Raw genomic sequence first — 115,343 nt, forward strand, 5'->3', positions numbered from 1 at the left:
TGAATCTGCTGGCCGAGATCGGTGAGCAGGTGGTCGTGATTCTCTCCACGCACATCGTCGAAGACGTGGCGGATCTGTGTCCGCGCATGGCGATCATCTCGAAGGGGGAAGTGCTGATGAGCGGCGAGCCGCGCGAGGCGATCGCCGCGATGCGCGAGCGCGTGTGGAGCCGGATCGTCCCGAAAGCCGAGCTCACCGAGTATCAGCAGCGCTTCACCGTGCTTTCGACGCGGTTGATCGCGGGCCAGCCGCTCATTCATGTCTACAACGATGCGGCGCCGGAGCCCGGCTTCGACTCGATCGATCCGGATCTGGAGGACGTGTATTTCCATCGCCTGCGTCAGCACGGCGTCGCGAGCGCGAACCATGCTCGCTGAGTTCTTCCGCTTCGATCTGCGCCAGCAATTGCGATCGCCGCTGCTGTGGGTCGCGGGTCTCCTGTTCGCTCTCTTCGCCTTCGGTGCGACGAGCTCTGATTTCATCCAGCTCGGCGGCGCGATCGGCAATGTGAATCGCAACGCGCCGGGCGTGATCGTGAACATGTTCATCAACTTCAGCCTGCTGGGGTTGTTCGTGGTGACGTTCTTCATCGCTCAGCCGCTGTTGCGCGATTTCGAGCTGGGCACCGATGAGCTGTTCTTCTCATCACCAATGAAGCCGCGTGCCTATCTCGCGGGTCGTGTCCTCGCGGGCATGGTTGCCGCACTCGCTATCTTCGTGCTCACGAGCGGGGGCCTGTTCCTCGGTGCGGCGATGCCCTGGGTCGATCCTGCGAAGCTGGGCCCGTTTTCACTGACTCCGCATCTCTGGTCCTTCGCGGTCATCGTGATCCCCAACCTGATCTTCATGACGGCAATGCTGAGCCTGCTCGCGGTGACGGCTCGCAACCTGATGTCGGTCTACCTCGGCGTCATTGCCTTCTTCATTCTGTGGCTGGTCGCCAACGTGCTGGCGCAGGACATGCAGTACGACGCCATCGCTTCGTTGCTCGATCCATTCGGATCGAGAGCCCTGGAAAGGACGATGCGCTATTGGTCCGCGATCGAGAGCAACGCACAACTACCGGAGCTGACGAACTACCTGCTCGTCAATCGCGCGGTTTGGCTCGCAGTGTCGGCGGTGCTGCTGACTCTGACCTTTGCGCTGTTCAAGCCGCAGCGGCTGCGTGGCGGTAAGAAGGCGCGCGCGAAGCGCGAGAAACAGGCCGAGGTAGCTGCCGCTGTGCCGGTCGTTGTCGCACCAGCGGCACTGCCTGCGCGGTCGTTCACCGTGTCGACGACGGTCGGACAATTCTGGCGTCAGCTGCGCTTCGATACGATCGGCGTTCTGAAGAGCATTCCGTTCCTCGTGCTGCTCGCCTTCGGTGCCTTGAATCTGGGCGGCGGCTCTGTCGGGCTGGATCAGCTCTTCGGCACGGCAGTGCTGCCCGTGACTTCGGTCATGCTGAGGCTCATCGAGGGCAGTTACCTGTTCCTGCTGATCCTGATCGTCGGCTTCTATGCCGGCGAGCTCGTCTGGCGCGAGCGCGGCGTCAAGCTCGCCGAACTTACGGACACACTGCCTGTACCGAACTGGTTACCGATTCTCGCGAAGATCGGCGCGCTGACTGCGGTAGTCGTCGTGTTCATGCTGCTTGGCGCGGTGATCTCGATCATTGTTCAGCTGTTGCGCGGCTACACGAATCTCGAGCTCGACCTGTACGTGCGCGGACTTTTCGTGCTCTCCGCGCAGTTCATTCTGATGGGGGCGGCGGCCGTCGTGCTGCAGGTCGTGAGCAACAACAAGGTGGTCGGCTACCTGCTGTACGTCGTCGTGATCATCATGCAGATCGCGATGCCGCCGATGCATCTCGAGAACAATCTCTATCGATTCGCCAGTGGCCCCGACACGCCGTACTCCGATATGAACGGCTACGGGCACTTCATCGCGGGCTGGGCGTGGTTCCAGCTCTACTGGGCGCTGTTCACGACGATGCTCGTCGTGGTCGGCACTGCTTTCTGGGTCCGCGGTGTGGCGCCGTCGTGGCGCGGCCGGCTGAACATGGCCCGCAACAATCTGCGCGGCGCGCCTTCGGCGTTGCTCGCCGGGCTCGCACTTGCCTTCATCGGCGTGGGCGGCTGGATCTACTACAACACGAGCGTCGTCAACGAGTACCTGCCGTCCGATGTTGCGTTCGACCGGCTCGCGCACTACGAGCGCGAGTACCGCAAGCTCAAGGATGTTCCCCAGCCGCGCATCGTCGATGTGAAGGCCGATGTCGACATCTTTCCGTCCGAGCGGCGCGTCGAGATTCGCGGTCACTACCGGCTGATCAACAAGACCTCGCGGCCGATCGAGGAACTGCATCTTCTCCTCGATCCGCGCGTCAAGCTGATTCGCTGGCGGCTCGCGGACGCGGCGATCCTCAAGGAGGATCCGCTGGCGGGGTATCGTCTGCTGAAACTGCGAACCCCGCTCGATCCCGGCGCCGCTGCGGATTTCGAGTTCACGATCGCGCGCGCCGAGCACGGGTTCACGAACGATGGCTTGCCGCCCTCGAGCGGTGCCGGCGACATGCGGTCGGTGCTGAACTACAACGGCACGTTCTTCAACAGCATGGGCATGTTCCCGCACTTCGGCTACAACGAGGGTGCACAGCTCATCGATCGTAATGAACGGCGCAAGCGCGGGCTCGGCGACGTGCCGCGCATGGCAAAGCTCGAAGACGAAGCCGCCCGCAAGGACATGGGATTCCCCGACGCTGACTGGATCAATTTCGAAACGACGGTCAGCACGAGCGAGGATCAGATCGCGCTGGCGCCTGGGTACCTGCAGCGCGAATGGACCGAGAACGGCCGCCGCTATTTCCACTACAAGATGGACCAGCCGATGCTGCCGTTCTTCTGCTACCTGTCCGCGCGCTGGGAAGTGAAGCGCGACGAATGGAAGGGCCTGCCGATCGAGGTCTACTACGACGCGAAGCACCCCTACAACATCGATCGCATGATCGATGGCACGAAGAAGTCGCTCGACTACTTTACCGAGAACTTCTCGCCATACCAGCACAAGCAGATGCGGATCCTCGAGTTCCCACGCTATGCGAGGTTTGCACAGAGCTTCGCAAACACCGTCCCGTATTCGGAATCGATCGGATTCATCGCGGACCTGCGCAAACCCGAGAACGTCGACTACGTCTTCTACGTGACCGCGCATGAAGTCGCGCATCAATGGTGGGCGCACCAGGTGATCGGCGCAGGCATGCAGGGCCAGGGCATGCTGACGGAATCGCTGTCGCAGTACTCGGCGATGATGGTGATGGAGAAGGAATACGGACGCGAGAAGATGCGCAAGTTCCTCAAGTACGAGCTCGACCGCTACCTGCGCGGTCGCGGGGGCGAGCTCGTCGAAGAGCTGCCGCTGATGCGCGTCGAAGACCAGCCGTATGTCCACTACCAGAAGGGCTCGCTGATCTTCTATCGCCTGCGCGATGAAATCGGCGAGGAGAACCTGAACCGCGCGCTGGCGAACTTCCTGCGCGACAAGTCATTCGAGCAACCGCCGTTCACCACGACGAACGAGCTGCTCGACTACATTCGTGCCGAGACGCCACCCGGGAAGCACGAGCTCCTCGATGAACTGTTCGCCAAGATCATCCTGTACGACAACAAGGTGACCGATGCGAAGGTGACGAAGCTCGCCGACGGCAAGTACGAAGTCACGATGGATGTCGCAACCGTGAAGCGCGAAGCCGACGGCGCCGGTCGCGAAACGGATCTGCCGGTCGATGACTGGATGGATGTCGGAGTGTTCGCGCGCAAGGAGGGCGACAAGGAAGAGAACGAACGCGTGCTCTTTCTCGAGAAGCAGCACATCACGGCCGACACGAAGCGGATCAAGGTCGTCGTGGACGAGGAGCCCTACGAAGTCGGCATCGATCCGTACAACAAGCTGATCGACCGGATTCCGGATGACAACAGGAAAGCTATTAGCGACTAGCCCGTGAGCTGTTAGCCAGAGGGCTGTCTCCCTGTGGGTCCGACTTTAGTCGGACGTCATGCCGACAGGCATGTCTCGCTGGGGTCCGGCTACGCCGGACCCGCAAGCGCAAAGAGTGCCTATCGGCATGACGTCCGGCTGAAGCCGGACCCACAAGCGGAGCGACCCTGATGGACTCCCGCGTACGCGGGAGTGACGAACTTCTGGCTACCCGCTAGCCGGCTACCAGCTAACGGCTTCTTTCCGGTATCACCCCAAACCGTCCGCTCTGATAATCCACGAACGCCTGCTCGATCTGCTCGCGGGTGTTCATCACGAACGGGCCATAGCGTACGACGGGTTCGTTGAGCGGGCGGCCGGAAAGCAGCAGCACTTCCGCTGACTCTTTCGCCTCCGAAGGAACGCTGATCGAGACGGTGTCGCCGCTTCCCAGCAGCGCGGCCTGGCCTTCGCTGACATCACGCTTTTCGTCGCCGATCTGCGTGGTGCCTTTGAAGACATAGATCATGCCGTTCTGGGCGGCGGGCACGGACTGCAGCAGCGAACCGCCCGGCGCGATCGTCAGATGCAGCATCTGAATCGGCACTCGCGTGTCGATCGCTGCACTCACGCCCAGCGATTCACCCGCGATCACTCGCGCGTGAACCAGCCCATCCGGCGATTTCGCCTGCGGGATCTCGCTCGCACGCAGCGTCTGATACCGAGGCGTCATCATCTTGTCCTTGGCCGGCAGGTTCACCCAGATCTGGAAGCCCTGCTGCAGCCCACCTTTCCGGTGAAACTCCGGCGTCGGCATTTCCGCGTGAATCACTCCGGCGCCGGCGGTCATCCACTGGACGTCGCCCGGCCGCAGGACATCGGTATTGCCGAAGGAGTCCCGGTGCTCGTTCTCGCCGGCCAGCACGTAGGTGACCGTCTCGAAGCCCCGATGCGGATGGTCCGGCGCCCCGATCGGGGTGCCCGGCTTCCATTCCACGGGCCCGAGGTGGTCGACCAGCAGGAACGGGTCGAAATGGCTGAATCCCTGGATCGGAAACGGCCGCCGAACCGGAAAGCCACCGCCTTCCAGCGTACTCAAGGCATTGATTACCCGCGCAACCGGGCGGGAAGCCGGCGTCTCGTGACGAAGGGGAGTGGTGTTCATGGGGATTAGGGTGGCACAAGGCGGGGGCAGGATCTGCGGGGTTCGGGGAATGGGAGATATTCTCTGAAGGGGCTACTGGCGACTGGCCACTGGCTACTGGCGGCTGGCCAGAGGGAGATGGCAGAAGCGGGGGCTCTGTTGTGGGTCCGGCTTCAGCCGGACGTCATCGCCGCCAGGCGATTCCGGAATCGGGCAGCAGCCCGAGGTTCGTCACTCCCGCGCAGGCGGGAGTCCATCGGGGTCCGGAATGGATTCCCGCGTGCGCGGGAAATGACGGATTTGGCTAGATGGCTCAGTGGCTCATCGCTCGCAGTCCCTCCTTGCTGCACCGCTCCTGATCGACCTGCCATCCGCCAGTAGGCCCCGTCCGCACTCCGACGTAAACTCCGTTGACTGGTCACTGGGGGTCCACCATGTCTTTCGTCGCTCAAGCCGCCGACGGCACCACGATTCGTTACATCGACGGCAAGCGCTACCTGTGGTTCGCGTCGCTGACGGGACCCTGCATTCCGATGATCGGCGTTGCTCTTTACTTCGCCCTGGGCGGCAACGCGCTCGCGACGATCTTTCCTCTGGCGTACACCTTCATCCTGGTGCCGCTCCTCGATGCCATCTTCGGCGAGGACACGCACAACCCGCCGGAGGAAGTCGTTCCTCTCATGTCGAAGGACAACTACTACCGCTACCTGCTGTATGTAGCGATCGCGCTGCTGTACATCGATTTCTTCGTCGTCGCATGGTTCCTCGGTACGCAGAGTCTGCCGTGGTGGGCGTACCTGGTCATGACGCTGGGGACGGGATTCTCCAGTGCCGGCGCCATCCTCATCGGGCATGAGCTGGGCCACAAGTCGAACAAGTCGGATCGGCTGGCGGCGCAGATCGTGAACGGGCTAGTCGGCTACGGTCATTTCTGCATCGAGCACAACCGCGGTCATCACGTGCACGTGGCGACGCCGGAAGATTGCGTGAGCGCGCGCATGGGCGAGAGCATCTATCGGTTCGTCCTGCGGGAAATTCCCGGTGCTTTCAGTCGAGGATGGAAGCTCGAGAAGGAGCGACTGGAGAAGATGGGCAAGAGCACGTGGTCGCTGGAGAACGACGTGCTGCAGTCGTGGGGCCTGACGCTGATCGTCGGCGTCGCTTTGCTTGCGATCTTCGGCTGGGTGCTGCTGCCGTTCCTGATCATTCATCATGTGTATGCGTGGTACGGTCTCACGCAGGCCAACTACGTGGAGCACTACGGGCTGCTGCGCCAGAAGCTGCCGAATGGTCGCTATGAGCTGACCGAGCCGCGGCACTCGTGGAACACGAACCACATCTATTCGAATCTCATCTCCTTCCATCTGCAACGTCATTCGGATCATCACGCGAATTCGCTGCGTCCCTACCAGGCGCTACGTGACTTCAAGGATCTGCCGCGCCTTCCCAGCGGCTATCCCGGCAGCTTCGGTCTCGCAGCGATCCCCTGGCTTTGGTTCAAGGTGATGGACCCCAAGCTCATGGAATGGGCTGGCGGCGACATCACCAAGGTGAACGTCGATCCGAAGAGGAAAACGAAGCTCTATGCCCGCTACGGGGCGGCAGTCGCATAAGAAGCAAGAGTTTCACGCGGAGCTCACGGAGCTCACCGGGAAAAATGCCTTCCGAGTCTCGTTCAGGGCCTCCGTGGTCTTCGTGAACTCCGTGTGAAATCTTCTCTGTTGTCTCCCTCCGGAGTCGCTTGTCGCCGGCCCCGGGCGCCTGCACACTCCCGCCTCCATTCACTGACCGCGCGACATCCATGACTATCGAAACCCAGAGCGATCTCGAGGGGCTGCAACGCATCGGCCGGATCGTTTCCCTCGTGCTGCATGAAATGCTCGAACGGCTCGAACCCGGCATGACGACGGCCGAGCTCGACGCGTTCGGCGCGCAGCGGCTCGCCGATCACGGCGCTCGGTCGGCTCCGAAAATTACCTACGGATTTCCCGGTGCAACCTGCATCAGCATCAATGAAGAAGCGGCGCACGGCATTCCCGGTGCGCGTCGCATTGCCGCGGGCGATGTGGTCAACGTCGATGTGTCGGCTGAGCTCGATGGGTTCTTCGCGGACACAGGCGGCACTCGCGTGGTTCCGCCAGCGGACGATGTCTCGCTGAGACTCTGCGATGCGACCAAGGAAGCGTTGGAGAGTGCGATGCGTCAGGCCCGCGCCGGCAACCGCATCAACCAGATCGGCAAAGCCATCGAGCGGGTCGCGAAGCGCGAGCGCTTCAACATCATCCGCAACCTCGGCAGTCACGGTGTTGGCCGCGCGCTGCACGAAGAACCCGGGCACATCCCTGGCTTTTATGACGTCACCGATCGTCGCGTGCTTCGCCAGGGGATGGTGATCACCATCGAGCCGTTCCTTTCGACGCGGACGACGATGGTCGAGCAGGCGAGCGACGGCTGGACGCTGTTCGGGCCGCCCGGCACGCGCTCCGCACAGTACGAACACACGATGGTCATCACGCGCGGCGAACCGATCGTCGTCACGAGGCACTGAGATGGCCTCGCTCCTGGTCAACATCGATGTCGACGACCTGAAAAAAGCCGTCGAGTTCTATTGCACGGCGCTCGACCTCACGGTCGGGCGCCGATTCGGTCACGATGCCGTCGAACTGCTGGGCGCCAACGCACCCATCTATCTGCTCGCCAAACCGAACGGTACGGTCGCGTCCGCATCGAGTCGTCACCTGAGATCGTACGCACGTCACTGGACCCCGATTCATCTCGACTTCGTCGTCGACAGCATCGATGCCGCCGTCGACAAGGCCCGCAACGCCGGCGCCCGTCTTGAGGGCCAGGTCCGCACCAACAATTGGGGCAAGATCGCGATGCTCGCGGATCCGTTCGGTCACGGCGTGTGCCTGATCGAGTTCGTGGGGCGCGGGTACGATGAGATTGCTTCGAGCCACGGCGAGACCGGGCACGAGGCAAAGGGCGCAAAGGCCAGAAAGTGAATGATCGCCCGCACCTTCTCCGGGCGTCGTTCCCGTCGTGACCTCGGTCACCATGTCTCTCACCTGCTGGAAATGCGGCAACTCTCTCGCTGATTACACGCTGCCGCTGCGGCGGCTCGAGGAGTGCCGCAAGTGTCATGCCGAGCTGCACGTCTGCAAGATGTGCGAGTGGTACAACACGAGCGTCGCGAAGCACTGTCGCGAGCCGATCGCGGAGGAAGTGAAGGACAAGGAGCGCGCGAACTTCTGCGACTACTTCACGCCGCGTCCCGATGCCTATTCGAGCTCGCCTCAGGACGAAGCCGCGAGAGCGAAGGCACAGCTCGATGCACTGTTCGGCGGAGCTGCGCCTGCGCAACCGTCAGCCGCTGACACGGCTCGCGCCGAACTGGAAGCGCTTTTCGGGAAGAAGAAAGAATAACGACACGCCGCGCGATTCTGTCTCGATTTCCGCAATTGACCCTCGAGGTTCGGGGGCGTATCTGCGAAGAGGCCTCGATACAACGTCCAGGAGATATTCATGGCCTCCACGACCCGGACCACTCACCGCAGCACCGCCGGCAAGAAGCTCTACGCGGTTCGCGACAAACAGGGAAGGTTCAAGGATATCCAGACCTACGAGCGAGCCCATCGCGCTGATCTGAAGAAGAAGAGCAAAGGCGAAAAGACCAAACATTGAAAGAAGCCGGCTAGCCATTAGCCGCCTAGCAGGTAGCCAGAGCAGGAGAGGAGACAAGCACCGGTGCGAGAGAAGCGTCTTTATCTCATTCTGGCTAATTGCTAGTGGCTAGCCGGCTAGCTGGCTTCCTTCCTTCACGGTGCCGGTCTGTGCGCGTCTGCTGAGTCGGTGGCCTCGCACTGCAGCCAGGCAATCGTGCCGGCGATGAGTTCATCGTCGAGCCGGCGCGGCAGGCATACCGCGTAGATCGCGAATTCGGCGCTGACTTCATTGGTGAAGACGCGGACCAATCGGCCGGCGTCCAGCTCATCAGCGGCGAATACGGCTGAGGTGATCGCCACGCCCTGGCCGGCAAGGGCGGCTTGCAGCATCGAGTTGCGATCGCCGCAGATGACGCCGCGGCGCACGTTCACACCCTTGATGCCGGCGGCGGTCAGCCACCGTTCCCAGCCTTGATACGAGTCGTCGTGCAGCAGCGGAAAATGTTTGAGATCCGCCGGCGTCTCGAGCTTGCGATTCTTCAGCACCGAGGGCGCGCACACGATGATCTCGCGCGGCTGGAAGAGCGGCACGACGTGCAGCCCCGGGTAGTTGCCGCTGCCGAAGCGGATCGCGATGTCCACGTCCTCGCGCGAGAAGTCGACGAGGCGCGTCGACGTCACTACCTGCAGGTCGATGTCCGGGAATCGTTCGGCGAACGACTGCACACGCGGCATCAACCATCGCGCCGATAGCGAAGCAAACGTCGAGATCGTGAGCTTGCGGCGCACCGCGGGCGTCGAGACGTCTTCGATTGCGCTGGCGAGCCGATCGAACGCCTGTCGGGTGCCTTCCGCGAGCAGCGCTCCATGCGCGGTGAGTTTCAGTCCTCGCGGCAGACGCTCGAAGAGCTGCACGCCCAGGCGCTGCTCCAGCTGCTTCACCTGCCGGCTCACCGCTGCGTGAGTGACGCTCATCTCCTCCGCCGCAGCGCTGAGATTCAGCGTTCTCGCTGCGACATCGAACGCGCGCAATGGGCCGACGGGGATTTTTTTCATGACAGTTTCGTGCGCGCGGGAAGACAGTGATGACGGCATGGAAAGAGTGACACAGCCATGATTGGCGCCCCGGTTCGGAGGCGAATCGAGACGCCCGGCACGTGCCCGAGCGAGGTGGCGCGCAGGGCGTCAGCCGTTGCTTCGACAATCGACGAGATATGAGTTTTAGTCATAGATAACGAGGCCAAACAGTTGCTTTTCGCGTCGTATTGGCGGGCCTACGCTACACCTCCATTAGATATTTGCATACCTGAAGGAGAGTGCCATGGACGAATACCTGTTCACCGTACTGGCGAAACTGAAGGCCGATCGGCTGACGCTGGAGAAGGCGGCTCGCGACAAGGAGATCGAAGCGCTGGATGACTACTACCAGCAGCGGTCGCCCTCGCCGAGAGCACGTCGCGGCGACTCGCTGGATCTGTCGGGTGTGATTCCCACGCACGGTCTGCGTGGGTGGAGTTGATTGGAAGTTAACGGGCGCAGCCGGGTGCGGCGCCCTCAAGGAGAGTCATCATGAAGCGTTTGAGTGTCATTGCTTTCGTCGCGTCCGTTGCGATCAACGCGGGAGCGCTGCTCGGAATCGCGTCAGGCATCGAAGAGTCCTCCACGCCGCGGGGCCAGGTGGTCGTGAGCGAGATCGCTTCTGACACCAGCGCGGTAGCGCTTGCGCAGGCAGATGCGACGACAGCGTCGCTGTGAGCGTCACTCCCGCGAAAGCGGGAGTCCATCTGAACAAGCCTGGATTCCCGCGTACGCGGGAATGACATCTGACTGTGGGTCCGGCTTTAGCCGGACGTAATCGCCGGAGGCGATGCTTCGCATGACGTCCGGCTAAAGCCGGACCCACAGCCGGAAGCCCATACGAGGGAGGACGCATGTCCTCAGAATTCGCCGACTCCTCAACCGCTCCGATCCTTCGCCAGCTTCCCAAGCTTCTCAATCGCGCGATCGATAGCAGCGGACCACGGCAGGCCGCAGCTCATGCGGATGTAATTGCGATAGTCGGCCTTCGCCGAGAATACGATTCCCGGCGCGATACCGATGCGGCTTGCAAGCGCCGTGCGGAACAGCTCGGCCCCATCGACGCTCGGCGGCAGTTCGATCCAGATCACGATACCGCCCGTCGGTCGCGTAATGCGGGTGCCGGCCGGAAAATGCCTCGCCACAGCGTCGATGAAGTGCTGCGAGTTCGTCGAGAGCATGGTGCGGATCCGGCGAAGGTAACGGTCGTATCCACCGCTTGCGTAGTACCGCGCGAGCACGAGTTGCTGCAGTGTCGGGCAGGCAACCGAGGCGAAGAATTTCGCCCTCGCGATTTCGGTGTGGAACTGCGGCGCGACCGCCCATCCGATGCGATAACCGAGCGCGATCGTCTTCGAAACCGATCCGCAGCTGATGACCAGCCCGGATTCATCGAAGGCGCGCATCGACGTCGGCCGAACGCTGCCGTAGTGAAGATCACCGTACAGATCATCCTCGATGATCGGCACTTCCATGCCGGTGAGCGTGGCTACGATGTCGCGCTTGGCGTCATCGGTCGTCAGTGTCCCGGCAGGATTGTTGAAGTTCGGCATCAGCACGGCGGCAGCCAGCCGGGTGGTGCGAGCGACCTGGCGAACCGCGTCGGCATCGATGCCCACGCCAGGACGATTCGGAACCTCGACGACCTTGAGACCGAGGTACTCGATGGCCTGCAGGAGGCCGAAGTAAGTCGGCGATTCGACCAGCACGGTATCGCCCGGCTGGCACACGACGCGCAGGGAGAGTGTGATCGCATCCATCGCGCCGCTGGTGATGACGACGTGTTCGGGATCCGTCGGTGCTCCGGCGAGTCCCATGCGCTTGGCGATCTGTCGGCGCAGCTCCGGATCGCCCGGCGGCATGATGAGCTCGCCCGCGTGATGCGGACGGTCGCGAAGCACTTCACGGACGAGATTGTTGAGTCGCTGATTCGGATACAGCGCGGGGGAAGTGAACGCTCCGTTGAGCGGCACGATATCGCTGCGGGTCAGTGCTTCGCGGCAGATATCCAGCATTTCCGTCGCGATGGAGGCGGGCCGGCGCGAACGCAGCGGCTTGGCACGCGGCTCGGGCACGACCTTCGGGTCGGGCGGCCGCACGTAGAATCCCGACTGGGGGCGCGCCTCGATCAGGCCGATGTTCTCCAGGTGAACATAGGCCTGCACGACGGTGGATACGCTGACCTTGGCCGCACGGCTCATGCTGCGAACGGATGGAATGCGGTCGTTCGCGCGCAGCGTCCCCGTCGCGATCTGGGTTTCGACCAGGTGCGCAACACGTTCGTAGAGGAGCGGCGCCTGCGACGGCACTTGCGCGGACATGATTACCCCCGTCCGTGAAAACTGTGTCGGTCCGAGGTCAGTCTACCTGAATCTGTACTGGTTGCCAGTTTCGTAGCAAAGTGACTCTCATGGAAAAGTCTTCGCAGATTTCGCTGGGTATCGTCGCCGCCTTCGCGGGGATCTATGTCATCTGGGGCACGACCTACCTCGCGATCGCGATCTCCATTCAGACGCTGCCGCCGTTCATCAGCGGGGCGTTGCGCTTCCTCATCGCCGGCACGCTGATGTATGCGTGGCTGCGCTGGCGTTCGCCGCAGCCTTTCGCCGCGGTGAACATTCCGGCAGCGATGCTGTGCGGCGTCCTGCTCGCGGGCATCGGCAACGGCCTCGTGATCTGGGCTCAGCAGGGAATTCCTTCCGGCATCGCGGCGCTGATCGTCACAGCGATGCCCGTCACCGTGCTCGTGCTCGATTGGGCGTTCTTCAGCAAGCGTGCGCCGACCGCACAGGGTCTCTTCGGTACCGCAATCGCGCTCGCCGGTGTCGTGACGATCGTCATGCACACGCACTCGATTACAGGCAGCGCGGAGCCGCTCTACCTCGTCGCGATGATTGCAGCCGTCGTGGGCTGGAGCATCGGCACGCTGTGGCAGAAGCGTTCGGTACGGCAGGACGGCGTGTTCGGCTTCACTGCCGCACAGATGCTCTTCGGCGGCCTGTTCCAGTTCGTGCTCAGCGTGCTCGATGCGGAGTGGCAGACATTCGACGTGTCGGCCGTTTCGCTGCCGTCGTGGCTGGCGCTGCTTTACCTGATCGTCTTCGGCAGCATCATCGGGCTCAACAGCTATCTGTGGCTGCTGACCCGCGTGTCGGCAGCGAAAGTGACGACGTACGCGCTCGTGAATCCCGTCGTCGCGCTGATCCTCGGTGCGCTGGTGCTCGACGAAGAGATCACGACGTTGATCGTGATATCGACGCTGCTCGTGCTGTTCGGCGTATCGCTGGTCCTGTTTCAGAACCTGGGACCTGCTGCGTTCGCTCGCGTGGCGAAGTCCTTGTCGACAGGGAGATCGCAATGAATGCTGAACTTGCTGCTGCGCCAATCCGGCGATCACGCACGGTACGCACGTACGTCGACGGCCTGAAAGTCGTGACGTTCGATCCTGCGTTCCGCGACGAATTCAGGCGGCTCAACATCGCGTGGCTCGAGCGGTACTTCCGGGTCGAGCCCATCGACGAGGGGGTCCTGGGCGATCCGGAGAACGTCATCCTCGCGCCCGGCGGCGAAATCCTGTTCGCTCTGCTCGATGGCGAGGTCGTCGGAACCGTCGGATTGAAGCTCGAGGCGCCCGATCGCTTCGAGCTGACCAAGATGGCCGTCGACGAGCGCTGGCAAGGGCGCGGCTTCGGCCAGTATCTGCTGGAAACAGCGCTCGCCGTTGCACGCGAGCGGGGACATGAACGCATCGTTCTGTACTCGCAGACCGAGCTCGTGCCCGCGATCGCGCTCTATCGCAAGAACGGCTTCGTCGAAGTGAACGAACCGCTTTGCGGCAAGTACGCCCGCTGCAACATCAAGATGGAAAAGCGCCTCGACCGCTGACGGGTGCGCTACGGACTCACGGTGTCCGGGCTGGGGGCTGTTGCGGGTTTGGTCGCGGACATCGTCAGGCGCTCGCGATAGATGATGTAGAGACCGCTGGCAACGATGATTGCCGCGCCGCCCAGCATTCGCGAGCTCGGCACCGTCAGCCACAGAATCCAGTCGAACAGCATTCCCCACATGAGCGCCGTGTATTCGATGGGCGCGACCACGGCGGGCGACGCCAGGCGGAACGCCTGCGTGATGAAGTGCTGACCGATGGCGCCGAACAAGCCCACGCCGAAGAACAGGTACCAGTGCTCCCAGCGCAGCGGCGTCCAGTCGAACGCGACCATCGCGCCGCTGATGATCGAGATGAACGACAGCGTCCAGAAGATGGTTGCCGGCCCCGAGTCCGTGCGCGACAGGACTTTGATCGTGATCGCGCTGATCGCGTAGCAGATCGCCGATGCAAGCGCGGCGATGCCGCCGATCGTGATGAGGCCCGTGCCAGTCGGCTTCAGGACGATCACCACACCGATGAGGCCCACGACGATGGCAACCCAGCGCCGCCAGCCGACATGTTCGCGCAGGATCGGCACGGACAGCGCAGTGATCAACAGCGGCGCCGACATGTAGATCGTGTACGCATCCGCGAGTGACAGCGTGCGCACCGCGAAGACGAACAGCCACAGCATGATGACGCCGAGAAATCCGCGCATCAGGTGCAGGCCGATCCGCTTCGGAATCAGATCGCTGAAGCGCCCGAAGAAGGTGGTTGCGATGAGCAGGAAGGGCAAGGACGCCGTGGCGCGCAGGAACGTCACCTGCAACGGCGGATAGCTTTCCACGAGCCGCTTCATCGTCACGTCCATGACCGCGAACGCGGCCACGGCAACGGTCATCGACAAAATGCCGCGGAGGTTCGAGGACTGCATGGCGGTTGGCGGGCGAGAGGGATCGAGGCTTCCTGTCCGGCATTCAGTGTCGCATGTTTCCGCGATGCAGCGTTCTAGGAAGGGGTTGTCCCGGCGATTTGCTTTCGTCCGGCCACACTCCAGACTTTTTCACGTCGGTACCCGCCATGCGGCGGTAGACTGCCCGTCCTCGAAACAGCGGTGATTCTCATGCGTCAGGTCTTCATTTGCGATGCCATCCGGACCCCGATTGGACGATACGGCGGGGCACTGGCCCAGGTCCGCACCGATGATCTCGGCGCGATCCCGATCAAGGCATTGATGACCCGCAATCCCAAAGTCGATTGGGCCGCGGTCGATGACGTGTATTACGGCTGCGCCAACCAGGCCGGCGAAGACAATCGCAACGTCGCACGCATGGCGGCGCTGCTGGCGGGTTTGCCCGACGCAGTGCCCGGTGCAACGATCAATCGCCTCTGCGGCTCGGGTCTCGATGCGGTGAACCTAGCTGCTCGCGCGATTCGCAGCGGCGAAGCGGAGCTGGTGATCGCCGGCGGCGTGGAAAGCATGACCCGCGCTCCCTTCGTGATGGGTAAGGCCGACAGCGCATTCTCACGCACGGCGAAGATCGAAGACACCACGATCGGCTGGCGTTTCATCAACCCGCTGATGAAGGCGAAGTACGGCGTGGACTCCATGCCGGAGACTGCTGAGAACGTCGCGGCGGAGTTCGGCATCAATCGCGCCGATCAGGATGCATTCGCGCTGCGCAGCCAGCAGCGCTATGGCCGTGCGCACGCCAGCAAATTCTTCGACACCGAGATCACGCCGGTCGAGATCGCACAGAAGAAAGGCGACCCGATCAAGTTCGCGGTCGATGAACATCCGCGCATCGACACGACGATCGAAGCGCTCGCGAAGCTCAAGGGCGTCGTGAAGCCGGACGGCACCGTCACGGCAGGAAATGCATCGGGCGTGAACGATGGCAGCTGCGCGTTGCTGTTGGCCAGCGAAGCAGCCGCGGCGAAGTACGGTTTGAAAGTGCGCGGAAGAGTGATCGCCACGGCCACCGCCGGTGTGCCGCCCCGCATCATGGGCATCGGTCCGGTGCCGGCATCGCAGAAAGTGCTTTCGCTCGCGAAGCTGACCATCGGGCAGATCGACGTCGTCGAGCTGAACGAAGCGTTCGCTGCCCAGGGGCTTGCGGTGATGCGCCAGCTCGGCCTCGCCGACGACGCCGAACACGTGAACCCGAACGGCGGCGCGATTGCGATTGGCCATCCGCTCGGTGCGAGCGGCGCGCGTCTCGCAACGACGGCACTCAATCAACTCGAGAAGACAGGCGGTCGCTATGCGCTGTGCACGATGTGCATCGGCGTGGGACAGGGAATCGCGATGGTGATCGAGAGGGTGTGAGGAGAAGAGGGAAGAGAAGAGCGAAGAGTTTCCACGGGGTACACGGGGAACCACGGGGCGGAAAGCATTGTTTCCGGAGCATTCATTTCCCCGTGGATCCCCGTGATCCCCGTGGAAAATCCGGCTCTTCGTCTTTATTCACACGCCGCCTTGCACTCCCGCAGCTCGTCCCTGCAGTAGCGCTGCGCGGTCGTTTCTGTCTGATAGCAGTCGTAGCGCATCGATGCGATGTTCTCCTGGATCGCATCGATACACAGTCCGTAGGTGCGTGCGAACCGAGTGCGGCATGAACCGCTGTAGTTGCCGGCGCCGCAAGCACCCGCGTTATTGAAGTACCCGCAGAAGTACGTGTAGTCGTTGTTGCGTCCCGTGAACGGATCGCGGCCTGCGGTCGCTGCGCGCTTCGAGCATTGCTGGCGAGCGCGGCGCACCTCGCTGCTGCATTTCGTTTCGGCTGAGTCACAGTAACTCTGGCAGGCGGAGCGCGCAGAATTCTGTTCACTCTTCTGCTCGGCTTTCTGTTCAGTTTTCTGGGGAGCGGCGGACTGGTCGCCGGCGATGGTCGACTGCGTAACGAGCACGGCTGCGAATACGGTCATAAGCGCCAGCGCGCTTGCTTTTATTGCTTTCATGAGGGAGCCCCGCGGGAACTGAAGGCCAATCTGGCATCTTCGCGATGCTCGGTCAATGTCACTGGAGGGCTACTCCAGCTTCATTTCCATCCTCACGGTGCCGGCTTCCGATTTGCCTTCGGTTCGCTCGGCGGTGATGAACACCCGTTCAGGATTCAGCTCCGTGTTCGCGAGCAGCGCATCCTGAACTGACCGGGCCCGCTCGCGGGCGAGTGCGGTGAGAGCCGCATCATCGGGCTTGAACCGGTCGAGGAGCGCACTTTCCAGAAACTGCCGTTGCGCGCCGAGGTCCGGACCCTTCTCGGTCGTGGTTTCCGGTGGATAGACCGGCGCCGACTGCGCGACCTCCTTGTAGACCTTTTCGAGCTGCGCAATCCGCTTACGCTGAGCCTTTTCATCCGTCGGATCGGCGCTTTCATCCGGCGGCACCTTCGCATCGAAGGCTGCTCTGGCCAGCGCTTCGCTGTCCTGCGCCGTCACCACAGTCAATGGAATGCTGAGCCTGAGTTGCGGTCTTTCGACCAGCGCCTTTGCAAGCTTCGTCAGCTTCTCAGTTTCGGCGGGCGTCAGTGCGGTCGTGCCCGGCGCGAAGTCGACATAGGCAAGTTCATCGCCGCCGCCGAACAGCGCACCCAGTGCGGCGAAAGGCGCAGTCACGATCTTCGTCAGCAGACCGAGCACCGCTTTCCAGATGATCGGTCCGAGTTTGAATTTCGGATCATCGAGCGTTCCGGATACCGGCAGGTTCACGTCGATCACTCCATTGCGGTCCTTCAGGAGTGCGATGGCGAGCTTCAGGGGAATCGGCGCCGCATCCTTCGAATCCGTCTTCGCGCCGAACTCCAGGTTGTCGAGCACGATGTGATGCGACGCATCCAGCTTGCGGTTCTCCACCTTGTAACGAAGCTCGGTCGAGAGCTTGCCCTTGCTGATGTTGTAGCCCGCGAACTTACCCGAGTAGGGATTGAACGTGGTGAGCTCCATGTTGCGGAAGTTCATCCCGAGATCGGTGTAGAGCGCGGCGGAGAACAGATTCACTTCGCCCGTGATGTCGACGGGGGCGTACTTGTCGACCTTGCCGTCGAGCTTCACTTTCGCGCGCGATGCGGCGTCGGAGGATAAGCCAGTGATGGCTCCATTGAGCTGCAGGATGCCGACTGCGAACGACGGCTCGATCGAGTAGTCGGCGAAGTTCGCGGACCCGTCGATCACCTGGACGGTGCGGATGCGAACGGGGAAGCGCGCCTGCTGGGCGTCGGATGTGGGCTTGCCTTGCTTCGTCGATGACGGCGTAGCCGCGCCCTCTCTGGTTTCGACTGCCGGTTCAGAACGCAGCACCTTATTGATGTTGAGCGTCGAGTCCTGCGCGATGACGACGCGCGCGTAAGGCTGACGTGCGACGACACGATCGATCGACAGCCGGTCGGGATGCAGCGAGAAGTCGATTCCGGTGACCGCGAGATCACGCCACTTCAGGAAATCTTCGTTCACGAGTTGATCGGTCGTGCGCAGATCGGAAGCCTGCATCTCGCCCTTGAACGTCACGGGCTGTGCGGATTCCGGAGTCGCGGCATAACTGACGTCGCCCTTCACGGCGAATCGCCCTGAGTGCAGCGTCATGTCCGTCGTTCGCGAGAGATAGGGTTGAATCACCGGCAGGTCGAACTCCTTCAAGTCGATCGCCATGCGGGCGGTGACGGGTGTCAGGTTCAGTTCGCCCTTGGCCAGCAGCCGCCCGCTTCGATTGATCGTCGCGTCCGCATCGACGAGGAGCGTCGCCTTCGGATCGGTGCTCCATTGATTGACGGTGAGCTGCACCGGCCGCAGATCGAACTTCACGGTCGGTGAGACGCTGCGGTCTTCGGCGGCAATGGTCGCGTCGGCAACCCGGATCGTATCGACATGAACGCGCCACTCAGGCCCCTTGTCCGATGCCGTGGGAGACGCAGACGGAGACGGGGAAGCAGTGGCTTCCGGATTCTTCCCTGCAAAGACTCGCGTCAGGCTCACGGAGCCATCCGCTTCGAGCGCAATATCGACTTGCGCGCCTTTGACATCCACGCTCTTCAGTCCGACCTCCCGCTTTCCGTAAGAGAACGAGAGGTCCTGGACATCGACTTCGGGAAGCCTGATCGGCGTGGTGCCTTCCGGTGAGCGCTCGGCGAGCGACAGATCCAGAATCTTCACGGTGGGCAGCGCGATGTCGAGCGCGAACTGCGGGTCCAGCGCGAACTGGTAACTGCCGTTCAGCGTCGCCTGGCCGGAAGCGAGGCGATACGGAATCGCGTCGTAGATGTAGGAATCGATCGTCGCGACCTTCAGTCCCTGCACACTGAAACGCCCGTGAGATCCGAGCGGCTCCACAGTGAACTGTCCCGCCCATGTGAGTTGCTCACCCGCTGTCGTCGTTCCCGCGAATTCGTAGTCGTTCTGGAAGCCGGCATCCGTCTTGAAATCGTTGAGGGTGAAGCGGATCGGAGTGATCGCCGCCTTGAAAGGCCGTGCTGCCGTGTAGTCCTCGATGCCGATGCGGCCCTCGCGCACGGCGAGTGTGCCGATGTGGACGCGGGTCGATTCCTCCTCCGCCGGTTCGGGCTCCGTCGATTTCGGCGCCAGCTTCGCCAGGTTGACGGCACCTCCGCTATCGATGATCAGGTTGATGTCGGGTGCCGAGAGCTGAACCTCGTGCAGAACCACGGCCCGCTGCCACAACGATGCGAGCTGCACATTGACGTAGAGATGACGGAAAGCGACGAGCGGCGAATCGTCGGCTTCCGCGAGCCGGAAGTTGCTGATGCTCGTATCGAGAACGAAGGGATTGAACCGGATCTCGCCGATCGACACGCGTCGCTGCAGGGTTTCAGTCACATAGCTTTCGATCTGCTGGCGCGCGATGTAGGGCACCAGAAAGAAGCCGGCGAGCGTATAGAGGAGCAGCACTCCAACGACCACGCAGACGGCGATCCAGTGCAGGCGGAGCACTGCGATGAGCGGGACGGTGAGGAGTCGGGCTTTGTTCATGAAGGTTCGTTGGTCATTCCCGCGAAAGCGGGAATCCATGCCGGGCACCCGGATGGACTCCCGCGTACGCGGGAGTGACGGAAGAGGGCGTTCGTCCGGCCGGAGTATGAAACCTTCCGGCCCGCGGCGTCACCCGCGGGGCGCCCTTAGTCGCCGCGTGGCTACATCATTCCTTCTCGAACACCGACTTGTAGGCGAAGCCGGCGATCGCGGCACCGACGATCGGAGCAACCCAGAACAGCCACAACTGCGCGAGCGCCCAATCGCCCACGATGATCGCAGGTCCGGTGCTGCGCGCGGGATTCACCGACGTGTTGGTCACCGGGATGGAGATGAGATGAATGAGCGTGAGGCACAGGCCGATCGCAATGGGCGCGAATCCCGAGGGCGCGCGTTTGTCGGTCGCGCCGAGGATGACCATCAGGAACATGAAGGTCATGACGATCTCGCTCACGAGGCCCGACTTCAGCGCATAGCCTCCTGGCGAGTGATCGCCGTACCCGTTGGAAGCCAGGCCGCCATGCGGTGTCCAGCCGGCCTTGCCTGACGCAATCAGGTAGATGACGCCGGCCGCTGCGATCGCGCCGATCACCTGCGCAATGATGTAGGGGAGCAGATGAGCCGCCGGGAAGCGACCGGCGGTGCACAGGCCCACGGAAACCGCCGGATTCAGATGACAGCCGGAAATGTGACCGATCGCGTACGCCGCGGTCAGAACGGTGAGCCCGAATGCAATCGACACGCCGAGAATGCCGATGCCTATGTCGGGAATGAGTGCCGACAGCACTGCGCTTCCGCATCCGCCAAGGACGAGCCAGAACGTGCCGAGGAACTCGGCGGTGAGTTTCTTGCTGAGGGGCATTGTTGTTGTTCCTTTGTTCAGAGATTTCTTTCTTCGAATCTTGCGATCGCGTTTCCCGCTTCGTCGAAAAACTCCAGGTGCGGTCCCGTAATCTTCCACGCCCGCGTGGCTTCGACGGCCTTCGCGAACGCAGATTCGTACTTCATTTCCGGGCAGGCCATGCGCGTGAGCGCCATCTGCTTGAAGGTGATGCGGTCGCCGTTCAATTCGTAGGCGCCGATCAGCCGGTTGCAGCCGGCGTAGCCGGCGACGCGATGTTCGCTGGATTCGAGCGCGATCGAGAGCTCGCGCTGGCCTTCCTTCAGGGTGATGACTTCTTCGCCGAGCCGGACGAGGACCCAGCGCGTGCCCTCGAGTTCGTGCGTCACACCGCGGGCTCCACAACTTTCATTCGGCCAGAGCTGGTCGAACCGTTCGACGACGAGCGTGTCGATCATGCGATCACCTTCCATCGCCGGGCGACGAACGATCTGACCTTCGACGGAAGCAAGGATCGTCTGGCTGGGCTCCTTGCGGGACTTCGCGTAGGCAGCCTCGAGCGCGGCGTTGTCGCCTTCCTGCGCTACAGCGAGTTTCAGGCCGGTGAGGCATTCCTCGAAGATACCGGCATCGGCCATGTACTGATACGCGCCGCGCAACTTGAGCTTCGGATCGAGCGGCGCGTACGTTTCCTGCCGGGTAAGCGTGTAGTTGAGCTGCGATTCGATCGGCTTGCCGTGCACGTCGAGCTTGCGCAGCGAGTTGACGTCATCCATCGACCAGAGCTGCGGCGCCGATCCGCCGCCGAAAAGCCCGAGCACCTTGTCGTCGCCCATCGACCAGTGACCGACAGCGTCGAACACATTGTTCGGTTCCTTTCCAAGGTACGTCGATCGCTCGAAAAAGACGTTATCAGCGCGCAGGTCGAGCTCGTAGCGGATGCCCGGGCAGTCGGCGCAGGGGATGACGCCCGAGTAGAGAGCAGGCAGCTGTTGCGAAGGAGCGCGCGCCGCTGCGGGCGGGGGAGTTGACGCCGCTGGGGCAGGCGGCTGCGCCGATGATTCTGGCTTCTGCTCGCAAGCGGCCAGTATCACACCGAATGCCAGACCGATGCACGCCAGAATCGGCTTCATGTCCCACCCCGCTGCCTCAGGACCGGGATCCAGCGTAGCCGACGCCGGCGTCGGTGGACCATAGGGGGAAGGGGAAAAGCTGCGAGCGGTGAGCTGCGAGCGATGAGCCAGAGGGGAAGGGGAAGGGGAAGGGAGGCTGCGAGCGGTGAGCTGTGAGCGGTGAGGCAGAGGGGATTCGGATAAGGAGGCACGGTCGCCGATTCCTTTCTGGCTCACCGCTCATCGCTCACCCGCTCGCTTCACTCCTTCCACTTCCAGTTCCTGATCTCCGGCATGTCCTCTCCATGCACGCGGATGTACTCACGATGCTCGACCAGCTTGTCCCGCACGCGCTGACGGATATGGGCTGCCCGCTCGCGCAGGCCCGGGACGAAATCGATGACAGCCTCGACGAGATGGAAGCGATCGAGGTCGTTGAGCACTGTCATGTCGAACGGGGTTGTCGTCGTGCCTTCCTCCTTGTAGCCGCGAACGTGGATGCTCGCGTGATTGGTGCGGCGATAGGTCAGGCGGTGGATCAGGAAGGGATAGCCGTGGAACGCGAAGATCACCGGCTTGTCCTTCGTGAACAGGCCATCGAACTCGCTGTCCGGCAACCCGTTCGGGTGTTCTCGCGGCGACTGCAGCGTCATCAGGTCGACGACGTTGATCACGCGTACCTTGAGTGACGGCAGCCATTCGCGCAGCAGAGTGACGGCCGCCAGAGTTTCCAGCGTTGGCACATCGCCCGCGCAGGCGAGAACGACGTCTGGTTCGCCGCCGTCGTCACAGCATGCCCATGACCACATGCCGATGCCTGCGTCACAATGTTTGATCGCCTCGTCCATCGAGAGCCACTGCGGTTGCGGCTGCTTGCCCGCAACGATCACGTTCACAAGATTCCGGCTGCGCAGGCATTGGTCGGTGACGCACAGGAGCGTGTTCGCGTCGGGCGGCAGCCAGACGCGAATGACCTGCGCCTTCTTGTTGACCACGTGATCGATGAATCCCGGGTCCTGGTGACTGAAGCCGTTGTGATCCTGGCGCCAGACGTGCGAAGTGAGCAGGTAGTTGAGCGACGCAATCGGTCGTCGCCACGGAATGTGGTTGCAGACCTTCAGCCATTTCGCGTGCTGGTTGAACATCGAATCGATGATGTGAATGAACGCCTCGTAGCAGCTGAAGAAGCCATGACGCCCCGTCAGCAGGTAGCCTTCGAGCCAGCCTTCGCACTGATGCTCGCTCAGCATCTCCATCACCCGGCCGTCGTGCGCGATGTCTGAATCGCCGGGCAGGATTTGCGCCATGCTGTTGCGGTCCGTGACCTCGAAGACATCGCCCCAGCGGTTCGAAGCCGTTTCGTCCGGGCTGAAGACGCGGAAGTTCTTCATCGGCTCGTTGAGCTTCAGTACATCGCGGATATACGCACCCTGTACGCGAGTCGCCTCGCCCGTCGTCGCGCCCGGCTGCGAAACCTTCACCGCGTACTCGCGATAGTTCGGCAGGCGCAGCTCGCGCAGCAGGACGCCGCCATTCGCGTGCGGGTTGTCGCCCATGCGCCGGCGCCCCTGCGGCGAGAGACTGCGGATGTCTTCGAGCAGCCGTCCGTTCTTGTCGAAGAGCTCCTCGGGCTTGTAGCCGCGCATCCATTCTTCGAGCTGCTTGAGATGGGCGGGATTCTCGGCGAGTCCGGCGAGCGGTACCTGGTGCGATCGCCAGTTGCCTTCGACCTGAACGCCATCGACTTCCCTCGGGCCGGTCCATCCCTTGGGCGTCTGCAGCACGATCATGGGCCAGCGCGGACGCGACTTGATGCCATTGCGCCGCGCTTCGTTCTGGATCGACCGGATGCGCTCGATCACTGTATCGAGCGTCTTCGCCATCAGCGCGTGTGTCGCCGAGGCAGGAGTCTGCGCATCGACATAGAAAGGCTCATAGCCGTAGCCGCTCAGCAGCTGTGTCAGTTCCTCACGCGGAATGCGGGCGAGCACGGTAGGGCCTGCAATCTTGTAACCGTTCAGCTGCAGGATCGGCAGCACCGCACCGTCGATCACGGGATTCAGGAACTTGTTCGAATGCCAGCTCGTTGCGAGCGGGCCGGTCTCGGCTTCGCCGTCGCCGACGACGCATGCCACGATGAGATCGGGATTGTCGAAGGCCGCGCCGAAGGCATGCGAAAGCGCGTAGCCGAGCTCGCCGCCTTCGTGAATCGATCCGGGTGTCTCGGGCGCGACGTGACTGGGGATGCCGCCGGGAAATGAGAATTGCCGGAAGAGCCGCTTCATTCCTTCCGTGTCTTCGGACACGTCAGGGTAGTACTCGCTGTAGGTGCCTTCGAGATACGTGCTTGCAACGAGCGCCGGACCGCCGTGACCAGGACCGGTGATGTAGATCATGTCGAGGTCGTTGCGGCGGATGACGCGATTGAGGTGCGCATAAATGAAATTCAGCGCCGATGTCGTGCCCCAGTGGCCGAGCAGGCGAGGCTTCACATGCCCGAGCGTGAGCGGCTCGCGGAGCAGCGGATTGTCGAGCAGGTAGATCTGGCCCACCGATAGGTAATTGGCGGCGCGCCACCACGTGTCCATGCGCGACAGATACGCGGGCGTCGCGTCGTGAGCGGAGTCGGCGTTCATCTTGGGAATCCTCGGCGAGGGTACCGGGAATTGTGGGAAAGAATGCTTGTCCGTAAATACGGGGATGACACGGGAAGGGCCGGGAAACTCCGTCATTCCCGTGCACGCGGGAATCCATCTTGCGCAACGGATGGATCCCCGCTTGCGCGGGGATGACAATGGATGACGGCGGCAACAAAGGTTCAAGACATGCGCATCTTCGCCCTGAATTGTGGCAGTTCCTCGATCAAGGCCGCGCTCATCGAGACAGACGGCGGCTCGCGGTTGCTGGAGATGCACATCGAGAACCTCGGGTCGGCGGATTGCCGACTGCTCATTGGCGAAGAACGCGAAGCGCTCGAGCCGGGCACCGATGCGAAGACAGCCATCAAGCGGCTCATCGCCGAGCTGCGCTCGCGGTGCAAGGACGGTCCGCAAGCCATTGCGCATCGCGTCGTTCACGGTGGATCGGCGTTCGTCCAGCCCACGCTGCTCGACGACAACGTGCTCAGCGAGATCGAAGCGCTCAGCGATCTGGCGCCGTTGCACAATCCTGTTGCGCTTGCGGCGATCGGATTTGCCCGGGAACAGGTACCGGATCTGCCGCACGTCGCTGTGTTCGACACGGCGTTTCACTCGACGCTGCCACCGCGAGCGCGTGAGTACGCGTTGCCGCGCGATGTGGCGCAGCGATTCGGGATCCGCCGCTACGGATTTCATGGCACGAGTCACGCGCAGGTCACACGAGCCGTTGCTCAGTATCTGAAGAGTGACGTGCAGTCGCTGCGCATCGTCTCCTGTCATCTCGGGAACGGTGCGAGCGTCGCTGCAGTCGAGTATGGACGGAGCGTCGAAACCAGCATGGGCATGACGCCGCTCGAAGGGCTGGTGATGGGAACGCGCAGCGGCGACGTCGATCCGGGTGTCTTGCTGCACCTGCTGAAGCACGGTGGTTACGATGCGGAGTCGCTCGACAAGCTGCTCAACAGCGATTCCGGCTTGAAAGGGTTGGCGGGCACCAACGACCTGCGGACTCTGGAAGAGCGTGCAGGCGACGGCGATGAAGCGAGTCGTCTTGCGCTGACGCTCTACGCTCATCGGGTCCGCAAGTACATTGGCGCGTACGCGGCAGTGATGGGAGGCGTCGACGTCATCGCGTTCACCGGCGGCATCGGACAGCATAGTCCGCTGATGCGTCATCGCATCCTGCAGCGACTCGATTTTCTCGGCGCGCGACTCGACGAGGATCGCAACCGGGACGCGAAACTTGCCGAGAACACACCCGTTTGCGAGATCTCCGACGAAACTTCGAGAGCCCGGCTGCTGGTCGTGACAGCGAACGAAGAGATGGAAATCGCGTTACAGACGGCAGCCTTGCTGGCCGCGGGAACCAGCGGCACAGCGATGCGGATACCGATCGAGATCTCGGCCCGTCACGCTCACCTGACGCAGGCGACGATCGAGAAGCTCTTCGGCCCGGGCCATCACATCCAGCCTCGAACCCAGCTCTCGCAACCGGGCCAGTACGCAGCAGCGGAATCGGTCGTGCTGATCGGTCCGCGGGGCCGCATCGAAAAGGTCCGGCTCATGGGGCCGCCGCGGAAGGAGGACCAGGTCGAGATTTCACGATCCGATGAGTTCGTGCTGGGCATCGACGCCCCGGTGCGTCTCTCGGGAGACTTGCGCAATACGCCGGGTATCACGCTCGAAGGGCCCGCGGGCAGGGTGACGATCCCCAGCGGCGTGATCTGCGCCCGCCGCCATATTCATATGAACCCCCGCGACGCCCGGCACCTCGGCGTCAGGGATCACGATTCCGTGCAGGTCCGCATCGACAGCGACGGCCGTGACCTGGTCTTCAGCGATGTCGTCGTGCGGGTCTCCGAAGCCTTCGAATTGCGCCTGCACCTGGACACTGATGAGGCAAATGCCGCGGGTGTTCGTCAAGGAGATACGTGTGAACTGGTACGATCTCCACCCCGACGAGCCTGACTGCAGATATGACGAGTGTCCCGCTGATCACGATTACCGATCCCCGCGCCAGAGCGACTGCCTCCATCGCCCCCGAGCGAGGCGCCATCGTCACTTCCTTCCAGGTGGCGGGCCGCGAGCTTCTTTATCTGGATGAAGCCACCTTCCGCGATCCGACAAAGAACGTGCGCGGCGGTATCCCCATCCTGTTCCCGTCGCCGGGACGACTTGCTGACGATATGTGGGCAAGGGAAGGGCGATCCGCAACCATGAAGCAGCATGGATTCGGCCGGACCAGGGCGTGGCGGGTTGGTCGGGTCGAGAGCAATGAAGTCATCCTGGCACTGGAGTCGGATGCGGCGACGATGGCGCAGTATCCGTGGCCGTTCCGCGCCGAGTTGCACCTGACGATCCACGGAACCGAGTTGCGCCTGTCCATGAGCATCGAGAACACAGGCGATACGACGATGCCTTTCGGACTCGGCTACCACCCGTATTTCCTGGTGAAGGACAAGCGCGGCGCCCGCATCGAGACGGACGCGACCCAGGAGTTCGACAACCTGACCCGGGTCACCCGTTCTTTCCGGGGCATCGATCTCACATCGCGGGAAGTCGATCAGCACTTGCTCGATCACAAACCGCATCGCATGCCGTTATTCCTCGCGGACGGCAGCCGGATCGAGGTCAGTGCCTCGAACGATTTCGGTCACTGGGTCGTGTGGACGCTTCAGGGGAATGACTTCGTTTGCGTCGAACCCTGGACGTCGCCCGGCAACGCCCTGAATACCGGCGATCACCTGCTCCGGCTCGCGCCTGGGCAGAGACATGAGTCGTTCATGAGCATCGCGTTCGTGAGCGCGGAAGGCTGAAGGTTCCGTCATTCCCGCGAAAGCGGGAATCCATCCGGATGCACTCCCGCCTGCGCGGGAGTGACGAAATCTGCCACCGCCCACTCCGCCGCAGCCCGCGCATGCCATGCCGTCGTGTCGAACAGCGGCACCGGCGAATCCTTCGGACCGATCAGCATCGTGATCTCCGTGCAGCCGAGAATCACCGCTTCGGCACCGGCGGCGATCAGCCGGTCGATGATCTGCCGGTACGCCTGGCGCGAAGCATCGAGCACCTGTCCGAGACAAAGCTCGTCATAGATCACGCGATGAACCGTATCGCGATCGCGTTCGTCCGGCACGATCACCTTCAGGCCGTGCCGCTGTGACAGTCTTTCGCGATAGAAAGCCTGCTCCATCGTGAATCGCGTGCCGAGCAATCCGACGCTGCGAATACCTGCTTGAAGGATCGCGCGCGCAGTCGGATCGGCGATGTGCAGCAGCGGGATCGAGACGGCACTTTCGATCGCGGCAGCCACTTTGTGCATGGTATTCGTGCAGAGCACGATGTTGCCTGCGCCGGCCGCGGCGATGGATCTGGCCGAGTCAGCCAGCAGTGCGCCTGCCTGATCCCAGTCGCCTGCGTGCTGCAGGCGTTCTATTTCATGAAAGTCCACGCTGGCGAGCACGAGCCGCGCCGAGTGCAGGCCACCCAGCCGCTCCTTCACCGTCTCGTTGATGATGCGGTAGTAGAGCGCTGTCGATTCCCAGCTCATGCCGCCGATCAGGCCGATGGTGTTCAACGTGCGTCTCCTGCTGTTGCACCGAAGTCTGCCGCAGGCGAGCGTGAAACCATATGCACAGTTGGTCGCATGGGTCACACGACAGCTCGCAACATCGATTGACGCGGCGACTGCGCGGACAGTAGCTTGCGACTCGAGTCCAGTCTGGTTCCTCCCCGCGACCACGGGGGGTTAGGGAGGGTTCCTCATGCGTCGCACAGACCTCAAGCTTCTCCGAGCCCTGGCAGCATCGCTGATCCTGTTTGCCGGCATCGCAGCCGCTCAGTCGCCGGCCATGTTCGTCGTCCATTTCGAAACCGGCCCGAGCTGGAACAAGTCGCTGCCTCCGGCGGAGCAGCCCGCCTTCAAGGAGCACTCGGCCAACCTCGGCAGGCTGCGCAAAGAAGGCGTCATCACATTCGGTGCCCGATACGCCGAAGTCGGCATGATCTTCATCAAGGCGGACTCGATCGAGGCGGTGCGCTCGATGATCGATGCCGATCCAGGTGTTCGCGCCGGAATTTTCGTGTATCGAGTCGATGCGCTGGGTGTTTTCTATCCCTGGCAGCCGTAATAAGAGGAGGAGCAGGGATGCATCGCCTCTTCCTGTGGGTCCGACTTTCCCCCAAGGGATTTCCGCTGGTCACAGTCGGACGTTATCGCCGGAGGCGATGCTTCGCATGACGTCCCGCTGAAGCGGGACCCACAACAAGACCGTCTCCGAGCGGTTCAGGCCACCTGATTCCGCCCGGCCCGCTTCGCCCGATACAGCTGGATATCCGCTGTCTTCAGCAGCTCGGCGACTTCGGCAGAGCCGTCCCACTGCGACAGGCCGATGCTGATCGTGACCGACAGCTCCTGGTGAACCGCATGCCAGTCGTGCGCTTCGACACGTTGGCGCAGGTTCTCGCAGAACTCCACGCCGGATTCGCGGGTGAGGCCGGGAAGAATGAGCGCGAACTCTTCCCCGCCGATGCGTGCGACCAGATCGTTCTCGCGACAAAGACGTTGCAGCAGTGCCGCGCTCTCGCGCAGCGCCAGGTCGCCGACGGCGTGACCGAGTTGATCGTTCACGATCTTGAAATGGTCGAGGTCGGCGACGGCGATGGTCAGCGGCTGACCCACCGCCAGCGCGACTTCCATCTCCGCCGCCAGCCGTTGACTGAACAGACGACGATTGGCGACGCCGGTGAGCGGATCTTCCTGCGTTTCGCGCTCGAGCCGGCTGCTGCGTTCGCGCAGCACCGCGATCAGGCGTTCCTTGTCCCAGTTGGCCTTCTCCAGGTCGGACGTGCGCTCGGCGACGCGTTCTTCCAGCCGCCGGCGATAGTCTTCGAGATCCTCGAACGCGCGGGCATCTCCAACAGCAGCGGCGACCTGTTCGGCGAGCTGGCGCATCAAGTGCAGGTCCGCATTCGAGTACACGCCGGGCTCAGTGTGCTGCACGCTCAGCAGGCCGATGACGATGCCGCTTTCGATCAGCGGCACGATGATCAGCGAGCCGGTCTCCTTCTCCGTCACTTCCGTACGTCGACGCAATCCCTCATCTGTCTGCGTCCAGTCCTCGATGAGCAAGGGTTCTGCACGTTCGGTCACCCAGCCGAAGAGCCCCGTGTCCATGGGCTTCGTTCGCCACGGCATGCGGGCCTCGCGCCGTTCATGAACCCGGATGTCCAGCTGGCGATGATCCCGATCGATCAGTACGAAATAAAACTCATCGAACCGGAACAGCGCTCGCGTCTCGGCCAGAATGCGTTCTCCCAGCGCATCGATGCGGCGGGCACCGTGCAACGCGCGTCGTGCTTCGAACAATCGCAGCAGCGGCGCGCGATCCTTCTCGTCGCTCGGCGATTCGCCGCCGATGCTGTTCACGCTGAGCACGAACACCACCATGAGCACCGCGAAGAGAGCGAATGCCGCGTACTGCCCGGAGTTGTAGAGCACGGCGGCGAGAATGCCGGCCGGAACGAAGACGAAATCCGTCAGCACATAGACGGGCGTCATGATGCGGCGTACATCGCGGCCGTCGAACTGGAAGAACAGAGCCATCAGTGCGAGGTTCACGACCTGCGCGACGATCGCCATGACGATCAATGGCCAGATGTCGCCTGCGACCAGATCGGCCAGAGGATGCCTGCCGCCGGCAACCTGGTACGCATGCCCCGCTGCCAACAGCATGAGCGCAGTCATCGGTGCGTTGTGAAGCGAACGCAGTGCGGCGACCTTCATCGAGCCCTGGCTGTAGCCGCGATTCAACCAGGGCCACAACAACGAGGCGGTCGCGCAGATCGCAGCAGCAACGGATGGGCTGAGGACGAGGAGCAGGCCGATCTGCGGCACACGCTCCATCGAGATCAATCCGATGCGCGGCGCGCGCAGGCCGAACTGCCAGATGAAGAGGCACACAGCGATGCAGAGCGCGATCGCCCACGCGGGCGGCAGTTCGTGTTCCGCAATCAATGCACGCGTCAACCAGGCGCCCGTCACTGCGGCCAGCAGGAGCGAATAGACGATCAGTGCGCGATAGCGCGACCCCATGGTGCTTGTATACGCCTTAAGGGCGACGACGCCCAGATGGACTAAGACGTAGCCGTTCGCCGCCGGAGCTGCTCCGTGTCGCTCAGTCGCCGTCCAGCAGCGATCTCACCGCTGCCGCGAGCTCTGCCGGACGGAAAGGTTTTCGCAACAGCGGCGTGCTGCCCACGGCGGATTCGAGCGCCGCAGTATCGGCATAGCCGCTGAAGAACAGTATGGGAATGTCCGGCATCCTGCGACGGATCTCGCGTGCCACATCGGCACCGTTGTTACCAGGCATGGCGAAGTCGGCCAGCACGAGATGGGGTGTTGCGCTGTCGAGCAATCTGAGCGCTTCGTCTCCATCGGCTGCGGCGAGGACGCGATAGCCGATCTCGCTGAGGAAATCCTCGACCAGTGCGCGCACGTCCGGATCGTCGTCGACGACCAGGATGGTTTCCGAATTGCGCTGGGCGGTAGCGACGTCTTCGGGTGCGACCTTCTGGGCCGTGTCGTGCGTAAGACGCAGAACGATGTTCACCGTCGTCCCGGACCCGCGCTCGCTTGCGATCCACGCGGTGCCGCCCGCTTGACGGGCAATTCCGTAAACCTGGGATAGACCGAGCCCAGTGCCCTTGCCGGCGGGCTTCGTCGTGAAGAAGGGATCGAAGGCTCGGGACACCACATCGGGTGTCATTCCCGATCCGTTGTCCTGGACAGCGATGTTCACGTACTCGCCGGGCGGCAGTTCGTTCAGCGCTTCGATCCGGATGCCCCGGGAAGCGATGACTGTGATTCTGCCTTCGCCGCCACGCATTGCGTCGCGCGAGTTGATCGCAAGATTCAGGATGGCGAGCTCGAGTTGATTCGGGTCCGCGAGGACCTGCGGCAGATCCGGCTCGACCTCGACAGTGAGGGCCACGGTGGGCCCGAGCGACTGGCGCAGCAGGTCGGTCATGCCTTCGAACAGTTCCTGCAGATTGACCGGCTGCGTTGCCAGTTTCTGGGTCCGGGAGAAAGCCAGCAGCTGCGCCGTCAGCTTGGAACCGCGATCCGCCGCCCGGAACGCATGCTCCGCCAGTTGCACGAGCTTGGAATCCTTGGCGCGTGCGCGGATGCGGTCGAGATTGCCGACGACGGCGGTGAGAAGGTTGTTGAAGTCGTGCGCGATGCCGCCCGTCAGGTGACCGATCGCTTCCATCTTCTGCGCCTGCACCAACGCCGCTTCGGCGCGCTTGCGCTGGCTGATTTCCTGGCGCAACTGTTCGTTCGCCGCCGCGAGATCGCGCGTGCGCTCGTCAACGCGCTGTTCCAGCGTCTCGTTCAATCGCCGCAGCTTGTCTTCGACCTCGCTGAGTCGCAACAGGGCGCGAACCGCCGCGACGAGTTCTCTCGGCTCGATGGGCTGGGTGAGGTAGCCGTCCGCTCCACCCTCGAGTCCGCGAGAACGATCGTCACCAGTCGTGAACGTCGCGGACGTTTGCAGCACCATGATGCGGGGCCAGCGCCGCTTGAGGACGGCGCAGACCTCGAGGCCGCTGATGTCCGGTAATTTGATGTCCAGTACGACTACCGCGGGCTGCAACTCCTCTGCCTTGCGCAACGCGTCGTAACCGGTGGCGGCATCCGCGACGGTGAACCCCGCATGTCGCAGGCTGCGATTCTTCGTGTAACGCGCCGCTTCGTTGTCGTCGACATTCAGGATGAGGATCTCGCGCGCTGTCACGGCTATCCTCCTTCGCCCATCGCTGTGCGCAGCATCGACATGACACGATCGCGCGAAATCGACTGCTTGTACAGAACGGGAATGCTCGCGGGCAGCTTCTCCCGCACCTGCGAGTCGAGCTGGAGCGATGTGCAGGCGATGATCGGGATGCGCTCGCGGAAGCTCCCCGGCAACTGTTCGATGACGGAGAATCCACTCACTCGCGGCATCTGCAGATCGAGAATGATCACGTCGGGCGGATCGTCGCGAATGATGCGCAGCGCCTGGTCGCCATCGACTGCCTCGGTGACTGCGTAGTGCGCGTCCTGCGCAATGATCTGCCGCAGCACATAACGGAATGTTTCGTCGTCATCGACCAGCAACACCTTGCGGGCGCGCCGCTCCGTCACCGCGTTGTCGCGCGGAGCGAGCTCGATTGGCACGGAAAAATAGAACGTCGAACCGCGCCCGATCTCGCTGTCGACCCAGACTTCACCACCGATCAGTTCAGCGAGCTTGCGCGACAGCGGCAATCCGAGGCCTGTGCCTTTCACCGCGCGCTGCAGCTGGCTGTCCACCTGGGTGAACTCCTCGAAGATGCGATCCCGGTCCTCGGCCGAGATGCCGATCCCGGTATCGGAGACGGCGAAGGTCATCGCCCTGGCGGCCGAATCGTAGTGCGCGGAGACGTGGATCTCGCCCTGCTCGGTGAACTTCAACGCATTGGAGATGAAGTTGCGCAGCACCTGCGTGACTTTGCTCTCATCCGTGTAGAGCCCGGGCAGTTCGGTCGCATTCTCGAAGATGAGCGCCACCGGCGTGCCTTCGCGCAGCGGCTTCAGCGCACCGCGCAACCCACCGAAAAGCTCGGCGACGGTGAATGCATCGGCCTTCACATCGATCTTGCCGGCCTCGACTTTGGCGAGATCCAGCAGGTCGTTGACCAGTTCCAGCAGATCTTCGGCCGAGCGGCGGATGTAGCCTATCTGTCGCGCCTGCTCATCGCTGAGATCGCCATCGACCCGATCCATCAACAGCCGGCTCAAGGCCATGATCGAGTTCAGCGGAGTGCGGAATTCGTGGCTCATGTTTGAGAGGAACCGCGACTTGATCTCGCTGGCCTGGCGCAACTGCTCGGCGCGGTCATCGAGCTCCGCGGTCAACGCCACGACACCACGGTTCGTGTCGCCGAGCTCCCGGTTGAGCTCAGTCGCCTCATCCTGCTTGCGCCGCAGCTCTTCGAGACTGTGGAGCAGCTCGGTGTTCTGCTCGCGCAGCGCCGCGAGGGGGTCTTCCGGCTTGGAGCGCTTGAGCTCAGTCAGCACGCTCTCCAGTTGCTCGCGCGTCACAGTCGTGCGGCGAGGCAGGTACTGAGTCAATTCGACCCGTGTGCCTTCGCCGTCCGATTCGATCCGGAACTCATCCATCAGGCGACGAGCGCCCGTGATGCCGACGCCCATGCCTTCCACGGAGGTGTATCGGCCTTCTAGCACAGCGGCGAGATCGGCAACACCCGGTCCCCGATCCACGATCCGGATCACGAGCTTCTGGGGCGTCTGTTCGTGCAGCGAGAATTCGGCGCGGCCGCCGCGGCCATAGCTGAAGGCGTTGCGTGCAATCTCCGAGACGGCAGTAGCGATGCGCGTCTGCTCCTGGCGCACGAAACCCAGCAGCTCCGCAAGATGTCGTGCGCGCTGACGGACGGCGACGATATCGGCCTCCATCTTGATGACCATGCTCACGATCGGCCAGGTCATGGGCGACGCCCCATATCCGCAACGAGCACGGTTGTATCGTCGCGGCCGCGTGAGTAATCGCGATAGAGAATGGCGGCTATCAATGTCGGATGCATGCGCAGGATGCCGGGATAGCGGTCCAGCGACCAACCCGTTCCCAGTCCGTCCGAATGCATGATCACGAGACCACCCGCGCTATACGGATAGTCGAATGACTGAATGCGCCGCGCCACATGACCCGCGGTGCCGTTGTGGGAAATCATCCGCCGCGTTTCCTGCTGACCGACGATGACTCCGGCGATATTGCCGATTCCGCCATACACGATGCTTGCTTTTCCGAACTCGAAGCGCGCAACAGCCACGGCAGCGCCTCGTGTTGCCCGCAACCCCGCGTGCAGGAATTCCAGGATCTGCGTGACCGGTGCATGGCGGTGGCGCGCAAAAAGTCTCATGGCTTCCATCGCTGCCGCGGCCGCTTGTGGGCCATGACCAAGGCCATCCGCCACGAGCAGCGTCCGGCCGTTCGCATCATCGACGCACTGAGCAGCATCGCCGCAGACCTCCTCGCCCGTCATCGGAACGCAAACGAAACCGTGAGCCGGGGCAGAAGCGGCGTTCGCAGCCGGCTTCTGCTTCTGAGCCAGTGAAATGCGTGCGAGCAGCGCCGTGCCGACGCCGGGCCAGCTCGCTACCTGCATGAAGCTCGATTGCCGCTGCACCGCGCCAAGGCCCGCGCCCGCGCTTCCACCCGCAGTCGAGTAACCGTCGCGCATGCACTCCTGAAGATTCGCGATGCCACGGCCTCGGTCCAGTGCGATGCATTGAATGCCATGTCCACTGCCATCCTCGTAGCTGCTGACGAGCAGTTGCCCGCCTCCGCCATGCTTGACCAGGTTGGACGCGAGTTCCGTCGCAACGATCGCGGCGCGGCCCGCTATGGTCTCGTCGGCACCCAGAGTGCCTGCCAGCTCTGAAGCCCGCCGGCGGGCCTCAGAAACCTGGCTCGCCTCGGTGACTGCAACAGCGCGCATGAGCTACTTCCAGCGCGCGATGGTGATGCGAGTACCGACTCCGACAGTGGATTCGATCGCGAACTCGTTGCACAGTCGCTTGGCACCGCCGAGCCCAAGTCCAAGCCCGTTACCCGTCGTGTAGCCGTCGCGCAATGCCTGCTGGATATCGGCAATACCCGGGCCCTTGTCATCGAACACCAGCCGGATGCCACGGCGCAGCCCGTCGTTCACCATGGTCATGGCCATGGTTCCGCCACCGCCGTAGTCGAGCGTATTGCGGGCCAGTTCGCTCGCTGCAGTGATGATCTTCGTCTGATCGACGAGGCCGAGTCCGGCTTCCGCTGCTCTGGCCCGTACCTGCTGGCGAATCAGGACGACGTCATCCGAGCTTCGGATCTGGAGCACTGTCGAATCAGCCGGCGCTGGCGCCATCTTCCTGCTCCGGCTGGTCATCACGCTGACGCAGCAGCGCCATGCCGCGCTCGACGTTGAGTGCCGTCTTGACACCGGCAAGAGACAGGCCCAGCTCCACGAGTGTGATGGCGACAGCAGGCCGCATGCCGACGACGACCGTCTCGGCATCGAGCACGCGTGATACGGCTGCAATGGTGTCGAGCGTGCGTCCAATGAAGCTGTCGACGATCTCCAGGGCCGAGATGTCGATGAGCACGCCATGAGCGCCGTGTTTGACGATCTGATTGGTCAGATCGTCCTCGAGCGCGGTGGCGAGGCGATCGTGCATATCGACCTGGATCGTCACAAGCAGGGCGCGCCCCAGCTTGAGGATGGGTATTCTGTCCATGGCCGGCTCAGCCCGCGGCCTTGGAATCGGCGGCTTGTGGGGTCTTGGCGGTGACGACCGTCTTGTTCAGTCGTTTCAGCGCCAACGCGAATGCATCGGCCAGGGTGGCTTTGGAAATGACATTCAATTCGACGCCCAGGTGCACCATCGTCTGAGCGATCTGCGGGCGAATGCCGCTGATGATGCAGTCAGCCCCCATGAGTCGGGCCGCCGCGATCGTCTTGAGCAGGTGCTGTGCGGTCAGGGTATCGACCGTCGGGACGCCAGTGATGTCGATGATGGCGAAGTCCGCGCCGCTGTCGACGATGGACTGGAGAAGGTTCTCCATGACGACCTGCGTGCGCTCGCTGTCGAGCGTGCCGATCAGCGGCAATGCCAGGATGCCGTCCCAGAGTTTCACGACGGGCGTCGACAGCTCCGCGATTTCTCGCTGCTGCCGGACGATCACTTCCTCGCGGCTGCGTTGGTAGACGTCCATCGTGTGCAAGCCCAGCTCATCCAGCATGGTGCTCGCTTCCCAGGTTGCTTGGGCAAGCTGTTCCGCACTGAAGTCCTTACGGCGGGCAACCGCTGCAAACAAGGCCTGCTTCAAGGAAAAGACGAAGAGGGCCGTCTCGCGGGGCGAGTATCCCTGGATGGCGCGGGATCGGCTGATATCGGCAAGGAGTTCGCGAAGCGGTTCAAAGGCCGCGCCGGTGACATCGCTGCTCTCGCCCAGGGTGCGCTTGAGAATGCTCAGGAAATCACGGCCCTGTGTCTGGAGTTCGGCCGCATTGATGCGACCGCCCTGGTCGGCGCCGGCCTGCCGCAGCCGCTGCATCCATTCGTCGAGAATGACCGCTTCATTGTCGCTGACGGTCTGCGAAAGCAGGGTGTTGGCGCGTGCCATCGAGTTGTCTCCCAGTTGCGAGGCCAGAAAAGTGGGTCGGGCGCCTCTTATTGAATCATCGTCGCGCGCCGGCCCACATCAAACACGCCAACGCCACGAGGGGACCCCGAGTTCCGGCTGCCTGGAAAAATAGTCGATCTCGACCTTGGCGCCCGGTCGGGCGGCACTCGGGCCTGGCGGTCGTCCGCCGGCTCGAACGAAGGCCTACAATCTGGCCGCATACCCTTCTGGATCGAGATCCAATGCACGACGCCGGGGTCGATCGACGCTCCTTCCTGTCCGCCTCGGTGTCGCTTCTGCTTTGCGGGTCGGCTGGAGCCGGCGGAGCGAATCCGGTTGCGGCTGCGAAGACGTATGCCTTCGAAAAGGCAGCGTGGTTCGACGGGCATGCGTTTCGCGCCGGTGCGTTCTATTCCGTCGGCGGAGTGTTGACGTTCGATCGCCCGGGCAAGGTCGATGAATTCGTCGACCTCCGCGGAGGCTACGTCGTCCCGCCGTTCGCTGAAGCGCACAACCACAATATAGAGCCGCGCCCAAAGCTCGCCGAAGTCATTCGCCGCTACCTGACCGATGGAATCTTCTACGTGAAGGTTCCGGCCAATCCGCCACGCGCGAAGGTCGCGCTCCAGGATCTGATCAACAAGCGGGACAGCATCGACGTCGTTTTCTCGAACGGCTGTCTCACAGCGACGGGCGGACACCCGATGCCGCTCGGCCAGAGGAATCTCGAGCGAAGCGGTCGCGCCGAGGATTGGGCCGAGGGGCGCTTCTACTTCACGATCGACGGGGTCGAGGATCTCGAGCGCAAGTGGCCCCAGGTCCTCGAGTCGAAGCCCGATTTCATCAAGGTTCTTCTGCAGTACTCCGAGGAGTATGGGCTGCGGCACGCCAACCCGCTCTTCAACGACTGGTCGGGACTGAATCCGGCGATCGTGCCGCTCGTCGTGGAGCGGGCGCATGCAGCGGGTTTGCGCGTGTCGTGCCACATCGAAACCGCAGCGGACTTTCACAATGCACTCGTGGCGGGTGTCGATGAAATCAACCACATGCCCGGCCTCAGGCCCGATCGGAACGATTGGGTCGACGTGCAGATCGAGCGATACAGGATCTCGAAGGCGGATGCCGAGCTGGCTGCGCGATCAGGTACGGTCGTGGTGACGACTTTCGTCACGGCGATCGCTCGAATCGACAAAGCCAACGCAGGAGAGGCGTTTCGGGAATGGCGCGAACTGCTGATCTGGAACCTGCGCGTGCTGAAGGAAGCCGGCGTCGCGCTCGCTGTCGGCAGTGATCGCTACTCGGATACCGCCGTCGCCGAGGCGTTCGCGCTCCACAGTCTCGGTGTCTTCAGCAACTCAGAGTTGCTGCGCATGTGGTGCGACACGTCGGCGCGCACCATCTTCCCTGGACGGAAGATCGGAGCGTTGCGCGAAGGCTATGAAGCCAGCTTCCTGGTCCTGAGCGGCAATCCGCTTTCAGATTTCAATGCGGTCCGCGGCATCGGGCGCAGGTTCAAGCAGGGTCAGTTCATCGAGATGTGACCGCCGCCCACGCGCTGGGGGGGATCGATCTCATGCAGCAATTCTGTCGCCGCGACAAGGTCGTGTGTTGCGAAGCCTTCAGTGAATCGATGGTAGGCGTCCCTGAGCACGCTGCGTGCTGTCGCGTCATCGCGCTCTCGCAGCATGATGTGCGCCAGATCCATGGCCACTCGCAGATCCCACGAGAAGGCGGACTGGCGGAGGGCGATCCGGTGGGCTCGCACCAGGAGGCGCACTGCGCGATCGGTGTTGGCAGGCGACGCGGCGAGAAGAATCTTCGCCTGCACACGCAACAGTTCGGGCAACAACACTGCTTCGCCCGAACGTACGGCTTCGTGTCGCGCGTCACGTATTGCGGTATCGGCTTCTTCGATTCGTCCCGTGGTCATCAGTCCATCCGCCAGCCACAGAGCGGCGAGCGTACGAATGACATTCTGTCGTTCAGCTTTCATGTCCGCGAGAGCGGCCTGCAGCATCGGAACGCCACGCTTCGCCTCTTTGCGCCCGATCAACAATGCGCCCTGCAATGCGGTCGCGCTGGAGTGGAACGGCTTCAGGATCGGCCAGTGCGGATGGTTGACCAGTTGCGTCAGGACATCCTGCGCGGCGTCCCAGTGGCCGCACCACAGATAAACCGGGCTCGTGAAGAGCAGTGCGAAGCAGGTGTCGAGCGGCTTCCCCGATCGCATCGCCGTTGTGATCGCTTGTCGAGCGGTATCGGTTGCGCGCTCCGGAAGACCGGACAGCCACAATACGCGCGACAACACGATCAGTGCGCGTACGCGATGGTCGTTACCGCATAGCTGCAGATTTCGTTCTCCTGCCCGTGCGAAGCCGGCATCGAAATGGCGCCGTGCCGCCGCCTGGTTACCGACGAAATGCCGCGCCACGCCTTGCATGAGATCGGAGATCGCAAGGCAGGTCGCGTCGCCGGCCTGCTTCGCAGCGACATCCCATGCCTCCGCCGCGACGAGCGCACCGCGAAAGTCGGCGAGTCGTGTCATGAACAGATGTCGCGTCGCGAGCATCCGCAATCGCTGCGACGGCTCGTCGAGCGGGTCCGCAAGCTCCAGGCCGCGAGCGATGGCACCCAGTACATCCTGGGTATTTCCTCGCACCCACATGGACGAGATTGCCCACGTGCTTTGCAGGAGCATCTCGCGCCGTCCGCCGCGAGTGGTCTCATCGAGAGCGGCGAGTCCAGCGGCACTCCATTTGAAGGATTCGTTCAGCAAGGAGAGCTCGAAGAACACCGGTGCCGCCGCCGCCGCCAGATCGACGGCAAGGATCGGGTCCGTGATCTCGCCCGGACGGAAACACCATTCGAGCGCGCCGCGCATGTCGCCCAGATGATCGCGCAGTGCGTGCGCGCGACCCGTGTATTCCAGGTCGATGAGTCCGCCATGCTGTGCGTTCAGCAGTTTGACGACATGTTCCGCGTGACGGCGTGCGGCAAGTGGGAACTCGCCGTTCGCCCGCAGTTTCTCGAGCGCGTAGATTCGAGTCGTTTCCAGAAGCCGATAGCGCACCGAACCGTCGTCCTCGGGCTGTGCGGAGACGAGGCATTTGGCGACGAGAGCATCGAGCGTCGCGAGCGTATCAGCCTCACTCGCCCCTTCGTTTGCGACCGCTGTTGCCGCTTCGATCGTGAATGTCCCCACGAGGATCGACAGCCTGCAGAGGGCGAGTCGCTCGCTTTCCGGGAGGAATCCATAGCTCCAGTCGAGCAGCGCGCGCAGCGTCTGGTGCCGCGGGTGAGCCGTGCGTCGTCCGTGCCAGTCGAGCCCCAGATTTTTGTTGAGCAGATCGGCTGTCGCCGCGATGCCATGCGTACCAGCGCGTCCCGCGGCCAGCTCGATGGCGAGCGCGATTCCTTCGAGTCGACCGCAAATGCCCGCGACAATCGGCGCGTTGCGATCGTCCAGCTCGAATCGCCCACCCCCGGCGGTCGCGCGTTCCATGAACAACTGCACAGCCGGAAATTCGAGGATATCGGCGGCCTTCATCCTCGATTGCGGTGAGGGACTCTCGAGAGCGGGCAGCCAGTAGATGCGCTCTCCCTCGACGCGAAGCGCTTCGCGGCTCGTCGTCAGAAGATGGACGCCGGCCGTTTCCCGGAAGATCGTTTCGGCCAACGCTGCAATCGCGTCCACCACGTGTTCGCAATTGTCGAACACCAGGAGAATCCGCAGCGTCCGCAGGTAGTCGAGCAAAGTGGGAAGCGCGTCCGCGGTCTGCACGGACAATCCCAGGGAAGAGGCAATCGTCGCGGCGACGAGTTGTCCATCCGCGACCGCGCCCAGGTCGACGAAGCAGATGGCGCCAGCGAACTCTTCGAGCAATTCGTGTGCGACGCAGACCGCGACTGTCGTCTTCCCGATGCCGCCGGGCCCGATGACGGTGACGAATCGCTCGGCAAGCAGATCGTTGCGGATGGAGTGCACGATCTGTTCACGACCCACCATCCGGCTCAGTCTCGGCGGCAGAACCAGTCGCTTGCGGGCAGCGTCGGGATACCCGACGGATCGTCCCGGCGAGCGTGTCGTCGCTTCGTATGTGATCTGTGCGACGAAGCAGTATCCCTGGCCCGTCACGTTCTCGATGTAGTGCGCTCCGCCGTCGCCATCGCCGAGTGCCTTGCGCAGCGCGCTCATGTGGACACGCAGATTGCCGGGCGTGACGATGAGATCGCGCCAGACGTGAGCAATGAGATCGCGGTGGCTGACGATCTCGCCCGGGCGTTCGGCCAGTGCAATCAGGATGTCGAGGGCGCGATCGCCCAGCGCGAGGGGAACGCCATCGCGCTCGATGACTCGCCTTGCCGGACACAACCGGAACGGTCCGAATGACGCAATCCCGCCCTGGGAAGCATTCATGAGAGCGCATCGGCGAACGAGGGACCCGGAGAATAGCCCCGCCGCAGTCGGCGATGGAAGGGTGGTGCCGGGAACCTCGTGGTTCCAGGCACGCATGCTGTTCAGCCGCTGGATGGCTTGCCGGTGAAAACCGCCAACTGATCGGCAAAGGCGCGCTTGTACGCGGGGCGAGCTTCGCCACGCGCGATGTACGCTGTGAGGCCGGGGTATTGCGCGAGGAAGCTCACCCCAACCCGTCGGAGCACCGTCACCATCAGCAGGTCAGCGGCGCTGAATTCGCCGTCGAGCCAGTCGGCGTCGCCGAGCTGCTTGGAAAGTTCATCCAACCGTACACGAAGGCGATCTTCCAGCATCGCCAGGCGTTCCTCGTGCCAGCTCTTGTCGCGCTCCACGATCATAGCCATCGAGCGTTCGACGATCGGCGGCTCCACGGTGTTGAGCGCGGCAAACATCCACATGATGGCGCGGGCACGGGCGTCTGGATCCTTTGGCAGCAGTCCTGTGTGCCGCTCCGCGATATGCAGCACGATCGCGCCCGATTCGAAGAGCGTGAGATTGCCGTCCTGATAAGTGGGGATCTGACCGAACGGGTTGAGCTCGCGGTACGCCGGCTTCTTCATCTCGCTGAAGGAGACCAGCCGGACGTCATAGGGCTGACCGACTTCTTCGAACGCCCAGCGAACGCGCATGTCGCGTGCCAGGCCCTGCCCGCGATCGGGCGACTTTTCAAACGCGGTAATGGTCGGCTTCTTCACTTTCGATACTCCGCACCGCCGATTGCTGTGTCCGGAGGACGAAGCAAGGACCTGCCTTCCGACAGCGTTTCTGATTCTTCCCCGCGGACGGGGAGGGGAATCTTTCCTGCAAACGTGGGGTCCGGAAAAGCAAAAGGCGCCTTCACGAGGCGCCCTTGTCGATCTGTGCGAACGACCTGTGGTCGTAAGCGGGACAGTGACAACCATCACCATCCGCCGTGCTGAGAATATACCGCGTCCGGGGGCTTGCCGTAAGGCCCGGGCTCTGGCGCAGCATCGCCGCCCTTGCAACGACGGGGGTGTGAAATGCGAGTGTTGTTGAGCACATTCGGATCACGTGGAGATGTTCAGCCCGTGCTCGCTCTTGCGGTCGCGTTGCGATCGCTCGGTGCGGATGCGCGCGTGTGTGCGCCTCCCGATGAAGAGTTCGTGAAGCTGTTTGCCGCGGCCGAAGTGCCGCTCCTGCCGGCCTTTACATCGGTGCGTGAATGGGTCGCTGAGATGCTGCCGAAACGCGCGACGATCTCGCTGCCGAAGATCGCGGCGCAGGTGATGGCCGCGCAGTACGAGGCAATCAGTGCAGCCGCGACGGATTGCGACATGATGGTGGCAACCGGTCTCTTCTCCTCGGTTGCCGCCGCGCGATCTGTCGCCGACAAACTCGGCATGCGTTACGTGCTCGCGGCGTACTGTCCGATCTTCTTGCCGTCGCTGGACCGACGTCCCTTCGAGTACCGAAGTCATCCTCATCCATCCGACGTCACGGACAATCGCGTTCTATGGAATCGCGACGTCGAAGTCATGAACGAGTTGTTCGGTGAAGGACTCAACACGCTTCGCGCGTCAGTCGGCTTGCCGAGAGTCGATGATGTGCGTGGTCACTGCTACACCGATCGACCGTGGCTCGCGGCGGATCAAGTGCTCGCGCCGTGGGATTCGTCGGCCGCGATGGTCGACGTCGTTCAAACCGGCGCGTGGATTCTCCGTGATGACCGGCCGCTGCCCTTCGACCTGCTCGCGTTCCTGGATGCTGGTGCGCCACCGGTCTATGTCGGTTTCGGCAGCCTTCCCGCGCCGAAGGATTTCGCACGCATGGCCATCGATGTCGTGCGGGCGCAGGGTCGCCGCGTTCTCGTATCACGCGGCTGGGCGGAGCTTGCGCTGGTGGACGATCGCGATGATTGCTTCATCGTCGGCGAAGTGAATCAGCAGGCGCTGTTCCCGAGACTGGCCGCCGTCGTGCATCACGGCGGTGCCGGCACAACGACAACTGCCGCGCGAGCCGGAAGCCCACAGGTCATCGTGCCGCAGATCGTGGATCAACCCTATTGGGCGAGCAGAGTTCAGGCGCTGGGCATCGGCGCCGCGCACGATGGTCCGACACCGACAGCTGAATCGCTGTCGGCCGCGCTGGCGCTCGCGCTTAGCTCAGGAACTCGCGCACGAGCACTCTCGGTCGCCGCGACTATTCGTAACGATGGCGCGATGCGGGCCGCGAGGCTACTACTCGAATCCGCGTAGCGGCTGAAGAGTCGCACTTGCTACGTATACCTTCGGAAAATACGCAGTCCTATGCTCCTGCGCGTCGTCCAACACGCGCAGGAGGCCGTGTGAAAGTCCAATCAGTCGTACGTCTGCTCGCTCTCGCGACAGTGATTGCCTTGCTTCCATTCCGGCAGAGCGAAGTGCTGGCACAGGACACGTCGAGAACGAACGCAGCGCGAGTCAAGGAGGTGTCCTGGAGTAAGAGCGGCACTTATGAATGGCGGCGGCCCGAAGGCGTGCGCTACATCCTTGTGCGGGCATGCGGCGGCGGTGGAGGCGGCGGCGGGAGTTACAGCTTTTCCGCGCGACCGGCCCCCGCGACAGAACGCGGGACCGCGGCGGGCGGCGGCGGAGGTGCAGGATCTCCCGTCGCAACCATCCTTCTCGGACCCCTGGCAGCCGACAGTTACACCATCGTCATCGGCCACGGTGGCGCAGGGGGAGCATCGGCATATGCAGCCAAGGCAACGAGTGCTCGAGTTGCGAGCGTTCCAGGCGATGCTGGCACCGCAACGAGCTTCACCGGTCCGGATATCGCATTCGAGACCCCTGGTGCGTCGGGCGGCAGCGTCGGCAAGGTCGGCACGAACTTCAGCACCGAAGCGAACATGTATGAGTACTCGATATCGCCATCATCAAGCAGCGGCGGTGCCTATCCGGGTGGCGGCTCCGTACAGAACGGAGGCCGCGGGCTGCTCGGACTCGGTGGTTCAGGCAACTCGCAGGGCAACTCGGGTGGCGGCGGTGGAAGCGTTGGCAACGGCGGTGCTGGCGGAAGCGTGAATGCTGCTGGTGTGAATGGTGGTGCGTGCGCCGGCGGTGGCGGCGCGGGATTCCTGGCGGGCGGATCGAGCAGCTCCGCCGGAGGAAACGGCGGCGATGGAAGCCTGACGCTGCTGTCGTTGACGAACGCTGGAGGCTGACTTCCGAACGCGTCATGTTCGCGAGGCGAACGCTATGCGATCCCAATCACCGCTGTCGCGCCGGGGTGTGCTGCTGGTCGTGATCCTCAGCCCGGCGTTGCTGGGCACCGAATGGAAATGCGCCGCAGTCAGCAACCCGACTGTGGCCAGTGCCCGCATCGATCTGATCGAGCCCACGACTCCGCGTGTGGGCGACATGGTGCAAGTCACTGGTCGCGGCGAAGGTACGCCTCCTTTGCAGTTGGCGTGGGACTTCGGCGACAACACATTCGCCGCTGGCATGCAGGCAGCTCATGTCTACCTCGCAGCGGGAACCTACACGATCACGTTCACGGTTCGTGATGCTCACGGGAATATCAACAGCGACTCATCGCAGGTGGTCGTGTCAGCTCGACAGTCATCGTCATTGCTCGACGTCGTTCAGCTTTCGAACGGGACTGCAGGGGAGCTGGTCGTGCTCACTGCATTGCCATCGCAAGACAGTGACAATGAGCTGAGCTTTCTGTGGACGTTCAGCGACGGCCAGACTGCAATCGGGCCGCTGGTTGCAGCAACATTCCCGACAGCGGGAATGTACGGTGCCTACGTCAATGCAACCGACCCTTCCGGCGCTGTGAGTGTCGGCCAGATCGTGTTTCACATCGCGGAGCCTGCCGAAGAGGGACTTCCTGAGCCGTAGCCGTAGCACGGTACCTACGTAAGTTGCCCTCACTACGAATGCTCAGTGGCTCGAACCAATGGGACATTTGGAGCACTGCGGCGACGCAATGGGTGCTCCATGCGGCTATGGTGTAAAGGAAGCCTTCTCCCGGCATTGCTCCTGGCGCTGGTTGTGCATCCGTCCGGGAGTCTTGCTCAGCAATCGCCCCCAGGCTTTGACAAGCAATCAGCAGGAACGCCGGTAGTGCTGCCGCGGCCGGATTTTCATTTTCCAGGCCCCGTCGGGCGAACCTACCTGGATTCCGATCCTCCGCGGTTTCCTCAGCCGGTGCAGGCGCCCAAGGGCGCACCCAACGTCGTTCTCATCCTGCTGGACGACACCGGCTTCGGTCAGTACAGCACCTTCGGCGGTGGTGTGCCTTCGCCGACGATGGACAAGCTGGCCGCCGAGGGCATTCGCTTCAATCGCTTTCATACGACGGCTCTCTGCAGTCCGACGCGCGCGGCGTTGCTGACCGGCCGCAATCACCACTCTGTCGCGACCGGGGTTATTTCCGAAACAGCAACGGGCTATGACGGCTACACGAGCATCATTCCGCGCAGTGCCGGCACCATCGCCGAAGTGCTGCGACAGAATGGCTACATGACGGCGTGGATCGGCAAGAACCACAACACGCCACCCTGGGAAGCCAGCATCGCAGGTCCGTTCGATCGCTGGGCCAACGGGTTGGGCTTCGACTACTTCTATGGATTCAACGCGGGCGACATGAACCAGTGGAATCCGATCGTCTACGAGAATCGCAACCTCGTTCCGCCGTCCACGGATCCGAAGTACCACTTCACCGAAGACATCGCCGATCGCGCGATCTCGTGGGTGCGACAGGTCAATGCCATCTCGCCGGATCGGCCGTTCTTCCTGTATCTCGCACCGGGAGCGAATCATTCGCCGCATCACGTGCCGCAGGAATGGATCGACCGGTTCAAGGGCAAGTTCGACATGGGGTGGGATCGCTATCGGCAGGAGACGCTCGCGCGGCAGAAACAATTGGGTGTCGTGCCGGCGAATGCCAGGTTGACTACGCGCTCTGCGGGGCTGCCGGCATGGGACTCGCTCAATGCCGATCAGAAGCGCATCTACGCACGCATGATGGAGGTCTTCGCGGCGTTCGGGGCGCACACCGACCATCACATGGGTCGCGTCGTCGATGCGATCAAGGCGCTGCCCGGCCTGGACAACACGATCTTCATCTACATCGTCGGCGACAACGGTGCGAGCGCGGAGGGCGGCATCGAAGGCTCGGTGAACGAGAACCTGTTCTTCAATGGATTCCCGGAGAAGTACCAGGACAACCTCAAAGTCATCGACGAGCTGGGAGGTCCGAAGCATTTCAATCATTTTCCGTCCGCCTGGGCGCATGCCATGTGCACGCCATTCCAGTGGACCAAGCAGGTGTCGAGCTACTTCGGCGGCACGCGCAATCCGATGATCATCTCGTGGCCGGGCCACATCACTGATCGCGGCGGCCTGCGATCGCAGTTCACGCACGTGATCGACATCGTGCCGACGCTGTATGAAATCACGGGCGTCACGCCTCCTCAGTCGCTGAACGGAGTGGCCCAGCAGCCCATCGAAGGCGTGAGCTTTGCTTACACATTCGGCGATGCGAAAGCGAACTCGCGCCGCACGACGCAGTACTTCGAGCTCGGGGCCCATCGCGGCCTCTACCACAATGGCTGGATGGCCTCCGCGCTCTCGTTTCCGCCGTGGCAGCCCATCCGCACCGGCTTCGATCCGGACAAGCAGAAGTGGGAGCTGTACAACATCGACGAGGATTTCACTCAGTCGACCGATCTCGCGGCGAAGAACCCATTGAAGCTGCGTGAGCTGCAGGACCTGTGGTGGGCGGAGGCGGCGAAGTACCACGTGCTGCCGCTCGACTGGCGAGCGTCGGAGCGCCTGAATGCAGAGCTCATGGGGCGTCCCGAACTCGGCGGCAAGCGCAGCAAGCTCACTTACTATCCAGGGCAACTCGCCGTACCGAATGATGCCGCGCCGCGAGTGTTGAACAAGTCCTGGTCGGTCACTGCCGACGTCAATGTCCCGGCAAACGATGCCGAAGGCATGATCGTCACGCACGGCGGTATCACCGGTGGATATGGTCTCTACCTGCGAGCCGGCAAGCCAGTCTTCTCGTACAACTACCTCGCGCAGGAGCGGTACGTCATCGAGGCACAGCAGCCGCTGCCAGCCGGCAAAGTCCAGCTGAAAGTCGACTTCAACTACCAGGGCGCAAAGGGCGAGTTCGGCAAGGCGGCAACTATCGTGCTCTCAGCGAACGGCAGCAAGATTGCAGAGGGACGGCTGCCGCAAACCGTTCCGATCCAGTTCTCTCTGGGCGAGGGCATGGATATCGGCCAGGACGTCGGTTCCGCCATCGACTTCACCTACAAGCTGCCTTTCAGGTTCACGGGGGAGATCGAGAAGGTGGCGTTCGAGCTGAAGTAGAGCTGCGATCAACAAGTGCGGAGTTGTTCATGAACGGTACGAGCATGCGTGTGGTGTTGGCGACGGTGGCAATGCTGCCGCTGACTTCGCTATCTCAAACATCCGTCCCCGCGTCGCCCGGCTGGGCGGCGGCGATGCCCTCCGCACCGGATACGCGAGTGAAGATCACTGAGGAATACGCCAAGCTCGTCGGCAAGGATGCCTACTTCTGGGCGTGGCCCATGATGAACATGTACAACCGCCGCCTGCATTTTTCGCAGTTCAAGGAAATCAGTCGATCGGGACCGTTGATGTCGGCGCCGCTGAATCAGCTCGCGATGCTTACGGACTACGTCGATCCCGCCGAGCGTTCCGTTGCCTGCCCCAACCAGGATGTCGTCTATGGTATCGGCGCCATCGCGTTGGATGTGTCACCCGTGGTCGTCCAGGTGCCTGACTTCGGCAACCGGTTCTGGGTCTACCAGGTGGTGAATCTCCGCACCGACAGTTTCGTGCAGCTGGGGAGGATGTACGGGACGACACCCGGCTTCTATCTGCTGGTCGGTCCGAACTGGAAGGGCGATGTGCCCAAAGGAATAACAGAGGTCTTTCGCTCATCTACCAACACCGGGCTCGTGGCGCCCCGGGTCTTTCAGGACGACACCGCGCAGGACAAGCGAGCGATCCAGTCTGTGCTGCGGGAAGTCGTGGCCTATCCGCTCGCGCAATTCGACGGCACGATGAAACAGAAGGACTGGACCAAATTGCCGCAGCTTCCGCCTCCGCCGCCAAGCGAGGAGGAGACGCAGTGGGTCTTCCCCGAAAAGATGGTCGATGAGCTGCCCGCAGTGCTTGCCGATGCGCCCCCATTGCCCGGCGAGGAGGCTCGGTATGCGCAGGTGCTCGCAGTTCTCAAGGCTGCAGCGGCGGACCCGAAGATCAAGCAGGCGATGACCGAGGGCGCGAAGGAATCGCATGAGCAGCTGGTGACGCCGCTGTTCCAGTTCCGGAACTACGGACAGCAGCTGCCGCACCACTGGAGCACGATTTCGAACGAGTCGGCGTTCGGCACGGACTACTTCACACGCACAGCGGTGGCCAAGTCCAATATCCTGGTGAACTCGCCGAACGAAACGAAGTATTTCTACCAGGACCTGGATTCGAACGGCACGCGTCTCAACAGCGCCAATCGCTACACGGTGACGTTCGCCAAAGGACAGACACCGCCGGTCCATGGATTCTGGTCGCTCTCGATCTACAACGAGCATCACTTCTTCGTCGCCAACCCGATCAACCGCTTCTCCGTCGGCACCAAGAACACGGACCTGAAACTTGCGAAGGACGGTTCGTTGACGATCTACGTGCAGCCCGAACCACCGAGCGATCGCTCGCAGCGAGCGAACTGGCTGCCTGCTCCGAAGGGAGACTTCTCGCTGTATGTGCGGGCGTATTGGCCCAAGGAAGGTGTGACCGACGGGAGCTGGACGCCTCCGGCGGTAGTTCAGGTTCGATAGTTGAGTTGACGATTCCGAAGATCCGCGAGTGCGGATGAATCAGTTGCCCTTCAGCGGAAGCTTGTGCTGGTGTGCCATGAGCCCAAAGTTCGCGATGAATTGCCGCGCGAACTTCGGGCTCTGCACGAGGCGCTCGATTCGTCGATCAGTGACGCAATGATCTGAAGCTCGTGCGGACTTCTTCCGAGAACAGCTTCGGCTGCTCCCAGGCCGCAAAGTGACCGCCCTTGTCCAGGTTGTTGTAGTGGAGGAGCTTGGAATACGCCCGCTCCGTCCAGCTCCGCGGAGCCTGGTAGACCTCTTCAGGGAAGACACTCACCGCAGCCGGGACGGAGATGTCGTAGTCGGTGAAGAAGGCGCCTTTGTATTCCACGTAGAGCCGGGCACTGGACACGCCGGTATTCGTCAGCCAGGAAAGAGTGATGTTGTCGAGGATGTCGTCCCGGGTCAGGTCGCCGTAAGGCTCTGCATCGATGAAGAGTTTCACGAGGTGGCCATAGCTCGCGACGTCATGGTCGATCATCCAGGCGGCAAGAGCGATGGGTGAGTCCGCCAACCCGCACAGAGTCTGCGGGTGTGCGGCCATCATCAGCTGCGTAGGAACGTGCTGGTAGAGGAATGCCATCTGACCATAGGCCCGCTGCTCCTCGGCCGAGAGGTCTGTCGGCGGCGGACCGCCGGACTGAAGCGCTTTGGTAACACCCTGCGGCGCGGCGCCGGAGAAGTTCACGTGGATGCCGATCAACTCTGGTGGTGCCTGTTGCGCCATCAGGTTCGTGACGAATCCGCCCCAATCACCGCCCTGTGCCGCGAATCGGCTGTAGCCGAGACGCTTCATCAGCTCCACCCATGCCCGCGCCATGCGAGCGGGATCCCAACCGGGCGTCGTGGGCTTACCCGAGAACCCATAGCCGGCCATCGAAGGGATCACCACGTGAAAGGCGTCCGACTCGCTGCCGCCGTGAGCCGTCGGGTTGGTCAATGGATCGATGATCTTCAACTGCTCGATCGGCGAGCCGGGCCAGCCGTGCGTGACGATGAGGGGCAGTGCATCCTCGTGCTTGGAACGCACATGAATGAAATGGATGTCGAGTCCGTCGATTTCGGTGATGAAGTTCGGCACCGCGTTGATCCGCGCCTCGACCTTGCGCCAGTCGTACTGGGTTGACCAGTAGTGTGCGACCGCTTGCATCATCGCAAGCTGCACGCCCTGTGATGCATCTGCGACAGTTTCCCGGTCGGGCCACCTGGTTGCCTTGATACGTCGGCGCAGTTCCTCCAGCTCCGCTTCCGGGATGTTCACGTGTAGTGGACGGATCGTCGTCGCATCACCGCCCTTGGGCTGTACAGATGCAGCATTCATGGTCTTGCTTCCTTCTGAGGATGGAAAATAGAAGTCCGAGCCCGACGACAAGAGCAGCCGTTGCATATCGCGGCGGCAATCGAGTTCGGGCGTCATTGCGAATGACACCTCCTTATCAAGCAGATGATCCGAAGGACGGTTGCGTCGATGACGCTGTCTGCGTGCTGCTTCGGGCTGGGGCCAGCCGGTGACTTCAGATTCGCAGAAGGAATTCCTGCAGCGGGACCGGGTCGGATACTGCGCGCTCGCAGTCCAACTGGATAGAAGAATCGCCTGCGGTCGATGGTGTGGCGCGTCAGCACCAACGCTCACCGATGGACAAGGTTGTAATCGTTGAAGTTGTGCTTGCGCGTCGGGTGCGTGCGCACTCCGCGAGTCCGTGGGCCGCACTGCCGAATCTTCTCAGTCAGCGCGCTCTGCTGCGGGATTTGCGCGCCACGGCGAGGATCGTCGTTCGCAGCGTTCGACCCTCGTCATCGAGGGCGGGGAAGCTTCGTATGGCGACGCGAATCGCCCTGAGCGATAACACAGCCACGAGCCTTCGCCACAACCTGGAGTACGGCACATGAGCACCGCAATGTCCCCGCATGTCGATATGAAGCTGGAAGTCGTCGCCATTCCGGTCACGGATATCGAACGCGCCAAACGCTTCTACAGCGATCTAGGCTGGCGGCTCGATGGCGATTTCGTCGCCGGCGATGAATTTCGGGGCATTCAGTTCACGCCTCCTGGTTCCTCTTCCTCGATTCATTTCGGCAAAGGCGTCACACCAGCGCCTCCTGGTTCGGCACGTGGCCTCTTCCTGGTCGTATCCGATGTCGAAGCCGCACGTGCGGAACTCGTCGAGAAGGGCATCGAAGTCAGCCAGGTGTTTCACGTTGCCGGTCCCGGCAAGCCGCCGATGCCCGGGCGTGATCCTGAGCGTCACAGTTACGCTTCCTATGCATCGTTCAACGATCCCGACGGCAACGGCTGGTTCCTGCAGGAAGTCACGTCGCGACTGCCGGGACGCATAGACGGAGGTCAGGCGACTTTCGCTTCGTCGGCAGATCTGGCTGCCGCGCTGCGGCGGGCTGCGGAAGCGCATGGCGAGCACGAGAAGCGCAATCCGGGACAGAAGCACGATGACTGGCCGGAGTGGTACGCCGAGTACCTGACTCGCGAGCAAGCAGGAAGAGAACTGCCGTTGTAGCCCGGAGTCTGTAGTAGAGGACGAAGCAGGCAACGCGTCGTGTCTGCTTCGTGTCCCTGAGACGGGCGAATCTGCGAAGCCCGCTTGCGCAGAGCATTTTTGGACAGTGTTGGTATCGCGCCGCGCGCCCATAGGGATGGCCTTGCGGGCACATACTGGCTACGCTTCTCGGCGCATACCAAACCTGTCTCTCCCGACACGTATGGACAGTCCACTCCCAGCCCTCGTCCGAGCCGCTGCAACAGTGATCGCCGTCAGCGTCGCTGCCAGCGCACTTGCGGCTGAGCCGGCGAATCGGGTTCCTGAAGCGACCGTCGCCGCTCAGAGTCCGAATGCAGACATCGAAACCGCGCTCGCACGGGTGACTGCGGCGAGATCGGGCGCCGAAGGCGTTTCACTCGAAGCTGCATTGACTGCTCTTGGCGACGCGCACGCCAACGCAGGTCAGTACGAGGCGGCCGCACCTGCCTACAACGAAGCGTTGCAGCTCGCGGAACGGCACGGATTCGAGGACGTTCGCGTACTCACTCCGCTGACCGGCCTGGGGATCGCATTCTCCCGATCCGGGCATCACGATGAAGCTGTGCCCCGACTGCAGCGAGCGCTGACCATCCAGCGCGCCAAGTACGGGTTGTTCGATGTGCGACAGCAGGAAACGCTCAAGGTGCTCGCCGCCAGTCTCACAGCGCTGGATCGAAAGCAGGAGGCGCAGGACTTTCTGGTCTACAGGGGACGTGTCGCGGAAAAGGCGTACGGCGCGGGAGACGTCAAAGTCGTTGAGGCCATGTGCGATCTGGGGAACTGGTTTGCCGAGACCGGCAAGACAGAGGAGGCCCGCATGAGCTTCAAGGTCGCGCTCGACAACGCTTCGTGGAAGCTGTCTCCCAATCATCCCGCCGTCGTGGAGCCGCTGAGAGGAATCGCTCGTGCCCAGATGCTGAGGCAGAGTTATCCGGAGGAATGGTTGCGGCCGCGTTCACCGAAGGGTTGCAAGACCATTGCACTCGAATGTAGTCCCCCATTCCGCATGGATTCCAGAGGGCATCGCATCATCCTGCCCAGGAAGCTCGATCCGGAAGGTGAGGATGCGCTGAAGCGCGCATTGTGGGTTCTGGAAGCCGATCCGCGCGCATCGTCGGAAGTTCGTGTCGAAACACTCATCCAGATGGGTGACTGGCAGCAGATCAAGAAAGCGCCCGTCGATGCTCTCTCCTATTATCAGCAGGCGTGGCAACTGAGCCGGGCTGCGTCGAATGCATCGAGTCCGGCAGCCGCGGCATTCGACTCGCCTGTCCGCGTCTTCTATCCGACGCCGATGATCGTGGCTCACATTCCGGGGCTGCCGCCGGAAGAAACCCGTACTCAGCATGTACAGATCGAGTTCACCGTGAAGGCCGACGGCTCCGTTGCCGATGCGCGCATCGTTGAGCACGACACGCGTGAACAATATGCACGCGACATTCTCGATGCCGTTCGTGTTTCGCGCTTCCGGCCGAAGCTCGTCGACGGCAAGCCAGTGGACGTGCCCGGGATCGTCTTTCGCGAAACGCTGTGGCGGCCTGAAGCGCGAAAGTGATCGATCGCGCGGGTGCTACTGGCCAAGGGCCTGCATCTGCGCTGAGTGTTCCCGGATGATCGCGATCGTCGACAGGTCGCTGTCGAAGATGCCGTAGAGTCCTTGCGGCTCCTGCGGCGGATCGCCGACGAAATCATCGCCCGGCTTCCACATGAAGTCGGCGTTGGTGGCGCGGCCCGCACCGTTCCACGCCCAGAAATTCGAGCCCGCGATCGGTGCGCCTTCCGCGGCGCGTCGATGCAGCAGGTCGAACACGGCTTTGTAGTAGCGATCGCGGAACGCGGTGCCGGCGTCGACGGCGAAAGCGCCACCATCACGATTGATACCGAACTCCTCGAGGACGATGGGCTTGTCGAGCTGCTTTGCGATGTCGATGTGCCAGTTCAGATAGTCCTGTGCTTTCGTCCATGCGCTGTCGTAGGTTGCCTCGGCGTCCTTCGGATCGAACCAGCTCCAGTTCGCTGCCCACATGTGATACGTCAGGTAGTCCACGTTCGGGCTCTTGTGCGATTCGACGAAGAGGTCCTTGTCGCCAGCGGTTCCCATCCACCCTTCGTTGCCCGTGCTGACGAGCTGGTTCGGTGCGAGCGAGCCGATGAACGCCGCTGTTTCGTCGATCCAGCGAATGAAGATTTCCGCATTGGCGCGACCATTGGCGTCGCTGCCCGGCCGCGGTTCGTTCGCGAGTTGCCAAGACATGATGGTGGGGTCTTCGCTGTAGAGTTTTCCGGTAAGGGTGTTGCGACGAGTGACGAGCGTGCGGATCACTTCGCGATAAGCGTCCTGAGCCGCCGGGACTGCGTAGAAGAGAGCGGAGTTGTCCATGAAGGTGTTCCAGTCGCGCGTGACGTCCGGATCGACGACGGGTTTGCCCGTGAACCACGAGACGTATTGCGACATGCCGCCCGACCATTGCCAGAAGTTGTTCACGTAGATGACGGCCTTCATGTCGCGCTTCGCCATCTCCGCGAGGAAGAAATCCAGTCCCGCAAGCAATTGCTCGTCGTACTTACCGGGTTCGGTCATGGACGCGGGGCGCACGGCGCGCTTGAGTTCGCTGGCTTCCGACATGCCCAGGATGCGGATGTTGGTGATGCCCGCGGCCTTGAGCTGGTCGAGTTCGCGCACGAGCCGATCGCGATCGCCGGTCGGGCCTGCGGAGCCAAGGTATCCGCCGTACCAGATGTTGGTGCCGGCGAAGTAGTACGGTTTGCCGCGCAGGCGGAACTGCGTGCCCTCGATCGTGACGAACTCCGATACTGCGGGCGCGCTGGCCTGGGACACCGGCGCTCCGGCCGGCTTCTTGCTGCAAGCGCCGATCAGCAGGCATGACGCCAGCAGCGTCGCGAGGATCCCTCTGGGGTTCATCGATTCTCCTGTTCCGGTGCCGTCGGTCGGGCGAATATGCCTGAAGATAAGGGACACCGATGCAATAGACGCATGTCTGGTACATGTCAGGCCGGTCGCGGCAACGCTAGAATCGGGCGTCATGATCAGCACCCGTTCCACGGAATTTGTCGCCGCGCTGGCCCGCGCCAGCGAGGAGAACGGTCTCGAAGAGCACTACCGCAGTACCGTTCGTCCATTGTTCGCGATGCCGCGATCGCAATGGCCGGGGTGCTGCGGAGGTGGGTGTGAGCCCTGTGCTCAGACGCTGATCGCGGTGGCGGATCGCGTTTGCGAACTGCTGGGCGTCGAGTACGACTGAATCACTCGAGCGAACTATGACCTGCGAACACATCAAGCATGCGCACCCCGTTGCCCCTCGTGCATCAGGATGCGAGGAATGCCTCAAGTCCGGAGGCACATGGGTCCACTTGCGACTGTGCCTCGAGTGCGGTCACGTTGGCTGCTGTGACAGTTCGCCGAATCGTCACGCGACACGCCATCATCATGAGACCAGGCATCCTGTGGTGGTTTCATTCGAGCCCGGCGAGCGCTGGGCGTGGTGCTACGTGGATGAAGAGGGTGCGGCAGCGCCGAAGGAGGCGCTGAAGTTCATGAGGGAATGAGGCGGACGAAGCAGCGATGAGCTGCGAGCCCGGAGGTGTGACGGCTCAACGCGCCTCTCCATTCTGAATTCCTGTTCTGGCCCATAGCTCACAGCTCCCAGCTTTCCGCGCATGCTTGTCCTGCTGTGGGTCCGGCTTCAGCCGGACGTCATCGCCGAAAGGCGATGCTTCGCATGACGTCCCACTAAAGTGGGACCCACAGAAGGCGCGCCCACCATTCCGAGTTCACCGTTTCTGGCTCACAGCTCACAGCTCACAGCTCACAGCTCATCGCCTTCCCTACGAAAGTCAGTCCCGCACCCCCTGCGCAAAGTCAGCATGCGCAGCAGCATTCGCCGCGGTCACGCCACTTTCACGCATCTTCATCCGGAAGCTTCACGCCCGACCTGTAATTTTCTCCTCAACGGCGGATCGCAACGGTTCGCTGCAATCAACCGCTTCGAGGAGAAGATCATGACCCGACGATTTGCAAGGCGCGCAATGCTGCTCGCCGCCCTGGCGACGCTCGCCAGCCCGATCGCCAGCCAGGCCGCCGGCACTCACGGTGTGGATGCCTGCATGAAGAAGTTCATCAACGGACAGCTGCCGGAAGGCACCACGGTTCGCATCGGTGAACCCGAAGGCATTTCGGGTGCGGATTTCCGCCTCGGCTCGCGTCCGCGCATCGTCGTTCATGCGGTCGGCGAAACGACGGGCAAGGACTACGGTTCGGCTCGCTGCGTCGTCAATCGTCGTGGCGATCTGGTCGCGATGTATGTCGGCAACGTGCTGGTGTACGCGGCCGGTCAGCGGACCGATCCGATGCAGGTAGCCGTGCGCTGAGACTTCAGGAATCGACGTTGGAAGCCGGTGCCGCAGTGGCCGCTTCCTGCGCCGTGGCAGAGTGGTGTCGTCCGATGATGGCGGTCACCACGACGTCGGCGGTTACGTTGCCGACAGTGCGGAAGATGTCAGGGATGACTTCGACCGCCAGCAACAGCAAGGCGAGCTCGATCGGTACGCCCATCGCGATGGCGATGGGGACGGCTGTCGTGAGAAAGGAAGCCTGACCGGGAATGCCGGCGATGCCGAAGCTCGTCAGGATCGCAACAGCAGCGCCCACGAGGAATTGTGCGGGGGTGAGATCGATCCCCGACACGTGCGCGATGAACAGCACGATCGACAGGTTCAGCGCCGGGCTCGTCAGTTTGAAGATCGACACGGCGAGCGGCAGGACGACATCGGCTACGCGTGCAGGAACGCCGAGCGATTGCGCGGTCGTCAGCATGGCGGGCAATGAAGCCAGCGAGGATTGCGTGCTGAACGCGACGGCTTGAGCCGGCGCGACGGCCTTCGCGAATTGCCGCAGGGATATGCGGCCGAAGAAAACCACGACGGGATACAGCACCAGCGTTATCAGGATCGCCAGCGAGCACATCAGCAACAGGTAGTGGCCGATCGCGCCCGCGGCTGCCACGCCTCCGCGCATGCCGACATTCAGCGACAACGCGAATACGCCGATCGCCGCGACCTTCAATACCCACTGCACGACGATCAGCAGGGCTGCCGAGGCGGCCTGAAAGAAGCCGACGAGCGCCGAGCGCTGGGTCGCAGGCAAGCGTGTGGCCGCCAGCGCGAACATCAATGTGAAGACGACGAGCGGCAGGATCGCGCCATCCGCCGCGGCCCGGAACGGATTCGTCGGGACGATGTTCGAGATCCATTCGCGCAGCGGCGCCATCTCCGGGATCTGCGAGGCCGATTGCTTCAATCCCGACAGCAGTGCCGCTGCGCTGCCCGAATCGACGGGCCAGATCGAAAGCGCGAGCGGTATCACGATCAGCGCGAGGCTGACCGACCCGGCCAGGAAAATGCCGAAGAGCGCGAGCGCGCGGCCCGCAAGCCTCCCCGACTCCGCTGTGTCCTTCGCAGCGGCCATGCCCGTGATCAGGAGCGAGATGAGCAGCGGGATCACCGTCATCTGCAGAGCCTTGACCCAGAGCTCGCCGATCAGCACGACGAAGTCGGCCCCCTCGATCAGCGCCGGATTGCCGATGGCCCCGAGTGTGGCGCCCGCGGCGAGCCCGGCAATCAGGCCAATGACGATTCGGGTGCTGGGTGACATGACGTCTCTCTATTCTTCTTATAAGGGAGGAAGAACGGGCGCCGACATGGTTGCATCCGGGTCCATGACTGTCCATCCTGCCGCGCGTGGATACAGCCGACTGGCGGCGATGAGACAGAAATCGGCGCGATCGGGCCATCAGGGCTTCGAGAGAATGCAAAGAATTTCACACGGAGATCACGGAGCGCACGGAGTTTCCGGACTATCCGGATCCGTGTTTCTCGGTCTCCGTGTTCTGCGTGAAATATTCTTATCTCTGACACAGTGATCCGCTTCCGTTCAGCAAAAAAGATACCCAGCGCGGCGCTGCCGGTTGCGAGCGATGCTCCGCTCGATCGCCTCTTCGCCGTGGAGCGGGAGACGTGGCCAGGTCATTCAGGCGTGCGGCTCGTGCCGGATGGAACGGACGCGTTCGCATTGCGCGCCTTGTCCGCGAGAGCCGCGGTTCGCAGCCTCGATCTGCAGTACTACATCTGGCACAGCGACTCGACGGGACGCTATCTCGCGCATGAAGCGCTGCTTGCTGCCGATCGCGGTGTCCGCGTGCGTCTGCTGCTCGACGATATGGATGCAAGATCGCGCGACGTCGTGCTGATGGCGCTCGATCAGCATCCGCAGATCGAGATCCGTCTGTTCAACCCGTTCGCCACGCGCTCCGGTGCGCTACGAACGCTGCGCGAGCTCTTTTCGCGTGGCTCGCGACTCAATCATCGGATGCACAACAAGGCATGGATCGCTGACGGTCGCATCGCACTGGTCGGCGGGCGCAACATCGGTGATGAGTATTTTGCCGCCAGCGAGAACGTGAACTTCGTTGATCTCGATGTGCTCCTCGCGGGTCGTGCGGTGGAGGAGGCTGAGCGCAGCTTCGACGCCTACTGGAATTGCGAGAGCGCCGTGCCGATCGCGCGATTGCGCCGTGCCGCCCGCAACAGAATGACGCTCGATGAAGTTCGCCGCCTGGCACTCGACGCAATCGCAGCGCGTGCCAATGACGACTATGTGCAGCGACTGCGTGAGTCGCAGCGGATCGAACAGATGGTGCGTGGCGAGTACGAGTTGAGCTGGAGCGGCGGCGTGACGATCATCGCGGACGATCCGCGCAAGGCGGTCAAGCGCGCAAAGGACATCGGCCCGGGCGTGTTGCAAAGTCTCACGCTTGCGTTCGAAGGCGCACGCGAGGAGTTGTTGTTGATCTCACCGTACTTCGTTCCCGGTGCCGGCGGAACACAGCAGCTGCAGCGAAAAGCAGCGGCAACGCGTGTTGCGGTACTCACCAATTCGCTTGCGGCTACCGATGTCGCAGCCGTTCACAGCGGCTACTCGCGCTACCGCAAGGCGCTGCTGCAGGGAGGGGTGAGACTCTTCGAGCTGAAACAGGCTCCGGAAGAGGAACTGGGCGAGGATGATCGTCCACCGAGGATGCGTATCGGCTCCTCGAAGGCGAGCCTGCACACGAAGGCCGCCATCATCGATCGCCAACGGACATTCGTCGGCTCCTTCAACCTCGATCCCCGCTCGGCCACGCTGAACTGCGAGATGGGTGCCTGGATCGAACACCCCGTGATCGCGGCACAGATGGTGGCGTTGTTCGAGCTCGGCGCGTTACCCCAGCGCAGCTTCGCTGTCACGCTGGACCCGGCGGGTCACCTCGTCTGGTCGGAAAGCGCGGCGGGCAGCACGATTCAATATGACCGGGATCCGCATGCAAGCTGGCGCCGGCGTCTCGTGACCTGGCTGCTTCGGCATTTGCCCATAGAGTCCCAGCTCTGAGATCGCTTACGGTTGCGCTCAGTATGAAACTCTCCCGGCGCCTCGGCTCAGGCTTTGTTCTTTTCGTGCTGTTCGCGGCGAGTGCGGCCGCGCATGTCGGCGATCCGGTCGTCATGGCGATCGAATCGCAACTGACGACACTCATGAATCCCGAAGTCACGACGGTTCGCGGGGCGCGTATCGCGCTCACCGATCGGATTCACGAGTTCTACACGCGGCGGGGATTCCAGCCGGCTTGGTCGAATCCGGATATCGCCGCGCAACTGCGCAAGGCATTCGCGGACAGCTATCACGACGGCCTCGATCCGGCTGACTATCACCTGCCGCTCCTGCAGCAGCTCGCGAATGAAGTGGCGCTGCCCGGCGCGACGCCGGAACTGCGGGCACAGAACGACATTCTGCTCACGGATGGACTGCTGCGGCTCGGCTATCACCTGTCGTTCGGCAAGGTGGATCCCGAATCCTTCGATCCGCAATGGAACTTCGGCCGGACGCTGGCCTCGATGGACGTCGTCGACCAGATCGAAGAGGCCATCGCATCGGGACACGTCCATGAACGCATCGAAGCGCTGAAACCCACGCATCCGATGTACCTCGCGCTCAAGCGCGAGCTCGTGCGCTATCGGGCGTTCGAGTCGACCGGACAATGGGCGCCCTTTCCGTCTGGACCGACGATCAAGCCTGGCATGAGCGACGAGCGAGTGCCGGAGCTGCGTCGGCGCATGATCGTGAGTGGTGACCTGCCCGCGAGTGCGACGAGCGATTCGAGCGAGTTCGACTCCGATCTCTCCGCCGCCGTCCGTCGCTATCAGGAACGCACCGGGCTCGAGCCTGATGGCGCCGTCGGGCCAGGCACGCAGAAAGAGATCAATGTGCCGATCACGGATCGCATCCGCCAGCTGCGGATCAACCTCGATCGCGGACGCGTGCTGCTGCAGGATCTGCCGCCAGAGTTCGTGGTCGCGAACATCGCGGGCTTTACGGTGTACTTCGTGCGCGGCAACGAGATCGTCTGGAACTCGAGAGCGCAGGTCGGCAAGCCCTACCGGCGCACACCGATTTTCCGCTCCGAGATCTCGTACATCGTGTGGAATCCCACCTGGACGGTTCCGCCGGGCATCATCGCGAACGATATTCTTCCGGCGGCGCGTCGTGATCCCGAAGCGATCACTCGCAAAGGTCTGAAAGTGCTCGATGCGAGCGGGCGCGAAGTGAGCCCTTCGTCCGTCGACTGGTCGCGATACAAGAGCGGCAACATTCCTTACACGCTGCGTCAGGATCCGGGCCCGTCGAATGCGCTCGGCCGCGTCAAGATCATGTTCCCGAATCCGTACCTCGTGTATCTGCACGATACGCCGTCGCAAAACCTGTTCGAGCGGGCGGAACGCGCATTCAGTTCTGGGTGCGTGCGCGTCGAGCGTGCGCTGGAACTTGCCGAGCTCCTGCTGCAAGACCCCGACCGCTGGAACAAGCAGTCGGTGGACACGGTGATCAAGGGCGGCCAGCTCCAGAACGTCACGCTGCGGAAGAAGATTCCGGTGCTGCTCGCCTACTGGACCGCCTGGGTCGATCCACAAGGGCGCATGAACTTCCGCCACGATCTCTACGGCCAGGACGCACGATGGGCAACTGCGCTTGATGCGGAGTTCAAAGTGCGGGCGAGGCCTCTATTCTCCGCAGCTTCCACGACACCTTGAGGTCGATCCGCTCATGAACACGCGTGTTCTGCTTTCCGCGCTCGCCATGTCCACAGTTCTTTTGTCGTCCGGTGCAAGCGCAGCCGGGCTCGGCTTCCTCAAGAACTCGCCGCTCTACTACTTCACACAGGCCGATATGAAGCTCATGAACGAAGCGGCGCGAGCGGTCCTCGATGCTCCCGAGCCGCACGGCCAGCGTGAATGGAAGAATCCGAAGACGGGCTACTCGGGCAAGGTGGAGTCGCTCGGCAATTTCCGCTCCGCCGACGGCGAAACCTGCCGCAAGCTCAAGCTCTGGAACCAGGCAAAGGGCATCGAGAGCGAGTCGGTCTTCCCCGTCTGCAAGACCGAAAAAGGCGACTGGCAGCTCGCCTCGGGCAAGGAATTGACCAAAGTTTAAGCAGGCCGTCGCCCTCGGGGAAACGCCTACCCGGCGCGGCTTCCCGCGTTTTCCCTTGTCCATCCGGAGCTTGCGCCGTCGATGCACTGCGTCGTCGCGCGGTCGTCCCGCGTCGCAATGCGTGCGCCGTAAGGGTGCGTTCAGGATTCCGGAGGAACCCTATAGCCGTACGCCAGTCTGGGTTAGAGCGGGTTACACTGCGACGAGACGGGATATCCGCGGCAAGGCCGCCGCACTGTCCGCGCAATTCCTCGAGTAGATGGCACGGCGGCGAGCTGGAAGAGGGCCGACCGCGCCCGAGCGACGAGTCCATGACACACACGTCCGAAGAACGCGTTCCTCAAGCCCCCGGATCAGATGACGCGCCGCAATCGGCGCAGATCATCCCGTTCGAACGCCCGCAGAACGAACTGCAGCGCGCCGTACAACGTCGCGCGCAGGAACATCTCGAAGCGCTGAGCGTGAAGCCCAAGAAATCATTCGCGCGCCAGGCGATCACGTTCGCCATCGCGCTGATTCCTGTCGGCATCATCTTCACCGGCTTCGTGGTCTCCGTGCAGGCAGTGCGGTTCATTTCATCGCTCTATCTCTCGCCGCAGGCAACAGCGAACGTCGAGCAGCCGGCTCAGCCTGTCGTCGAAGATCCGCCGCAGCAACAGCCCGGCGTCGTGATGCTCCTTCCCGACAAGACGATTCAGCCGATCAAGCCGGCCGAGAAGAAAGAAGAGCCGCCGAAGTCACCGCCGACGCCCTGAGTTCCGTCACTCCCGCGTACGCGGGAGTCCATGCCTTGAGCGAAGATGGAATGACGGATCGGCGCTCATCTCCACAACAGCCAGATCGTAGCCGCGGCTCCCAGCACCAGCACCACGAGCGAAAGCAGCATCATCGCGAGGCGACTCGGCCGATACGTACCGTCGTCGATCTGACGCGTCACCACATCGAAGCGATAGGCTGACCATAGCGCCAGCGTCACGCCGACGATCACCATGCCGAGACCGACGCGCCACCCCGCAACGACCGTTGCATCAGGTCGATGCTCCGCGACGAACTGGCTGAACTGATGCAGCGTGATCCCGAATGTGAACAGCACGATCGCCGTACGCACGTACGCGAGATGCGTTCGTTCGTTTGCCAGGTGCTCGACGACCCGGCCTCGTGGCGCGGGCGTTTCAGCCGACACGATCGCTCGCGGTTGTCACTGCAGCATCGTTGCCAGCATCTTCTGCACGCCGCTGCCGCCGGCCTTGCCGAGATAGTCGGTGACCATCGGTACGAACTTGGAAATGGTTTCCGTGTTCATCCCGAGCTTGCCGAGCGCGCCATTCAGGCCAGCGAGATTCTTCAGCGGCCCCGTGACGGCGCCCAGTTGCTTCGCCTGGTCCATGTACTTCGATGCGCCCGGCACGAATGATGCGAGCTGATCGAAGTCGCCTTTCGCCAGCTTCTCTTTCGCGAGCGTGAGATAGGAACCGAGGCCGCCGGTCGCCTGGGATTCGGTCACGCCCAGCTGGCTCGTCAGCATCCCCATCAGCGGGTTCTTCAATGCCGACGTGAGCGAACCGAGATCCTGGGCGTAGGCGGCGAAGGGCAGGGCGCCGAGGCAAAGCAGTGCAGATCGTCTGTTCATGGCAGTCTCTCCGTGCGTGCGGAACGCCGGACAGATAGCAAGGAACGACAGGGACGTCATTGGGCGTGAGGGCAGGCGTACTGCCCTTCGCCCGTATTGACGGGAATCGGAGTACTAGAGGCTTCGCAGCAGCTCCGCGGCGCCGTTCCAGAAGATCTGGATGCCGATGCAGAACAGCAGAAAGGCGGACAGCCGCACGATCACCGCGGTGCCGGTTGCGCCGATGAAGTTGGAGATGCGCTGGGAGTAGCGGTAGAGCAGGTAGATCATGGCGCACAGAACCACGCAGGCGAGCGTCATCTGCAGCATGAACAGCAGTTCACCTTCGCCGACACCGCGCGGGCGATTGGCACCGAGCGATACAGCCACGGAGATGGTGCCCGGCCCCGTCGTGAGCGGCATGGTCAGGGGATAGAACGCCATGCGGCTGATGCGGCTGTCATCCATCGGCAGTCCCGACGACTGATCCTTGGTGTTGTCCGTCGTATCATCGTCATTGAGCATGCGCCATGCGGCGAGTGCGATGACGATGCCGCCCGCCACGCGCAGGACCGGCACGGAGATGCCGAAGAACGTCAGCACGTAGGCGCCGATGTAGACTGAGAAGTTGACGATGAGAAAGCTGTAGATCGCCACCCAGCGGGCGAGTCGCGCACGCAGTGTCGGATGGAATCGTTCCGTGGCGCTCAGGAAGATGAATGCCCCGCCGAACGGATTGACGATGGAAAACAGCGCCGGAAACGCCAGTAGGAAATAGGACATGCAGCCTGCAACCGCGTAAAACCGGTCGCAAGCATAGCCTGTGCCGCGCACTGCCCCAACTACGGATCGGTTCGCAGGCGTCTACCGCGCATGATTCCGGGGCGGATCGATGGGGAGGCTCGTAGTGGTTCAAAAGAGGGGGAGGGCGGATCGCGCCATACCGGGTTCCGATCTTCCAGGAAAGTCCGATGCGAGCGCGTCACCGGCTCGCCGCAACACGCTCATCGTTGCGGTCATCGGCGCAGCAGCGATCGGAGCGCTGCTTTGGGCCTGGACACGTCAGCCGGCTCGTGTCGTGTCCCAGCAGCCGCCCGCAAGCGCGAGCGGTCCACACGCTGCCGAAGCGCAATACGTCGACGAACAGCAATGCGCAACCTGTCACGCCGATCAGGCACAGCGCTGGCACGGATCGCACCATGATCTCGCGATGCAGGAAGCGGACGCGACGACCGTCCTCGGGAACTTCAACGACACCGCGTTCACCAAGGATGGCATTCGCACCCGATTCTTCCAGCGCGATGGCCGGTACTGGATCAACACGGACGGGCCGGACGGCAAACCCACCGACTACGCGGTGAAGTACACGTTCGGTGTCGAGCCCTTGCAGCAGTACTTGCTCGAGCTCGATCGCGGACGGCTGCAGGCATTCACCGTCGCGTGGGATACGGCACGCAGGCGTTGGTTTCATCTCTATCCGGACGAACGCATCGACTATCGCGACGAGCTGCACTGGACCAAGCCGTCGCAGAACTGGAACTTCATGTGCGCGGAGTGTCACTCGACGGATCTGAAGAAGAACTACGACGCACAGACGCAGACCTACAAGACGACGTGGAAGCAGATCGACGTCGGTTGCCAGGCGTGTCATGGACCGGCATCGAGGCATCTGGAGCTGGTGCAGGAGGGCGCGAGCAAGACGCCGTCTCCCTCTGGCTCAAGCCTCGCTCCTCAAGCCTCGAGCCCTTCCGGCTTCCCCGTCGACCTCGCCGCACCTGACGCGACCAGCCAGATTGAAACCTGCGCCCGCTGTCACTCGCGTCGCGCCGTGATCTGGGACGAGTATCGTCACGCGAAGCCATTCCTCGATACACACCTGCCATCGCTGCTCGACACGGGCTTGTACTTCGCGGACGGGCAGATCGACGGTGAGGTGTATGAATACGGGTCGTTCCTCCAGTCGAAGATGCATCAGAAGGGATTGCGATGCAGTGACTGCCACGATCCGCATTCACTGCAGACTCGGGCGCCAGGGAATCAGCTCTGCACGAGCTGTCACAACACCGCCTCTCCGGCGGCGCGTGCGAGCATCGATACGTCCGGCTTGAAGCACAAGAACTACGACACGCCTGCGCATCACTTCCACGCGTCTGGTTCCCCGGGCTCGCAATGCGTCGACTGCCACGCGCCACAACGAACGTACATGGTTGTCGACCCTCGTCGCGATCACAGCTTCAGGGTGCCAAGGCCCGATCTGTCGCAAGCGCTTGGCACGCCCAATGCCTGCAGCATGTGTCATACGCAACGGTCGTCGCAGTGGGCCGCCGACGCGATCGCGAAGTGGTATGGACCCGACCGCCGCCGGGAGCCTGTGTATGGCGAGGCCCTTTGGGCAGGCAGAACTCGTCAGCAAGGCGCGGCGACGAGACTGGCGGCGCTCGCCAATGACGCACAGCAACCGGCCATAGTGCGAGCGACATCACTTGCATTACTGAGCGAGTATCCGTCGCCCTCTGCATTCGAGACCATTCATTCGCAACTGTCCGCGTCCGATCCGTTGCTGCGGCTCTCGGCGGTGAATGGACTCAGCATGATTCCACCGGAACGACTGGCGCCGCTGACGGCACCATTGCTCAGCGATCCGATACGCGCCGTGCGGCTCGATGCGGTTCGGCTCACCGCGACAGTTCCGGCGCAAGCACTTGGCGCGCCGCAGCGTGGAGCTCTGATGACCGGCATTCGAGAGTTCGAAGCGGCGCAGCGAACGAACTCGGATCAGCCGACCGCCTGGGCCAACCTGGGCAATCTCTATTCATCGCTTGGCGATGTCCCGGCAGCAGAGTCTGCGTTCCAGACCGCCATCCGGCTCGACGCCGGTTTCGTTCCGGCATACGTGAACCTGGCGGACATGAAGAGCCGGGCGGGTGACAACGCGATTGCAATCGCGTTGCTGCAGTCGGCACTCGGCGACAGTCCTGGCAGCGCGGCGTTGCAGCACGCGCTTGGCCTCGCACTCGCGAGAGAACGTCGTTACGACGAAGCACTTCGCGAGCTTGCGGCGGCGGCGAAAGGCGATCCTGGCAATGCGCGTTACTCCTTCGTTTATGGTGTCGCGCTGTACGATACTGGCAAGAAAGCGCAGGGCGTCGATGTCCTGAAGCAAGCGTTGCAACGCCATCCCGGCGATGGATCGCTGTTGAATGCGCTGGCGTCGTACGCGGAAGCGTCGGGTGACGCGAAGGCGGCGCGGAAGTATCGATCGATGCTCCAGTGATGGTTTGGACAGCCGACCATTGACCTATCAACCGTCGGTTTTCTTTACTTGAAATCGCCGGCAAATAAGCAGTTCTCCGCTGGCGGTGCTTCGCGCGATTCACGTAGATTTTTTCCCGTGCATCTGTCAGCACGTTCCTTAAGCGCCCTGTGGGTGCTCGGGGAAAAAGCAGGTGCATTCCACGACCCGGGGAATCTGCACACGTGACTCACTCGATCTCGCAGCGCATGGGCTAGTGCGGCGGTCGATATCGTCTTCCGTCGCGCCATCATGTGCTCTGCAGCGATGCGATTCTTGTCGCAGGACGCGTAGATCGCGCGCGCGGAAGCTCCCCTGAATCCTTGACTCGCGTGAACCGGGTGCGTCGATCGCACCCTCCATCGTTCGTTCTATTCAGGAGGCTTTTATGCGTAGATCCCTCATCGCTACAGCGATCGGTCTCGCCCTGTTCGGAACATCCACATGGGCCGGCGACATCGATCAGGCTAGCGCGGCAGGCGACGATACGTTGACCGCGACGTCGACCGACACGGATCAGAACAACGACAAGAGCACGGGCGACAATCGCAATAATGACGGCACCGCCGGTGCGGATGGCTACGGCAACGCATCCGCGAACAACGCGTCGACATCGACCGCGACGTTCACGAATGCCTTCAACACCAACGAGGCGGTGGCGACGACAGAGCTGTCGGGCACTGTGAGCGGTGTGGAGATCTCCGGCTTCGGCAACGTCGCGAACAACTGGGGCAACGCGAATGGCGGCGCCGGTGGTGACGGCGGCGCGGGCTATGGCGGTGAGGGCAATGGCGGCGATGGCGTGGGCGGCGAAGGCGCAGGCGGCACTGGTGGCAACGGTGGTGATGGAGGAGCGGGTGGCGCCGGCGGATCGGCGAACAATGGCAGCGCGGATGCGGGCGATGCATCGAATGGCGATGCGACGAACGGTTCCGCCACTGCGGGAAATGGTGGTGGAGGCGGTCGCGGTGGTGATGGTGGAAGCGGGGATGGCGCGAGCGGCGCAGGCGGAAATGGCGCCGGCGCAGTCGGCGACACTGGCGCAGCATCACTCAATGGCGGCAATGATGCCGGCGGCGGCGCAGGTGGCAACGCGAACGCGGACGGCAACGGTGGCAACGCACGCACTCGGGGTGAAGGCGCAGATACTGCGACGGGTGGCGGCAGTGCGAGCACCGGTGGCACGAGCACAGGTGGTGCAGGCACTAGTGGAGCGAGCACGGGCGGTGCCGGAACGGCAACGGGCGGAACGGCCACAGGCACGGGTGGCGCAAGCGGCGCCGTGACGAGTACGGCAGGCGCGGGCGGTGCAGGCGGTGCAGGTGGCGAAGGCGGTGCAGCCACGAATGGTGATGCGAGCAACGGCGACTCGTCGACATCCGCGACGAACGGCAGCGCCACCGCAGGCGATGGTGCTGTTGGTGCGACAGGCGGCAACGGCGGTGACGGCGCAGGCGGAACGGGCGGCGTCGGCAATGGTGGCGAAGGCAACGGCGGCGTCGGCAACGGCGCAACCGGTGGAACGGGCGGCAACGGCGGAACGATCACCGTCGACGCTGGCACGTTCGATCTGTCCGCGAACATGACTGGTACGGCGCAATCCGCGGCAGGCGTGCTCGTGGTCAGCAACAACAGCGGCTTCGGTTCGCTGGTGCAGCAGGCCGTGACAGTGCAGGCGAACCTGAATCTCGGTGCTCCGTAACGGGCGTCGACATTCGGAACCGTCCTGTCCGGGCGGCGGGGAGATCGTCGTCCGGACAGCCTGCAGTGTTGCGCGCATGACGGTCGCACAGGCCGTCATGCGCCGAGTGAGGAGGCGCCCATGCGTGAGGCTCACCTGTCTTCGGTATTGCTGTTCGCGCTGGCATGGCCAGCGTTGGCCACAGAGCCCGTTCAATCCGTGTCCGTGTCGGAAAACGTCGAGGCCGCCGATTCGTTCGGCGAGGCATTGTCGTCATCGACGCTCGAATCCCTGCGTGGCGGCGATCAGGACATCGTCGACAACGTGATTCACATCACTGGCGAAGTCACTGACAACAGCGCCACCAACGTCGCCACCGGTCACAACTCGATCAACGAAGGTTCGTTCGCGAACGCGAGCGGCCTCACGACGGTCGTGCAGAACACCGGCGCCAATGTGCTCATCCAGAGCGCGACCATCCTCAACATCCAGTTCGTGGATCCATGATCCGGACGACAATGATCCGAAGCGTGCTTGCGATGGGACTCTGGATCGCTGCCGCCGCGCACGGCGGCAGCCTGGACGTGCACGCGCCACAGGACGGCGCCTATACGGTCCGCGTCACGAGCCTGCGCGAAGCAAGGTTCGCCACGACGATGCGGCAGAAGTACGACTTCAGCTGCGGCTCGGCGGCGCTCGCGACCCTGCTGACATATCACTACGGCCAGCCGGTCAGCGAGCAGGAAGTCTTCGCGCAGATGTACTCCGCAGGCGATCGCCCGAAGATCAGCAAGCAGGGCTTCTCGCTGCTCGACATGAAGCGCTACCTCACTGCGCACGGCTACCAGGCGGATGGATTCGAGCAACCTGTCGAGCGGCTCTCACAGGAAGGCCTGCCGGCAATCGTGCTGTTGAGCGAGCGGGGCTATCGACATTTCGTTGTCGTGAAAGGCTTGCAGCGCGGACGTGTGCTGCTCGGCGATCCGGCGATGGGAACGCGCGCGATGTCCATCGATCGGTTCCACAGTCTGTGGGTCAACCGGATCCTTTTCGTGATCCACAACAGGCGCGACCTCGCGAAGTTCAACGTAGCCCGCGACTGGCGCATCGCGCCGTCAGCGCCCCTGGAGCTCGCGATCGATCGGGAGGATCGCTTCGATACGCTGCCGATCCGGCATCCGGGGAGCTTGTGATGAGAGCGCTCCTTGCGACTCTCCTGTGCTGGAACCTGGCGCTCGCCGATCCGCTCGCCTGGCAGCCGCTGGAAACGGAGCAGCTCGATGAACTGCGCGGCGGCTTCGATACCGGCGAACTGCACGCGTCGTTCGGCATCGAGCGTGCGACGTATGTGAACGGCGAGCTGGTTGCCAGGATCAGCGTCGAGATCCCCGACATCGCCGCGATGACGCCGGAACAGGCGTCGGCGCTCGACCAGGCGATGAACAGCATCGTCCTGATCCAGAACGGGCCGAACAACAGCTTCGATACCAGCGACGTCGCGGCCGGAACCACTGTCATTCAGAACACGCTCAACGATCAGCACATCGTCACGCTCACGACGATGTCGGCGGACGCGAACACGCTGGCGCACTTCCAGGGACTCAACGTCAACGAATCGCTGCAGCAGGCGCTCAACCGGGGTGTCGGCGGGCGATAGATCGGAGGAGTTGTGAAGGACATCCATCCGCGGCTGCAACGACGCAGCTCGATGATTGCCGTCGCCGTGCTGGCGGCCGTGTCCCTGCCGGCGCTCGCTGCTCCTCCGGATCGGTTGGAGGAATTGCGACGCCAGCTGGCTGAACAGAGCGCAAGGCTGGATCAGCTTCGCGATCAGTTGAGCGAGCAGGAAGCCACGATCGCGTCGCTACGCGATGCCCTGGACGAGGAAGTGCTCGACCAGCAACGCGGTGGAACTGCGACGGGAACGGATCAGTTCGTCGCCGCCGCCGAGCCGCAGATCAAAGCACAGTCGGTCGATGACATCACGTCGCCGCCAAAACCCGTCGGCGAGGCGCCGAAGCCGCAAACGCGTGCGCCCGAGGTCGCGCAGATCTTCGCGGAGCCGACGGTTCTCACCCAGAGCGGCAAGTTCGTCCTCGAGCCTTCGGTGCAGACTTCGTACTGGGCCAGCGATCGCGTATCGCTCATCGGCTACAGCGTCATCCCGGCGATCCTGATCGGCCTCGTCGATGTGCGCCGCGTGAAGACCACCAACGCCGTCGGAGCGCTGACTGCGCGCTATGGATTCGGCAATCGCTTCGAGTTCGAGGTTCGCGCGCCGTACGTGTACACGTCCGTGGATACAGTGAGTCGCGAGATCCTGACCGGCAGTGCGTTCGACAATGTGTTCAATGCCGAAGGTCACGGTCTCGGTGATGTCGATGCGACGATGCGCTTCCAGCTCAATCGCGGTGACTACAGCAAGCCGTTCTGGATCGGGTGGCTGCGCTATCGCTGGCATACCGGCACGGATCCGTTCGAAGTCGTCACCGATTGCGTCACCCGATGCATCGGGAACACGACGGGTACCGGATTGCCGCTGGAACTGCCGACGGGTTCGGGCTTCAATGCCGCGCAGGCGGGAGTCACCTGGCTCTACGCGTCCGATCCGGCCGTGTTCTTCGGTGGGTTCAGCTATCTCCACAACTTCCCTCGCGACAATCTCACGCGAACATTGCTGGTCGGCGAGGAGGAGCCGCTCGGAGAAATCGCGCCTGGCGATATCTTCGGATTCAACGTAGGCATGGGTCTGGCGCTGAACGAGAAGGCGTCGTTCAGCATCGGCTACGACCAGAGCCTCATCGACAAGACACAGCAGAACGGCGTCGATGTGCCCGGTGCTGTGCGAACGACACTGGGCACGCTTTCCCTCGGCGTCTCGTATCGCTACAACCCGACCTCGACGCTGAATCTTTCGCTCGGCGTCGGCGTGACACGGGATACGCCCGACGTAGCCTTCACCATCCGGACGCCGCTGACGTTCTGAGAATCAACGCGGCGCTGTCGCTGTCCGTGACATTGGGCCATGATGCTGCCGCGTCCGATCCGGACGCGCTGTCCGGTGCTAGCGATGTTCGTGGATGATGAATCGGTGCTGTCGCGCGTCGTTCCTGGCCCCGATCGTGTCGTGTCGTACGGGGCGTCGCCTGATCAGATCGCCGACGTTCGCTTTGGAAGCGAAGGTGCCGGGCATCGCCCGCTCGTCGTAGTCATTCACGGCGGCTTCTGGCGTCCTGCGTACGACCGCGTTCACACCGGACCGATGGCGATCGCAATAGCCGCAGCGGGCTGGACTGTGGCCAGTCTCGAGTATCGGCGTCATCCGGGTGATCCGGATGCGATGCTGGCGGATATCGCCGCCTCAGTTGCGAAGTTGCCCGCACTCATATCGCGTCACAACGGCTCAGTCCTTCTCGTAGGGCACTCAGCAGGCGGACATCTTGCGTTGTGGGCTGCGGCGCGTCTCGATGATGCGGGCTTGCGCGGAAGCGTCGCGCTTGCTCCGGTTGCCGATCTGCAGCGGGCCGATGCACTCCATCTCAGCAACGACGCAGTGCGTGCGTTTCTTGGGGCCGACCCCGTGATGCGAGTTGATGTGGATCCCGCGAGGATGAGCGCGCCGCGGGTCCCAGTCACGATCATTCAGGGACTCCAGGACGACACTGTTCCGGTGAGCGTGACCGAAGCGTACGCAGAGCGTCATCCGAAAGTGCGCGTGGTTCGACTCGAGCAGTGCGGGCACTACGCGCTCATCGATCCGCTGTCGGTGCATTGGGGCAGGGTGGTGGAAGAGATCAGGAGGATCGGCTGAATCGCCGTCACTCCCGCGAAAGCGGGAGTCCATCCGGATCACCAGGATGGATCCCGCCTGCGCGGGGATGACCGGCCTGTCGGCCGCTCACTTGCCCTCCATGCGTACGTTCATCTCCGCACACGTGCGGTAGATTGCTCCGCAGCATTCGCGGAGTCGCGCAATCATGAACAAGCTTCTCGGTTTCGTTCGTACCACTCTCATCGGCGGCGTGCTGTATCTCGTGCCGATCGTCCTGCTGATGCTCATTCTGGGCAAGGCCTTCGGCGTGGCGCATCGAATCGTTCCCGCGTTCTCGGGCGTGATCGACAAGCTGCAACTGGGCCATCTGCTGACGCCTCAGGTCTTCGCGGTCCTGCTGGTCGTCGTCTTCTGTTTCGCCGCCGGCCTGTTCTCTCGCACGGTGCTGGCGCGGGAGATCGGTGCCTTTCTGGATGCGAAGGTGCTGATCAACGTTCCCGGTTATGGTTTCTTTCGCAGCATGGGAGGCGGCAGCGGCGGCATCGAATCCTTTGCGCAGCAGCCGGTCATCGTGTCCATCGAGGACGAAGCCTGGCAGATCGCATTCGTCGTCGAGAAGCTGGGTGATTCGAGGATTGCGGTGTTCGTTCCCGGCGTACCGGAAGTGCGGTCGGGCTCGCTCTACTTCCTTGCGCCGGATCGCGTCAGACCGCTGAACATATCATCGGCCGCGGCATTCCAGGTCCTGCGCCGGATGGGCGTTGGTTCGGACGAACTGCTGCGAACAGCATTGAAGGGATGAATCATCCCGTAGGAATCGTCAGCAGCGGCAGTGCACGGTCGGAGTCGGTGTCCGACAGCGTGAACAACAGCATGACCAGCGCAAAGGCGCGCTTCGATCGCAGATCGCGGTCGTCGACCCAGAACCAGAGGTTGCGATACTGAACGGCAATGTAGGAATCCGCGGGCTCTTCAGTTCCTGAATGAATACGGAAGCTGCCCTCGCGCACGGGTTCTTCGAGCGATGCACCTGGAAGAGCGCGCCCCTCGCGCACGTGTTCCGCCGGCACTTCGACGTGCTGGGCCATCGATGACATCACGTGCATGAGCGCACGCGTGTGCACGGCTACCTCACGATCGTTGGAGGCGAGGCCGCCGAACGTCAACGTGAACTCGCTCGCTTCCTGCGACAGGCCCAACAACGTCCGAAGTTCGCGAATATCCGCCAGTGTCTCCGCCGCGGTATCAGGTGCGCGGAAGACGATGATCGTCGATGTCTGGCCGCCCGGACCGCGGCGAAGCTGCAGTCCCACCGAGCCGGTCACCTGAATTTTCCGCATCAGTTGCGTTACGCGAACGAACCTTGGGTCGGGTTCTTCGCGTCCGCCTGGTGTGGTCTCGGAGTTGCGCAATCCGTTGATGGCTGCAAGGCCGTGCGAGAGCATCACGTCCGCGGGCCAGCCCGATTGAATCGCGAAGAACATCGCATCGGGGGGAATGGGCATGATCAGTCCACTGATGAACTTGTTGCCCGTCATCGGCAGGTACGTGATCGTCGGGCGATCGGTGAAGCGCCCGGAACCGCCCAGCGTTGCGCTGTTGCCCTGCACGGCCCTGCTGCTGGAAACCTGGCCGCCGACCGTCATCGCGGTTTCGAGCGTGTAGCCGCTCACGATCTGGCCGACATCGACGAAGACAGGAGGATCGAGATAGCGAAGCTTCACGATGTTCAGCAGATTCTGTCGCTTCCACGACTCGGTGATCGCTTCGCTGTAGTCGAGGCGATCGCGCGGGACGGTCGTGGGGCCGATGGAGGCGCAGCCAGCCAGAAGAAGCAGGGCAACGGGCGCAATTTGTTTCATGGCGACATCGCAAGGCGGTGACGGGCATTGTGCGTGCCCGGCGTGTGCATGGGATAAGGACAAAGGGCAGATCCGGGCCGCGCTGCCCTTACTACGCATCCCGTCATGTCGCAGTGCACGGAATACTCGGCACCGTCGCCATCACGATGACAACGAACGTGAAACTACAAGCCATCCGCGGGCGGTCGTCAGTCTTCCTCGTATTCTTTCTGCTGCTCGCGGGTCCCCTGTCGGGTTGCATGTTCAGGACGTTGAAGGAGCAGCAGGCCCAACTCGACCAGCTCTGCCTGATTTCAGGAACCATCGCCGGTAGCACTGCACAGGACGATCCGCGCGTGGTGGTGCTCGTCGGCATGATCGGTAACTCGCCGAGGCTGATCGATCACTTCGTTTCGGAGGGGGATGGCACCTGGCTCATGGCGGCGCAGCCGGGGCTGTATCAGTTGGCTGCCTTCGAGGATCGCAGCCGCGATCTCATTTACCAGCCCGGAGAGCCGCTCCTGAATCGTGAGGCCACACAACAGGTGCAATGCGCGGCTGGCGGCAGAGTCGCCGACATCGCATTGCGGATTCCCTCGGCGGGGAGCCAGGCGTACGGGCACGACGTGGACATCACGCAGCTCGTGGCCAGGTCGAACGACCAGCAGTTCGAAGTCAGTATCGCTTCCGTCACCGCTGCCGGCGCCATGGCGACGCTCGATGACGACCGATTCTCCGACGAGCGGGTGAAATCCGGCATGTGGGCGCCGTTCGATTTCCTCGTCAACGCGGGCCCGGGCATTTACTTTCTGGAGCCGTACGATGCGAAACGCATCCCGGTGCTGTTCGTCCATGGCATCAGCGGATCGCCCCGAAATTTCCGCTATCTCATCGAGCATCTGGACCGCACACGATTTCAGCCGTGGGTCTATTACTACCCGTCGGGTGCGCGACTGCCGAGGGTTGCTGACCACCTGACACAAACGCTGCTGCAGCTCGAAGTGCGCTACCGAGTGCCGAAAGTGCTCGTCGTGGCGCACAGCATGGGTGGCCTGGTATCGAGGGGCTTCTTGCTACGACATCAAAAGAGCAGCGCTGCTGCGAGTCCATTGTTCATCACGCTGTCGACGCCCTGGGGCGGTCATAGCGCCGCGCAGAAGGGCGTCGACTACGCACCCACGGTGGTTCGTTCCTGGTACGACATGGCGCCATCCAGCGACTATCTGCGCACACTGTTCGACGATGGCACGCCCGTGCAGGTGCAAGGGACCGAGCATCATCTGCTCTTCTCGTTCAAGAAGGACGGTAGCTCCAGCGAGTCGGACGATGGCGTCGTGACAGTGGCCAGCCAGCTGCGCCCGGAAGCTCAGTCGCAGGCCCACTCGCTTTACGGCTTCAATGACACGCACACGGGCATTCTGGAGGATCCGGCGGTCTCGGCCCTCCTCAACAAGTTGCTCGCCGAAGCGCGCTGAACGGCGCTATTTCTTTGCTTCGAAAGTCGCAACCGACTGACCGGCGGCGTCCAGCAGTTGCAGCGTCTCTCCGTCGACGCGCCAGTTCGTCACTTTCTTGAACGCGGCGTGCAGTGCCTGTTCCTGGTCCATGCCGTGCGGGCAGGCCATCATCGTGCTCGCCATCTGGCCCAGCGTAAGCTTGCTGCCGTCCAGCGTGTAACTGCCGCCAAGACGATTGCAGCCACCGGAGCCGACGACACGCTTCTCCGCGGCCAGGAACTGCAGATAGGGGGCTTTCTCGGGGCTCGTCGCAGTGGCGGGTTGCCCGCCCAGCCGGGTGAGCTTCCACTGCGGGCCTTCCAGCGGTTCATTGGTCACCGCGGCGGGCGAGGACGCGCAACCGATCATCCCGAACATGAGCGCAGTGACGAACGATGCCGGCAATGTCTTCATCGCAATCTCCTTCTGTCGCGAGCAGCGGAGCTTACGCCTGCCCGGCGCGACGGCGAAGGGTTAGATCACCGGCATGAAATAGAACATCATCGCGATGATCAGATAGACGGTGATGAGTTGCGCCCCCTTGAACCAGTTCGTCTGACCGTCGCCGCAAACGACTGTGCCGATCAGTACGCCGAGGAAGAGCGATCCCACTTCCGCGCGCGAGAAGGATAGTTCGAGCGGTTCGGGAGCAATGAAGTAGCTCGCGAATACGAGCAGCGGCGCGACGAACAATGCGATCTGGATCGAGCTGCCGAGCGCAATGCCGACGGAGAGATCGACCTTGTTCTTCGCGCCCATCGCGATCGCGGAACCGCTCTCGGCAGCGCCGCCGACGACGGCGAGGAACACGATACCGATGAAGATCTGCGACATGCCGAGTGCCTGACCCGTGCCCTCGGCGGCGCCCACCAGAACTTCGCTCATCCATGCGGCCAGGACAGACGCACCCACCAGGCTGCCAATTGCACGCGGCATGCTCCACGTCGCCTCGCCGTGATGATGTGCTTCGCCCGTGGCGCCATCCGCGCTCGCAAATGCGGCTGGATGGGTCTTGAGCGAGAAGAAAAGATACATCACGTACGCGAAGAGCAGGACGCCGGCGATACCGAGGTTGAGCATCTGTTCCTGACGCATCGTCCCTTCCGGCGCGAAATAGCGACTGAACGCGCTGGGAACCGCGAGGCTCATCGCTGCCAGCAGCATCATCGTGCTGTATGTCCGCGAAGCCCGGGCGTTGTAGACCTGATCGCGGAACTTCACACCGCCGATCAGGAAGGAGACGCCGAGTGCGAGCAGGAGATTTGCGAGGATCGCGCCGATGATCGAGGCGCGGACCATGTCGACGTACCCTGCCTTCAGCGCGACGAGCGCGATGATGAGCTCCGGCGCGTTGCCGAACGTCGCGTTGAGCAGTCCGCCCACTGCGTCGCCGGTGCGCGCTGCGACTTGTTCCGTCGAGCGCACGATCAGCGCTGCGATGGGCAGGATCGCGATTGCGGCGGAGAAGAATACTGTCGGGTCGGGCGAGCCTGAGTGTTCCAGGATGAGCGTGATCGGGATGAAAACGAGCAGCCAGTTGATGGAGAACTTCATGATCTTCAGACCTCGGCGGAGCCTTCAGCGATCCAGGCTTTTGTCAGTGTGTAGGTCGCAGCGAGAATGACGGGTCCGACGAACAGGCCGAGCACCCCGAATCCGATCAGGCCGCCGATGACACCGGCGATGATCAGCAGCATCGGCAACTGGACACCGCGACGGATGAGCAACGGACGAAGCACGTTGTCGAGTGCAATGACAGGAAGGCTCCAGATCAGGAGCGCGGTCGCCCATCCCGTCTGGCCGGTCCAGAACAGCCATCCGATGGCGGGAAGCAGGATGGGCATCGGGCCGAGCTGCGCGACGCCCAGTACGAAAATGACGGCTGTGAGGATCGCGGCATGCGGGATGCCGCTCGCCCATAACCCGATGCCCGACAGTGTCGATTGCACGAGCGCGGTCACGATTACGCCCAGCGCCACGCTGCGTACGGCTTGACCCGCGAGCGTCACCGTTGCCTCGCCGCGTTCTCCCCCGAGCCTGCGGCCGAAGTCGAGCACGCCGCGCGCTGCCGTCTCGCCTTGCGCGTAAAGGATCGCGACGAGGATGACGATGAAGAGGATCTGGATGATGGTCATTCCTATGCCGCCCGTTGCGGACATCGCCCAGGTGCCGGCGGATCGCATGTAGGGGCGGATCGCTTCGACGACAGCGTCCGTGCCGCCGGCAGCAAGCGCTTGCCACTGCTCAGCGATCTTCTCGCCGACGATCGGGATACCAGAGACCCAGGACGGTGGCGGTCCGAGGCCCTGCGCCAGGAAGTCGCGGATGATCGCTGGGCTGCTCTGGATCGCATCGAGCAGGGAAATGACGACGAGACAGAAGGGCGTAATGAACACAGCCGACACGATGACGGTCATGATCACGACCGCCAGCTTGCGGCGATTGCCCGTGTGCCTCTCGAACCACAGCAGCACAGGCCAGGTCGCAACGACGATCGTTGTCGCCCAGATGAGCGCGCCGAGGAACGGCAGCATCGTCCAGAGACTGCCCGCGAGGAGCAGGCAGATCACGAGCACCGCCAGCACTATGCGCGTGATGTCGTGTGACGAATGCGAACTCATGAGACGGCCCCGTTCTGGTGATTGCCGCGTCCTACCGGATACACGCCGACCAGTCTCGCGATCAGGATGGCGAGGAAGAGTTGCCCGATCACTGCTTCGAGAACCGACGCGACCTTGGCGATGCGCGCGATCGGAACGATGTCGCCGAAGCCGGTCGTCGTCAGCGTCGAGAAGCTGAAGTAGACGAGATCAGTGAGATCGAGGGCGCCTGCGCTGCCACGGATCAAGTAGGCGTCGGGCACCATCCGGTCGACAATGGCGTAGAGAAAGCACCACAGAACTCCCAGCAGCAGGAAGCATGCAGCGGCTCCCCACAGTCGATCGGAGTCCATGACCTCGCGGTCGAAGACATATCGCATGAGAAAGGCGATCGCCGCCGCGTACATCGCTGCGTTCATGCGCAGCGCGACATCGAAGTAGTTGCTGTCGTCGGTCGTAAACGATAGCCATCTCAACAGCATGGCCGGCGCCGCGAGCAGCACGATGATGATGAACGACCCGGTCGAACGGCCGACAGCGGCGACGGCGGAGACAATGATGAAGATGTTGATCGCGTTGCGGACCAGGACGCCATGAGGGGAATCGTCGATGAACGGAGCGGCTGCGATGAACGCCAGCAGGGAAATGAAGAGGTAGAAGCACCGCTGCAGGAACAGGCGGCCGAGGGTATTGCGCGTGAGGTCGATCGACAGCTTCACGGACGTGCTTCGGCCTGGCGCTGCGGTGTCTCGAAGCTGCCGCCCAGAGCCAGGTGCAGATTGACGCGCTGCGCGAGCTCCTCCGTTCGCACGTTGAGCAGCGCGAGCTTCGCGTTCTGTACGCCGAGGTTCTGCTGCTCGACGCTGCGACGATCGATGCGGCCGATCTTGAAGCGTTCCTGCACGAGGCCCATCGTTCGCGTCTGTTCGTCCAGCGATTGGGTCAGAAGTGACACGCGCGTAGCGAGCGAAGCGCTGGCGGCGAGTGCGTTCTCGACTTCGCTGAGGGCGCGAAGCGCGATACGTGCGTAGTCGGCGATCGCTTCTTTCTGTTCGAGCGTGCGGATCTCGACGTTCGCATTGAGGGCTCCACCTTGGTAGAGCGGAGCCACCAGGCGGGCGCCGGCGCCCCCGGTTGGATTCTCGAAGTCTTCCTTGAGCTGCAGAATTTCGCTGTCGATCGCACCGAAATTCAGGTTGAGCGACAGCTTGGGCAGCCGCGCCGCCTTGGCTTCGCCGATCCGGTTGAAGGCAGCCGCCACTCGACGTTCCGCAGCGATAACGTCCGGTCGGCGTTCGAGCATCTGCAACGGCATCCCGACAGGAACAGCGCCGGGCATGGCGATGAGATCCGGGCGAGCCGCGATCTCCGCAGCAGGATAGCGACCGATGAGCACTTCCAATGCGCGCAGCGCCTGGCCACGGGCGAACTCCAGTTGCTGGTGCGTGTCTTCGAGATCGCGTGCACTTGCGCGGGCGAGCGCGGTGTCGGTTTCCGTGCCGGCACCTACGCGCTCGCGATCCTCTGCGAGGGTCGTCAACTGTTGCGCGGATTTCACCATCTCCGCCGCGATGTCCGCGCGTTGCCCTAGTTGAGTGGCGGTGAACCAGGCCTTCGCCGTCGAAGCGGCGAGCGACTGGCGTGCGAACTCGAAATCGGATTGCGCGGATGCGTAGGTTTCCCGGGCAGCGTTGCGCTGGTAGCGAACACGACCCCACAGGTCCAGTTCCCACGACGCGGCGATCATGATCCCCTGCAGTGCCGACGTCGGATCGCCGCCACCGCCGGACTTCATTCCTCCCGTGCCCGCGATGCCCAGCCAGGGCTTGAGGCTGGCTTGTGCGATGACGAGATACTGTCCCGCCTGCTCGACTCGCGCCGCGGCGATGCGCAGATCGGGATTGTTGTTCAGCGCTTCGCGCACGAGCGCATCGAGCTGAGTGTCCTGGAACGAGCTCAACCAGTTGTCCTGCACCGCTTCGGCCGACATTGCACCGGCTTTCCACGGATGTTCGACGGTAACGTTGCCGAGTGCCTGCTTCCGGATCTCCTCCGGTGCGGGCGGTGGCGTCGTGCTGCAACTTGCACAGGTCAGCGCGACCGCTGCATACACCGTGTGTATGAGCGGCCGACGAAGTCGGGCGTCAGGCGATTCTCGAGTCACGGGTCACCCTTCGCGTTTAGTGGAGTTTGAGGATCAGCCAGTCGAGCTTCGCGCCGACGCGGATGATCACTTTGCGAATGATGTGGATCGGTGCGCCGCTGTCGGTGTAGACGGCGGCATTGCCGATGGCGCCAGAAGCGAGGAACAGCTCCTTGTCGTGGCGATCGGCCAGCAGGCGCACTGCCAGACTGTTTCGCGGAATCGGCGCCACGCCCGAAGCTGTGTTGACGCCGCCGATCGGCAGCTGACCCTGCGCCGTCGCCCACATGATCGAATCGACCTTGCACTTGATGATCCGGCCCGGATACATCTTGAGCGCGATCTCCGCCTCCTGGCCCGGCTTGATCTTGCGGACTTCGTTCTGGTTGAAGATCGCCATAATCCACTGCTCGTCCTCGACGAAAGTCATCGCGGGAACCATCGGGAGCGGCACGGCCATCGCACCAGGACGAAGCGCGAGCGAAACGACAGTGCCGTTAGCCGGTGCGCGAGATGTCGATTGATCGAGTCGCCACTGGGCATCCGCCAGCTGCGACTGGGTCTGCAGAATCTTCGCCTTCACGTTGGCGATCTCATCCTGTTCGCCGGCTGGGGTCTTCGCCGCGAGCTTTTCGCGGACCTGTCCCTCGGTTGCGCTCGCGGAGGCGAGCTGTGCCTTCAGGCTGAGCACGTCGTTCTGTGCCTGCTCATAATCGAACTGGCTCCCGGCGCCTGTTCTCGCCAATTCCCGCAACTGCGTTTCGCGAACCTGAGCGAGTTTCAGTTGCGATGCCACGGAGTCCTTGGTACCGCGGGCAGTCAGGAGTTGCTGCCCGAGACCGCGCTGATTGGCATTGGCCGTCACGAGCTGTGCGTCCAGCTGCGCAAGCTGCGCGTTGAGTGATTTGACTTCGAGCTCGAACGGCGTCGGGTCGATCTGAAAGAGCACATCGCCCTTCTTGATCGGACGGTTCGGCTCGATCGGCACGTCCGTGACGAGACCGTTGACGCGCGGATTGATCGTGACGACGTAATTCACGACACGAACGTCCGCCGACGAAGGCGCTACGATGTTCAGCAGCAGGATCAGCAGCGTGATGCCGATGATCGGCAGCGTGATCACGATCACCTGGCTCACAGTGTTCCACGGCAGCCACTTGTACTTGAAGAAGATCAGCCAGACGAAGAAGGAATAGATTCCCAGCAGGAGAATTTCCATGTCAGTTCTCCTCTCGCAGGGATTCGGGGGCCTCGGCCTGGGGGATCAGCGTGTCTTCGGCGGCTCCTGGCGGCACTTCGACATCTCTGCCATAAGCCATCTTGTAGAGCACGGGCTTCGAATAGGCCCACAGCCACGCGAGCGGCCAGAGCAGACCGCCGAAGAACAGCGAAAGCAAGCAAAGGGTCTTGATCGCGGGTGCCTGCGGATGATGACGCTTCTCCGCGATCTTCTCCGGCAGGATGTGCACCAGCCAGAACACCGTGATGGCGACGGCCGGTGCGATGAACAGCACGATCCATGCGAGCACATTGGCGACCGCATCCAGCGTGTCTCCTGTAAAGAGCGAAGCATGCGCGGCGGCAGGGACGGCGAGCGTCCCCGTTGCGACGGCGATACGCAGCAGACGTGAATTCATCATTGTTCTCGCATGTCAGTAGCTGTAGGCAACGAAGATCATTCCGTAGATGAAGGTGTCGGATCGTCCTGACGACTGCTCGACGGCGTCACCCGGCTCGGCGACAGCCGCAATGAAGCTGAACGTGAAGTTGTCGTTGTAGGCCCAGTCCATGTACCAGTCGAGTTCCGTCGCGACGTCATCCGAAGTGACACCGGCGGAAGCGGCGTTGTCGAGCTGGAAGTCGAACAGCATCAGACCCATCGAGATCGCGTCGTTCGGCTTCACGTGGAGCCGCAGCTGATGCGAGATCAGGTTGGAGTTCGAGAGGAAGTACTCACCCGCGATTTCGCCCTGCCACCAGGTGCCCCAGTCGTAGAAGCCCGTGTACAGACCATCGAAGGACTCGTCCTTGGCCGTGTTCGGGTCGTCGCCTTCGAAGTAGGCGTAGCGATAGGACAGCTTGGGTTTCCACGAGCTCTCGAACTGGTAGGCAACCAGAGCGTTGTAGGCGGTCGAATCGCGCAGGTCACCGTTGTCTTCCTGCGCGTACTCGAGCTCGAAGGACAAGGCCTTCATCGAAGGGAAGGGAGCGGTGAACGCGCGCAGGTTATAGACGTCGAGACCGTCGCGTGCTGGCGCGCGGCTCGGATCCGCCGACCACTGCATGTACGTCGCACCCAGCGTCGTGTCTTCGCCGATGCTGTACTCGTAATTCAATCCCCACAACGAAGCGTCGGTTCGCGAGCCGGGGATTTCGTCGCGTTCGAGATAGAACGCCTCGAGCCGGTTGTTGCCCGGTGTGAAGCGCCCAATCGCAGCGAAGCCGAATGCCTGACGAGCGTTCGTCCAGTAACCGCCGCGGGAACCGCCTTCCGAGGCACCGTCGTACAGCAGCATGCCGTGTCCGAGCCGATAGCGTGTGCGGCCCAGCGTTAGATCGATATCACCGGACTTCCAGCCGAGGTAGGCATCTTCGATCTGGAACGACGATGCATCGTCGCCGACGATCTGCGCTCCAGCACCGTAGGTTCGTTCGCCGACTGCGGTGAGCGAGCCGTAGATCTCGGAGGAGTCGCTCATCTTGTACGAGCCCTTGATGCCACCCTTGAGCGACCCCTCGAACCAGTTGTCGCTCAGATCTCCGGAAGGCTCGCCGTCGCGCGGATTGGCGTAGTACGAGTTGCCGAAACCGAAGGAGCCCCAGGTCGCGCTGAAAACGGGTTCCCAATCGATACCCGGCGGGAAACCTGGAGGCGGGGCAGACGGTGCCTCTTCCGCGGCGACAGCAGACTGTGCGACGACCGCCAGCAACGCAGCCGCGATGGCGTGGCGTGTACGACGGGCGAGAGTCGGATCGGACGGCTTCATTTCTCAAGTCTCCTTAGTGTGCGGCACCCGGAACGGCGCTCGCGTGTGGCGTCTCGATGACAGCGGCACGTTGCGCTTTGCGCTGTGCCGCTTCCTCCATGGAGCGAATGAAATAGGGGTACAGCGGTACGCTGATCAGCAATGCGACCATCGCGCGCACGACAGTCTTCGGTTCGCCGCCGATGATGACCCACAGGCAATAGATCACCGCGACGATTGCGATGTACTTGTAAGTGCGGAACGTCGCCGCGGGCAGCTTGTGATCGTGAATGACCTTCACGACGGCCACCGCGGAGTAGACATAGGGAACGATGACGAGAACGACCGCCAGGTCGACGATGTGAGTGAACTGATCGGCGATGGTTGGCGACATCGTTGCAAACAGCACGATCGTCATCAGCACGGCGACGATGATGAGCCCGTGGCCGGGAACGCCATTCGTGTTGAGCCGCGCGAACACTTTGGGAAACATGCCGTCGTCGGCGGCTGCCTTTGCTGACTGCCCGACGAGCAGCATCCAGCCGCCCAGCGAGCCGACGGACTTCAGCACGGCACACACGCTGATGATGACGGCACCCGATGTGCCGATCGCAAGCCGCGCCGCTTCGGCGAACGGGGCATGCGACGTGCGCAGCTCTTCGTTCGGCAGGATTCCCATGATGACCGACGAACTGAGAACGTAGATCACCGCGGCGAGCGCGAGGCCGATGAGCGTGGCCAGCGGGATGTTGCGCTTCGGGTTTTCGATGACGCCCGCGGAGACCGCCGCGCTTTCGATGCCCATGTAGGCCCACAGCGCCATCGAAGCCGCTCGCGAGATCGCTTCCCCGTTCGATTCGCCGCTGACATTCCAGCCCGAAAGGAACGTCGTCGTGTCGAACCAGAACCAGCCGAAGAAGGCGATGGCGAGAATCGGAATGAGCGCCAGCGCCATCGTCCATGCTTCGAGTGCGCCAACGACGCGAGGCCCAAGGATGTTGGCGAATGTGAGCAGCCAGATGAGCAGCGCCGTCGCGATAACGCTGGCAGGAGGCTCGGTGATCGCCGGAATCAGTTCCGCCAGATAGCCGATGGCCGCCACTGCGATCGCGATGTTGCCGATCCAGTTGCCGAACCAGTACACGTAGTTCGTCTGAAAGCCCGCATACGGTCCGAGGAAGTCGCGCGCATACGCATACGGGCCGCCTTCCTGCGGATTCAGCTCGCCGAGTTTCGCGAAGGTAAGGCCGAGCGCGGCGACACCCGCGGTTGCAATGAGCCAGCCGAAGATCGCAATGCCGCCGACGTGCGCAAGATTGACCGGCAGCAGGAAGACTCCTGTGCCGATCATGTTGCCGGCCACCAGCATGGTGGCCTGCGTTAGCGACATCTTGCGACCGGCTGTACTCATGCAGTGCCGCTCTTCAGGCACTGGACGTAGTACACACCGTCGCGATTCTCCACGCCGTGAGTGTCGTGGCCGAAGCCCGGGAAGCGTTTGTCCCAGGCCGCGAGCGCGCGCAGGTAGCCGAGATACGGTCCGTCTTCCGGTCCCGTCGACTCACCCGGCATGAGCATGGGAATACCTGGCGGATATGGTACGACGCTCGTCGCCAGAATCCGGTCCGCCAGCTTGTCGAGCGGAACGTGCTCGATCTCGTCACGCACCAGGTACTGGAACGCAGCATTCGGTGTCAGCACCGGCGTCGGAAGCGTCGAGAACGCTTCGGCGAGCCAGTGTGTCTGCCGCGACTCGCGCAACTGCGCGAACATCTGGTCGGCGAGGTCACGCAAGCCCATGCCGCCATACACATCGGGATAGTCCGACGTCAGGTGCGGAAGCACCACAGCCAGCGACGTGTTGTTGTCGTAGTCACGCTTGAAGTCGAGGAGCGCATTCAGCAGCGTTCCCCACTTGCCCTTGGTGATGCCGATGGAGAACAGCACCAGGATCGTGAAGTCCGTGGTCTTCTCGACCTCGACGCCGCGGTAGTGCAGGTACGCCGTGACGAGATTGGCCGGGATACCCTTCTTGTCGAGGCCGCCCTTGTCGAGCACGCCGGGAGTGACGATCGACACCTTGATCGGGTCGAGCATGCAGTAGCCATCTTCGAGATCGCCGAAGCCGTGCCACGTTTCCTTCGGATGGAGCACCCAGCAGTTCGGATCGGCGGCGAGAACCTCCGGCGGTGCATCCTCGAAGCGCACCTTCTTCGCGGACTTGCGGCTGCCGACGCGGACCGTGTCGGGGTTCCATGTCTTGAAGAACCATTGCTTCTTGCGCGCGAACTCGCGGTTCACGCGGCCGATGGTCTGGCGGAAAGAGACAGCTTCCTGGATCGATTCCGTGGTCAGCGTCGGACCGCCGGGACCGTCCATCATCGAGGCGGTGATGTCGTTGGAGACGATGATCGGGTACAGCGGCGAAGTCGACGCATGCAGCATGTACGACTCGTTGAACCGCGAATGCGGGATCGGGCTGCGGCCATCGCGAATGTGCAGGAAGGACGCCTGCGACAGCGCCGCCAGCAACTTGTGCGTCGAATGCGTCGCGAAGATCGTCGGTCCCTTGTGATCCTTCGGGTCGCCGTGCATCGCATGCCGTTCGCGGTACAGCGGGTTGAACCGGGCGTACGCGTACCAGGCTTCGTCGAAGTGAATGCGATCGACGCTCGGATCGAGCAGTTCCTCGACGCGCCGCGCGTTGTAGCAGAGACCGTCATACGTCGAGTTCGTGACGATGGAGTGCACCGCGCGGGTCGCGATGCCGCTCGTCACGAGGGGATTGGACTTGATCGCCGCCTTGATCGCGTTCTTGTCGAGGCGGTTCGGCGGGATGGGCCCGATGATTCCGTAGCGATTGCGCAGCGGCACCAGGTAAGTCGGGATGGCGCCCGTCATGACCAGGCTGTGTTCGATGGACTTGTGACAGTTGCGATCGCAGAGCGCGATCTGATCGCGGGCCACGGCGGCCATGAAGATCACACGATTCGACATCGACGTGCCGTTCGTGACTGAGTAGGTGCGATCCGCGCCGAAGACGCGGGCGGCATACTTTTCGTGCTCGCCGATCGGTCCGGTGTGATCGAGCAGCGAGCCGAGACTGCCGACGCTGATCGACAGGTCCGATCGCAGCATGTTCTCGCCGAAATAGTCGAAGAAGATCCGGCCCACGGGCGACTTGAGGAACGCCGTTCCACCCGTATGGCCCGGCGTATGCCACGAGTATTCGTACTCCTGGCTGAACTTCATCAGTGCAGCCGCGAGCGGAGGCAGCATGATCTCGAGATAGCGACGGATCGCCGCGGCGACGCGCCCGCCGACGAACGCCGCAGTGTCTTCGAGCGTCCAGATGTACTCGTCCACCATCTCCATGATCTCCACGGGGATCGCGGAGGCTTCGCCGCGCTCTGCCATGAGGAAGATGGGTATCTTGTCGTTGCGCGAGCGGACAAATTGCAGCAGCGCTTTCGCGCGAGCGTGGTTCTTGTCGTCACCCAGCGTCCAGTCGAGCAGCACGGCATGAATAGCCGTGTCAGCCGTGATGACCGCCGTACCGTCTTCAGCGGAGTTCGCTTCGATGACTTCGATGCTTCGCCCCTGCAGTTCCTGCACCAACGCCCGCGCGGCCCGGCCCTCCGCCGTCGGTGCGCCGAGTTCGTCATCGACGATGAGGGCGCGCATGCTCAGTCGCTTGATACTTCTCTGGATCATGATCCTGACTCCTTGGCTCTACGTCGCGCTCACAGCGGCAATGCGTTCCACTGGAAGAAGGTTCTGACGGCCGCGCTCGGCGGGCCGAACGACTTCTGGTACAGCGCGTCGATCTCGCCGGTGCTGTACAGCAGGCTCAGGGCACGATCGACCAGCAGGCGCAGGTCTTCGTCACCGCGACTCAAGGCGATGCCATAGAGTTCATGCGTGAACATGCGATCCACGATGGTGAGATCCTTGAACGCGGACGGGTCCATGGCGCCGAGAACAGCGGAACGTTCGCCGAAGAGCACGTCGACCTTGCGATCGCGAAGCTGCTCGAGGCCCGTCTTGTAGTCGGGCACCGGTACGAGCTGTGCGCCGATCTGGAGAACGGCGATCTTTCCGATCGCCCACGCCTGTGTGGCGCTGCCGCTCACGACGCCAACGCGGGTGTCCTTCAAGGTCTTCACTGCTGGTGAGCCGCGCCAGACGGGTTTTGGAGGTTGCGCTTCCGCGAGTGCGGTCTTCAGGGCCGCCGGTGCGTCGTTGCGAAGTACGGCGCGGGCTCCGCCCGGAAACACGGGAAGGGAATAGGACACTTCTTTGCGACGACCGACGGTGATCGCCGTCGGCGTGCACAGCGCATCGACGCTGCCCTGGGCCACGGCAGCCAGTGCACTGTCGGGTTGGATCGGAACCCATTCGACCGTGAGAGTTGCGATGCCGAGTTCGCCTTTGACGTGGTCCGCGATCTTCTGGCACAGCGTCGCGCCGTACCCTTCGACCGTCGAACCGTTCACGTAAGTGAAAGGGCGGACATCGGCGAAGTAGCCGAACTTGATCTGGCCCGTCTCGCGGATTCGATCGAGCGCCGCAGCGTGCACGGTGGAGATTGCAGCGAGCGAGAGTGCGCCGACAGCAGCGCTGACCCGGATGATGCTGCGCAGCCGATCACAGCGGGAAGTATTGGTGCTCATGGTTGTTCTCCTTGGACCTTATGCCGCTGCCTTGTGAGCCGAGGATGTCGACGCCGCCGCGGGAGCCGTGAAGCGTGGCGCCAGGAATCCCCAGATGATGTAAGTGAGAGCGAGCACCAGCGCGCCACCCATGACGGCTTCCATGCCCGAGGCGTAGATCGCGAAGGTGCTGTACGCCATGGCGACGACTGCTATGAAGACGTTTCGTTTGTAGACGCCGTCACTGACATTCGCGCCCTTCATCATGACGATGAGCGCGGACAGCGAGACGATGTAGGGAATGACGTTCGTGACGACGGCCAGGTTGACGAGCGCGCTGAACTGCTCGCTCAGCGTCGGCGAGATCGTCATCAGCGCGAGGCCCGTCTGCACGAAGCCGAGTACGATCATTCCCTTGATCGGCGCGCCCATCGAGTTTGTCTGGGTGAAGAAGGCCGGGAACATGCGGCCTTCGGCGGCCGACTTGCCGGTCTGCGCGATCGTGAATTGCCAGCCGAGCAGCGAACCAAGGCAGGCGAGCACGGCGAGCGCCATGATGATCGAGCCCACCGTCGGGCTGAACATCTTCGCGTAGGCGAGACCGAACGGACCGGTCGAGTTCGCGAGCTCGGCGTTGGGCACGATGCCCTGGATCACCGTCGTCGAAAGAATGTAGATGACGGCTGCGCCGAGCGTTCCGAACATGCAGGCGAGCGGCACGTTCTTCTTCGGATTCTCGACCGCCGATGAGTTCTGGGCGGCGGATTCCATGCCGAGGAAGGCCCACAGTGTGAGCGAAATGCTCGACCCCATGCCTTGCGCCAGCGACAGGCCTTGCGGATTCCACGCCGCGGCGAAGGTGTCCTTGCTGAACCAGAACCAGCCGATGATGCAGAGGGCGCCCACCGGGATGATGACGCCCCATACCGTCACCGATCCGATCTTGCCCGTGACGCTCGGCCCGCCAAAGTTGGCGAAGGTCGTGAGCCACAGCAGCACGATCACCGTGACGCACGTCGTTATCGGCGTTGCCGACAGCCCGGGGAAGAACGAGGCGAGGTAACCCACTGCCGAGATCGCAATCGCCACGTTGCCGATTGCGAGCGACAGGAAGTAGAGGAAGAACACCTGGAAGTAGCCGTCCTTCCCGTAGGCGTCTTCCGCGTAGGCGGCCATGCCGCCGCTTCTGTCATTGAAAAGGCCTGCCTGCGCGAAGCCGTAGGCAATGGCCATCGATCCGAGCGCCGTCACGATCCACGACAGCAGGGAGATTGCCCCGACCTGCGCCATGTTCGTAGGCAACATGATGATGCCCGAGCCCATCATGTTCACCGCGACGATGAACGTGAGCTGCATCAGATTCATCTTCTTCTGTTCTTTCATGACCCCGTCCTCCTAATGGACCGTTTCCTGCCAGTCATTCCCGAACCGCATAGGTGTGAAACTTGATTCGTCCGTTCACGATTTCCTGGTACACCCCCTGGACTTCGTAGTTGAAGCCAGGAAACCGGTTGAACGATTCTTCGAACGTAAGGAAGTAGTCGAGCATCGGCTTTGCCCGCGCGTCCCAGCGTTCGCCGGGAACGATGACGCCGATGCCGGGCGGATAGATGAGTGCGAGCGTCGCGGCGACGCGGCCGGTGATCTCGGAGAGCGGCACATAGTCGACTTCGTTCGCGACGAGCGCCTCGTAGGCATCCTTCGAGGGCATCGCAAGTTCCGGGAAGCTGCTGGCGCGGAAGCACAAGCCCTGCAGCTCCTTCACTTTCGCTTTGCGATAGAAGTCGTGCATCTCGTTGCAGATGCGGCGAATCGAGTAGCCCGCGTAACGCTCGCGATTCTGTGAGTACAGCGTCGGCAGCACGTCGCCGAGCGGCGCATCCGCATCCCACAGTGTCTTGAACTTCACGAGCTTCGCGATCAGCGAATTGAGCTTGCTTTCGTCTTCCGCCGGCGTCATCAGGAACAGAATGCTGTTCAGATCGCATTTCTCGGGGACGATGCGCTGCTCACGCAGGTAGTTCGCCAGTACCGTGGCGGGCACGCCCCAGTCGAGGTACTCGCCCGTCTTGCGATCGATGCCGGGCGTCAGCAGGGCGAGCTTGTTGGGATCGACCATCGCGTAGCCGTCGCTGTAGCCGCGATAGCCATGCCAGGTCGCCTTGGGCTCGAAGACCCAGCACTGCTGTTCATGCTTTAGCACTTCGGTCGGCAGGTCTTCCCAGCGAACGTTCGCGGCATCTTTCGCGAAGCGAGACCCGCGAATGCTCACGACATCGGGGACGAAGGGATCGAAGAACCACTTCTCCTGCGCATCACGGCCCGCATTGGCGTAGTGGTGACCGAATTCGCGCAGCTTCTTGCGCGCCTCGATGCCGATCTCGATGCAGCGGTCCCAGAGCATTTCACCGGCTTTGCCTTCGTGAACCTTCGCGTTGACGTCGAGCGAGGCGAACAGCGGGTAGAATGGCGAAGTCGACGCGTTGATCAGGAATGCTTCGTTGAACCGTTTGTGCTCGATGAAGCGGCGCTGGCCCTTGATGTGATCGTCGCGCTTGTGGATCTGCGACGCCTGCGAGAATCCCGCACCCTGCTTGTGCACGGACTGCGTGGAGAACAGGCCCGGCATGTCCGGACCGAGTTTCTCGATCCGCATCGGGCTGTGGTCCGCGAACAGCGGATGAAACGCGTTGTAGCCGATCCAGGCTTCGTCCCACAGCACGTAGTCGCAGAGATGACCGATCTTCTCCATGACCTTTCGGACGTTGTAGATCGTCCCGTCATAGGTCGCGAGCTGGATGCAGGCGATCCGGAATGGTCGCTCGGCCTTGTGCCGCTCCGGGTCCTTCACGAGCGGATGGTTACGAATCTGCTCGCGCAGGTACTTCTCGTCCCACGCATCCCAGTCGACTGCGCCGATCATCCCGAAGGAGTTGCGCGCCGTCGGCAGGAAGATCGGGATCGCTCCCGCCTGCACGAGAGCGCCCTGGTGCATCGACTTGTGATTGTTGCGATCGAACAGGACCAGGTCGCCGCGGCGCAGTGCGGAACCGGTGACGATCTTGTTCGAGGTCGAAGTGCCGTTCAGGACGAAGTAGGTGCGGTCAGCACCGAACACTTTCGCCGCATGACGCTGCGCTTCGACGGCCGCGCCGACGTGAATGAGCAGGTCGCCCAGCTCGACGTCGGCGTTGCACAGATCGTTGCGGAAGATCTCTTCGCCGAAGTGCTTGTAGAGGAGCTGTCCCGCCGGCGACTTGCGATAGAACTGGCCGCCCTGGTGGCCGGGGCAGGCGAACGCGACATTGGCCGCCGCGTCGTACGCCATCATGCCGCCGAAGAAGGGCGGCAGCAGGCTGCGACCGTAGTCGGTCAGGCTGGCGAGAATCTGCTTTGCGTAGAACGACGGCGTCTGCTGACCGAGATAGATGAAGCCGTCGACTTCGCCGAACCAGCCGGAAACGGCGACATCCGCGATTCGTCGCGAATCGGCCAGCGCCCAGATCGGCGTGCGGAAGCCGATGTTGCGAACCGCCTGGCCCAGTTTGCGTGCCCGTTCGCGCCTGTCGCCATCCACTGCAAGGATGTAGGCGCCGACATCGGCGTCTTCGTCGACATCGCGCTCGAATCGATCGCTGATCTCGATCTCATAGCGATCAGCAGCGATCAGATCGAGCAGCGCGCGCACTTCCGTGTCGTCGCCGTCCACGAGCGCGACGACCTTCAGCAGCTTGCAGAAGGGAATGGGAATCTTGGGAATGCTGGCGCTGTACTCCATCATGGCTGTGTCCCCGTCAGGCAGTAGATCTGGTACGTGCCGTTGTGCTCTTCAGCACCTTCGACTTCCTTCGCGAAACCGGGGAAGCGATGGCCGAACTCCTGCAGTGCCTTCAGGTAAGTGATCCATGGGCCGTCGGCGGCGCCGATGTTCTCGCCGGGCATGACGATCGGAATGCCCGGCGGATAGGGGATGACGCCGACGGCGACGACGCGATTCGCCAGTTCATTGAGCGGAACCTTTTCCGCCGCACCGCTCATCAACTGCTGGAATGCGCGACGCGGCGGCATGATCGGTGTCGGCAGCGTTGCGTATGCTTGCGCCTGCCAGTGACCCTGCTGGCTCTTGCGCAGGTGCTCCCACATCTGATTTCCCAGATCGCGCAAGCCCATGCCGCGATAGCGATCCGGTGCATTGGCGACGAGCGATGGAATCACTTCCGACAGCGGTGCGTTGCGGTCGTAGTCGGCCTTGAAGTCGAGCAGCGTGTTGAGCAGCGTGCCCCACTTGCCCTTGGTGATGCCCATCGAGAACAGGAACAGCACCATGTGATCGGTCGTGCGCGAGGGCACGATGCCGTGACGGCCGAGATAGGCCGTGACGATGTCAGCCGGAATGCCGTGCTCGGCGAGCTTGCCGTCCTGCTGCATGCCCGGGCACACGATGCCGAACTTGATCGGATCGAGCATGCACCAGCCGTCCGGCAGGCCGTCGAAGCCGTGCCAGCTCTCACCGGGATGCAGGATCCAGCAGTTCGGATCGGTGCTGAGCAGTTCGGCGGGCGCTTCGTGGAAGGGAATGCGCTTGCCGGTCTTCGGATCGGTGATCTCCTCGGCGTTCCATGACGCGAAGAACCAGTCGTTCTTGTTCTTCTTCAGGAATTCCTGGCGGACGCGCGATACCGCGAGCCGGCAGGCGACTGCTTCGTTGATCACTTCCTGCGTGAGCGTTTCGCCAGCAGGGCCATCCATCATCGCGGCGGCGACGTCGTTCGATGCGATCAGCGCGTAGAGCGGTGAGGTGCTGGCCTGTGAGCAGTAGGCCTCGTTGAACCGGCCGTGGTCGATCGCGCCGCGTCCATCGCGAATATGGATGTACGACGTCTGCGAGAGCGCAGCGAGGAGTTTGTGCGTCGAGTGCGTCGCGAAGACGGTCGGACCGTCCTTCGCGTGCGACGAAGGTTCGTCGCGCATGGCGAAGCGGTTCTTGTACATCGGATTGAAGCGCGCGTAGCCGTACCACGCTTCATCGAAATGAATCCGGTCGACGCTCTTCTCGAGCTGCGCCTGCACGGCGTCGGCCTTGTAGCACATGCCGTCGTACGTGCAGTTCGTCAGCACCGAGTAGACGGGTTTCTTGCTCGCAGCAGTCTTCGCCAGCGGATTCGCGGCGATCGCCGCGCCGATCGCTTCCGGCGACAGTCCCTGGGGCGGAATCGGACCGATGATCCCGTAGCGATTGCGCGTCGGGCTCAGGAAGACCGGAATGCCGCCTGTGAGTGCCAGTCCCTGTTCGATCGACTTGTGGCAGTTGCGATCACACAGCGCGATCTCGTTGTCGCCGACACAGGCCGACATGATCGTGCGGTTCGAAGCCGATGTGCCGTTGAGGACGGAGTACGAACGATCGGCACCGAAGATGCGTGCGATGTTGCGTTCGCTTTCGCCGACCGGACCGGAATGGCCAAGCATCGACCCGAGCGCGCCGCGCTCGATGCCCATGTCGGTGCGGAAAAGGTTCTCGCCATAGAAATCGAAGAACAGCCGTCCGACCGGCGATTTCAGGAACGCCACGCCGCCCTGGTGGCCTGGCGCGGCCCATGAGTACTCGCGTTCGCGGTCGTAGCGGGCGAGGGCAGCAGCGTAGGGAGGCAGCAGTGTCTCGAGGTATCGCTCGATCGCCGCGAGGACGCGGCCGCCGATGAACTTCGCCGTGTCCTCGAGAATCCAGACGAACTCGTCGGCGAGCGTCGCGATCTCGACGCTGACGGAATCCGCGAGCTTGCGACTTGCCAGCAGAAAGATCGGCATCTTGACGTTGCGCGCACGCACTGTGCGCAGCAGCTCTGTCGCCTGCGTCAGCTCGGCACGATCCTGAGGCCAGTGCAGCAGCAGGCAATCGATGCTCGCGTCGGAGACGACGATGGAAAGGCCGTCGTCGAAGGAACTGGCCTCGATGACTTCGATGCTGCGGTTCTGGAGTTCCGTGGCGAGTGTCCGGATGCTGCGCGTCGCTGCGCATTCCGCGGACGCAAGGCCGCTGTCGACGATCAGGGCCTGTCTCAGCATCGGGGTGGTATTGCCGCTACGTAGCATCATGGTGCGTCCTCCTTCGTGACCGCAGCATCAGCGCGTCGGTCCGTGATCCGAGATGTAGCGGAGCAGTTCGCCTTCGACACGCAGGCGCAGCGCGCTGAATTCGCGGCGCATGGCGTCGTCCGAAGGCGCGTCAGTGAGCCGCTCGATCACTTCCGTGCAGGCGGCGTACTCCTCGCACAACTCCCGGAACGTCTCGTCCCTTTCGAGCAACTGCAGCGACACCGATTGCAGATGCGGGAACCGGGCGACGAGCAGCAGCGCGTAACGACGGATCCGGAGAGCGTCGTCCGGATCGATCGGCATGCGCGGAGGCTTGTGGCCGGATCGGGGCATTTGCATGGGTGACCTGCAGCGCAGCGATGATTCGCGGTGCCACCCCATGCCGGTAGTAACAGCGGGTTAGTTACGGTTTCATACGCCGGCACCGGACGCACGCGATCCGCATCCGGCATGGCGACGTGCTGCGGGAAGCTAAAGGGAGACCGCGAAAGGTCAGGTCAGTACGAGGCCGGCCTTGCGAAGGCCGAAATCGATGCATTCGCGCAAGGCTGGCGCCTTGATGTAGTACTGGATCATGGTTCGCCCGTGTGCGGGGAACTGCGGTTTCGAGAGCAGCAGCTCAGCGACGTGTCCCTGCGCTTCTTCCGTCCGCCCGAGATGACCGAGGCAGCAGGCCATCATGAGATCGCGCCAGAAGAAGCCCGGATCGCGATACTCGAGCGCCGCGCGATGAGCGCCTTCGAAGTCGCCGCGCCGCAGCTGATCCGCCCAGAGCCCGTGATAGACCTGCGGCGAGCAGTAGGGGTTGCGTTGCATCGTTTCGCGCATGAGCGCGACACCGTGATCCCACTCGCCCGAGAGCGCCAGCAACCAGCCAATGACTTCGCGGCAAACCAGTGAATCGGGATTTAGTTGCAGCACCTGATGCAGCTCTTCCCGCGCCGCCTCGATCTCGCCCTTGGCGAGCAGCGCCGTTGCGAGAACGCTGCGTGCACGCGTACCGCCCGGGTCCAGCATGACAGCACGAGAAGCATGGTCGATCGCCTTCTCGACAGGCGTATACAGCGGCGAGAGCTGGAACGTGTGATTCAGCACGAACAGCCGGGCGAGATACGTCCATCCCGCCGCCAGTTGCGGAGCGCGCGCCGTGAGCGAGCGAACGGCCTGGATGGTCGGGACGAGCTCATCGACCTGGCGCGAGAAGAGAAAACGGTAGGCGCGTGCGATCGGACCGAAACTATCGGCGGCCTCACCGCTGCGATGCACCGGATCGGTGGCCAGAACCCGGGCAATGGCGCCGTTCTCGCAGCCGAGCCGGGCCGCCATGACTCGTGCCATATCGCCGAGACCGCAGGACCAGCGGGAAGGATGTGGGGTGCAGCGATGTTCATCGCTCCAGACCTGCTGTCCGCTATGACGATCGATCAGTCGGGCCGACATGATTCTCTCGTCGTTCATGCAACGCAGGGTGCCGCGAAATTCGAAGCGGATCGATGCCTGCTGCCGCGCATCCATGTGATGCATCGAGCTTTGTCGAACGACGTGGACATCGTCGTAGCGGCACAGCTCCATGGCGAACTCGTCCTTCAGATGAGCCGCGATTGCCTCGTCGGCCGGGTCCGTCACGAACGGGTGGATGAGCACGGTGGGCCATTCGGTCACATCGGGCCGGCACGCCGTTTCGACGAGATCCGGCAACGGATCGGCTGTGCGCGTCATAGTCGTGAAGACTGGCGCATAGCACCCCTTGGGCAGCTGGATGCAGACGTCCCGCAAGTCACCGGTCAGGAGGTAGTAGCGCTCGAGCGATCGACGCAGCCGCCCTGCCTGGACGCGAACGATCGGGTCGAGCACGGCATCGAAATCGGTCCCGCGACCGAACACCTGCATGGCGATCGTCGTCTGATTCAACGCCTTGCTGCGGCCGGCGAGCGTTTCATCGATGACGAAGCGGAGGAACTGCCGCGAGCGGACGGACGCATCGAAATGCGCGCTCTTCAGCAGCGCCTCCAGGTGTTGCCGAACCTGCTGTTGCAGCATCGATCCTTCTCGCTCGACGATGCCTTGGTCAGCGCGGTTGTTCTGGGCGAGGAACATTTCAGCCTCCCAGCGCGATCGCGGCGAGCACCAGCGCGGTGCCACAAAGCAGGAAGATCGTTCCGACGAGCCAGGGCTTGCTCTCCGTGTGGCGAGCCCACGACGCACCGACGATGAAGAGCAACGCCAGCAACACTGCGTTTGAAACGCGCAGCGCGAGCCTCGCATCGTCGATGAGCAGGAACGGCAACGCGGCAGGAAGACTCGTCAGCACGACCAGCACGAAGCTGGTGAATGCGCCGAGCCAGTCCGCCTTTGTAATCCGCGACGCCTGTGGCGGCCGTGCTGCAACATTCGCCGCAACGCGCCGATACAGGTCGTTGCGTTCGACCGGCGTGAGCACGTCGCCCACGAGCGGTTCGAGTTCATCGGCGACGAGCGCAGCGGCGTTGGCTTGATCCGTCTCCCTGATCGCGCGTCCCAGTCTCCGCAATCGTCCGCGATCGAACAACTGCCCCATGAGGTAGAGGGCGGCATCGATGATGCCCCAGGCGATGTTGCAGCCGAGGACGGCGATGAGCAGTTGCCGGGCGCCTTCCCGGCCTTCGTCCTCGATGATGAGACCGGCGCTCAGCGTGAACGTCAGCGTCATGATGAGGCCGAACAGGATCTCCGCGAGACTGGTCGAAGGATCGAGGTAGCGATGCATCAGGTCCGTGTGCGGACGCGGTGCAGCACCTGACAGCTGCCCTGCGGGAGCAGCATCGACAAAGTGATCGCCGAGCGTTTGCTTGATGCTCATCCGTGCCAGCCCGAGGGAGAAGATTAATGGTCCGCTGCGCTGACAGCGGCGACCGCGATATCGTCACGTTGCGGGTGACCCAACCCTATCGCCCGGCCCGTGGAGCTGACATACGCAGATCAGCCTAGCACCTTGGGGAAGGATTGCTTTTGCCCCCACGACCGTGTTCGCTGCACTGCGCTTGGGCGTTCCTTCATCGCATTCAAGTTGCGACATCAACAGCACACCAGAACTGTGCAGTGCGACAGGCATAGGGGTAAGACTCTATGGCCGTTTCTTCGCATTGGAGGAAGCTCGCGTCGGAAGTCACGAGGGGAGGGCGTATGGCTAAGAGCGACTTCGGCCACGTCTGGCACGAAAAACAGCTCAACACCGTGGACGACGAGATCGCGCGGCTGGCGGCCATATGCGACATCCGCATGCTGGATCCGGGAGTGATCGAGCGCGTCATCAACGGCGACGACAGCGTCTGCGGTCGCTCCAACGAGAAAGCGTTCAAGCAGCTGCGCAGTCTCGTGGGATTGCATTACTCATTGACCGCAGACAGCATCCAGGCGATCGGTCCGGAGGAGTCGCGAAAGATCCTCGATCGGATCCGCGAGCGGATCGGCCAGCGTTACGACATCGGCGGAGAGCAATAGCGGGGGCAGCCGATCATCCACGGCGGACGCCGTGGACGATCGCAATGCGCTTCAGGCTTTGACTTTGCACTGACCGAAAATCACGTAGGAGCCCTCGCGATCGACGATGGCGATCGCCAGGCGACCCGTCGTGCGGTGAATCGTCGCGGACCACGCGAACTCCAGGCTCGTTCCCTGCATCACCAGCGACTTCGTGTTGTTGCTGAAGCTCTGGATCGGCAGTTCGGCGTTGCGGTAGGGCGTCTTGACCTGCATCTTCTGGACGTCGAAATAGAGATTCACGTCCCGGCCCGCCTCCGGCTTGAGCGGCTTGCAGGTTTTTTCCGTAGGCAGGCAGTCGTGACCGCTCTGCGGCGCGCAGACCAGCGGCTTTTTGCCGTCGTAGTCCTCAGCAGCATGTACGGCGGATGCCGCAAGCAGCACGGCCGTCAACAGGCAGATCTTCTTCATCATCGTCTCCCTTGCGTGTGGATAGCACCCGGGACGCGTTATACGGTCCGCGCATCGCCAGCACGCTCCGCACTTTTACGCATTACTTGGGCTGCAGTGCCTGCAGCTCGCTGTCCGACCAGCCGCCGCCCAATGCCCGGTACAGATCGATGTAGGACTGCAACTGAGAGAGCCTCGCGCGTGCGAGATCGATCTGTGCAGCGAACAACTGGCGCTCGCCATCCAGGACTTCGATATAGCTGATCACGCCGGCGCGATAGCGCATGCGCTGCAGACGAAGCGTTTCGGCGGCGGCACCAGTGCGGACTTCATTCTGTGCGATGACTTCCCGGACCTGGTCCGTCGCGACCAGCGTGTCAGCGACTTCGCGCAATGCCTGCAACACACCGGAGCGGTAAGCGAATTCGGCTTGTCGTTGCACAGCCCGTGCCGCCGCGACATTCGCGTTGCCACGGCCGGACTGAAAGATGGGCATATCAGCACTCGGCCCCACCGCGAAGAGGCTCTGGGCGGGCTCGTCGCCGTCGAGCAGGCGCGATAACTGGGGACTGATGATGCCGAAGAATGAGGTCAGACCGATCGACAGGTGTGGGAAGCGGCTGGCCTGAGCGACGCCTACTTGCGCGGTCGCCGCATGCAGTTGCTGCTCGAGGAGCCGCACGTCCGGCCGTCGCTCGAGGAGCTGCGCGGGCAGGCCGACGGGAATGTCGGGCGGAACGATGATGAACGTCGGCGGCTGGCTTCGTTGCACTTCGTCCGGAGGATTCCCGAGGAGGAACTGCAGGAAATTCTCGATCTGCGCCCGCTGCTGCAGGGCCAGCGGCAGCTGCGCCCGCGTCGTGGCCAGCTGTCCTATGGCTTGCTGCTCTTCGGCACCGGAAGCGACACCGTTGCGAAGCAGGGATTGCACCAACGCGAGAGATTCCTCCTGGGTACGGATCGTGTCGCGAATGATCTGGATCTCCGCATCGATCTCGCGAAGCTGGAACCACGTAGTCGCAACCGCTGCGACGAGAGAGCTCATCACCGCTCGTGCGTTGTCCTCGGATGCCATGAGCTGCGCACGCGCCGCTTCGTTGGAGCGTCGGATCCTGCCGAAGAGATCGAGCTCCCAGGTGAGCGACAGGCCGCCGGAGTAGGACGCATCTTCGGTGCTCGCCGGGTTCGGACTCGTCGACACGGTGGCACGGATGTCGGGACCGAAGGCGCTGCGGGCGACGCGTTGCTGCGCGCGAAACTCCTCGACACGCGCGACCGCACTGAGCAGGTCGAGATTGCTCGACAGCGCCACGCGGATCGCCGCCGCGAGCTCCGGATCGCCAAACATCCGCGCCCACGCGACATCGGCGATGGACTTCTCGGTTTGCACTTCAGGCGCGGCACGATACTGGTCGGGCGGCTTGACTGACTCGGGCCGCTCATAGTCCGGACCGATCGCGCAGCCGGCCAACGCCCCCGCAACTACGAGCATTCTGGCCAGCAGCCAGCCGCCAGTTCGCAGTCGCCTCTTCACGGCTTCGCCTCCACCGCAACCGGCGCCTTCGGCTCGCCACCGAACTTCTCAGCCAGTCCCTGGATCATCACGTAAAAGCCCGGCACCGCAAGCGATGTGAGGAGTGTCGCGGCGATCATGCCGCCGAACACTGCGATACCGACGGAGTGCTTCGACGCAGCGCCGGCCCCCGATGCAATCGCAAGCGGCACCACGCCAAGAATGAACGCGAAGGAGGTCATGAGGATCGGCCGCAGTCGCAACCGCGCTGCTTCGAGCGCCGACTCGATCAGCGGCTTGCCGGCCTCGCGATTCAGCTTCGCGAACTCGACGATCAGGATCGCGTTCTTGGCCGACAGGCCGATCAGCGTGACGAGGCCGATCTGTCCGTACACGTTGAACGCAATGCCGCCGAGCTTCAGCGCGAACAGCGCGCCCATGAATCCGAAGGGCGTCGCGAGCAGCACGGCGAACGGCACTGCCCAGCTTTCATAGAGCGCCGCGAGGAAGAGGAACACGACGACGATCGACAAGGCCATCACGAGAACGGCCGTGTTGCCAGCTTCTTTCTCCTGCAAGCTCTGGCCTGTCCATTCGATGTCGTAGTCGGCCGGCAGCGTCGTTTCGGCGAGGCGTTCGATCGCACCGATTGCCTGTCCGGAGCTGGCGCCGGGAGCGGGCGTGCCGCTCAGCGCGGCTGTGCGGTAGAGGTTGTAGCGCTGCATGAATCGGGCGCCGGTCGACGGAGTCGGCGAGACCACTGCGTCCAGCGGCACCATGTCACCCTGGCCGTTGCGCACGAACAGTTGCGCGATGTCCCGAACTTCCTTACGGAACTCCGTGTCCGCCTGGATCGTGACCTTGTAGTTGCGACCGAACGCGGTGAACTCGTTCACCTGGTAGCCACCCATGAAGGTCTGCAGTGTCGTGAAGACATCGTTCACGGGAACACCGAGCTTCTTCACCTTCTCGCGATCGACACTGAGACGATAGTTGGGCGTCGTCGCGGAGAAGGTCGTCGTGATGCGACCGATCGCGGGATCCTGCTGTGCCGCTGCGATGAACTGCTGCGTGACCTGCGCCAGTTCCTGTGGCGTCTGATTGCCCCGGGCTTCGAGCATCGCTGAGAAGCCTGACACAGCGCCGAATCCCGGCAGCGCCGGCGGATTGAACGCGAAGATCACGGCTTCGGGAATGTGCTGCGTCTTCATCATCAGCGCCTGCAGGATTGCCAGCGCATGCTGATCGCGTGCCTTGCGCTCCTCCCACGGTTTGAGCCGGACGATGACGAGCGCGCAGTTCGATGCTGCCGTGCCGGAGATGAGATCGAACCCCGCAACACCGGTGACAGCGTCGACGCCAGGATGCGCCTGCACGATCTCTTCGACCGCGTCGAGCACGCTCAGCGTGCGCTGCTGTGCGGCCGCATCCGGCAGGATGACCTGCATGAAGACCGCGCCTTTGTCTTCGTCGGGAACGAAGCCCGTTGGCGTGATCTTGAGGAGGCCGAGGATCGCCACGATGACGACGCCCAGTGTGATGACGACCAGCGTGATGCGGCGCGCCCCCATGCCGGCGGCTTGTCCATAGCGATCGTTCAGCCGGTCGAACCCGCGATTGAAGCGATGAAAGAACTTCCGGATCGGCCCCTTCGGTTCGGCGTGCGGGTCATGTTCCTGTGGTTTCAACAGCATCGAACAGAGAGCGGGCGTCAGGGTCAGCGCCACGAGCGCGGAGAAGAGCGTCGCTACTGCAATCGTCAGCGCGAACTGCTTGTAGAGCTGTCCCGTCACGCCGGGAATGAATGCCATCGGCACGAAAACAGCCGCGAGCACCAGCGCGATCGCGACAACCGGGCCTTGCACTTCGCTCATGGCCTTGCGGGTGGCTTCGAGCGGCGTCAGCTTGTGCGCGTGCATGTTCTGCTCGACGGCTTCGACGACCACGATGGCGTCATCGACCACGATGCCGATCGCGAGCACCATGCCGAACAGCGACAGTGTATTGATCGAGAAGCCGAGGGCCTGATAGGCGGCGAATGTCGCGATCAGTGACACCGGCACGGCCAGCATCGGAATGAGCGTCGCACGCCAGCTCTGCAGGAACAGATAGACGACGATGAGGACGAGGATCAGTGCTTCGACGAAGGTATGGATCACTTCCTCGATCGATGCTGACACGAACTCCGAGGTGTCGTACATGATCTTGTAGTCCATGCCCGCCGGGAACGACCGCTTCAGCGCGTCGAGCTCGTTTCGTACGAGCTCGGCCGTCTGCATCGCGTTCGCGCCCGGTGCGAGTGATACGGCCATCATGACGGCCGCCTGTCCACGGAATCGAGTCCGGAAGTTGTAATCCTTGCCGCCCAATTCGACGCGACCCACATCGCGTACCCGGATGAACGAGCCGTCTGGCCTCGAGCCGACGATGATGTCGGCGAACTCGCCCGGATCGACGAGGCGCCCGCGCACACGCAACGAATACTGGAAGCTCTGGTCCTTGTCGGCGGGCGGCTGTCCCACCTGTCCGGCCGGCGCCTGGACATTCTGTTCCTGAATTGCCCGGGCGACGTCACTCGCCGTAAGCCGCAGGCTCGCCATGCGATCCGGTCGCAACCACACACGCATGCCGTACTCGGAGCCGAAGACCTGCACATCGCCGATGCCGGTCACGCGCTTGATCGGATCGACGACGTAGACGTAGGCGTAGTTGTTGACGAACAGCGCATCGAGCGACGGATCGGTCGCCGTCAGCATCAGATACATCAGCGTATCGGGCGATTGCTTGCGAACGGTCACGCCCGCATTGATGACTTCCTGCGGCAGCGTTGCTGTCGCCTGCGACACGCGGTTCTGAACTTCGACTGCAGCCAGATCGGGATCGCGCTCGAGCGCGAACGTGACCGTGAGGCTCGCGCTGCCGTCGTCGCCGCTCACGCCGTTGATGTACAGCATGTCCGTGACGCCGTTGATCTGGCGATCGAGCGGCGAGGTGACCGCGTCCTCCACGACATCGGAGCTTGCGCCGATGTAACCGGCTTTCACCTGCACCGTCGGCAGCGCGATCTCCGGAAACTCGCCGACCGGCAGGGTGATCAGCGACAGCGTCCCGACCAGCACCAGGAACAGCGAGATGACGATGGCGAAGACCGGCCGATCGATGAAGAAGCGGGACATGGTAGGAGGAGCGGTTAGCGGTTGGCGGTTGGCGGTTGGTTCGGAATGCGGAAGGAGCGTGCGTGTCCGGGCGCGCAGCGCTGCTGGCTAACCGCTAACCGCCAACCGCTAACCGCTGCTCTGTTCATTCAGCTGGTCCGCTGTGATCAACGTCACTTTGAGCGGGGAGCCGGGGCGTGCCTTCTGAACGCCTTCGACGACGACGCGGTCGCCGGGTTTCAGGCCCTGGTCGACGATCCACTGGGTGCCGAGTCGGGGGCCGAGCTGGACTGGGCGCATCTCGGCCTTGTCGCCTTCGCCGACGACGATGACGAAGTAGCGGCCGAGTTGCTGCTGCACGGAGCGATCGGGAATCAGGATGGCGTTCGCGCGTTGTTCGGCTCTGACGCGAATGCGGGCGAACAGGCCGGGGATGAGGACGTGATCCGGATTGGGGAATTCGGCGCGCAGCGCGAACGTCCCGGTCGTGGGGTCGAGCGCGTTCGCGATGAAGTTGATCTGTCCGGGATTCGGGTAGAGCGTGCCGTCGCTCAGATGCAGCTGCACTTCCCGGAAAGCAGAATCGGGTGCGGGGCGGGCAGGGCCGAAGCGCTTGCGATACTCCAGCACCTCGGTCTCGCTGACATTGAAATAGACCCACGCCGGATCGTCGCGATAGAGCGAGACGAGCTGGGTGACTCCGGCCGAGATGAGTGCGCCCTCGAAGACCTTGGCATCGCCGATGCGGCCGGTGAACGGTGCGCGAATCGTCGCGAAGTCGACGCCGAGCTCCGCTTCTTCGATCGAAGCGCGTGTTGCGTTCACTTGTGCGCGAGCCTGCTTGGCAGCCGCGACGGCGGAGTCGTAGACCTGTCGGCTGATCGCGTTCTCCGCGAGCAACGGTGCGTAGCGATTCACATCCTGTTCGGCACGCGCAAGGTTTGCTTCGGCAGCGGCAAGTTGAGCCTGCGCGTTCGCGACCTGGGCGCGGTACTCGCGGGCATCGATGGAGAACAAGGGCTGGTTTTCCTTGACCAGCGCGCCGTCGACGAACAGCTTCTTCATCAGCACGCCATTCACGCGCGCGCGCAGGTCGACTTCCTGCGACCCGCGAACTTCGCCAATCCGGTCTGCATAGAGCTCGGTCGGACCGGACTGGACGGCGATCGCTTTGACTTCGGCTGCAGGCATCTCGCCCTGTGCAGATTTTTTTCCGCACGCCGCGAGGCCGCTTGCGGTGACGCAAGCAGTCAGAACCAGCCAGCCGTATCGGGAGCGCATGAAAAAGCATTCTCCGCGTCCGGTCGGGGAATGCGATAAGGGCTAGGGGCAGTCCTGCGCAGCACGAATTTGCAAGCGATTTGCGCCGTGATCGGCCATCGTGCGTGGTGGACCCGGCGTCGATTCCCCGGACTCTGTCCGATTCGGGCCGCTCAGTTTCCTGGACCGCGGTTCTTCGGCTGCCTCGCCTGGCGTATCCTTGGCTGCCGTTCTCCATCGAGCCGGCCATGAATGTCACGTTGAGCGCGCTCGCGGCGTTTCCCGATCAGCTCGCCGCCCACTTCGCCGCGATCCCGTCCGATCTTCGTCACTGGACGCCTCCGGCCTGGGAGGGCATTCCCAGTGAACGTCTGACCCCGATCGAACAGCTCTGTCACGTCCGCGACATCGAAGTCGAGGGCTACCACGTTCGTTTCCAGCGCACGTTGCAGGAAGACAATCCGCTGCTTCCCAGCATCGACACGGATGCGTATGCACGCGATCGCGCGTACGGAAAATCCGAGCCGGAGGTTGTGATCGCGTCGATCCGCGCTGCGCGGGCAAAGACGCTCAGCCTGATCACGGGTCTCACCGAATCACAACTTGATCGCACTGCCGTCTTTGAAGGCTACGGCCCACTCACCCTGCGCAGCCTGATTCATTATCTGTGCAGTCACGATCAGCAGCATCTTGCGGGATTGCAGTGGCTGCTGGGAAAGATGCATGCGAAAGCGTCCACCTCATCACAGGTTGCTCCATGACCCGCCAACTCATCTCCTCCGGCTCCACCTTCGAAGCCGAGATCGGCTATTCGCGTGCTGTCGTCGATGGCGACTGGGTGTTCGTCTCGGGGACCACGGGATTCGACTACTCGACCATGACGATTCAGCCCGGGATTCTCGAACAGACCGAGCAATGCATGCAGAACATCGAGCACGCATTGAAGCAGGCGGGCTCGGGTCTGCACGATATCGTTCGTGTGATCTACGTCGTCCCGGTGGCGAGCGAGTTCGAGCAGTGCTGGCCGGTGCTGCGGAAGTACTTCGGCGAGGTGCGGCCGGCGGCGATGATGATTTCAGCGGGGCTCGCGGACCCGAGAATGAAAATCGAGATTCAAGTGACGGCGAAAAAGCAGGGCTAGTCCCGCGATCGCCGTCATCCCCGCGAACGCGGGGATCGATCTGCTTCCATCCGGTAACCGGGCGCCGGCCCTCACTGCCAGCTGCCGGGTCTGAAGTTGACGCGAATGGTGGCATACGCGTCCGTACCAAGATCGGAATTCGGCCCTTCCCAGTCGCTGCCGGAGAAAGTGAAGCCGCGGAAGCCTGCGACGCCGACTTCGGCGCCGAGCCAGAGAAATTTCCAGATCCGGCGCTCGGCACTGATGCCGAGGTTCCATGCACCAAAGCTCAATTGGGCTTTTCGCGGCGAGCCGTCGTCATCGATCTCTACGGACCATGACGCGTCGGAAGGGGAGACCCCGAAGCGGAAGAGCCAGTCGGTATTGGGCGCATAGAGAATCGCAGGCCACGGCATGATCGCGCTGACGGTCCAGTGCTGGTTCACTGTCCAGGTCAGTCCGACATACGGTGTGTAGAACTCTTCGCGCGGCGCGACGTCCGCGAAGAAGCCGAAGAGCCACGCGAAGCGATCGGTCTGCAGCCAGCGCGCGAACACGCCGCCCATGTACTCCCAGTACCAGCCATCGCCCTCGCTGCTGTGACCGAGCGGCGCAACGAACGCAGCGACTTGCCAATCGGGGCTCGTCTGTCGTGCCCAGCCGACCGGGATAGCGACGCTGAATACTTCCTTGTCGCTGCCGTTCGAGAGATCGAAGCGCGTCCAGTTCATCCATTGTCCGATCACGACGGCGTCGCGACGGCCGATGAGGAAGGGAAGGAACGTGGCTTCGGAAACGGATTGCTGTTCGAACGTCAGCTCGCCGGGTTCACCGGAAGGCAGCAGGAATCGGCTCTCGTCGTAGAACGTCGCGCTCGCCCACGCGAACGGAATGAAGGGGATGTCGCTGCGGGCGCGATTGAACACGAAGTCGCTCTCGGCGAATCGCTTCGCGGCATCGTCGAGTGTTCCCGCGATTGCGCCCGCCGACGAAAGAATCAGTAGCCCCGCGGTTGGCAAGATGCTGCTATGCATCAGCATCGGCTATCGGGCCCAGGCCTCTCGTTCGAGGACCGCTTGACGAGGTAGTAGCCCCCGGTCAGCGCGATCACCAGTACGCCGATACCCACCAGCGTCATGCCGTCCAGACGCTCGAAGTCGAGCAGGATGATGTGGCGGCCCACCGCGATGACCGCGACGACGAGGATGATCTCGAGCCGGATGCGGTGCTCGTTGAAGTAGCTGCGCAGCGTGTCCAGCAGTTCGAGGCCCAGCAGCACCAGCAGCACGCCGCCGAACGCCCGCTGCAGGATGCGCTGCAGGTCCCCCACTGTGATCACTTCGGGAATCGTCGGATGGCCGAAGCCGAAGATCCCGCTGCGGATCCCCAGGTAGATCAGCTTGAGGAGCTCGAACACGGCAATCGCGATCATGAGCATCAGGACGAGCTGCATCGTCACGATGATCACGGTCTCGAACGCCGTACTGAGCTTCTGGATCGGGCGCGGTGACTCCATGAGCAACTCGTACCTGCGCTGGTTTCTGCCGGAAATGACGCGATGCAGACTTGCATGAACCGCGCCGCACGCGATCTGCATGCACCGCGAGAAGCCCACGGTTTCTGCCGATATTCCACGCGCGCGTCGCAGCGTAAATAGGTAACAGGGGCACGCAGACGGGCCCCAAGTTCGCATTGCGTGTTCGGCATCAGCGGACGAAAACATGGCCTTACGCGGGGAACTGCATTAGTCGAACGCGTCGGATCCAATCGCAACAATAGTGACCTCGAGAGCAGGAGAAGGATTTATGCGCAGACCCATTCTGGTATTCGGCGGAGCGGCCATCTCTCTGATGGCAGCTACTGCGCTCGCACAAACGAGCGTCGATCGTTCGTTCACGACAACGGCGAAGAACTGCGAAGGCGTCAACTGGTCGGCAGAAGCGCTCAAGGCCTATCCGAGCATCGCGTCTGCCTGCCAGGGCGTCGAAGTGCGTGACGGCAAGACCTATGTGAAGTTCTCCGGCCGCGTCGAACGCAACATCAATCGCGGCGAGCAGCTCGCTATCAACTTCAGAGAAGGCGACACGATGACGCTGACGCCGCCCGCCAACACGCAGCTGTTCGTGAACGGCAAGCAGACCCCGGTTGCCGACCTGCAGCGCGGTGATCAGCTGAACTTCTACGTGCCGGAAGATCGATTCGTCGCTCAGGTTGCACAGGACGACACGCCGCAGACCCAGTACGTGATCGTGCCGATCGTGTATCGCGAAATCATTCGTGAGCCCTCGCAGCAGGCTGCCTCTCTGCCCCACACGGCAGGCGATGTGCCGCTGTTCGCGCTCGGTGGCTTCATGCTCCTCGGCATGGGCGCTGGCCTCACGATCGTCAGACTGCGCAAGCGCTGATCGCGGCAGAGTCTGAAAAGTAGACAGGTGCCCTCCTCTGCTGGAGAGGAGGGCACGACGAGTTCGACCTCTTCCAGCAGACGACCTCAGCGAATCCTTCACCTCGGGTGAAGGCGCACAAAAAACACGTTCGGTCCCTCCAAGCCACTCCGACACGACAGGCGGGACGCGCCGGATTCGTCTGGCGACGAGATCGCGCAGGGAGCTGACCATGAAATCCGATGACCGGTTGCGGCTTCTCCATCGCGCCGTAGTCTTTGTTGCGGCCAGCGTATTGGTGTCGATGCCAGCGCTTTGCGCGGACACGACGCAGGCGTCGAAAGGCAGGCCTCGCGTTGGACTCGTGCTTGCGGGAGGCGGTGCGAAGGGCGGCGCGCACGTCGGTGTGCTGAAAGTCATGGAAGAACTGCACGTTCCCGTCGACTGCATTGCCGGCACCAGTATGGGAGCACTGATCGGCGGCGGTTACGCATCCGGCATCCCGGCAGCGGGACTGGAAGAGTTCGTCAGCGGCATCGACTGGAAAGCAGTCGTAGGCAACCAGGGCACGCGCGAGCTCGAGCCCATCGAACAGAAGCGCGCGGGAGCGACGTACAGCAACGATTTCGAGCTGGGGATCACGAAGGAGGGCATCGTCTCCCCGGGCGGCCTCGTCAACACCAGCAACATCGATGACCTGCTGCGCACCTACGTGGCCAGTGCGCGTCTCGAGTCGAGCTTCGACGAACTGCCGATCCCCTATCGCGCGATCGCAACCGACATGGTCCAGAGCCGGATGGTCGTGCTCGATCGGGGCGACCTGGCGACGGCGATGCGCGCCAGCATGGCGATTCCCGGCGCATTCGCGCCGGTGCAGATCGATCAGATGATCCTGTCCGACGGCGGTCTCGTGCGGAACATTCCGGTCGATGTGGCTCGTGATCTGTGTGCCGATGTCGTTATCGTCGTGAATCTCGTCGAGCCGCCGGCGGATCCGAAGCGCTTGCGCAGCGCGACCCAGCTGCTGAGCCGCACGATGGACGTGATGATCGAGGCCAACGAGAACCTGCAGCTTGCGTCGCTGCGCCCAGGCGATGTCCGGGTGGACGTGTACATGGGTGACATCACGACAGCGGATTTCGAGCGTGTGCCAGACACTATTCCGCTGGGTGAGGCCGCCGCGCGCGCGATGGCCGCTGATCTCTCGAAGTATGCGGTGCCGCAGCCCCAGTACACGGCGTGGCGGCAGGCTGTCACGACGTCGCAGCACATCGAGGCGAAGCTTGCAGACGTGCGCTACGAAGGGCTCAAATTCGTCAATCCTGAGTACCTCAAGACTACCGGACTGGTCGAACCCGGTGACACCATCAACACGTCGGTGATCAGTCGCGAAGCCCAGCGCATGGCTGCGTTGCAGGACCTGGACTCCGTCGGTTATCGGCTCGACGGCGATCCGGCACAACCGACGCTCACCTGGTTGCCGCGCGAGAAGAGCTGGGGCCCAAACTATTTGAAGGCCGATCTCGGGGTGTATTCCTCCGTCGACGGCGATCTGACGTTCACGATCTACGGCCGGCACGTTCGCACCTGGCTCAACAGTCTCGGCGCGGAATGGCGCAACGAACTGCAGGTCGGCGGTGAAACCCTCATCGCGACGAGCTGGTTCCAGCCGCTCGACGCCGCGCATCGATTCTTCGTCGAGCCGAAAGTTCTGTACTCGCTGGCGACCGAGGATGTGTTCCGGGACGACGAACGCATCGCGCGGTACAACTTCCAGGACTTTGCTGGCATCCTCAACACGGGCGTGAATCTCGGCCGCTATGCCCAGGCCCGTGTCGGCTACATCTACGATTCGAGAGATGTGAAGGTCGACATCGGATCGGAGCTGATGCCCGAGAGCAGCCCGGTCGATGCGGGCTTCACCGCAGCGCTCGAGTACGACAGCCGCGACACAGGATTCAGTCCACAACACGGCATGGCGGCCGCGCTCGAATACATCCACATGGAGGATTCGCTCGGCGGCGACCGGAACTGGGAACGCGCCGAGATGGGCCTGGGCGTCGCGCTGCCGTTCCGCAAAGACATCTGGTGGGTGACGGTCGCTGGCGGCTCCGATCTGAAAGGAAATCTGCCGGCGGATCGAGCCTTCGCGCTCGGCGGACCGGGAAGCTTTCCCGGTCTCGAACTGGGTGAGTTGCGTGTAGGCGGCTACTGGACAGCCGGCACGAGCTACCTGTGGAACGTGAAGGATCTCATGTCGATTCGCAATCTCGCGCTGTACGCAGGCGTACGTGTCGCTGGCGGCGCTGTTTACGATCGCATCGACGACGGCAGGTCGGGTGACATCTACGGTGGATCGATCTTCCTCACGGGTCGTACTTTCTTCGGACCGCTGACGATTGGTGTCGGCGCGACGACGACCGACTCATGGAGCGCGTGGCTGAGCATCGGCCGGCCGGTCGGGCATGGGACGATTCTGGAGCGGGGTATCTTCCGGTGATGCCCCCGTCATTCCCGCGCACGCGGGAATCCATCTGAATCAAGGCATGGATTCCCGCCTGCGCGGGAATGACGGGGATGCAGTCCCGCTTTCGCGGGAGTGACGCCATCTTCAGTTCTTCGCCCCTCGCGCGAAGCTCTCATCATCCAGCCGCGCATGCACGATATAGCGCTTCGGTGCTGAGCCGACGAAGTAGAACGGATAGCACGTGACCAACGTCATGGTGCCTGTCGTCGTCGGGTTCAGCACGCTCACGTCGTCCGGCGTGACGATCGAGATATTGCTGACGCGATAGCGCTTCGTCGCCGTCACAGTGTCGAGGAACATCGTGTCGCCGACCTGGATGTCCTTCAGCGGGCGGAAAAATCCATCGCGATGCGCGGCCACGCCGATGTTGCCGGTCTGGCTGTCGACTGTCGCGGTGCCTTCGATATGCCCCGCGCCGCGATTCAGAATGAAATCGCTCGTGCCGCGGTAGACGGGCACTTCGAGTTTCAGGTTGGGGATGCGGAGCACGGCCTGCGGCGTGGCCTGCTTCGTCAGCGCGTCGTTGTACTCGGCGATCCGCTTCTTGTCCCAGGTCGTCGTGTCCGGCTGGGTGGTCGAGAGACTTCGGATCGAGGTATCGGCGGCCGACGCAACCGCGGATTGCTTCAGCGCCGCCCCATGCTCAGCGCGGGCGCGGTTCAGTGCTTCGACACCATCTTCACTCGCTTGTGCCGACCACGTACGCACACCGGCATACGTGGCGAGCAACAGCACACCACCGGTCCAGGCTGCGATCTCGAGGAATCGGTGAAGCGGCATCAGGAAATGACGAGTGACCGACGACGAATGGGAATGATGCGCTTGCGGCAATCACCCGTCACCTGTCACTCGTCACGATCCTGGTTGCGTTCAATACCTATAAACGATGCCGATCTTGAACTGGTCGAGATCCGGCGTGCCGCTGGCCTCGCTCAGATCGATCCAGTGCTTCTCGTAAGAAGCCCGAAGCGAGTAGCCGGGCCCGAGGTCCCAGCGCAAGCCGAGGCCCAGGTCATACGTGAAGCCATCGACGCTGCGCGTGTCCTGCACGCTGCCGCAGACATAGCCCCACCACGGATCCCACCAGCAGACGTTCTGCGGGCGACCCTCCGGAATGTTGGTATCGATGAAGCTCCAGCCGATGCCAGCTTTCACGAACGGCGTAATGTCGCCGCTGCTGAAGTTGTACACGACGGCGGCCCGAGGGGTGAACGCTTCGTAGCTGCCGGTGACGCCGATTCGCTGCAACGGAACCGGGGGCGTCGTGTTGCTGTACGTCTGCAGCGTCGCGTCATAGTCGACGTCGTTCCAGTCGAGCGCGAACTGCAGTTCGAGATTGTCGTTGAAGCGATAGCCGAAGTTGATCGTAAGGCCGAAATCGTCGTCGAGGGATGCCGATGAACCGCCCTCGAAGTCGACGTCCTGACTCAGTTGATAAAGAATGTCGGCGCCGAATTCCCAGCCGGTGCCCCGATCGGCGCTGGCCGTCGTCCATGCCAGCAGGCCCGCGAAGAGCGCTGCGGCGGTTGATACTGCTCGTTTCATGATGGCTCCTTGAACTTCACCAATCGATGCAACCGACAGCTCGCCGGCCGCTCCTCATTCGTCCTCAACCCGTCTTGCCTCGCGATGCATCCAGCGCGTTCTTCAGCAGTTCGGCCCAGCGGCGAATCTCGCGGCGGGCATCTGCACTGTTCGTCACTGAGTCGGTCCACGTCCATTGACCGCCACTGCCGAGGTCCTCCCTGCGATCGTATGCCCGGCTCAGCAGCGTGCCGGTGACGGAGTCATGCAGTTCCGCGATGAGCGTCATCTCGCCGGCGCTCGTCGTGTAGGTCTTGACGCGAGCAGCTGTCTGCATCGATACGTCCGGTGCATTGATGTAGAGATTGACGATCGCCGCTTGCACTTCGAGCACGTCCTTGGCCGGCTCGCTGACCACCTGATAACCGCCCTTCTCCTGCAGCACCTGTCGGAAGACGTCGTCGAAAGCCTTCGCGAGGTCCTTCTTGATCTTGTCTCGGTCCGGCTCGTTCATGCGGTACAGCGCGGAGTCGTCTTCCGGTTTCCAGTTCTTGCTGAACTCGACGGCGATCGGCCGCAGCAGGATCTTGTCGTAGCTGGCGAGATTGGCGCCCGGCCTGTTGTAGACGGCATCGACTCCCTTCACGTTGGCTTTGACGAGTCCTTCGTGCGTCGACATGTCATCGATGGGCGATTGCTGGGTCGTCGCGCAACCGCTCAACGCTGCGGCTGCGGCAATCGCGTACAGGAGGGAGCGGCAATGCATGATTCTTCTCCGGGCTGAGTGTTTCCTGTGAGTGCATGTTGCAGCGACGCAGCGTTCAAGACACTCCGTAATAAGGGCAGACGCAATGGCTGATTGTGCGCGTGGCGACGACGCCACGCCGCCGGTCAGAAAGCGCCTGTGATGAACAGCAACGGTCCGCCGTACTCGAAGCGCAGCGTGCCGTTGAAGTGCTCCTTGTCGACATCGAGGCTCGTCGTGAACTTGTTGTAGCCGACACCGACGCCGAAGTTCCTGATCGGCATCCACGTGAAGCTGATCTTGTAGTCCTGCAGATCCCCGTCGTATTCGTCGAATTCCAGCGCGAAGAACTGGGCCTGCGCGTCGAAATAAAAGTGATCGCTCAATGCCCAGACGCCGCGAAATCCAATGACGGGGAGCGGGCCGTCGCCATCCGCCTTCGCGTCGCGATCGATGCCGCCGGCCCCCTGGTTGCTCGACGCCTCAGCGAGGAGGCGCGCGCCGATGCTCAGATTGTGCAGGCCGATCGTTCCGGAGAGCTCGAAGTTGTCGCGCTTCATGAAGGAATATTCATACGCGAGCTCGAAGATGGTCACGTCGAAACTGACCTTGACGAAGGCATTGAGGGGAAACGTTTCGTCGCCGAACTCGATCTCCCGCTCGATGTTGCGGGACGAGCTGGAGCTGCTGTCGAAGTACATGAAGCGCAGCTTGTGGCGATCCAGGAACCGCCAGTAGCCGTCGATCCGGAAGCGATCCTGGCTGTCGAGGCCGAGTTCGTCCTCCAGGTTCACTTGCGTACCGAGATCCTGGTTATTGGCATCGAGGCGGATCGTCGTGTCCGTATCGAGGAAGAATACGCCGAGGTTGGCCTCGAACTTCCGGTCGAGCGGCCAGAGCGGATCGGCACTGGCCACCGAAGACAGCAGCAACATCGACGATGCGATGCAGAGCGAAGCGATCTTGTTCATGGTAGCAACTCCTTGTTCACGAGATTCTTTCAGCGCCTTCGGCCGCCGTACGATCGATGCATCGATCTGCTCGCGCCACGGTTGTACTCGTAGCGCTGACCGCCGGTGTTTCGTGTGTAGCGATCGTGGTTGAGGTCACGGGTCTGGGTCTGGGATGGTTTCGGCTGCGGCCGGTCGGTGTTGACGGACTCCCAGCCATTGTCCGTGTGCTTCCAGACATTCCCGTCGTGGCCGGCGTAGACATTGCCGCCGACATCGATGACACCGCCCTGGTCGCCCTTGATGCCGCGCACACCGGTCGCTTCACCAGTGTTCTTGTTGTAGACGACGGCCTTTCCGGCCGAGACGCTGTCACCTGTGTAGATGTTGCCCGCCGTGCCGCCTGCACCGACCACTGTTCTTCCACCGGGACCTGTAGCAGCCCCCCGTCCACCAGTTGCGTAGTTGCCGGTGTAGACGTTGTGGACTGCGCCGCGTTGTCCTGCTGCGAGCACGCCCGTGCTCGAGTTGTAGGACATGCCTACGCGGCTTGCCCACTGATTGCCTGTCCATGCGTTGTAGCCGCCGGAAACACGAGAGACGCTGGCGACATCACCCCATCGCGAATACATGTTGCCGGTCGTTGCAGCCCAACCGCCGGGACCCCACGCGGCGGCGCCACGCGGTCCGACGGCAGCACCCCAATACGGAGCGGGATAGATCGGATACATCGGCGGACCCCAGCCCCATCCCCAACCATAGGGACCCCACCACGGATAAGCGCCCCAGCCCCAACCGACTGCAACTGTTGCCGCGCCCCACGCCCAACCAAAGCCGAAGCCGACGGTCCATCCGGTCCAGGGCGTGTAGCGAAGTGCAACACCGAAGCCATACGTGACAGGTGGCCCGTACCAGTAGGTGCCGATCCACGGCGTGTAGTAGTAGCCGGTTCCGTACACGACGACGTGCGTGACCGGGTCGATGCACTGACCCTGGTAACCCGGCGTGTAGCCGACATACACCGTGTCATCGACGACGTCGTACACCTTCACGTACGTGACGTAGTGAAGCGGAGAGCTCGGCGGAATCTTGTAGATCTCGGCGGGAACCGAGGTTGCGACCGTCCATGGCCCTTGCAGCGAACGCGATTCGAACCACACGCCGTTCTCGACGGCGTAGTAGCTGTTCGGATTCACCATGATGATCGGCATCGCAGTGTTCACGACGTACTGCAGGCTCGTGCCGTAGATCGCGACGAGTTGCGGTTCGCCGTCGAACTGCGGCGGCGTCATCTTCGCTTCGGCCTTCTTGACCGCGGCTGTCGAAGGAATCGACGCTGCGATAGCTGCTTCTTTCGCCTGCGTCGTCCGGGCGACGGAGGCCTTCACGTTCTCTTTCGGGTTGTCGTCCGGAATTTTCGCGAAGTCCTTCGCGAGCAGGTCGGACGAGATGTATTCCCACGGGCCCTTGATGTCCGGTGCGCGGAACCAGCGGCCGGAGATGAGCACGTACGTCTTCTGATCGCCGAGCAACTTGAAGACGTGTCCGGTCGTGTTCTCGACGAACAGCAGCTGCGTGCCGGGAATCGGCACCCACTTCGCCGCGCCGTCGGTGACGAGCAGTTCCGTGGGCTCGGTCGCGATGACGATTTTCGGGATCGTTCCCTTGAGCAGCGACGGTGCCGGTTGTTCCGGATCGGATTGGCCGGTGAGCAGATCCACCTGGCGTGAGGCGATGGCCTGATCCTTGATCTGCTTGAGATCGGAGGGTGGATTCAGGTCCGCGGTCCAGTTGCCCTGCAGCGAGCTGGCGATCATCCATCCGTCGAAGACATGCAGGTAGTGATTGCCGCTCCGAGCCTTGACCAGCAGCGGTCGCGTATTGATGACCCGCTCGTACGAGGTCCCCGGGATCGATCGGTAGGCCGGCTGACCGTCGATGTAGACGAGTAGCGCCGGTTGCTCGGAGAAGATGATTTTCGGCGGAGCGTTGCGGATCGGTGTGTTCGACACCGACTTCTCGGTCTGCACGATGTGCAGGTTCGCCTCGAGCCGGTCGAGTGCAATCGTGCGCGAACGATTCTTCGCATCGTCTTCCAGCACCTTCACCCAGCCGGCGCTCTTGCTTTGCGCGCTGGGGAACTCGGCCTTCGTGATGTCGTAACCGTCGAGCGTGACGATGCGCTCGGCCTTGTCCACGAGCGTTCGGGCGGTCACATGAATCACACCGTAGGTGGAGGTCGCGTTTTCCTTGTCGCCTTCCTTCACCGACACGGCAGCGCGCGCTTTCAGATGGTAGCCGTCCCAGGAATCGAGCTGCGGCTGATACACGGTGAGCGCCGTGCTGCCTTCCTTCACTTCATACGGCCAGGGCGTTTCAACGTCAGGCGCCTCGTCCGCCGGCGCCTCGGCCGCGGACGCGACCGAGGCCGTTGCGCACAGCACAATCAGCAGGAGATATCTGAGTGACGAGACCATGGGTATCACTGCGACCGTGAGAGCGGACGGATACCCGTCATGCTGCAACGCTGTCGCAGGTTAGGCAGTACGTAGGAGGGGCAAGCGTCCACGACGGCTCAATGTTGTCGCTCGATCGCCTGGTGGATGGCCGCAAGGATGTCGACACCGGCGTCCGTCTTGCGGAAGAACGCGGCACATCCGGCCGCTATCGCTTCGGTGCGCACCTGCGGATCGTCGTGGGCCGTGATGTAGATGAACGGAGTGCGGACCTGGCATGCGGCGAGCCGGCGATGCAGTTCGAGGCCTGACATGCCGCCGAGCTGCACGTCGACGAGCAGGCAATCGAAATCCACGCGCAAGCGGTCGTCGAGGAAATCCTCGGCCGACAAATAGGCGACCGGATGCAATCCGGCGCTCTGCAGCAATCGGCTGAGCGACCGGCACATGCTTTCATCGTCATCGATGACGGCTACATAGGATCGTGCAGGCACCCGTTGGCCCTCCTGATCCGACTTCGACAGTCCCTGCCGGCTCTACGGCCGGCGAATGGACTGGCCAGCGAAGTGGATCATCTTGTGTTCTGTCGTTCCCATGCGCGGACCCGAAGTCTCGCCGCATCGAACAGGCGCTCGTAATTCCCACGACGGACCGCGAAGCTGGCCTGCGGAGTCAGCTGCGCGAAGATCTCGTCCCAGAGATGGAAGACTCTCAGCTGCGCCGCCTGGTCGGCGGGCGC

Annotated in this window: 100 protein-coding genes (2 of these 100 cut by a window edge); 44 read left to right on the forward strand and 56 right to left on the reverse strand. The window is 62.7% G+C overall.

The annotated features are described in order from the left end of the window. Together HNQ60_RS19665 and HNQ60_RS19670 are read left to right on the forward strand one after the other, a co-directional pair. A protein-coding gene (locus tag HNQ60_RS19665) for an ABC transporter ATP-binding protein (RefSeq protein ID WP_184334497.1) crosses the window boundary here: on the forward strand, positions 1-377 show its 3' portion. The gene continues 517 nt to the left of window position 1, outside the view; only the last 377 of its 894 coding nucleotides appear in the window; the start codon falls outside the window, past its left edge; it ends in the stop codon at positions 375-377. After that, positions 367-3,975, forward strand: coding sequence for an ABC transporter permease/M1 family aminopeptidase (locus HNQ60_RS19670; protein ID WP_184334498.1), 3,609 nt, complete (start codon positions 367-369; stop codon positions 3,973-3,975). The genes HNQ60_RS19665 and HNQ60_RS19670 overlap by 11 nt, the downstream gene beginning before the upstream one ends. Positions 3,976-4,204: 229 nt before the next feature. On the opposite strand, the gene HNQ60_RS19675 is transcribed toward HNQ60_RS19670, so the two are convergent. Then, positions 4,205-5,119 carry a pirin family protein gene (locus HNQ60_RS19675; protein ID WP_184334499.1) on the reverse strand — a complete coding sequence of 305 codons (915 nt, stop codon included), beginning with the start codon at positions 5,117-5,119 and terminating at the stop codon, positions 4,205-4,207. A gap of 413 nt (positions 5,120-5,532) precedes the next feature. Between HNQ60_RS19675 and HNQ60_RS19680 the strand changes: the two genes are divergently transcribed. From HNQ60_RS19680 to HNQ60_RS19700, 5 genes are all read left to right on the forward strand, one after another. Next, a complete protein-coding gene (locus HNQ60_RS19680) occupies positions 5,533-6,711 on the forward strand; it encodes an alkane 1-monooxygenase (RefSeq protein ID WP_184334500.1) in 1,179 nt (392 codons plus the stop codon). A gap of 188 nt (positions 6,712-6,899) precedes the next feature. Beyond that, on the forward strand, positions 6,900-7,646 hold the full coding sequence (map, locus tag HNQ60_RS19685; RefSeq protein ID WP_184334501.1) for a type I methionyl aminopeptidase: 747 nt from the start codon (positions 6,900-6,902) through the stop codon (positions 7,644-7,646). Position 7,647: 1 nt separating this feature from the next. Then, positions 7,648-8,103, forward strand: coding sequence for a VOC family protein (locus HNQ60_RS19690; RefSeq protein WP_184334502.1), 456 nt, complete (start codon positions 7,648-7,650; stop codon positions 8,101-8,103). 37 nt (positions 8,104-8,140) lie between these two features. Then, positions 8,141-8,524, forward strand: a complete 384-nt coding sequence (locus tag HNQ60_RS19695; protein ID WP_184334503.1) for a hypothetical protein — start codon at positions 8,141-8,143, stop codon at positions 8,522-8,524. A gap of 99 nt (positions 8,525-8,623) precedes the next feature. After that, a complete protein-coding gene (locus HNQ60_RS19700; RefSeq protein WP_184334504.1) occupies positions 8,624-8,782 on the forward strand; it encodes a hypothetical protein in 159 nt (52 codons plus the stop codon). 134 nt (positions 8,783-8,916) lie between these two features. Here HNQ60_RS19700 and gcvA read toward each other — a convergent pair whose 3' ends face one another. Further along, on the reverse strand, positions 8,917-9,819 hold the full coding sequence (gene gcvA / locus HNQ60_RS19705) for a transcriptional regulator GcvA (RefSeq protein WP_184334505.1): 903 nt from the start codon (positions 9,817-9,819) through the stop codon (positions 8,917-8,919). A 265-nt stretch (positions 9,820-10,084) separates the two neighbouring features. Here gcvA and HNQ60_RS19710 point away from each other — a divergent pair, with 265 nt between their 5' ends. Beyond that, positions 10,085-10,282: a hypothetical protein gene (locus HNQ60_RS19710; RefSeq protein WP_184334506.1), complete on the forward strand. Its 198-nt coding sequence runs from the start codon at positions 10,085-10,087 to the stop codon at positions 10,280-10,282. 50 nt (positions 10,283-10,332) lie between these two features. After that, the gene (locus tag HNQ60_RS19715; protein ID WP_184334507.1) at positions 10,333-10,518 is read left to right on the forward strand and encodes a hypothetical protein; all 186 of its coding nucleotides are present in this window, start codon (positions 10,333-10,335) and stop codon (positions 10,516-10,518) included. A gap of 200 nt (positions 10,519-10,718) precedes the next feature. Here HNQ60_RS19715 and HNQ60_RS19720 read toward each other — a convergent pair whose 3' ends face one another. Further along, positions 10,719-12,161 (reverse strand): aminotransferase-like domain-containing protein, encoded by a 1,443-nt coding sequence (locus HNQ60_RS19720; protein ID WP_184334508.1) that lies wholly within the window; start codon positions 12,159-12,161, stop codon positions 10,719-10,721. Between the two features lie 89 nt (positions 12,162-12,250). Between HNQ60_RS19720 and HNQ60_RS19725 the strand changes: the two genes are divergently transcribed. Beyond that, a complete protein-coding gene (locus HNQ60_RS19725) occupies positions 12,251-13,201 on the forward strand; it encodes an EamA family transporter (RefSeq protein WP_184334509.1) in 951 nt (316 codons plus the stop codon). After that, positions 13,198-13,725: a GNAT family N-acetyltransferase gene (locus HNQ60_RS19730; RefSeq protein WP_184334510.1), complete on the forward strand. Its 528-nt coding sequence runs from the start codon at positions 13,198-13,200 to the stop codon at positions 13,723-13,725. Before HNQ60_RS19725 ends, HNQ60_RS19730 begins: the two co-directional genes overlap by 4 nt. An 8-nt stretch (positions 13,726-13,733) precedes the next feature. Here the strand turns inward: HNQ60_RS19730 and HNQ60_RS19735 are convergent, their stop codons facing one another. Further along, entirely contained in the window at positions 13,734-14,642 is a 909-nt protein-coding gene (locus HNQ60_RS19735; protein WP_184334511.1) for a DMT family transporter, read from the reverse strand. A gap of 189 nt (positions 14,643-14,831) precedes the next feature. Here HNQ60_RS19735 and pcaF point away from each other — a divergent pair, with 189 nt between their 5' ends. Next, positions 14,832-16,037: a 3-oxoadipyl-CoA thiolase gene (gene pcaF / locus HNQ60_RS19740; RefSeq protein ID WP_184334512.1), complete on the forward strand. Its 1,206-nt coding sequence runs from the start codon at positions 14,832-14,834 to the stop codon at positions 16,035-16,037. Between the two features lie 134 nt (positions 16,038-16,171). Here the strand turns inward: pcaF and HNQ60_RS19745 are convergent, their stop codons facing one another. The 5 genes from HNQ60_RS19745 to HNQ60_RS19765 form a co-directional block, all read right to left on the reverse strand. After that, positions 16,172-16,669 (reverse strand): hypothetical protein, encoded by a 498-nt coding sequence (locus HNQ60_RS19745; protein WP_184334513.1) that lies wholly within the window; start codon positions 16,667-16,669, stop codon positions 16,172-16,174. A gap of 69 nt (positions 16,670-16,738) precedes the next feature. Continuing rightward, the gene (locus HNQ60_RS19750) at positions 16,739-19,690 is read right to left on the reverse strand and encodes a DUF748 domain-containing protein (RefSeq protein ID WP_184334514.1); all 2,952 of its coding nucleotides are present in this window, start codon (positions 19,688-19,690) and stop codon (positions 16,739-16,741) included. Between the two features lie 166 nt (positions 19,691-19,856). Further along, positions 19,857-20,552, reverse strand: a complete 696-nt coding sequence (aqpZ, locus tag HNQ60_RS19755; RefSeq protein ID WP_184334515.1) for an aquaporin Z — start codon at positions 20,550-20,552, stop codon at positions 19,857-19,859. Between the two features lie 17 nt (positions 20,553-20,569). Then, complete coding sequence (locus tag HNQ60_RS19760; protein ID WP_184334516.1) at positions 20,570-21,664, reverse strand: META domain-containing protein; 1,095 nt, start codon at positions 21,662-21,664, stop codon at positions 20,570-20,572. 239 nt (positions 21,665-21,903) lie between these two features. Further along, positions 21,904-24,279 (reverse strand): phosphoketolase family protein, encoded by a 2,376-nt coding sequence (locus tag HNQ60_RS19765; protein WP_184334517.1) that lies wholly within the window; start codon positions 24,277-24,279, stop codon positions 21,904-21,906. Between the two features lie 189 nt (positions 24,280-24,468). Between HNQ60_RS19765 and HNQ60_RS19770 the strand changes: the two genes are divergently transcribed. Then, the gene (locus HNQ60_RS19770; protein ID WP_221304318.1) at positions 24,469-26,250 is read left to right on the forward strand and encodes an acetate/propionate family kinase; all 1,782 of its coding nucleotides are present in this window, start codon (positions 24,469-24,471) and stop codon (positions 26,248-26,250) included. An 8-nt stretch (positions 26,251-26,258) separates the two neighbouring features. Then, complete coding sequence (locus tag HNQ60_RS19775; RefSeq protein ID WP_184334519.1) at positions 26,259-27,098, forward strand: aldose epimerase family protein; 840 nt, start codon at positions 26,259-26,261, stop codon at positions 27,096-27,098. 8 nt (positions 27,099-27,106) lie between these two features. On the opposite strand, the gene HNQ60_RS19780 is transcribed toward HNQ60_RS19775, so the two are convergent. Then, the gene (locus HNQ60_RS19780) at positions 27,107-27,859 is read right to left on the reverse strand and encodes an aspartate/glutamate racemase family protein (RefSeq protein WP_184334520.1); all 753 of its coding nucleotides are present in this window, start codon (positions 27,857-27,859) and stop codon (positions 27,107-27,109) included. A 187-nt stretch (positions 27,860-28,046) separates the two neighbouring features. On the opposite strand from HNQ60_RS19780, the gene HNQ60_RS19785 reads away from it, so the two are divergent. Further along, the gene (locus tag HNQ60_RS19785) at positions 28,047-28,412 is read left to right on the forward strand and encodes a YciI family protein (RefSeq protein WP_184334521.1); all 366 of its coding nucleotides are present in this window, start codon (positions 28,047-28,049) and stop codon (positions 28,410-28,412) included. Between the two features lie 155 nt (positions 28,413-28,567). Here HNQ60_RS19785 and HNQ60_RS19790 read toward each other — a convergent pair whose 3' ends face one another. The 7 genes from HNQ60_RS19790 to HNQ60_RS19820 all read right to left on the reverse strand — a co-directional run bounded on the left by HNQ60_RS19790 (position 28,568) and on the right by HNQ60_RS19820 (position 36,497). Next, entirely contained in the window at positions 28,568-30,376 is a 1,809-nt protein-coding gene (locus HNQ60_RS19790; protein WP_184334522.1) for a GGDEF domain-containing protein, read from the reverse strand. A gap of 82 nt (positions 30,377-30,458) precedes the next feature. Next, complete coding sequence (locus tag HNQ60_RS19795) at positions 30,459-32,078, reverse strand: response regulator (protein WP_184334523.1); 1,620 nt, start codon at positions 32,076-32,078, stop codon at positions 30,459-30,461. Between the two features lie 2 nt (positions 32,079-32,080). Further along, positions 32,081-33,814: an ATP-binding protein gene (locus HNQ60_RS19800; protein ID WP_184334524.1), complete on the reverse strand. Its 1,734-nt coding sequence runs from the start codon at positions 33,812-33,814 to the stop codon at positions 32,081-32,083. After that, positions 33,811-34,824 carry a SpoIIE family protein phosphatase gene (locus HNQ60_RS19805; protein ID WP_184334525.1) on the reverse strand — a complete coding sequence of 338 codons (1,014 nt, stop codon included), beginning with the start codon at positions 34,822-34,824 and terminating at the stop codon, positions 33,811-33,813. Before HNQ60_RS19805 ends, HNQ60_RS19800 begins: the two co-directional genes overlap by 4 nt. A 3-nt stretch (positions 34,825-34,827) precedes the next feature. Further along, on the reverse strand, positions 34,828-35,238 hold the full coding sequence (locus HNQ60_RS19810; protein WP_184334526.1) for an anti-sigma regulatory factor: 411 nt from the start codon (positions 35,236-35,238) through the stop codon (positions 34,828-34,830). After that, entirely contained in the window at positions 35,219-35,608 is a 390-nt protein-coding gene (locus HNQ60_RS19815) for an STAS domain-containing protein (RefSeq protein WP_184334527.1), read from the reverse strand. Before HNQ60_RS19815 ends, HNQ60_RS19810 begins: the two co-directional genes overlap by 20 nt. 7 nt (positions 35,609-35,615) lie before the next feature. Further along, entirely contained in the window at positions 35,616-36,497 is an 882-nt protein-coding gene (locus tag HNQ60_RS19820; protein WP_184334528.1) for an STAS domain-containing protein, read from the reverse strand. 242 nt (positions 36,498-36,739) lie between these two features. On the opposite strand from HNQ60_RS19820, the gene HNQ60_RS19825 reads away from it, so the two are divergent. Then, the gene (locus HNQ60_RS19825) at positions 36,740-38,038 is read left to right on the forward strand and encodes an amidohydrolase family protein (RefSeq protein ID WP_184334529.1); all 1,299 of its coding nucleotides are present in this window, start codon (positions 36,740-36,742) and stop codon (positions 38,036-38,038) included. Here HNQ60_RS19825 and HNQ60_RS19830 read toward each other — a convergent pair. Both HNQ60_RS19830 and HNQ60_RS19835 read right to left on the reverse strand, forming a co-directional pair. Then, a complete protein-coding gene (locus HNQ60_RS19830) occupies positions 38,020-40,914 on the reverse strand; it encodes an ATP-binding protein (RefSeq protein WP_184334530.1) in 2,895 nt (964 codons plus the stop codon). The genes HNQ60_RS19825 and HNQ60_RS19830 overlap by 19 nt on opposite strands. A 101-nt stretch (positions 40,915-41,015) precedes the next feature. Beyond that, positions 41,016-41,669: a glutathione S-transferase family protein gene (locus HNQ60_RS19835; protein ID WP_322096890.1), complete on the reverse strand. Its 654-nt coding sequence runs from the start codon at positions 41,667-41,669 to the stop codon at positions 41,016-41,018. 306 nt (positions 41,670-41,975) lie between these two features. Between HNQ60_RS19835 and HNQ60_RS19840 the strand changes: the two genes are divergently transcribed. The 5 genes from HNQ60_RS19840 (at position 41,976) to HNQ60_RS19860 (ending at position 48,796) form a co-directional block, all read left to right on the forward strand. After that, positions 41,976-43,190 (forward strand): glycosyltransferase, encoded by a 1,215-nt coding sequence (locus HNQ60_RS19840; RefSeq protein WP_184334531.1) that lies wholly within the window; start codon positions 41,976-41,978, stop codon positions 43,188-43,190. 89 nt (positions 43,191-43,279) lie between these two features. After that, a complete protein-coding gene (locus HNQ60_RS19845) occupies positions 43,280-44,137 on the forward strand; it encodes a glycine-rich domain-containing protein (RefSeq protein ID WP_184334532.1) in 858 nt (285 codons plus the stop codon). Positions 44,138-44,171: 34 nt separating this feature from the next. Continuing rightward, positions 44,172-44,816, forward strand: a complete 645-nt coding sequence (locus HNQ60_RS19850; protein ID WP_184334533.1) for a PKD domain-containing protein — start codon at positions 44,172-44,174, stop codon at positions 44,814-44,816. Positions 44,817-45,125: 309 nt separating this feature from the next. Beyond that, on the forward strand, positions 45,126-47,303 hold the full coding sequence (locus tag HNQ60_RS19855; protein ID WP_221304320.1) for an arylsulfatase: 2,178 nt from the start codon (positions 45,126-45,128) through the stop codon (positions 47,301-47,303). A 29-nt stretch (positions 47,304-47,332) separates the two neighbouring features. Beyond that, positions 47,333-48,796 (forward strand): DUF1254 domain-containing protein, encoded by a 1,464-nt coding sequence (locus HNQ60_RS19860; RefSeq protein WP_221304321.1) that lies wholly within the window; start codon positions 47,333-47,335, stop codon positions 48,794-48,796. Between the two features lie 145 nt (positions 48,797-48,941). On the opposite strand, the gene HNQ60_RS19865 is transcribed toward HNQ60_RS19860, so the two are convergent. Further along, positions 48,942-50,159, reverse strand: coding sequence for an epoxide hydrolase family protein (locus HNQ60_RS19865; protein WP_221304322.1), 1,218 nt, complete (start codon positions 50,157-50,159; stop codon positions 48,942-48,944). Positions 50,160-50,724: 565 nt separating this feature from the next. On the opposite strand from HNQ60_RS19865, the gene HNQ60_RS19870 reads away from it, so the two are divergent. Next, positions 50,725-51,351 carry a VOC family protein gene (locus HNQ60_RS19870; protein WP_184334535.1) on the forward strand — a complete coding sequence of 209 codons (627 nt, stop codon included), beginning with the start codon at positions 50,725-50,727 and terminating at the stop codon, positions 51,349-51,351. 244 nt (positions 51,352-51,595) lie between these two features. Beyond that, on the forward strand, positions 51,596-52,927 hold the full coding sequence (locus HNQ60_RS19875) for a tetratricopeptide repeat protein (RefSeq protein ID WP_221304323.1): 1,332 nt from the start codon (positions 51,596-51,598) through the stop codon (positions 52,925-52,927). Between the two features lie 15 nt (positions 52,928-52,942). On the opposite strand, the gene HNQ60_RS19880 is transcribed toward HNQ60_RS19875, so the two are convergent. After that, the gene (locus HNQ60_RS19880; protein ID WP_184334537.1) at positions 52,943-54,295 is read right to left on the reverse strand and encodes a glycoside hydrolase 5 family protein; all 1,353 of its coding nucleotides are present in this window, start codon (positions 54,293-54,295) and stop codon (positions 52,943-52,945) included. Positions 54,296-54,416: 121 nt separating this feature from the next. On the opposite strand from HNQ60_RS19880, the gene HNQ60_RS19885 reads away from it, so the two are divergent. From HNQ60_RS19885 to HNQ60_RS19895, 3 genes are all read left to right on the forward strand, one after another. Then, on the forward strand, positions 54,417-54,635 hold the full coding sequence (locus HNQ60_RS19885; protein ID WP_184334538.1) for a hypothetical protein: 219 nt from the start codon (positions 54,417-54,419) through the stop codon (positions 54,633-54,635). A gap of 16 nt (positions 54,636-54,651) precedes the next feature. Next, a complete protein-coding gene (locus tag HNQ60_RS28370; RefSeq protein ID WP_184334539.1) occupies positions 54,652-54,939 on the forward strand; it encodes a UBP-type zinc finger domain-containing protein in 288 nt (95 codons plus the stop codon). Positions 54,940-55,392: 453 nt separating this feature from the next. Next, positions 55,393-55,761, forward strand: a complete 369-nt coding sequence (locus tag HNQ60_RS19895) for a hypothetical protein (RefSeq protein ID WP_184334540.1) — start codon at positions 55,393-55,395, stop codon at positions 55,759-55,761. A gap of 4 nt (positions 55,762-55,765) precedes the next feature. Here HNQ60_RS19895 and HNQ60_RS19900 read toward each other — a convergent pair whose 3' ends face one another. Next, a complete protein-coding gene (locus HNQ60_RS19900) occupies positions 55,766-57,043 on the reverse strand; it encodes a dicarboxylate/amino acid:cation symporter (RefSeq protein WP_184334541.1) in 1,278 nt (425 codons plus the stop codon). Positions 57,044-57,307: 264 nt separating this feature from the next. On the opposite strand from HNQ60_RS19900, the gene HNQ60_RS19905 reads away from it, so the two are divergent. From HNQ60_RS19905 to HNQ60_RS19920, 4 genes are all read left to right on the forward strand, one after another. Next, positions 57,308-58,816, forward strand: coding sequence for a phospholipase D family protein (locus HNQ60_RS19905; RefSeq protein ID WP_184334542.1), 1,509 nt, complete (start codon positions 57,308-57,310; stop codon positions 58,814-58,816). Positions 58,817-58,839: 23 nt separating this feature from the next. After that, positions 58,840-60,513 carry a L,D-transpeptidase family protein gene (locus HNQ60_RS19910; RefSeq protein ID WP_184334543.1) on the forward strand — a complete coding sequence of 558 codons (1,674 nt, stop codon included), beginning with the start codon at positions 58,840-58,842 and terminating at the stop codon, positions 60,511-60,513. Between the two features lie 13 nt (positions 60,514-60,526). Then, positions 60,527-60,913, forward strand: a complete 387-nt coding sequence (locus HNQ60_RS19915; protein ID WP_184334544.1) for an RT0821/Lpp0805 family surface protein — start codon at positions 60,527-60,529, stop codon at positions 60,911-60,913. A 311-nt stretch (positions 60,914-61,224) separates the two neighbouring features. Continuing rightward, complete coding sequence (locus HNQ60_RS19920; protein ID WP_184334545.1) at positions 61,225-61,668, forward strand: hypothetical protein; 444 nt, start codon at positions 61,225-61,227, stop codon at positions 61,666-61,668. Between the two features lie 65 nt (positions 61,669-61,733). Here HNQ60_RS19920 and HNQ60_RS19925 read toward each other — a convergent pair whose 3' ends face one another. The 3 genes from HNQ60_RS19925 to HNQ60_RS19935 all read right to left on the reverse strand — a co-directional run bounded on the left by HNQ60_RS19925 (position 61,734) and on the right by HNQ60_RS19935 (position 63,305). Further along, a complete protein-coding gene (locus tag HNQ60_RS19925) occupies positions 61,734-62,096 on the reverse strand; it encodes a YidH family protein (protein ID WP_221304324.1) in 363 nt (120 codons plus the stop codon). Between the two features lie 15 nt (positions 62,097-62,111). After that, positions 62,112-62,543: a DUF2780 domain-containing protein gene (locus HNQ60_RS19930; protein WP_184334546.1), complete on the reverse strand. Its 432-nt coding sequence runs from the start codon at positions 62,541-62,543 to the stop codon at positions 62,112-62,114. 114 nt (positions 62,544-62,657) lie between these two features. Further along, the gene (locus tag HNQ60_RS19935; protein WP_184334547.1) at positions 62,658-63,305 is read right to left on the reverse strand and encodes a MarC family protein; all 648 of its coding nucleotides are present in this window, start codon (positions 63,303-63,305) and stop codon (positions 62,658-62,660) included. Positions 63,306-63,429: 124 nt separating this feature from the next. Between HNQ60_RS19935 and HNQ60_RS19940 the strand changes: the two genes are divergently transcribed. The 8 genes from HNQ60_RS19940 (at position 63,430) to HNQ60_RS19975 (ending at position 72,069) form a co-directional block, all read left to right on the forward strand. Further along, complete coding sequence (locus tag HNQ60_RS19940) at positions 63,430-65,796, forward strand: tetratricopeptide repeat protein (protein ID WP_184334548.1); 2,367 nt, start codon at positions 63,430-63,432, stop codon at positions 65,794-65,796. A 406-nt stretch (positions 65,797-66,202) separates the two neighbouring features. Beyond that, complete coding sequence (locus tag HNQ60_RS19945; protein WP_184334549.1) at positions 66,203-67,516, forward strand: hypothetical protein; 1,314 nt, start codon at positions 66,203-66,205, stop codon at positions 67,514-67,516. Positions 67,517-67,636: 120 nt separating this feature from the next. Continuing rightward, complete coding sequence (locus HNQ60_RS19950) at positions 67,637-68,002, forward strand: hypothetical protein (RefSeq protein WP_184334550.1); 366 nt, start codon at positions 67,637-67,639, stop codon at positions 68,000-68,002. Positions 68,003-68,013: 11 nt separating this feature from the next. Further along, positions 68,014-68,688, forward strand: coding sequence for a C39 family peptidase (locus tag HNQ60_RS19955; RefSeq protein WP_184334551.1), 675 nt, complete (start codon positions 68,014-68,016; stop codon positions 68,686-68,688). Continuing rightward, entirely contained in the window at positions 68,688-69,152 is a 465-nt protein-coding gene (locus HNQ60_RS19960; RefSeq protein ID WP_184334552.1) for a DUF1997 domain-containing protein, read from the forward strand. Before HNQ60_RS19955 ends, HNQ60_RS19960 begins: the two co-directional genes overlap by 1 nt. Positions 69,153-69,164: 12 nt before the next feature. Continuing rightward, a complete protein-coding gene (locus HNQ60_RS19965) occupies positions 69,165-70,481 on the forward strand; it encodes a hypothetical protein (protein WP_221304325.1) in 1,317 nt (438 codons plus the stop codon). Between the two features lie 84 nt (positions 70,482-70,565). Further along, positions 70,566-71,306 carry an alpha/beta hydrolase gene (locus HNQ60_RS19970; protein ID WP_184334553.1) on the forward strand — a complete coding sequence of 247 codons (741 nt, stop codon included), beginning with the start codon at positions 70,566-70,568 and terminating at the stop codon, positions 71,304-71,306. Between the two features lie 166 nt (positions 71,307-71,472). Beyond that, positions 71,473-72,069 carry a DUF502 domain-containing protein gene (locus HNQ60_RS19975; RefSeq protein WP_184334554.1) on the forward strand — a complete coding sequence of 199 codons (597 nt, stop codon included), beginning with the start codon at positions 71,473-71,475 and terminating at the stop codon, positions 72,067-72,069. 1 nt (position 72,070) lies between these two features. Here the strand turns inward: HNQ60_RS19975 and HNQ60_RS19980 are convergent, their stop codons facing one another. Continuing rightward, positions 72,071-73,129 (reverse strand): hypothetical protein, encoded by a 1,059-nt coding sequence (locus tag HNQ60_RS19980; protein ID WP_184334555.1) that lies wholly within the window; start codon positions 73,127-73,129, stop codon positions 72,071-72,073. 158 nt (positions 73,130-73,287) lie between these two features. Here HNQ60_RS19980 and HNQ60_RS28145 point away from each other — a divergent pair, with 158 nt between their 5' ends. After that, positions 73,288-74,583: an esterase/lipase family protein gene (locus HNQ60_RS28145; protein WP_184334556.1), complete on the forward strand. Its 1,296-nt coding sequence runs from the start codon at positions 73,288-73,290 to the stop codon at positions 74,581-74,583. A gap of 6 nt (positions 74,584-74,589) precedes the next feature. Here the strand turns inward: HNQ60_RS28145 and HNQ60_RS19990 are convergent, their stop codons facing one another. The 17 genes from HNQ60_RS19990 to HNQ60_RS20070 form a co-directional block, all read right to left on the reverse strand. Then, positions 74,590-75,018: an META domain-containing protein gene (locus tag HNQ60_RS19990; protein ID WP_184334557.1), complete on the reverse strand. Its 429-nt coding sequence runs from the start codon at positions 75,016-75,018 to the stop codon at positions 74,590-74,592. A 60-nt stretch (positions 75,019-75,078) separates the two neighbouring features. Continuing rightward, positions 75,079-76,158 (reverse strand): calcium/proton exchanger, encoded by a 1,080-nt coding sequence (cax, locus tag HNQ60_RS19995; protein ID WP_184334558.1) that lies wholly within the window; start codon positions 76,156-76,158, stop codon positions 75,079-75,081. Positions 76,159-76,163: 5 nt separating this feature from the next. Continuing rightward, complete coding sequence (ydiK, locus tag HNQ60_RS20000) at positions 76,164-77,225, reverse strand: AI-2E family transporter YdiK (protein ID WP_184334559.1); 1,062 nt, start codon at positions 77,223-77,225, stop codon at positions 76,164-76,166. Further along, positions 77,222-77,923 (reverse strand): potassium channel family protein, encoded by a 702-nt coding sequence (locus HNQ60_RS20005; protein ID WP_184334560.1) that lies wholly within the window; start codon positions 77,921-77,923, stop codon positions 77,222-77,224. Before HNQ60_RS20005 ends, ydiK begins: the two co-directional genes overlap by 4 nt. After that, entirely contained in the window at positions 77,920-79,368 is a 1,449-nt protein-coding gene (locus HNQ60_RS20010; protein ID WP_184334561.1) for a TolC family protein, read from the reverse strand. The genes HNQ60_RS20005 and HNQ60_RS20010 overlap by 4 nt, the downstream gene beginning before the upstream one ends. Positions 79,369-79,384: 16 nt before the next feature. Beyond that, positions 79,385-80,566 (reverse strand): HlyD family secretion protein, encoded by a 1,182-nt coding sequence (locus HNQ60_RS20015; RefSeq protein WP_184334562.1) that lies wholly within the window; start codon positions 80,564-80,566, stop codon positions 79,385-79,387. A 1-nt stretch (position 80,567) separates the two neighbouring features. Further along, positions 80,568-80,984, reverse strand: coding sequence for a DUF3302 domain-containing protein (locus HNQ60_RS20020; protein ID WP_184334563.1), 417 nt, complete (start codon positions 80,982-80,984; stop codon positions 80,568-80,570). A 15-nt stretch (positions 80,985-80,999) separates the two neighbouring features. Beyond that, positions 81,000-82,334: an alginate export family protein gene (locus HNQ60_RS20025; RefSeq protein WP_184334564.1), complete on the reverse strand. Its 1,335-nt coding sequence runs from the start codon at positions 82,332-82,334 to the stop codon at positions 81,000-81,002. A 13-nt stretch (positions 82,335-82,347) separates the two neighbouring features. Beyond that, positions 82,348-83,724, reverse strand: a complete 1,377-nt coding sequence (locus HNQ60_RS20030; protein ID WP_184334565.1) for an amino acid permease — start codon at positions 83,722-83,724, stop codon at positions 82,348-82,350. Continuing rightward, positions 83,721-86,027, reverse strand: coding sequence for an Orn/Lys/Arg family decarboxylase (locus tag HNQ60_RS20035; protein ID WP_221304326.1), 2,307 nt, complete (start codon positions 86,025-86,027; stop codon positions 83,721-83,723). Before HNQ60_RS20035 ends, HNQ60_RS20030 begins: the two co-directional genes overlap by 4 nt. Before the next feature lie 29 nt (positions 86,028-86,056). Next, positions 86,057-86,986 carry an amino acid ABC transporter substrate-binding protein gene (locus HNQ60_RS20040; protein WP_184334566.1) on the reverse strand — a complete coding sequence of 310 codons (930 nt, stop codon included), beginning with the start codon at positions 86,984-86,986 and terminating at the stop codon, positions 86,057-86,059. Between the two features lie 18 nt (positions 86,987-87,004). Next, complete coding sequence (gene potE, locus HNQ60_RS20045; protein ID WP_184334567.1) at positions 87,005-88,348, reverse strand: putrescine-ornithine antiporter; 1,344 nt, start codon at positions 88,346-88,348, stop codon at positions 87,005-87,007. Between the two features lie 34 nt (positions 88,349-88,382). After that, positions 88,383-90,746 carry an ornithine decarboxylase gene (speC, locus tag HNQ60_RS20050; RefSeq protein ID WP_184334568.1) on the reverse strand — a complete coding sequence of 788 codons (2,364 nt, stop codon included), beginning with the start codon at positions 90,744-90,746 and terminating at the stop codon, positions 88,383-88,385. Next, positions 90,743-93,061 (reverse strand): Orn/Lys/Arg family decarboxylase, encoded by a 2,319-nt coding sequence (locus tag HNQ60_RS20055; RefSeq protein WP_221304327.1) that lies wholly within the window; start codon positions 93,059-93,061, stop codon positions 90,743-90,745. Before HNQ60_RS20055 ends, speC begins: the two co-directional genes overlap by 4 nt. A gap of 27 nt (positions 93,062-93,088) precedes the next feature. Continuing rightward, positions 93,089-93,400 carry a hypothetical protein gene (locus HNQ60_RS20060; RefSeq protein WP_184334569.1) on the reverse strand — a complete coding sequence of 104 codons (312 nt, stop codon included), beginning with the start codon at positions 93,398-93,400 and terminating at the stop codon, positions 93,089-93,091. 153 nt (positions 93,401-93,553) lie between these two features. After that, positions 93,554-95,158 (reverse strand): tetratricopeptide repeat protein, encoded by a 1,605-nt coding sequence (locus HNQ60_RS20065; protein WP_184334570.1) that lies wholly within the window; start codon positions 95,156-95,158, stop codon positions 93,554-93,556. A gap of 1 nt (position 95,159) precedes the next feature. Next, positions 95,160-95,900, reverse strand: coding sequence for a VIT1/CCC1 transporter family protein (locus tag HNQ60_RS20070; RefSeq protein WP_184334571.1), 741 nt, complete (start codon positions 95,898-95,900; stop codon positions 95,160-95,162). A gap of 323 nt (positions 95,901-96,223) precedes the next feature. Here HNQ60_RS20070 and HNQ60_RS20075 point away from each other — a divergent pair, with 323 nt between their 5' ends. Then, entirely contained in the window at positions 96,224-96,541 is a 318-nt protein-coding gene (locus HNQ60_RS20075) for a hypothetical protein (protein ID WP_184334572.1), read from the forward strand. A gap of 51 nt (positions 96,542-96,592) precedes the next feature. Here HNQ60_RS20075 and HNQ60_RS20080 read toward each other — a convergent pair whose 3' ends face one another. From HNQ60_RS20080 to HNQ60_RS20095, 4 genes are all read right to left on the reverse strand, one after another. Next, entirely contained in the window at positions 96,593-96,991 is a 399-nt protein-coding gene (locus HNQ60_RS20080) for a hypothetical protein (protein WP_184334573.1), read from the reverse strand. Between the two features lie 82 nt (positions 96,992-97,073). Beyond that, positions 97,074-98,504: an efflux transporter outer membrane subunit gene (locus HNQ60_RS20085; RefSeq protein ID WP_184334574.1), complete on the reverse strand. Its 1,431-nt coding sequence runs from the start codon at positions 98,502-98,504 to the stop codon at positions 97,074-97,076. After that, positions 98,501-101,659, reverse strand: a complete 3,159-nt coding sequence (locus HNQ60_RS20090; RefSeq protein ID WP_184334575.1) for an efflux RND transporter permease subunit — start codon at positions 101,657-101,659, stop codon at positions 98,501-98,503. Before HNQ60_RS20090 ends, HNQ60_RS20085 begins: the two co-directional genes overlap by 4 nt. A 108-nt stretch (positions 101,660-101,767) precedes the next feature. Next, entirely contained in the window at positions 101,768-102,919 is a 1,152-nt protein-coding gene (locus HNQ60_RS20095) for an efflux RND transporter periplasmic adaptor subunit (protein ID WP_184334576.1), read from the reverse strand. A 227-nt stretch (positions 102,920-103,146) separates the two neighbouring features. Between HNQ60_RS20095 and HNQ60_RS20100 the strand changes: the two genes are divergently transcribed. Both HNQ60_RS20100 and HNQ60_RS20105 read left to right on the forward strand, forming a co-directional pair. Further along, the gene (locus HNQ60_RS20100) at positions 103,147-103,659 is read left to right on the forward strand and encodes a DinB family protein (protein ID WP_184334577.1); all 513 of its coding nucleotides are present in this window, start codon (positions 103,147-103,149) and stop codon (positions 103,657-103,659) included. Further along, positions 103,656-104,039: a RidA family protein gene (locus tag HNQ60_RS20105; protein ID WP_184334578.1), complete on the forward strand. Its 384-nt coding sequence runs from the start codon at positions 103,656-103,658 to the stop codon at positions 104,037-104,039. The genes HNQ60_RS20100 and HNQ60_RS20105 overlap by 4 nt, the downstream gene beginning before the upstream one ends. Before the next feature lie 71 nt (positions 104,040-104,110). On the opposite strand, the gene HNQ60_RS20110 is transcribed toward HNQ60_RS20105, so the two are convergent. Both HNQ60_RS20110 and HNQ60_RS20115 read right to left on the reverse strand, forming a co-directional pair. Then, entirely contained in the window at positions 104,111-105,052 is a 942-nt protein-coding gene (locus HNQ60_RS20110) for a hypothetical protein (RefSeq protein ID WP_184334579.1), read from the reverse strand. Further along, positions 105,052-105,534, reverse strand: a complete 483-nt coding sequence (locus HNQ60_RS20115; protein WP_184334580.1) for a phosphate-starvation-inducible PsiE family protein — start codon at positions 105,532-105,534, stop codon at positions 105,052-105,054. Before HNQ60_RS20115 ends, HNQ60_RS20110 begins: the two co-directional genes overlap by 1 nt. Positions 105,535-105,823: 289 nt before the next feature. On the opposite strand from HNQ60_RS20115, the gene HNQ60_RS20120 reads away from it, so the two are divergent. Together HNQ60_RS20120 and HNQ60_RS20125 are read left to right on the forward strand one after the other, a co-directional pair. Then, positions 105,824-106,423, forward strand: coding sequence for a hypothetical protein (locus tag HNQ60_RS20120; protein WP_184334581.1), 600 nt, complete (start codon positions 105,824-105,826; stop codon positions 106,421-106,423). 211 nt (positions 106,424-106,634) lie between these two features. After that, the gene (locus HNQ60_RS20125; protein ID WP_184334582.1) at positions 106,635-108,902 is read left to right on the forward strand and encodes a patatin-like phospholipase family protein; all 2,268 of its coding nucleotides are present in this window, start codon (positions 106,635-106,637) and stop codon (positions 108,900-108,902) included. A 111-nt stretch (positions 108,903-109,013) separates the two neighbouring features. Here the strand turns inward: HNQ60_RS20125 and HNQ60_RS20130 are convergent, their stop codons facing one another. The 7 genes from HNQ60_RS20130 to HNQ60_RS28150 form a co-directional block, all read right to left on the reverse strand. After that, a complete protein-coding gene (locus HNQ60_RS20130; protein ID WP_184334583.1) occupies positions 109,014-109,709 on the reverse strand; it encodes a class D sortase in 696 nt (231 codons plus the stop codon). Between the two features lie 90 nt (positions 109,710-109,799). Then, the gene (locus HNQ60_RS20135) at positions 109,800-110,474 is read right to left on the reverse strand and encodes an outer membrane beta-barrel protein (protein WP_184334584.1); all 675 of its coding nucleotides are present in this window, start codon (positions 110,472-110,474) and stop codon (positions 109,800-109,802) included. 64 nt (positions 110,475-110,538) lie between these two features. Then, positions 110,539-111,219 carry a DUF3313 family protein gene (locus HNQ60_RS20140; RefSeq protein WP_184334585.1) on the reverse strand — a complete coding sequence of 227 codons (681 nt, stop codon included), beginning with the start codon at positions 111,217-111,219 and terminating at the stop codon, positions 110,539-110,541. 125 nt (positions 111,220-111,344) lie between these two features. Next, positions 111,345-112,169, reverse strand: coding sequence for a hypothetical protein (locus HNQ60_RS20145; protein ID WP_184334586.1), 825 nt, complete (start codon positions 112,167-112,169; stop codon positions 111,345-111,347). 29 nt (positions 112,170-112,198) lie between these two features. Next, entirely contained in the window at positions 112,199-114,625 is a 2,427-nt protein-coding gene (locus HNQ60_RS20150) for an autotransporter (RefSeq protein WP_184334587.1), read from the reverse strand. A 98-nt stretch (positions 114,626-114,723) separates the two neighbouring features. Next, positions 114,724-115,098, reverse strand: coding sequence for a response regulator (locus tag HNQ60_RS20155; RefSeq protein ID WP_184334588.1), 375 nt, complete (start codon positions 115,096-115,098; stop codon positions 114,724-114,726). Between the two features lie 77 nt (positions 115,099-115,175). Then, positions 115,176-115,343 carry the 3' portion of an amidohydrolase family protein gene (locus tag HNQ60_RS28150; RefSeq protein ID WP_221304328.1) on the reverse strand. It continues 936 nt past the right edge of the window, so 168 of the gene's 1,104 nt are visible here — the last part of the coding sequence; its start codon lies beyond the right edge, outside the window; its stop codon occupies positions 115,176-115,178.

This window comes from Povalibacter uvarum, assembly GCF_014202975.1.
Lineage (GTDB): Bacteria > Pseudomonadota > Gammaproteobacteria > Steroidobacterales > Steroidobacteraceae > Steroidobacter > Steroidobacter uvarum.

Coding starts and splice junctions, on each gene's coding strand:
- HNQ60_RS19670 (WP_184334498.1), top strand. CDS start 367: ATGCTCGCTGAGTTCTTCCGCTTCGATCTGCGCCAGCAATTGCGATCG.
- HNQ60_RS19675 (WP_184334499.1), bottom strand. CDS start 5,119: ATGAACACCACTCCCCTTCGTCACGAGACGCCGGCTTCCCGCCCGGTT.
- HNQ60_RS19680 (WP_184334500.1), top strand. CDS start 5,533: ATGTCTTTCGTCGCTCAAGCCGCCGACGGCACCACGATTCGTTACATC.
- map (WP_184334501.1), top strand. CDS start 6,900: ATGACTATCGAAACCCAGAGCGATCTCGAGGGGCTGCAACGCATCGGC.
- HNQ60_RS19690 (WP_184334502.1), top strand. CDS start 7,648: ATGGCCTCGCTCCTGGTCAACATCGATGTCGACGACCTGAAAAAAGCC.
- HNQ60_RS19700 (WP_184334504.1), top strand. CDS start 8,624: ATGGCCTCCACGACCCGGACCACTCACCGCAGCACCGCCGGCAAGAAG.
- gcvA (WP_184334505.1), bottom strand. CDS start 9,819: ATGAAAAAAATCCCCGTCGGCCCATTGCGCGCGTTCGATGTCGCAGCG.
- HNQ60_RS19710 (WP_184334506.1), top strand. CDS start 10,085: ATGGACGAATACCTGTTCACCGTACTGGCGAAACTGAAGGCCGATCGG.
- HNQ60_RS19715 (WP_184334507.1), top strand. CDS start 10,333: ATGAAGCGTTTGAGTGTCATTGCTTTCGTCGCGTCCGTTGCGATCAAC.
- HNQ60_RS19720 (WP_184334508.1), bottom strand. CDS start 12,161: ATGTCCGCGCAAGTGCCGTCGCAGGCGCCGCTCCTCTACGAACGTGTT.
- HNQ60_RS19725 (WP_184334509.1), top strand. CDS start 12,251: ATGGAAAAGTCTTCGCAGATTTCGCTGGGTATCGTCGCCGCCTTCGCG.
- HNQ60_RS19730 (WP_184334510.1), top strand. CDS start 13,198: ATGAATGCTGAACTTGCTGCTGCGCCAATCCGGCGATCACGCACGGTA.
- HNQ60_RS19735 (WP_184334511.1), bottom strand. CDS start 14,642: ATGCAGTCCTCGAACCTCCGCGGCATTTTGTCGATGACCGTTGCCGTG.
- pcaF (WP_184334512.1), top strand. CDS start 14,832: ATGCGTCAGGTCTTCATTTGCGATGCCATCCGGACCCCGATTGGACGA.
- HNQ60_RS19745 (WP_184334513.1), bottom strand. CDS start 16,669: ATGAAAGCAATAAAAGCAAGCGCGCTGGCGCTTATGACCGTATTCGCA.
- HNQ60_RS19750 (WP_184334514.1), bottom strand. CDS start 19,690: ATGAACAAAGCCCGACTCCTCACCGTCCCGCTCATCGCAGTGCTCCGC.
- aqpZ (WP_184334515.1), bottom strand. CDS start 20,552: ATGCCCCTCAGCAAGAAACTCACCGCCGAGTTCCTCGGCACGTTCTGG.
- HNQ60_RS19760 (WP_184334516.1), bottom strand. CDS start 21,664: ATGAAGCCGATTCTGGCGTGCATCGGTCTGGCATTCGGTGTGATACTG.
- HNQ60_RS19765 (WP_184334517.1), bottom strand. CDS start 24,279: ATGAACGCCGACTCCGCTCACGACGCGACGCCCGCGTATCTGTCGCGC.
- HNQ60_RS19770 (WP_221304318.1), top strand. CDS start 24,469: ATGCGCATCTTCGCCCTGAATTGTGGCAGTTCCTCGATCAAGGCCGCG.
- HNQ60_RS19775 (WP_184334519.1), top strand. CDS start 26,259: ATGACGAGTGTCCCGCTGATCACGATTACCGATCCCCGCGCCAGAGCG.
- HNQ60_RS19785 (WP_184334521.1), top strand. CDS start 28,047: ATGCGTCGCACAGACCTCAAGCTTCTCCGAGCCCTGGCAGCATCGCTG.
- HNQ60_RS19790 (WP_184334522.1), bottom strand. CDS start 30,376: ATGGGGTCGCGCTATCGCGCACTGATCGTCTATTCGCTCCTGCTGGCC.
- HNQ60_RS19800 (WP_184334524.1), bottom strand. CDS start 33,814: ATGACCTGGCCGATCGTGAGCATGGTCATCAAGATGGAGGCCGATATC.
- HNQ60_RS19805 (WP_184334525.1), bottom strand. CDS start 34,824: ATGCGCGCTGTTGCAGTCACCGAGGCGAGCCAGGTTTCTGAGGCCCGC.
- HNQ60_RS19810 (WP_184334526.1), bottom strand. CDS start 35,238: ATGGCGCCAGCGCCGGCTGATTCGACAGTGCTCCAGATCCGAAGCTCG.
- HNQ60_RS19815 (WP_184334527.1), bottom strand. CDS start 35,608: ATGGACAGAATACCCATCCTCAAGCTGGGGCGCGCCCTGCTTGTGACG.
- HNQ60_RS19820 (WP_184334528.1), bottom strand. CDS start 36,497: ATGGCACGCGCCAACACCCTGCTTTCGCAGACCGTCAGCGACAATGAA.
- HNQ60_RS19825 (WP_184334529.1), top strand. CDS start 36,740: ATGCACGACGCCGGGGTCGATCGACGCTCCTTCCTGTCCGCCTCGGTG.
- HNQ60_RS19830 (WP_184334530.1), bottom strand. CDS start 40,914: ATGAATGCTTCCCAGGGCGGGATTGCGTCATTCGGACCGTTCCGGTTG.
- HNQ60_RS19840 (WP_184334531.1), top strand. CDS start 41,976: ATGCGAGTGTTGTTGAGCACATTCGGATCACGTGGAGATGTTCAGCCC.
- HNQ60_RS19850 (WP_184334533.1), top strand. CDS start 44,172: ATGCGATCCCAATCACCGCTGTCGCGCCGGGGTGTGCTGCTGGTCGTG.
- HNQ60_RS19860 (WP_221304321.1), top strand. CDS start 47,333: ATGAACGGTACGAGCATGCGTGTGGTGTTGGCGACGGTGGCAATGCTG.
- HNQ60_RS19865 (WP_221304322.1), bottom strand. CDS start 50,159: ATGAATGCTGCATCTGTACAGCCCAAGGGCGGTGATGCGACGACGATC.
- HNQ60_RS19870 (WP_184334535.1), top strand. CDS start 50,725: ATGAGCACCGCAATGTCCCCGCATGTCGATATGAAGCTGGAAGTCGTC.
- HNQ60_RS19880 (WP_184334537.1), bottom strand. CDS start 54,295: ATGAACCCCAGAGGGATCCTCGCGACGCTGCTGGCGTCATGCCTGCTG.
- HNQ60_RS19885 (WP_184334538.1), top strand. CDS start 54,417: ATGATCAGCACCCGTTCCACGGAATTTGTCGCCGCGCTGGCCCGCGCC.
- HNQ60_RS28370 (WP_184334539.1), top strand. CDS start 54,652: ATGACCTGCGAACACATCAAGCATGCGCACCCCGTTGCCCCTCGTGCA.
- HNQ60_RS19895 (WP_184334540.1), top strand. CDS start 55,393: ATGACCCGACGATTTGCAAGGCGCGCAATGCTGCTCGCCGCCCTGGCG.
- HNQ60_RS19900 (WP_184334541.1), bottom strand. CDS start 57,043: ATGTCACCCAGCACCCGAATCGTCATTGGCCTGATTGCCGGGCTCGCC.
- HNQ60_RS19910 (WP_184334543.1), top strand. CDS start 58,840: ATGAAACTCTCCCGGCGCCTCGGCTCAGGCTTTGTTCTTTTCGTGCTG.
- HNQ60_RS19915 (WP_184334544.1), top strand. CDS start 60,527: ATGAACACGCGTGTTCTGCTTTCCGCGCTCGCCATGTCCACAGTTCTT.
- HNQ60_RS19920 (WP_184334545.1), top strand. CDS start 61,225: ATGACACACACGTCCGAAGAACGCGTTCCTCAAGCCCCCGGATCAGAT.
- HNQ60_RS19930 (WP_184334546.1), bottom strand. CDS start 62,543: ATGAACAGACGATCTGCACTGCTTTGCCTCGGCGCCCTGCCCTTCGCC.
- HNQ60_RS19935 (WP_184334547.1), bottom strand. CDS start 63,305: ATGTCCTATTTCCTACTGGCGTTTCCGGCGCTGTTTTCCATCGTCAAT.
- HNQ60_RS19945 (WP_184334549.1), top strand. CDS start 66,203: ATGCGTAGATCCCTCATCGCTACAGCGATCGGTCTCGCCCTGTTCGGA.
- HNQ60_RS19950 (WP_184334550.1), top strand. CDS start 67,637: ATGCGTGAGGCTCACCTGTCTTCGGTATTGCTGTTCGCGCTGGCATGG.
- HNQ60_RS19955 (WP_184334551.1), top strand. CDS start 68,014: ATGATCCGAAGCGTGCTTGCGATGGGACTCTGGATCGCTGCCGCCGCG.
- HNQ60_RS19960 (WP_184334552.1), top strand. CDS start 68,688: ATGAGAGCGCTCCTTGCGACTCTCCTGTGCTGGAACCTGGCGCTCGCC.
- HNQ60_RS19970 (WP_184334553.1), top strand. CDS start 70,566: ATGTTCGTGGATGATGAATCGGTGCTGTCGCGCGTCGTTCCTGGCCCC.
- HNQ60_RS19975 (WP_184334554.1), top strand. CDS start 71,473: ATGAACAAGCTTCTCGGTTTCGTTCGTACCACTCTCATCGGCGGCGTG.
- HNQ60_RS19980 (WP_184334555.1), bottom strand. CDS start 73,129: ATGAAACAAATTGCGCCCGTTGCCCTGCTTCTTCTGGCTGGCTGCGCC.
- HNQ60_RS19990 (WP_184334557.1), bottom strand. CDS start 75,018: ATGAAGACATTGCCGGCATCGTTCGTCACTGCGCTCATGTTCGGGATG.
- cax (WP_184334558.1), bottom strand. CDS start 76,158: ATGAAGTTCTCCATCAACTGGCTGCTCGTTTTCATCCCGATCACGCTC.
- ydiK (WP_184334559.1), bottom strand. CDS start 77,225: ATGAGTTCGCATTCGTCACACGACATCACGCGCATAGTGCTGGCGGTG.
- HNQ60_RS20015 (WP_184334562.1), bottom strand. CDS start 80,566: ATGGAAATTCTCCTGCTGGGAATCTATTCCTTCTTCGTCTGGCTGATC.
- HNQ60_RS20020 (WP_184334563.1), bottom strand. CDS start 80,984: ATGAATTCACGTCTGCTGCGTATCGCCGTCGCAACGGGGACGCTCGCC.
- HNQ60_RS20025 (WP_184334564.1), bottom strand. CDS start 82,334: ATGAAGCCGTCCGATCCGACTCTCGCCCGTCGTACACGCCACGCCATC.
- HNQ60_RS20030 (WP_184334565.1), bottom strand. CDS start 83,724: ATGAGTACAGCCGGTCGCAAGATGTCGCTAACGCAGGCCACCATGCTG.
- HNQ60_RS20035 (WP_221304326.1), bottom strand. CDS start 86,027: ATGATCCAGAGAAGTATCAAGCGACTGAGCATGCGCGCCCTCATCGTC.
- HNQ60_RS20040 (WP_184334566.1), bottom strand. CDS start 86,986: ATGAGCACCAATACTTCCCGCTGTGATCGGCTGCGCAGCATCATCCGG.
- potE (WP_184334567.1), bottom strand. CDS start 88,348: ATGAAAGAACAGAAGAAGATGAATCTGATGCAGCTCACGTTCATCGTC.
- speC (WP_184334568.1), bottom strand. CDS start 90,746: ATGATGGAGTACAGCGCCAGCATTCCCAAGATTCCCATTCCCTTCTGC.
- HNQ60_RS20055 (WP_221304327.1), bottom strand. CDS start 93,061: ATGATGCTACGTAGCGGCAATACCACCCCGATGCTGAGACAGGCCCTG.
- HNQ60_RS20060 (WP_184334569.1), bottom strand. CDS start 93,400: ATGCAAATGCCCCGATCCGGCCACAAGCCTCCGCGCATGCCGATCGAT.
- HNQ60_RS20065 (WP_184334570.1), bottom strand. CDS start 95,158: ATGTTCCTCGCCCAGAACAACCGCGCTGACCAAGGCATCGTCGAGCGA.
- HNQ60_RS20070 (WP_184334571.1), bottom strand. CDS start 95,900: ATGAGCATCAAGCAAACGCTCGGCGATCACTTTGTCGATGCTGCTCCC.
- HNQ60_RS20075 (WP_184334572.1), top strand. CDS start 96,224: ATGGCTAAGAGCGACTTCGGCCACGTCTGGCACGAAAAACAGCTCAAC.
- HNQ60_RS20080 (WP_184334573.1), bottom strand. CDS start 96,991: ATGAAGAAGATCTGCCTGTTGACGGCCGTGCTGCTTGCGGCATCCGCC.
- HNQ60_RS20090 (WP_184334575.1), bottom strand. CDS start 101,659: ATGTCCCGCTTCTTCATCGATCGGCCGGTCTTCGCCATCGTCATCTCG.
- HNQ60_RS20095 (WP_184334576.1), bottom strand. CDS start 102,919: ATGCGCTCCCGATACGGCTGGCTGGTTCTGACTGCTTGCGTCACCGCA.
- HNQ60_RS20100 (WP_184334577.1), top strand. CDS start 103,147: ATGAATGTCACGTTGAGCGCGCTCGCGGCGTTTCCCGATCAGCTCGCC.
- HNQ60_RS20105 (WP_184334578.1), top strand. CDS start 103,656: ATGACCCGCCAACTCATCTCCTCCGGCTCCACCTTCGAAGCCGAGATC.
- HNQ60_RS20110 (WP_184334579.1), bottom strand. CDS start 105,052: ATGCATAGCAGCATCTTGCCAACCGCGGGGCTACTGATTCTTTCGTCG.
- HNQ60_RS20115 (WP_184334580.1), bottom strand. CDS start 105,534: ATGGAGTCACCGCGCCCGATCCAGAAGCTCAGTACGGCGTTCGAGACC.
- HNQ60_RS20120 (WP_184334581.1), top strand. CDS start 105,824: ATGCGCAGACCCATTCTGGTATTCGGCGGAGCGGCCATCTCTCTGATG.
- HNQ60_RS20125 (WP_184334582.1), top strand. CDS start 106,635: ATGAAATCCGATGACCGGTTGCGGCTTCTCCATCGCGCCGTAGTCTTT.
- HNQ60_RS20130 (WP_184334583.1), bottom strand. CDS start 109,709: ATGCCGCTTCACCGATTCCTCGAGATCGCAGCCTGGACCGGTGGTGTG.
- HNQ60_RS20135 (WP_184334584.1), bottom strand. CDS start 110,474: ATGAAACGAGCAGTATCAACCGCCGCAGCGCTCTTCGCGGGCCTGCTG.
- HNQ60_RS20140 (WP_184334585.1), bottom strand. CDS start 111,219: ATGCATTGCCGCTCCCTCCTGTACGCGATTGCCGCAGCCGCAGCGTTG.
- HNQ60_RS20145 (WP_184334586.1), bottom strand. CDS start 112,169: ATGAACAAGATCGCTTCGCTCTGCATCGCATCGTCGATGTTGCTGCTG.
- HNQ60_RS20150 (WP_184334587.1), bottom strand. CDS start 114,625: ATGGTCTCGTCACTCAGATATCTCCTGCTGATTGTGCTGTGCGCAACG.